Annotated in this window: 109 protein-coding genes, 1 tRNA gene and 2 pseudogenes (1 of these 112 running past the window's edge); 60 read left to right on the forward strand and 52 right to left on the reverse strand. The window is 64.3% G+C overall.

The window, feature by feature from the left end; translation table 11 throughout:
* Positions 1-226, reverse strand: the 5' portion of a protein-coding gene (locus tag XH98_RS29580; RefSeq protein WP_271620695.1) for a hypothetical protein. It extends 122 nt beyond the left edge of the window; only the first 226 of its 348 coding nucleotides appear in the window; it begins with the start codon at positions 224-226; its stop codon lies beyond the left edge, outside the window.
* Positions 227-728: 502 nt separating this feature from the next.
* Here XH98_RS29580 and XH98_RS29585 point away from each other — a divergent pair.
* From XH98_RS29585 to XH98_RS29595, 3 genes are all read left to right on the forward strand, one after another.
* Complete coding sequence (locus XH98_RS29585; RefSeq protein ID WP_220001287.1) at positions 729-995, forward strand: hypothetical protein; 267 nt, start codon at positions 729-731, stop codon at positions 993-995.
* Entirely contained in the window at positions 988-1284 is a 297-nt protein-coding gene (locus tag XH98_RS29590; protein WP_271620696.1) for a hypothetical protein, read from the forward strand. The genes XH98_RS29585 and XH98_RS29590 overlap by 8 nt, the downstream gene beginning before the upstream one ends.
* A 434-nt stretch (positions 1285-1718) precedes the next feature.
* A complete protein-coding gene (locus tag XH98_RS29595) occupies positions 1719-1997 on the forward strand; it encodes a DUF1488 family protein (RefSeq protein ID WP_271620697.1) in 279 nt (92 codons plus the stop codon).
* 7 nt (positions 1998-2004) lie between these two features.
* Here XH98_RS29595 and XH98_RS29600 read toward each other — a convergent pair whose 3' ends face one another.
* The 4 genes from XH98_RS29600 to rpmB all read right to left on the reverse strand — a co-directional run bounded on the left by XH98_RS29600 (position 2005) and on the right by rpmB (position 4230).
* Complete coding sequence (locus XH98_RS29600; protein ID WP_271620698.1) at positions 2005-2385, reverse strand: hypothetical protein; 381 nt, start codon at positions 2383-2385, stop codon at positions 2005-2007.
* A gap of 252 nt (positions 2386-2637) precedes the next feature.
* Positions 2638-2985, reverse strand: a complete 348-nt coding sequence (locus XH98_RS29605) for a hypothetical protein (RefSeq protein ID WP_442868647.1) — start codon at positions 2983-2985, stop codon at positions 2638-2640.
* Between the two features lie 48 nt (positions 2986-3033).
* Complete coding sequence (locus tag XH98_RS29615) at positions 3034-3738, reverse strand: hypothetical protein (protein WP_271620699.1); 705 nt, start codon at positions 3736-3738, stop codon at positions 3034-3036.
* Positions 3739-3924: 186 nt separating this feature from the next.
* Complete coding sequence (rpmB, locus tag XH98_RS29620) at positions 3925-4230, reverse strand: 50S ribosomal protein L28 (RefSeq protein ID WP_271620700.1); 306 nt, start codon at positions 4228-4230, stop codon at positions 3925-3927.
* Between the two features lie 557 nt (positions 4231-4787).
* On the opposite strand from rpmB, the gene XH98_RS29625 reads away from it, so the two are divergent.
* From XH98_RS29625 to XH98_RS29645, 5 genes and pseudogenes are all read left to right on the forward strand, one after another.
* Positions 4788-5597, forward strand: coding sequence for a DUF3108 domain-containing protein (locus XH98_RS29625; protein WP_333932782.1), 810 nt, complete (start codon positions 4788-4790; stop codon positions 5595-5597).
* A 770-nt stretch (positions 5598-6367) separates the two neighbouring features.
* Positions 6368-9751 (forward strand): helicase-related protein, encoded by a 3384-nt coding sequence (locus XH98_RS29630; protein WP_271620701.1) that lies wholly within the window; start codon positions 6368-6370, stop codon positions 9749-9751.
* A gap of 13 nt (positions 9752-9764) precedes the next feature.
* Positions 9765-10034 (forward strand): annotated as a pseudogene (locus XH98_RS29635) (RNA-binding S4 domain-containing protein); the annotation flags it as partial.
* A gap of 132 nt (positions 10035-10166) precedes the next feature.
* Complete coding sequence (gene fdxA / locus XH98_RS29640; protein WP_220001295.1) at positions 10167-10505, forward strand: ferredoxin FdxA; 339 nt, start codon at positions 10167-10169, stop codon at positions 10503-10505.
* Between the two features lie 350 nt (positions 10506-10855).
* Entirely contained in the window at positions 10856-11674 is an 819-nt protein-coding gene (locus XH98_RS29645) for a CarD family transcriptional regulator (protein WP_220001296.1), read from the forward strand.
* 100 nt (positions 11675-11774) lie between these two features.
* Here XH98_RS29645 and XH98_RS29650 read toward each other — a convergent pair whose 3' ends face one another.
* From XH98_RS29650 to cyoA, 8 genes are all read right to left on the reverse strand, one after another.
* On the reverse strand, positions 11775-13160 hold the full coding sequence (locus tag XH98_RS29650; protein WP_271620792.1) for an adenylate/guanylate cyclase domain-containing protein: 1386 nt from the start codon (positions 13158-13160) through the stop codon (positions 11775-11777).
* 136 nt (positions 13161-13296) lie between these two features.
* On the reverse strand, positions 13297-13830 hold the full coding sequence (locus XH98_RS29655; RefSeq protein WP_220001298.1) for a response regulator transcription factor: 534 nt from the start codon (positions 13828-13830) through the stop codon (positions 13297-13299).
* A complete protein-coding gene (locus XH98_RS29660; RefSeq protein ID WP_271603408.1) occupies positions 13820-15205 on the reverse strand; it encodes an ATP-binding protein in 1386 nt (461 codons plus the stop codon). Before XH98_RS29660 ends, XH98_RS29655 begins: the two co-directional genes overlap by 11 nt.
* The gene (locus XH98_RS29665) at positions 15177-16013 is read right to left on the reverse strand and encodes an SURF1 family protein (protein ID WP_442868648.1); all 837 of its coding nucleotides are present in this window, start codon (positions 16011-16013) and stop codon (positions 15177-15179) included. The genes XH98_RS29660 and XH98_RS29665 overlap by 29 nt, the downstream gene beginning before the upstream one ends.
* 8 nt (positions 16014-16021) lie before the next feature.
* Positions 16022-16402, reverse strand: coding sequence for a cytochrome o ubiquinol oxidase subunit IV (gene cyoD, locus XH98_RS29670; RefSeq protein WP_271603410.1), 381 nt, complete (start codon positions 16400-16402; stop codon positions 16022-16024).
* The gene (gene cyoC / locus XH98_RS29675) at positions 16399-17028 is read right to left on the reverse strand and encodes a cytochrome o ubiquinol oxidase subunit III (RefSeq protein WP_057747468.1); all 630 of its coding nucleotides are present in this window, start codon (positions 17026-17028) and stop codon (positions 16399-16401) included. Before cyoC ends, cyoD begins: the two co-directional genes overlap by 4 nt.
* Positions 17029-19026, reverse strand: coding sequence for a cytochrome o ubiquinol oxidase subunit I (gene cyoB, locus XH98_RS29680; protein WP_271620703.1), 1998 nt, complete (start codon positions 19024-19026; stop codon positions 17029-17031).
* A gap of 25 nt (positions 19027-19051) precedes the next feature.
* Positions 19052-20212, reverse strand: a complete 1161-nt coding sequence (gene cyoA / locus XH98_RS29685) for a ubiquinol oxidase subunit II (protein WP_271620704.1) — start codon at positions 20210-20212, stop codon at positions 19052-19054.
* A 182-nt stretch (positions 20213-20394) separates the two neighbouring features.
* Here cyoA and XH98_RS29690 point away from each other — a divergent pair, with 182 nt between their 5' ends.
* Together XH98_RS29690 and XH98_RS29695 are read left to right on the forward strand one after the other, a co-directional pair.
* Entirely contained in the window at positions 20395-21732 is a 1338-nt protein-coding gene (locus tag XH98_RS29690; protein ID WP_057747471.1) for an MFS transporter, read from the forward strand.
* 57 nt (positions 21733-21789) lie between these two features.
* Positions 21790-22182, forward strand: a complete 393-nt coding sequence (locus XH98_RS29695; RefSeq protein ID WP_271620705.1) for a c-type cytochrome — start codon at positions 21790-21792, stop codon at positions 22180-22182.
* 120 nt (positions 22183-22302) lie between these two features.
* Here XH98_RS29695 and XH98_RS29700 read toward each other — a convergent pair whose 3' ends face one another.
* Both XH98_RS29700 and XH98_RS29705 read right to left on the reverse strand, forming a co-directional pair.
* Positions 22303-23739, reverse strand: a complete 1437-nt coding sequence (locus XH98_RS29700; RefSeq protein WP_271620706.1) for a M48 family metalloprotease — start codon at positions 23737-23739, stop codon at positions 22303-22305.
* Between the two features lie 85 nt (positions 23740-23824).
* Positions 23825-24676 (reverse strand): thermonuclease family protein, encoded by an 852-nt coding sequence (locus XH98_RS29705; RefSeq protein ID WP_271620793.1) that lies wholly within the window; start codon positions 24674-24676, stop codon positions 23825-23827.
* 281 nt (positions 24677-24957) lie between these two features.
* On the opposite strand from XH98_RS29705, the gene XH98_RS29710 reads away from it, so the two are divergent.
* From XH98_RS29710 to XH98_RS29720, 3 genes are all read left to right on the forward strand, one after another.
* Positions 24958-26163, forward strand: coding sequence for an ABC transporter substrate-binding protein (locus XH98_RS29710; RefSeq protein ID WP_271620707.1), 1206 nt, complete (start codon positions 24958-24960; stop codon positions 26161-26163).
* A 125-nt stretch (positions 26164-26288) separates the two neighbouring features.
* Positions 26289-27077 carry an enoyl-CoA hydratase gene (locus XH98_RS29715; protein WP_057747477.1) on the forward strand — a complete coding sequence of 263 codons (789 nt, stop codon included), beginning with the start codon at positions 26289-26291 and terminating at the stop codon, positions 27075-27077.
* 2 nt (positions 27078-27079) lie between these two features.
* Positions 27080-27829, forward strand: a complete 750-nt coding sequence (locus tag XH98_RS29720; protein WP_271620794.1) for a hypothetical protein — start codon at positions 27080-27082, stop codon at positions 27827-27829.
* Between the two features lie 115 nt (positions 27830-27944).
* Here XH98_RS29720 and XH98_RS29725 read toward each other — a convergent pair whose 3' ends face one another.
* Genes XH98_RS29725 through XH98_RS29735 form a run of 3 tightly spaced genes read right to left on the reverse strand, consistent with a single transcriptional unit; the run spans position 27945 to position 31019 of the window.
* A complete protein-coding gene (locus tag XH98_RS29725; protein ID WP_220001309.1) occupies positions 27945-28763 on the reverse strand; it encodes an enoyl-CoA hydratase/isomerase family protein in 819 nt (272 codons plus the stop codon).
* A 15-nt stretch (positions 28764-28778) separates the two neighbouring features.
* The gene (locus XH98_RS29730; protein ID WP_271620708.1) at positions 28779-29939 is read right to left on the reverse strand and encodes an acyl-CoA dehydrogenase family protein; all 1161 of its coding nucleotides are present in this window, start codon (positions 29937-29939) and stop codon (positions 28779-28781) included.
* A 15-nt stretch (positions 29940-29954) separates the two neighbouring features.
* Positions 29955-31019: an acyl-CoA dehydrogenase family protein gene (locus XH98_RS29735; protein ID WP_271603948.1), complete on the reverse strand. Its 1065-nt coding sequence runs from the start codon at positions 31017-31019 to the stop codon at positions 29955-29957.
* 232 nt (positions 31020-31251) lie between these two features.
* On the opposite strand from XH98_RS29735, the gene XH98_RS29740 reads away from it, so the two are divergent.
* Positions 31252-32037, forward strand: a complete 786-nt coding sequence (locus XH98_RS29740) for an SDR family NAD(P)-dependent oxidoreductase (RefSeq protein WP_271603419.1) — start codon at positions 31252-31254, stop codon at positions 32035-32037.
* Between the two features lie 140 nt (positions 32038-32177).
* Here XH98_RS29740 and XH98_RS29745 read toward each other — a convergent pair whose 3' ends face one another.
* The gene (locus XH98_RS29745) at positions 32178-32450 is read right to left on the reverse strand and encodes a GlsB/YeaQ/YmgE family stress response membrane protein (RefSeq protein WP_205668226.1); all 273 of its coding nucleotides are present in this window, start codon (positions 32448-32450) and stop codon (positions 32178-32180) included.
* Between the two features lie 134 nt (positions 32451-32584).
* Positions 32585-33169, reverse strand: a complete 585-nt coding sequence (locus XH98_RS29750) for a YidB family protein (RefSeq protein WP_271603420.1) — start codon at positions 33167-33169, stop codon at positions 32585-32587.
* Between the two features lie 183 nt (positions 33170-33352).
* Here XH98_RS29750 and XH98_RS29755 point away from each other — a divergent pair, with 183 nt between their 5' ends.
* Together XH98_RS29755 and XH98_RS29760 are read left to right on the forward strand one after the other, a co-directional pair.
* A complete protein-coding gene (locus tag XH98_RS29755) occupies positions 33353-34360 on the forward strand; it encodes a 2-dehydropantoate 2-reductase (protein ID WP_271620709.1) in 1008 nt (335 codons plus the stop codon).
* A gap of 17 nt (positions 34361-34377) precedes the next feature.
* A complete protein-coding gene (locus XH98_RS29760; RefSeq protein ID WP_271603422.1) occupies positions 34378-34593 on the forward strand; it encodes a hypothetical protein in 216 nt (71 codons plus the stop codon).
* Between the two features lie 51 nt (positions 34594-34644).
* Here the strand turns inward: XH98_RS29760 and XH98_RS29765 are convergent, their stop codons facing one another.
* A complete protein-coding gene (locus tag XH98_RS29765; protein WP_057747485.1) occupies positions 34645-35253 on the reverse strand; it encodes a hypothetical protein in 609 nt (202 codons plus the stop codon).
* A 208-nt stretch (positions 35254-35461) separates the two neighbouring features.
* On the opposite strand from XH98_RS29765, the gene XH98_RS29770 reads away from it, so the two are divergent.
* The 4 genes from XH98_RS29770 (at position 35462) to XH98_RS29785 (ending at position 38297) form a co-directional block, all read left to right on the forward strand.
* Positions 35462-36481: an alpha/beta hydrolase gene (locus XH98_RS29770; RefSeq protein ID WP_271620795.1), complete on the forward strand. Its 1020-nt coding sequence runs from the start codon at positions 35462-35464 to the stop codon at positions 36479-36481.
* Between the two features lie 63 nt (positions 36482-36544).
* Complete coding sequence (locus XH98_RS29775) at positions 36545-37183, forward strand: RraA family protein (RefSeq protein WP_271620710.1); 639 nt, start codon at positions 36545-36547, stop codon at positions 37181-37183.
* Positions 37184-37399: 216 nt separating this feature from the next.
* The gene (locus tag XH98_RS29780) at positions 37400-38134 is read left to right on the forward strand and encodes a hypothetical protein (protein ID WP_271620711.1); all 735 of its coding nucleotides are present in this window, start codon (positions 37400-37402) and stop codon (positions 38132-38134) included.
* Positions 38135-38220: 86 nt separating this feature from the next.
* Positions 38221-38297, forward strand: a tRNA-Arg gene (locus tag XH98_RS29785).
* A gap of 8 nt (positions 38298-38305) precedes the next feature.
* On the opposite strand, the gene XH98_RS29790 is transcribed toward XH98_RS29785, so the two are convergent.
* Both XH98_RS29790 and XH98_RS29795 read right to left on the reverse strand, forming a co-directional pair.
* Positions 38306-38743: an SRPBCC family protein gene (locus XH98_RS29790; protein WP_271620712.1), complete on the reverse strand. Its 438-nt coding sequence runs from the start codon at positions 38741-38743 to the stop codon at positions 38306-38308.
* Positions 38744-38745: 2 nt separating this feature from the next.
* A complete protein-coding gene (locus XH98_RS29795; RefSeq protein WP_271620713.1) occupies positions 38746-40002 on the reverse strand; it encodes an NAD(P)/FAD-dependent oxidoreductase in 1257 nt (418 codons plus the stop codon).
* A gap of 515 nt (positions 40003-40517) precedes the next feature.
* On the opposite strand from XH98_RS29795, the gene XH98_RS29800 reads away from it, so the two are divergent.
* Together XH98_RS29800 and XH98_RS29805 are read left to right on the forward strand one after the other, a co-directional pair.
* On the forward strand, positions 40518-41123 hold the full coding sequence (locus tag XH98_RS29800) for a TetR/AcrR family transcriptional regulator (protein ID WP_271620714.1): 606 nt from the start codon (positions 40518-40520) through the stop codon (positions 41121-41123).
* A gap of 200 nt (positions 41124-41323) precedes the next feature.
* Positions 41324-42463 carry an amidohydrolase/deacetylase family metallohydrolase gene (locus XH98_RS29805; protein WP_271620715.1) on the forward strand — a complete coding sequence of 380 codons (1140 nt, stop codon included), beginning with the start codon at positions 41324-41326 and terminating at the stop codon, positions 42461-42463.
* Here the strand turns inward: XH98_RS29805 and XH98_RS29810 are convergent.
* The 3 genes from XH98_RS29810 to XH98_RS29820 are packed head-to-tail and all read right to left on the reverse strand — an operon-like array spanning position 42460 to position 43944.
* Positions 42460-43044: a TlpA family protein disulfide reductase gene (locus XH98_RS29810; RefSeq protein ID WP_271603429.1), complete on the reverse strand. Its 585-nt coding sequence runs from the start codon at positions 43042-43044 to the stop codon at positions 42460-42462. The two genes, XH98_RS29805 and XH98_RS29810, sit on opposite strands and share 4 nt — an antisense overlap.
* Positions 43037-43498: a DsrE family protein gene (locus XH98_RS29815; RefSeq protein WP_271603430.1), complete on the reverse strand. Its 462-nt coding sequence runs from the start codon at positions 43496-43498 to the stop codon at positions 43037-43039. The genes XH98_RS29810 and XH98_RS29815 overlap by 8 nt, the downstream gene beginning before the upstream one ends.
* 17 nt (positions 43499-43515) lie before the next feature.
* Positions 43516-43944: a DoxX family protein gene (locus XH98_RS29820; protein WP_271620716.1), complete on the reverse strand. Its 429-nt coding sequence runs from the start codon at positions 43942-43944 to the stop codon at positions 43516-43518.
* Between the two features lie 104 nt (positions 43945-44048).
* Here XH98_RS29820 and XH98_RS29825 point away from each other — a divergent pair, with 104 nt between their 5' ends.
* Complete coding sequence (locus tag XH98_RS29825; protein ID WP_271620717.1) at positions 44049-44933, forward strand: LysR family transcriptional regulator; 885 nt, start codon at positions 44049-44051, stop codon at positions 44931-44933.
* 7 nt (positions 44934-44940) lie between these two features.
* Here the strand turns inward: XH98_RS29825 and XH98_RS29830 are convergent, their stop codons facing one another.
* Positions 44941-46086, reverse strand: a complete 1146-nt coding sequence (locus tag XH98_RS29830) for an acyl-CoA dehydrogenase family protein (protein ID WP_271620718.1) — start codon at positions 46084-46086, stop codon at positions 44941-44943.
* A gap of 130 nt (positions 46087-46216) precedes the next feature.
* On the reverse strand, positions 46217-47161 hold the full coding sequence (locus XH98_RS29835) for an SDR family NAD(P)-dependent oxidoreductase (RefSeq protein WP_271620719.1): 945 nt from the start codon (positions 47159-47161) through the stop codon (positions 46217-46219).
* A 74-nt stretch (positions 47162-47235) separates the two neighbouring features.
* Here XH98_RS29835 and XH98_RS29840 point away from each other — a divergent pair, with 74 nt between their 5' ends.
* Positions 47236-47883: a TetR/AcrR family transcriptional regulator gene (locus XH98_RS29840; protein ID WP_271620720.1), complete on the forward strand. Its 648-nt coding sequence runs from the start codon at positions 47236-47238 to the stop codon at positions 47881-47883.
* A 24-nt stretch (positions 47884-47907) separates the two neighbouring features.
* Complete coding sequence (locus XH98_RS29845; protein ID WP_271603436.1) at positions 47908-48585, forward strand: alpha/beta hydrolase family protein; 678 nt, start codon at positions 47908-47910, stop codon at positions 48583-48585.
* 3 nt (positions 48586-48588) lie between these two features.
* On the opposite strand, the gene XH98_RS29850 is transcribed toward XH98_RS29845, so the two are convergent.
* Positions 48589-49563, reverse strand: a complete 975-nt coding sequence (locus XH98_RS29850; RefSeq protein WP_220001336.1) for a ketopantoate reductase family protein — start codon at positions 49561-49563, stop codon at positions 48589-48591.
* 155 nt (positions 49564-49718) lie between these two features.
* Here XH98_RS29850 and XH98_RS29855 point away from each other — a divergent pair, with 155 nt between their 5' ends.
* On the forward strand, positions 49719-50522 hold the full coding sequence (locus XH98_RS29855; RefSeq protein WP_271620721.1) for an enoyl-CoA hydratase-related protein: 804 nt from the start codon (positions 49719-49721) through the stop codon (positions 50520-50522).
* Positions 50523-50654: 132 nt separating this feature from the next.
* Here the strand turns inward: XH98_RS29855 and XH98_RS29860 are convergent, their stop codons facing one another.
* Positions 50655-51539: a LysR family transcriptional regulator gene (locus XH98_RS29860; protein ID WP_271620796.1), complete on the reverse strand. Its 885-nt coding sequence runs from the start codon at positions 51537-51539 to the stop codon at positions 50655-50657.
* A gap of 110 nt (positions 51540-51649) precedes the next feature.
* On the opposite strand from XH98_RS29860, the gene XH98_RS29865 reads away from it, so the two are divergent.
* The 4 genes from XH98_RS29865 to XH98_RS29880 all read left to right on the forward strand — a co-directional run bounded on the left by XH98_RS29865 (position 51650) and on the right by XH98_RS29880 (position 55826).
* Positions 51650-53014 carry an FAD-dependent oxidoreductase gene (locus XH98_RS29865; RefSeq protein WP_271620722.1) on the forward strand — a complete coding sequence of 455 codons (1365 nt, stop codon included), beginning with the start codon at positions 51650-51652 and terminating at the stop codon, positions 53012-53014.
* A 35-nt stretch (positions 53015-53049) separates the two neighbouring features.
* Positions 53050-54054, forward strand: a complete 1005-nt coding sequence (locus XH98_RS29870; protein WP_271620723.1) for an ABC transporter substrate-binding protein — start codon at positions 53050-53052, stop codon at positions 54052-54054.
* Positions 54055-54241: 187 nt separating this feature from the next.
* Complete coding sequence (locus XH98_RS29875; protein WP_271620724.1) at positions 54242-55015, forward strand: ABC transporter ATP-binding protein; 774 nt, start codon at positions 54242-54244, stop codon at positions 55013-55015.
* Positions 55008-55826: an ABC transporter permease gene (locus tag XH98_RS29880; RefSeq protein WP_271620725.1), complete on the forward strand. Its 819-nt coding sequence runs from the start codon at positions 55008-55010 to the stop codon at positions 55824-55826. Before XH98_RS29875 ends, XH98_RS29880 begins: the two co-directional genes overlap by 8 nt.
* Before the next feature lie 121 nt (positions 55827-55947).
* Here XH98_RS29880 and gtdA read toward each other — a convergent pair whose 3' ends face one another.
* Complete coding sequence (gene gtdA, locus XH98_RS29885; RefSeq protein WP_271620726.1) at positions 55948-56988, reverse strand: gentisate 1,2-dioxygenase; 1041 nt, start codon at positions 56986-56988, stop codon at positions 55948-55950.
* 145 nt (positions 56989-57133) lie between these two features.
* On the opposite strand from gtdA, the gene maiA reads away from it, so the two are divergent.
* Together maiA and XH98_RS29895 are read left to right on the forward strand one after the other, a co-directional pair.
* A complete protein-coding gene (gene maiA / locus XH98_RS29890) occupies positions 57134-57766 on the forward strand; it encodes a maleylacetoacetate isomerase (protein ID WP_271620727.1) in 633 nt (210 codons plus the stop codon).
* Positions 57756-58268 (forward strand): MarR family winged helix-turn-helix transcriptional regulator, encoded by a 513-nt coding sequence (locus XH98_RS29895; RefSeq protein ID WP_271603444.1) that lies wholly within the window; start codon positions 57756-57758, stop codon positions 58266-58268. Before maiA ends, XH98_RS29895 begins: the two co-directional genes overlap by 11 nt.
* A 140-nt stretch (positions 58269-58408) precedes the next feature.
* On the opposite strand, the gene XH98_RS29900 is transcribed toward XH98_RS29895, so the two are convergent.
* From XH98_RS29900 to XH98_RS29915, 4 genes and pseudogenes are all read right to left on the reverse strand, one after another.
* On the reverse strand, positions 58409-59563 hold the full coding sequence (locus XH98_RS29900) for an FAD-dependent monooxygenase (RefSeq protein WP_271620728.1): 1155 nt from the start codon (positions 59561-59563) through the stop codon (positions 58409-58411).
* A gap of 185 nt (positions 59564-59748) precedes the next feature.
* Positions 59749-59964 carry a hypothetical protein gene (locus XH98_RS29905; protein WP_057744385.1) on the reverse strand — a complete coding sequence of 72 codons (216 nt, stop codon included), beginning with the start codon at positions 59962-59964 and terminating at the stop codon, positions 59749-59751.
* 120 nt (positions 59965-60084) lie between these two features.
* Positions 60085-60920, reverse strand: a pseudogene (locus XH98_RS29910) (hypothetical protein).
* Positions 60921-61076: 156 nt separating this feature from the next.
* Positions 61077-62078, reverse strand: a complete 1002-nt coding sequence (locus XH98_RS29915) for an NADP-dependent oxidoreductase (RefSeq protein ID WP_271620729.1) — start codon at positions 62076-62078, stop codon at positions 61077-61079.
* Positions 62079-62288: 210 nt separating this feature from the next.
* Between XH98_RS29915 and XH98_RS29920 the strand changes: the two genes are divergently transcribed.
* Together XH98_RS29920 and XH98_RS29925 are read left to right on the forward strand one after the other, a co-directional pair.
* Positions 62289-63584, forward strand: a complete 1296-nt coding sequence (locus XH98_RS29920) for a dicarboxylate/amino acid:cation symporter (protein WP_057744391.1) — start codon at positions 62289-62291, stop codon at positions 63582-63584.
* Between the two features lie 12 nt (positions 63585-63596).
* Positions 63597-64517, forward strand: a complete 921-nt coding sequence (locus XH98_RS29925) for an amino acid ABC transporter substrate-binding protein (protein ID WP_271603449.1) — start codon at positions 63597-63599, stop codon at positions 64515-64517.
* A gap of 30 nt (positions 64518-64547) precedes the next feature.
* Here the strand turns inward: XH98_RS29925 and XH98_RS29930 are convergent, their stop codons facing one another.
* Positions 64548-65390 (reverse strand): ATP-grasp domain-containing protein, encoded by an 843-nt coding sequence (locus XH98_RS29930; protein ID WP_271620730.1) that lies wholly within the window; start codon positions 65388-65390, stop codon positions 64548-64550.
* Positions 65391-65765: 375 nt separating this feature from the next.
* Between XH98_RS29930 and XH98_RS29935 the strand changes: the two genes are divergently transcribed.
* From XH98_RS29935 to XH98_RS29945, 3 genes are all read left to right on the forward strand, one after another.
* The gene (locus XH98_RS29935; RefSeq protein ID WP_057744545.1) at positions 65766-66539 is read left to right on the forward strand and encodes a ferredoxin--NADP reductase; all 774 of its coding nucleotides are present in this window, start codon (positions 65766-65768) and stop codon (positions 66537-66539) included.
* Between the two features lie 394 nt (positions 66540-66933).
* Positions 66934-68559 (forward strand): FMN-binding glutamate synthase family protein, encoded by a 1626-nt coding sequence (locus XH98_RS29940; RefSeq protein ID WP_271603451.1) that lies wholly within the window; start codon positions 66934-66936, stop codon positions 68557-68559.
* Between the two features lie 98 nt (positions 68560-68657).
* Positions 68658-68900, forward strand: coding sequence for a PilZ domain-containing protein (locus XH98_RS29945; protein ID WP_271620731.1), 243 nt, complete (start codon positions 68658-68660; stop codon positions 68898-68900).
* Between the two features lie 27 nt (positions 68901-68927).
* Here the strand turns inward: XH98_RS29945 and XH98_RS29950 are convergent, their stop codons facing one another.
* The gene (locus XH98_RS29950; protein WP_271603453.1) at positions 68928-70226 is read right to left on the reverse strand and encodes a hemolysin family protein; all 1299 of its coding nucleotides are present in this window, start codon (positions 70224-70226) and stop codon (positions 68928-68930) included.
* Positions 70227-70441: 215 nt separating this feature from the next.
* On the opposite strand from XH98_RS29950, the gene XH98_RS29955 reads away from it, so the two are divergent.
* A complete protein-coding gene (locus XH98_RS29955; RefSeq protein ID WP_271620732.1) occupies positions 70442-72517 on the forward strand; it encodes a methyl-accepting chemotaxis protein in 2076 nt (691 codons plus the stop codon).
* 9 nt (positions 72518-72526) lie between these two features.
* Here the strand turns inward: XH98_RS29955 and XH98_RS29960 are convergent, their stop codons facing one another.
* From XH98_RS29960 to XH98_RS29975, 4 genes are all read right to left on the reverse strand, one after another.
* Positions 72527-74494 carry a carbohydrate porin gene (locus XH98_RS29960; RefSeq protein WP_271620733.1) on the reverse strand — a complete coding sequence of 656 codons (1968 nt, stop codon included), beginning with the start codon at positions 74492-74494 and terminating at the stop codon, positions 72527-72529.
* Between the two features lie 356 nt (positions 74495-74850).
* Positions 74851-75813, reverse strand: a complete 963-nt coding sequence (locus XH98_RS29965; RefSeq protein WP_271620734.1) for a DUF1194 domain-containing protein — start codon at positions 75811-75813, stop codon at positions 74851-74853.
* A gap of 196 nt (positions 75814-76009) precedes the next feature.
* On the reverse strand, positions 76010-76273 hold the full coding sequence (locus tag XH98_RS29970) for a hypothetical protein (RefSeq protein WP_271620735.1): 264 nt from the start codon (positions 76271-76273) through the stop codon (positions 76010-76012).
* A gap of 139 nt (positions 76274-76412) precedes the next feature.
* Positions 76413-77219: a creatininase family protein gene (locus XH98_RS29975; protein ID WP_271620736.1), complete on the reverse strand. Its 807-nt coding sequence runs from the start codon at positions 77217-77219 to the stop codon at positions 76413-76415.
* A 138-nt stretch (positions 77220-77357) separates the two neighbouring features.
* Between XH98_RS29975 and XH98_RS29980 the strand changes: the two genes are divergently transcribed.
* From XH98_RS29980 to XH98_RS30025, 10 genes are all read left to right on the forward strand, one after another.
* On the forward strand, positions 77358-78380 hold the full coding sequence (locus tag XH98_RS29980) for an ABC transporter substrate-binding protein (protein WP_271620737.1): 1023 nt from the start codon (positions 77358-77360) through the stop codon (positions 78378-78380).
* A gap of 200 nt (positions 78381-78580) precedes the next feature.
* Positions 78581-79396 (forward strand): ABC transporter ATP-binding protein, encoded by an 816-nt coding sequence (locus tag XH98_RS29985; protein WP_271620738.1) that lies wholly within the window; start codon positions 78581-78583, stop codon positions 79394-79396.
* Positions 79393-80211, forward strand: coding sequence for an ABC transporter permease (locus tag XH98_RS29990; RefSeq protein WP_271620739.1), 819 nt, complete (start codon positions 79393-79395; stop codon positions 80209-80211). Before XH98_RS29985 ends, XH98_RS29990 begins: the two co-directional genes overlap by 4 nt.
* On the forward strand, positions 80211-81200 hold the full coding sequence (locus tag XH98_RS29995) for a 2-hydroxyacid dehydrogenase (RefSeq protein ID WP_220001362.1): 990 nt from the start codon (positions 80211-80213) through the stop codon (positions 81198-81200). Before XH98_RS29990 ends, XH98_RS29995 begins: the two co-directional genes overlap by 1 nt.
* Positions 81200-81892 carry an AprI/Inh family metalloprotease inhibitor gene (locus XH98_RS30000; RefSeq protein WP_271603462.1) on the forward strand — a complete coding sequence of 231 codons (693 nt, stop codon included), beginning with the start codon at positions 81200-81202 and terminating at the stop codon, positions 81890-81892. Before XH98_RS29995 ends, XH98_RS30000 begins: the two co-directional genes overlap by 1 nt.
* Before the next feature lie 151 nt (positions 81893-82043).
* A complete protein-coding gene (locus tag XH98_RS30005) occupies positions 82044-82445 on the forward strand; it encodes a YciI family protein (protein ID WP_057744429.1) in 402 nt (133 codons plus the stop codon).
* A gap of 34 nt (positions 82446-82479) precedes the next feature.
* Positions 82480-83760, forward strand: a complete 1281-nt coding sequence (locus XH98_RS30010; protein ID WP_271620740.1) for an RNA polymerase sigma factor — start codon at positions 82480-82482, stop codon at positions 83758-83760.
* 101 nt (positions 83761-83861) lie between these two features.
* Positions 83862-84236 (forward strand): hypothetical protein, encoded by a 375-nt coding sequence (locus XH98_RS30015; RefSeq protein ID WP_271620741.1) that lies wholly within the window; start codon positions 83862-83864, stop codon positions 84234-84236.
* A gap of 95 nt (positions 84237-84331) precedes the next feature.
* Positions 84332-84652 carry a hypothetical protein gene (locus XH98_RS30020; RefSeq protein ID WP_271603465.1) on the forward strand — a complete coding sequence of 107 codons (321 nt, stop codon included), beginning with the start codon at positions 84332-84334 and terminating at the stop codon, positions 84650-84652.
* Positions 84653-84790: 138 nt separating this feature from the next.
* A complete protein-coding gene (locus XH98_RS30025) occupies positions 84791-85096 on the forward strand; it encodes a hypothetical protein (RefSeq protein WP_271620742.1) in 306 nt (101 codons plus the stop codon).
* Between the two features lie 24 nt (positions 85097-85120).
* Here XH98_RS30025 and XH98_RS30030 read toward each other — a convergent pair whose 3' ends face one another.
* The gene (locus tag XH98_RS30030; protein WP_271620743.1) at positions 85121-85387 is read right to left on the reverse strand and encodes a bestrophin-like domain; all 267 of its coding nucleotides are present in this window, start codon (positions 85385-85387) and stop codon (positions 85121-85123) included.
* A gap of 78 nt (positions 85388-85465) precedes the next feature.
* Here XH98_RS30030 and XH98_RS30035 point away from each other — a divergent pair, with 78 nt between their 5' ends.
* A complete protein-coding gene (locus XH98_RS30035; protein WP_271620744.1) occupies positions 85466-87019 on the forward strand; it encodes a serine hydrolase domain-containing protein in 1554 nt (517 codons plus the stop codon).
* Between the two features lie 177 nt (positions 87020-87196).
* On the opposite strand, the gene radC is transcribed toward XH98_RS30035, so the two are convergent.
* Positions 87197-87910, reverse strand: a complete 714-nt coding sequence (radC, locus tag XH98_RS30040) for a RadC family protein (protein ID WP_271620745.1) — start codon at positions 87908-87910, stop codon at positions 87197-87199.
* A gap of 293 nt (positions 87911-88203) precedes the next feature.
* Between radC and XH98_RS30045 the strand changes: the two genes are divergently transcribed.
* Together XH98_RS30045 and XH98_RS30050 are read left to right on the forward strand one after the other, a co-directional pair.
* On the forward strand, positions 88204-88644 hold the full coding sequence (locus XH98_RS30045; protein WP_271620746.1) for an antibiotic biosynthesis monooxygenase family protein: 441 nt from the start codon (positions 88204-88206) through the stop codon (positions 88642-88644).
* Between the two features lie 62 nt (positions 88645-88706).
* Positions 88707-89624, forward strand: a complete 918-nt coding sequence (locus XH98_RS30050) for a sigma-70 family RNA polymerase sigma factor (RefSeq protein ID WP_271620747.1) — start codon at positions 88707-88709, stop codon at positions 89622-89624.
* A gap of 20 nt (positions 89625-89644) precedes the next feature.
* Here the strand turns inward: XH98_RS30050 and map are convergent, their stop codons facing one another.
* Positions 89645-90463 carry a type I methionyl aminopeptidase gene (gene map, locus XH98_RS30055; RefSeq protein ID WP_220001371.1) on the reverse strand — a complete coding sequence of 273 codons (819 nt, stop codon included), beginning with the start codon at positions 90461-90463 and terminating at the stop codon, positions 89645-89647.
* Positions 90464-90638: 175 nt separating this feature from the next.
* Entirely contained in the window at positions 90639-91955 is a 1317-nt protein-coding gene (locus XH98_RS30060) for a mechanosensitive ion channel family protein (RefSeq protein WP_271620748.1), read from the reverse strand.
* Between the two features lie 198 nt (positions 91956-92153).
* Between XH98_RS30060 and XH98_RS30065 the strand changes: the two genes are divergently transcribed.
* Positions 92154-93947 carry a potassium/proton antiporter gene (locus tag XH98_RS30065; protein ID WP_271620749.1) on the forward strand — a complete coding sequence of 598 codons (1794 nt, stop codon included), beginning with the start codon at positions 92154-92156 and terminating at the stop codon, positions 93945-93947.
* A 113-nt stretch (positions 93948-94060) separates the two neighbouring features.
* Here XH98_RS30065 and modC read toward each other — a convergent pair whose 3' ends face one another.
* From modC to mepA, 5 genes are all read right to left on the reverse strand, one after another.
* Entirely contained in the window at positions 94061-94723 is a 663-nt protein-coding gene (gene modC / locus XH98_RS30070) for a molybdenum ABC transporter ATP-binding protein (RefSeq protein WP_271620750.1), read from the reverse strand.
* 2 nt (positions 94724-94725) lie between these two features.
* Positions 94726-95421 carry a molybdate ABC transporter permease subunit gene (gene modB, locus XH98_RS30075; protein WP_271620751.1) on the reverse strand — a complete coding sequence of 232 codons (696 nt, stop codon included), beginning with the start codon at positions 95419-95421 and terminating at the stop codon, positions 94726-94728.
* A 13-nt stretch (positions 95422-95434) separates the two neighbouring features.
* Positions 95435-96214 (reverse strand): molybdate ABC transporter substrate-binding protein, encoded by a 780-nt coding sequence (gene modA / locus XH98_RS30080; RefSeq protein ID WP_271620752.1) that lies wholly within the window; start codon positions 96212-96214, stop codon positions 95435-95437.
* 174 nt (positions 96215-96388) lie between these two features.
* On the reverse strand, positions 96389-96892 hold the full coding sequence (locus XH98_RS30085) for a hypothetical protein (protein WP_271603477.1): 504 nt from the start codon (positions 96890-96892) through the stop codon (positions 96389-96391).
* Between the two features lie 315 nt (positions 96893-97207).
* The gene (gene mepA, locus XH98_RS30090) at positions 97208-98167 is read right to left on the reverse strand and encodes a penicillin-insensitive murein endopeptidase (protein ID WP_271620753.1); all 960 of its coding nucleotides are present in this window, start codon (positions 98165-98167) and stop codon (positions 97208-97210) included.
* A 529-nt stretch (positions 98168-98696) separates the two neighbouring features.
* Between mepA and XH98_RS30095 the strand changes: the two genes are divergently transcribed.
* Positions 98697-100784: a putative bifunctional diguanylate cyclase/phosphodiesterase gene (locus tag XH98_RS30095; protein WP_271603950.1), complete on the forward strand. Its 2088-nt coding sequence runs from the start codon at positions 98697-98699 to the stop codon at positions 100782-100784.
* A gap of 420 nt (positions 100785-101204) precedes the next feature.
* Here XH98_RS30095 and XH98_RS30100 read toward each other — a convergent pair whose 3' ends face one another.
* Positions 101205-102356, reverse strand: coding sequence for an acyl-CoA dehydrogenase family protein (locus tag XH98_RS30100; RefSeq protein ID WP_271620754.1), 1152 nt, complete (start codon positions 102354-102356; stop codon positions 101205-101207).
* 201 nt (positions 102357-102557) lie between these two features.
* Here XH98_RS30100 and XH98_RS30105 point away from each other — a divergent pair, with 201 nt between their 5' ends.
* Entirely contained in the window at positions 102558-104165 is a 1608-nt protein-coding gene (locus XH98_RS30105; RefSeq protein ID WP_271620755.1) for an amidase family protein, read from the forward strand.
* Between the two features lie 31 nt (positions 104166-104196).
* Positions 104197-104943: a hypothetical protein gene (locus tag XH98_RS30110; protein WP_271603481.1), complete on the forward strand. Its 747-nt coding sequence runs from the start codon at positions 104197-104199 to the stop codon at positions 104941-104943.
* A gap of 4 nt (positions 104944-104947) precedes the next feature.
* On the opposite strand, the gene plsY is transcribed toward XH98_RS30110, so the two are convergent.
* Complete coding sequence (gene plsY / locus XH98_RS30115) at positions 104948-105616, reverse strand: glycerol-3-phosphate 1-O-acyltransferase PlsY (RefSeq protein WP_271620756.1); 669 nt, start codon at positions 105614-105616, stop codon at positions 104948-104950.
* 186 nt (positions 105617-105802) lie between these two features.
* On the opposite strand from plsY, the gene XH98_RS30120 reads away from it, so the two are divergent.
* The 5 genes from XH98_RS30120 (at position 105803) to XH98_RS30140 (ending at position 110245) form a co-directional block, all read left to right on the forward strand.
* Positions 105803-106828: a serine hydrolase domain-containing protein gene (locus XH98_RS30120; RefSeq protein WP_271620757.1), complete on the forward strand. Its 1026-nt coding sequence runs from the start codon at positions 105803-105805 to the stop codon at positions 106826-106828.
* A gap of 132 nt (positions 106829-106960) precedes the next feature.
* The gene (locus XH98_RS30125) at positions 106961-107992 is read left to right on the forward strand and encodes an alpha/beta fold hydrolase (RefSeq protein ID WP_333932774.1); all 1032 of its coding nucleotides are present in this window, start codon (positions 106961-106963) and stop codon (positions 107990-107992) included.
* Positions 107993-108073: 81 nt separating this feature from the next.
* Entirely contained in the window at positions 108074-109036 is a 963-nt protein-coding gene (locus XH98_RS30130) for a tetratricopeptide repeat-containing protein (RefSeq protein ID WP_271620758.1), read from the forward strand.
* Positions 109037-109103: 67 nt separating this feature from the next.
* Entirely contained in the window at positions 109104-109628 is a 525-nt protein-coding gene (locus XH98_RS30135; RefSeq protein WP_271620798.1) for a hypothetical protein, read from the forward strand.
* Positions 109629-109828: 200 nt separating this feature from the next.
* Complete coding sequence (locus XH98_RS30140) at positions 109829-110245, forward strand: SRPBCC family protein (protein ID WP_271620759.1); 417 nt, start codon at positions 109829-109831, stop codon at positions 110243-110245.
* The last annotated feature ends 23 nt before the right edge of the window (positions 110246-110268 follow it).

Below are 110268 nucleotides of genomic sequence, written 5' to 3' on the forward strand. Positions count from 1 at the left end.
GTCCCTTGGCCATGGCGTCGTGCTCCTTTGCAGGTTTGAGTTCGTCCAGTTCATCCGCCTGCAGCACGCGTCCGCGCGGCGTGCAGACGCGCACGTCCATGTAGCCGTCGCGCAGCAGCTTCTGCGCCAGCCGCAGCGCCACGGTGGCGTTGCTGCGGCCGTGATTGGCGCTGCCATATTCGCCCGTCGCCCAGATCAGATAGGGTACGCGCACGGGCCTAGCCATGAAAGAGCGCCGCCGCGCCGACGAGAAGCAGCAGGAACAGGGGAACGACGACAGGCGGAACGATCCATTCCGAGGCGCGAAAAGGCGGCATCGCATGCTCCTCTCGCGGACACGCGGAAGGCGTGCCCTGGCGACTGAATTGACGGCGGGAGCGCACGTGACCCTCAGTCACCGGTCGATGCCGTAGCGGAAGATGCGGTGATGGAAACAAGCCTACGCCTCCGCAACCCCAATAGCGAGGATTAAAACGCGACCTCGTTGAGCGACCTGCGCGCACGCCTCGTCCTTCGAGACGACCGCTCGCGGTCTCTTCAGTGCCCGCTAAAACTGCAGCCATGCACTCCGACCTCATCCTGAGGGCCCGCCGCAGGCGGGCGTCTCGAAGGATGCGCCACGGGGAAACTGCACAGCGACGATAGCGCTGGCTATTGCCGCGCAAGAAGCGCATGCTCGCGCTCGCCGGCGTCGGTTTGGGGCCGCTCTCGCAGCAAGGCAGGCGTGCATGACCATCCGTTCGCGGCGGGAAACCGTCACGTTCAAGCATCCGTTCCGCATCCACGGCATCGAGCGCGTGCTGCGCCCGGGCGCCTATCAGGTGATCGCCGACGAGGAGAGGCTCGAAAGCGAGACGGTCTCGGCGTGGCGCCGCGTCGGCACGTCGATCATCGTGCCGGCGGAAAGTCCAGCCGGCACCATGGAGATGCTGTCGATCCGCGCATCCGATCTTGCCGACGCGATCGCGTCCGATGCGAGCATCGCCAATGACTGATCACCCCGTCGATCTCGACAAGCATCGCGGCATGGCCGCGCAGAAGGCCACCGATCTGCGCCGCTCGCTCGCCGAGGTCGAGAACCATGTCCGCGAGTTGCGCGAGCGCGAGGCCGATCTCGAGCACCGCCTGATGACGGTGCCATCAGTCTCCTGGCCCGAGGCCGCCGTGAAAGCGCGCTACCTCCTCAACCTCTACGCCGCCAGCCTCCCCACCGAGGACACTCGCCACCGCGCCCTGGTGACGGCGCTGCTCGACGATTTCGCAAGGCTGGGCGGGGACAACTAGGTGCCGGCCGCGGGGTACACCTCTCCCGCTTGCGGGAGAGGTCGACGCGCCCGGGCGATGCGAAGCATCGTCCCGCCCGGGCGATGCGAAGCATCGTCCCGCCCGGGCGATGCGAAGCATCGTCCCGCCCGGGCGATGCGAAGCATCGTCCCGCCCGGGCGATGCGAAGCATCGTCCCGCCCGGGCGATGCGAAGCATCGTCCCGCCCGGGCGATGCGAAGCATCGTCCCGCCCGGGCGATGCGAAGCATCGTCCCGCGCGGCGGGTGAGGGCTCTCTCCTCTTGGGGAGTGTCCCATTGTGGAAACACCCTCCCCCAACCCTCTCAGCGCGAGCGAAGCTCGTCGCGCCCCGCAAGCGGGCGAGGGGGAACGAACCATCACCGAAGCAACGCGTTCAGTTCTCAGGAAGCAACCCGCGTAACAGGAGTCCCCCATGCCCCTTACCAGCGGCCGCTTCATCGGCCACGAGCAGGACCGCGGCATCATCCAGTTCTCCATGCACGACGGCGCGAAGGAAATCCCCTGCGCCGTCTCCACCTCCGCCATGGACGATCTCGAACGCGGCCCGCAAACCCGCCCCGAGCACCGCGAAGCCCAGTTCACCCGCCTCCGCGACCGCATCGAAACCCGAGCCGCCAGCAAATACAGCGCCTGCGAGTTCGAAGGCACACCGCCGGGAATCGTGCTGCGGAGCATTGATTTTCGGGGGTAGGGGGAGCCTACTTCGGCGGTTCTTGCGGCTTGCCCTGAAATTGAATGTTGCACTTCTTTGCGATCGAGGCTTGCTCAATCGCAATCATCTGTCCTTTCATTTGCGCAAGTTCGGCCGCAGTCTGTTTGTCGCCACCGACCAGGAATGCCGCGGGCCAGAACACAACGATAGCTACGCCCGTCGCCACCTGATCCTTGGTGCGCTGACTATCTTGCGCGCCGGAGAGCATCGCAGCTCTGGTAGACACCGCCTGCGCCTCCAGCGCGAGCTGCTGACAGTTGTACTGTTGATATTGCACCGGCGACACGTAGGCCGCCGATATGTCTGATGATGAAGAAGCGCAGCCAGCAAGTGCGGTCGCAATGACCGCCAGGCTCAAATAACGCATAAGAATCCCCCAGCCAGGAAAGCAATATCGAAGCTCAACCAAAACGTGAGATCAATAAGACGTTCGCCGGGCCGGTAGAACTACGGACTAGCAGCCGAGCGATGCACCGCAGCAAGCGTGGAGACCGATGCTCCTGAGCTGTTGAGTTGCCGCGCCCCCGTGAACGCATCGAAGCTCGACGCGTCCAAGTATCACGCGGTATTCGAAATTTAGATTGCTCGCGGAGGACCTCAGAGAAGCGAAGGCTGCCGTCTAGATCTTTAGTTGACGGAGCTTGGTACTCTTCATGGGCAATTCGTACATTGCTCCACCCTGAACTGTTGCCGGGACAGTTTGAATGACGGGCCACAGCGCTAGCAAGCGTTCCATTTGCTTTATCACAGGTGCCTTGTAGAGCCCTTGCGAGAGGAAGAGGCCAATGAGATTAGAGTTTCGAAAGGCATGATATTCGGCGCGATTCCTTGTAATTCGCCGATCGCCAGAGACGACGATCCACTGCCCGTCTTTGCTTAGGTTTGCGATCCAATCGACGTCACTAATGTTGCGGGGGAAATTTTTCCGCCAAGTAGGAGACTTCGTGTTCGCCCTTGAAGAGTTCACGAAGGGCTCGCGCCATCGCTGGAGACATGTTGTGGTCAAAGAAGAGCTTCACGCAGCGAGTGATTGTTCAAATTTCACGGCGTCTCTGACCGCGGACGGCGATACGTCATACAGCCTGCTCACGCGCGTGATTGATCCCTCGGCCTTAACGGCGTCAGCCAGCACCACGGTCGGTACACCATAGTTCGTTGCAATCGGCTGGCCAAAAGCGCGCTTAGGATCGATCACAATGCTCTGCCTGCCTTCGAACGGTCGCCAGCGCGTGACAATGTCGTGCGAGATATCGAGGTCTTTAAAGGTTCTATCGATAACCTTCTTGATTGCATATTGATGGCTTTTGAGGTCGAGAACCTCATCCTCGCCGGTCCGTCTCATGCTCTCTAGAAAGATAGTGCGTCCATCTGTTCGGAAGCGACGAGTGGAAAATGGATGGTCGTCGCCAGCACATTCCCGTGCGTATTCGAGGCAGTTGCGAACAGTGAGAATAGAAAGGCCAGCGTCGAGGAAGCTCTTGATCACTCGAAGCTCAATCAGATCTCGAAACCCCAGTTCGATGTGATGATCATATGCGGGTAGCTGAGGCGTCCAGAGGGGGGGCATGTCGATCGTCTTGTCGCCATGCGTATAGCTGTAGCCTCCGAGCCATCGGCGGATATTTAGTGGTCGGATCTTGAGCAACCTTGCAGCCTCGGGCACGGTGTAATAGCCGATCCCGAGGGTGGGGGTGTCTTTCTGGTAGTGAGTCTGAAGCATGGTCGGACCATAACGCGAATGGCGTTTTCAGACCATATCGCGTCGGAGCACATGGTGCATGCTGGTCAACGCGCCCATAAAGGAACAAAAACGGCCGGATCTTTCGATCCGGCCGCAACGCAAAACTCAACTGGCTAAGCCTACGCCACGCGACGCAACCTAGCCCCCGCCCAATTCCGAAAATTCTCAGCTGGCCTTCTTGACCGGCGCGTCGCCGACCTTCTTCTCGATGGCGCGCTTCAGCTCGACGGCGCGCGGCGAAAGGGCGTCGGTCTTGGCCTTGAGCAGGAAGGCATCGAGGCCGCCATTGTGGTCGACGCTCTTCACCGCGTTGGTGGAGACGCGCAGGCGCACGTTGCGGCCCAGCGCTTCCGAGATGAAGGTGACGTTGACCAGGTTCGGCAGGAAGCGGCGCTTGGTCTTGATGTTGGAGTGGCTGACCTTGTGGCCGACGAGGGGGCCCTTGGCCGTCAGTTCGCAGCGGCGAGACATGGCATAATTCCTTCGGTCTAAACCCCCAATGCTTGCGGCCGCCATTCGGGGCGCCACGGGGGCAAATTCTTTCGTCCTTGCAGGGAGCGGGCGGACGTATAGGGGCAGTAGGGCGGGTAGTCAAGGATTTGGGGCGGGGATTCATGCCGCGCAACAGGTGTCATCGCCCGGCTTGACCGGGCGATCCAGTATCCCAGAGGCCGGCGTTTGAGGGCTCGCTCTTGCCAGATCGGCCGCGGCGTACTGGATGCCCCGGTCGAGCCGGGGCATGACAGCGGAGCCAGCACGGGGGAGGTGTCCGGGCCCGGCGCGACTCTCGCCCAATCACCAAAACGGCAATGTTTAAAACCCCTTACCATCACATAAAGGGCGTAATCGCCGCTGAATAGTCAGGTCGGTTCCTTAAAGCTTGGCCGTTGGGACACATTGCTTGCCGCCGTAACAGGCTTAAGTAACAACCACTCGTTTTCCGATTGGATCGTCTCGTGCACACGTCCCCCCTCATCCCGCCCCGGCTGCGCGCGGCCGGCAGGCTGGCCGTTGTCATCAGGCTGGCGCTGGCGGCTGTTGGCGGGCTGGTTTGGGTGTGGGGAACGCAGCCGGCGGCGGCGCAGGGCAAGCTCGAGGCGCAGTATGAGGCGACGCTGTCAGGCATTCCGGTCGGCCGCGGCGCCTGGAACATCGATATCCAGGACGACGTGTTTTCCGCGGCGGCCTCCGGCGGCACCACAGGCATTCTGAAATCCTTCGCGGGCGGGTCGGGCACCGGCGCTAGCCAAGGCCGCGTCGTCAATGGCGCGCTGGTCGCCTCCGCCTACCAGGCCTCCACCACCACCTCGAAGAAGACCGAAGAGATCCACATCACCCTCGACAAGGGCAATGTGAAGGACTTTGGCATCATTCCCGAGCCGCCGGTCGATCCTGACCGTATCGTCGTTACCGAAGCGCATCGGCGCGGCGTGTTCGATCCGATGACAGCCTCGCTGGTGCGCGTGCCCGGCACCGGCGATCCGCTGTCGCCCGAGGCCTGCCATGGCAGCGCGCCGGTGTTCGATGGCCGCATGCGCTACGAGCTCAAGCTCGATTTCAAGCGGATGGAGACGGTGAAAGCGGAGAAGGGCTATCACGGCCCGGTCGTGGTCTGCGCGCTCTATTTCGTGCCCGTCGCCGGCTACATCCCCGACCGCCCCGTGATCAAATACCTCGCCGCCCAGCGCAACATCGAGATCGCGCTCGCCCCGGTCGCGGGCACGCGGATCCTGGTTCCGTTCTGGCTGAAGGTGCCGACCCCGCTCGGCCCCGCCATGCTGGAAGCCACCAGCTTCATCACCACAGCCCAGCCGCCAAGGGTGGCGAAGACGCAGTAGGGATTTTGGCTTCTGACACCACTCCTAGACCGTCACCCTGAGGTGGCCGCTTCTTCAGCGGCCCTCGAATGGCGACAGCCCGACTGTTCCCGCGCGCGCAACCCCGCCGCCCCATCGGGGCCCTCCATCCTTCGAGGCTCCCGGCACGGCGCTGTGCGCCGCGCCGCTCGCACCTCAGGATGACGGATGCGGCGGCTGACACCCGCCTTAGCCATATCAATGACTTACCTACTGTGCATGGGGTTGTTTTCGTATCATGCCTCGGAGGGCCATTCGTCGCGAATCCATTTGACTCCGCCCCGATTCTGATTCGACTCGACGCCATCCCCAACTTAAGGGTTTCAGCCCCCACATCGTCGCTTGTGCGGCCCCCCAAAACTCCATCTAGTGCACACGCAAAACGAGTCCCACGACACCTTGCGTGAACGGAACGGGACTCACAGGGGAGTCAGCGATTCGGCCGCGATTCGTTCTAGAGTCGTTCCGAAGCTTAAGGGATGAGGAAAAAGCGTCGCAAAGTGAGACAGTTGCGCGAGGTTTTCAAACCCCGTCATCCTGAGGTGGCCGCTTCTACAGCGGCCCTCGAAGGACGACGGGCCCGGCTGGTGCCATCAGGGATGCACCCCGGCCGTTCATCCTTCGAGGCTCGCCCAGCGGCGCGCTTGCGCCGCAAGGCGAGCACCTCAGGATGACGGATCGCGCGCTCGGCACCCCTTCGCCTCATCAAGCCCTGACTTTCGCCCCATCAGCCATTACCTATTCCGGCAGACATGGCCTTTCCTCCCTCCCCCTTCGCTTCCGAGCGCGTGCCCGGCGCTGGCGTCACTGCGGTGCTCGGGCCGACCAACACCGGCAAGACCCATCTCGCCATCGAACGGATGCTGGCGCATTCCTCAGGGCTGATCGGCCTGCCGCTGCGCCTGCTGGCGCGCGAGGTCTATAACAAGATCGTCGCCCGCGTCGGCCCCGAGGCCGTCGCGCTGGTCACGGGCGAGGAGAAGATCAAGCCCAGGAGCCCGCGCTACTGGGTCTCGACCGTCGAGGCGATGCCGCGCGATCTGGATGTCTCCTTCCTCGCCGTCGACGAGATCCAGATCGCCTCCGATCTTGAGCGCGGCCACGTCTTCACCGACCGCATCCTCAACCGCCGCGGCCGCGACGAGACGCTGCTGCTGGGCGCCGCCACGATGCGCCCGATCATCGAGCGGCTCCTGCCGGGCGTGTCCATGATCACCCGTCCCAGGCTGTCGCAGCTGGAATTCGCCGGCGACCGCAAGATCACGCGCCAGCCGCGCCGCACCGCCATCGTCGCCTTCTCCGCCGACGAGGTCTACGCCATCGCCGAGCTGATCCGCCGCCAGCACGGCGGCGCCGCCGTGGTGCTCGGCTCGCTCTCGCCGCGCACCCGCAACGCGCAGGTGGCGATGTTCCAGAACGGCGATGTCGATTATCTCGTCGCCACCGATGCCGTCGGCATGGGCCTCAATCTCGACGTCGACCACGTCGCCTTCGCCTCCGACCGCAAGTTCGACGGCTTTCAGTTCAGAAGGCTGACGCCGGCCGAGTTCGCGCAAATCGCCGGCCGCGCGGGGCGCGCCACGCGCAACGGCACCTTCGGCACCACGGGCCGCTGCGGCCCGTTCGAGCCCGAGCTCGTGAATGCGCTCCAGAACCACATTTTCGATCCCGTGAAGATGCTGCAATGGCGCAACTCGAAGCTGGATTTCTCCTCCCTCGGCGCGCTCCAGGTCTCGCTCAACCTCGCCCCCGGCCACGAGACGCTGACGCGGGCGCCGATCGCCGAAGACATGCGCGTGCTCGACCACGCCGCCCGCGACGTCGAGGTGCGCGATATCGCGCATGGCAAGGCCGCCGTGGAGCGGCTCTGGGAGGCCTGCCAGGTCCCGGACTACCGGAAACTGTCGCCTGCGGCCCATGCCGAGCTGGTGACGACGCTCTACGGCTTCCTGATGCGGAAGGGCTGCATCCCCGATTCCTGGTTCGCGGCCCAGGTCGACCAGGCCGACCGCGTCGACGGCGACATCGACACGCTATCGGCGCGAATCGCGCAGATCCGCACCTGGACCTTCGTCGCCAACCGCCCGGACTGGCTGAAAGACCCCGATCGCTGGCAGGGGATCGCCCGCGAGGTCGAAAATAAATTATCGGATGCGCTCCATGAACGCTTGACTGAGCGTTTCGTTGATCGCCGGACCAGTGTATTGATGCGCCGCCTGCGGGAGAACACGAGCTTGAATACGGAAATCGGCAAGACCGGCGAAGTTATCGTCGAAGGCCATGTCATCGGCCGCCTCGATGGCTTCACCTTTGCACCGGATGCGGCGGAAGCTGGCTCCGATGCGAAAGCCTTGCAGGCTGCCGCGCAAGCGGTGCTCGCCGGCGAGATCAATACGCGCGCCGAAAAACTCGGCAACGCGCCGGACGATCAGTTCGTGCTGACCTCCGACGGCACCATCCGCTGGACCGGCGACGCCGTGGCGCGGCTGACGGCCGCAGAGGAGGCGCTGCATCCGCGCATCCGCATCATCTCGGATGAGCGGCTCACGGGCGCTCCCCGCGAAAAAGTGCAGGCGCGGCTCGACCTCTGGCTCAAGACGCATATCGAAAAGCTGCTCGGGCCGATGTTCGAGCTGTCGAAGGCCGAGGACGTCACGGGTATCGCCCGCGGCATCGCCTATCAGCTGGTCGAGGCGCTCGGTGTGCTCGAGCGTCCGAAGATCGCCAACGAGCTGAAGGATCTCGACCAGCCCTCGCGCGCGACGCTGCGTAAATATGGCGTCCGCTTCGGCGCCTATCACATCTATTTCCCCGGCATCCTCAAGCCCGCCGCGCGTGCGCTGGCTGCGCTGTTGTGGGCGCTGAAGCAGGACAATGTCGATCTGTCGGCGCTGTCGGGCGCGCAGCATCTGGCTTCATCCGGCCGCACTTCGTTCCCGGTCGACAAGAGCTTGCCGCGCGATGCCTATCGCGTGCTCGGCTACAAGCAGGCCGGCGAACGTGCCGTGCGGGTCGACATCCTGGAGCGCCTTGCGGATCTGATCCGGCCCGCACTGGCCTGGCGCGAGAACTCGCCCGGCGAAAAGCCCGCCGGCGCGTTCGACGGCCGCAGCTTCGTTGTGACCCAGGCGATGACCTCACTTACCGGCTCCGCCGGCGAGGACTTTGCCTCGGTGCTGCGTGCGCTCGGCTATCGCATGGAGAAGCGTGCACCGCTGCCGCCGAAGCCGGTCGCGACCGTGGCTGCGGAAACGCCGGCTGCTGAGGCATCTGCAGAAGCGCCTGCGACCGAACAGGCGGTCGCACCCGCGGATGCCGCGATCGAAGCCGTCACCGTCGAAGACGCGCCCGGCATGGAGCAGCACGAAGGGCCCGCTCACGAAGAGCCGGCGCTCGAAGCCTCATCTGATTCGCCCGTCACGCCCGAAGATGCCCACGGCATTGCCCCGCCGGCGGAAGAGGCTGCTGCAGCGGCAGAGGCTGGCGCTGAAGACGCTCCCGCGGAAACCGCCGCAGTGGAAGCCGCCGCCTCTCCCGATGCCGCTGCGCCGGTCGAGGCGGCGCCGGCTGAAGCTGCGGCTGCGCCCGCTGAACCCGAGCTCGTCGAAGTCTGGCGTCCCGGTGGCCGTCACGAGGATCGCAAGCCGCGTCACGAGCGTCATCGCCATCAGCGTCACCACAATCAGCGCCCGCAACAGGCGAGCGCCGAGGCCGGCGCTGAAGGCGCCACGGCGGCGCCGGGCGAAGCCGCCGAAGGCGCGAAGCCGGGGCATCGTCACGGCGGTGGCCATCGTCGCGACGGCGGCAGGGATTTCCGCAAGCCGCGTGAAGGCGGCGAGGCTGGTGAGCGCCGCGACGATCGCAATCGCAGCTTTCAGGGCAAGGACCGCGACAAGGATCGCGATCGCAACCGCGACAACAAGAAGTTCGGCGGCGATCGTGACAAGGGCCGCGACAATCGTGGTGGCCGCGACCGCGACAAGGGCAGGGATCGCCGCGACCGCGAGTCAGGTCCGTCGCTGCGGCCCTACGCCTCGAGCGCGAACCCGCGTGAGCGCGATCGTCCCGCCGATCCGAACTCGCCTTTCGCCAAGCTCGCCGCGCTGAAAGAGCAGCTCTCGGGGCGCAAGGAGTAGTCCCACGACCACCGAGCGGCAGCGCCTCGACAAATGGCTGTGGCACGCGCGGGTGGTGAAGGCGCGGACCTCGGCGGCTGAACTTGTCGTAACCGGCCACGTCCGCATCAACGGCACGCGCGAGAAATCGCCGGGCCATGCGGTCAAGATCGGCGACGTCATCACCGTCGGGCTCGATCGCACCGTGCGCGTGCTCAAAGTGACTGCTTTCATCGAGCGCCGCGGCGATGCCGCCTCGGCGCGCCTGCTCTACGAGGAGCTCGGCGACATAAAGCGCAATTAGTTGCGCATAGTATTCATTTCTTGGTCGATCAACCACACAAAGCCGTCATGATCGGGGCTTCCCGACCTTGCAGCGCGGGGCCATCCGCGCTACGCAAGCCGCGACTTTTAAAAGAGCTTTTCGGAGCGTTGGATGACTTACGTCGTCACTGAAAACTGCATCAAGTGCAAGTACACCGACTGCGTCGAGGTCTGCCCCGTCGACTGTTTCTACGAGGGCGAGAACATGCTGGTCATCCATCCTGACGAATGCATCGATTGCGGCGTGTGCGAGCCGGAATGTCCGGCGGACGCCATCAAGCCGGACACCGAGCCGGGCCTGGAAAAGTGGCTTGAGGTGAACTCCGAATACGCCAAGAGCTGGCCGAACATCACCCAGAAGAAAGAATCACCTGCCGACGCCGAGGAGTTCGACGGGCAGGAGGGCAAGTTCGAGAAATATTTCTCTAAGAATCCCGGCTCCGGAGACTAAATTCCGGCGCAAACTTAACCCTAATAGCGTCGTCAGCGCCGAAAACCAGCCCTCAAGACCCCTAAATCATTGATTTTTGCGGGAAATGTGCTATATTGGGCACATTAAGCCGAACCCCGTCAGCCCCGCTTGGCCCCTCTGGGTTCCCGTGAAACCAAATGTCGAAACAGGGGCGTGGCAGTTTCCGCGCGCAGGCTGTGTCACAGAAAACGCGTAAAAAGAGTACTTCAGCGAGGGCTTCCCATAAGGAGGCCAAAAAAGTCGCCGCGGCCAGCCGTAGCGCATCCAAGGGTCGGGCCGCTGCCAAGGCGCCGCCGGCTGCAAAGTCCTCGAAGAACAAAAGAAGCGCAATGCCTAACAAGACTGCCAAACCGGCCGCGAAAGCGACCGTTGCCAAGCCTGCTGCTGCCAAGGCTCCCGCGGCCAAGGCTCCCGCTGCCAAGCCCGTTGCTCCGAAGGCTCCCGTTGCTGCCGCCCCGGCCAAGGCCCCCGTTGCTGCTGCCAAGCCGGCCGTGAAGGCCGCTGCACCCGCGCCGAAGGTCGAGGAAAAGAAGGTCGTGACCCAGCGTCAGGGCTTCAAGGCCAATGAATTCGTCGTCTATCCCGCTCACGGCGTCGGTCAGATTCTGGCCATCGAGGAGCAGGAGATCGCCGGCGCGAAGCTCGAACTGTTCGTCATCAACTTCATCAAGGACAAGATGACGCTGCGCGTTCCGACCGCCAAGGTCGCCAATGTCGGCATGCGCAAGCTGTCCGAGCCGGCGCTGGTGAAGAAGGCGCTCGAGACCCTCAAGGGTCGCGCCCGCGTCAAGCGCACCATGTGGTCGCGCCGCGCCCAGGAATACGAAGCAAAGATCAATTCGGGCGACATCGTCGCGATCGCGGAAGTCGTGCGCGACCTCTATCGCTCGGAGTCGCAGCCCGAGCAGTCGTACTCCGAACGTCAGCTCTACGAAGCGGCGCTCGATCGTCTGTCCCGCGAGATCGCGGTGGTGCAGCACTCGACCGAGACCGAAGCGGTCAAGGAGATCGAGGCCCAGCTTGCCAAGAGCCCGCGCCGCGCCAATGCCAAGGCAGAAGCCGCCGACGGCGAAGGTGAGACGGATGCCGAGGGCGATACCGACGATACCGATGGCGACGACACCACCGTCGCCGACGAGGCCGCGTAAGCATCTCGTCGCGTCGATCGCAACAGTTCAAAAGCCCGGCCGCTCGGCCGGGCTTTTTGTTGGGGCGCGTGATCCAACGGCGGCCGAAGCTTCGCCATGGTCACGCGCGCGGCTGGGTCCAGATCGCGATCGGCCGCTCGAGCCCGCGGATCGGTTGGGGATCGCAGGCGATCAACGATGCAAAGGCACCGGCTGTGCTGCCGAGCTCCAGCTTGGCGCGGCTGACGAGATCGTTGCTTGCCACCAGCGCGCAGTCGAGCGTGCGCGTCAGCCCCTCGAGTCGGCTTGCCGCATTGACGGTCGCGCCGATCACGGCAAATTCCAGACAGGTGTGCCCGATGTCGCCGAGGACCACCGGTCCGTAATGCAGGCCAAAGCTGACGCGCATGGCTGGCTCGCCGGCCACCGTTCGTCGCGCGTTCCAGCCGTCCGCCGCTGCGATCATGGCCTGGGCACAGCGCAACGCGTTGCTGGCGTCGCGCGGGCCTGCGAAGGGCGTGCCGAATGTCGCCATCAATCCATCGCCCAGATATTTGTCCAGCGTGCCCTCGTGGCGGAAGACTTCCTGCTCCATCAATCCGTGGAATTCGCGCAGCGTCCGCACCACTTCGTCCGGAGCGCGCACATCGGCAAAGGCCGTGAAGCCGACGATGTCCACGAACAGCACCGCGACGTCCTGGGTGCGCACCTGCTTCAACGGCTCGTCGTGCTTCGATAATTCCGTGACGACGTTGGGTGAGAAGTAGCGCGCAAGGTTGCCGCGTTCTCGCTCCACCGCGGCATGTCTAACCAACAGATCATTGCTGCGGCGAACCGCGAGCGCCAGCGTAACGGCCACGATCAGGAAGACGACGATTTCCTGGATGCGGAGGCCGAATCCGATCGCGCTGGGCGAAATCAACGCGAGCAGCCTGTGATCGCTGCCCACCGCCTCTGCAATGCGGGCGGTCAGCGCGGGACTAGGATCGGGTTGCCACCACACCCAGGCAAGGCCGATCGCCCACAGCGCCGCGGTCCATGTGCCGACCGCAATCACGGTTCGCCAGGAATAGGCCAGCGTGCCGGCGGCGAGCAGTACGAAGAAGTAGATGAAGTTGCCGAAATGGTATTGCATCGCCGCCGGCCAGTGTGTCGTGCCGAACGGGTTCGGGACGACGATGACGAATGTGAGCAGCGCCAGGTCGCAGAACAAAAGCGCCAATTCCGGTCGCGAAACGCCGACCCGTCCGACCCTGACTTGGGCCCAGCCGATCAAAGCGAACAGGCCCAGCAACGCCACGTAGTAGAGCTGCTCCCATGCCGGGTTGATGGCCAGCAACAGGCAGGCGATGACGGCCAGCGCGACATAGCGCGCCCGCACGGCCAGTTGCAGGCCCTCCTTCTTGCCGGCTTCGAGCGCGGCCTGTGCAAACTGGACGGTTTCGGTATCACGCTGGCTGCGCGCGCGCGACTGCGCGGCGGACCCGCCGAGGCGTTCGACGAGCATTGTCACAAGGCGGTCTCCTCGCTTGGCCGTTGCAGCACTGCGCCGGCCGTCAGCCGACGCATCCGGTAGTCTAGTGATGCATGGCCGCGAGGTCATCAGCTCGGCTGGGTGTTTTCCTCTCCACGCGGCGAACCGCTCATTTCACCGGTCGCTTCTCGAGCTTCCGCGCCAGCGTGCGGCGGTGCATGCCCAGCCGCCTTGCCGCCTCCGAAATGTTGAAATCGGTCTCGATCAGCGTCTGGTGGATGCGCTCCCATTCCAGCGTCTTGATCGAGGTCGGCCGCACGTCCAGCGCGACTTCGGCGTTGCCTTCGGCCTTGGTGAAGGCGGCTTCGATGTCATCGGTGTTGGAAGGCTTTGCGAGGTAGTGGCAGGCCCCTAACTTGATGGCCTCGACGGCGGTCGAGATGCTGGCAAAGCCCGTCAGCACCACGATCAGCATCTCCTCGTCATGGGCATGCAGCAGCTCGACACAGGCGAGCCCCGAGGCGCCCCCGAGCTTGAGGTCGACCACGGCGTAGCCGAACGATCGATCCTCCAGAACCTTTCGGACATCCTCGATCGACGCGGCGAGCACGACCTCATAGCCGCGGCGCTCGAACGAGCGCTTCAGCGTGCGCGCAAAGCCTTCGTCGTCCTCGACGACGATGAGCGAGCGGTCAGGCGTCAAAGCGGCCTCCGATCGCGAGCGTGGCGAGCGGCAAGGTGAGCCGGACGGTGGCGCCGCGCTTCCTGTGGTTCTCCGCGGTCACGCTCCCCCCCAACTTGCGCACCACGTTCACCACCAGGAACAGGCCGAGCCCGCCGCCGGCGCGGCCCTTGCTCGACTGATAGGGCTTTCCGAGCTGCGCCAGCATTTCCGGCGCAAAGCCCGGGCCGCGGTCGCTGATCGACAGCACCAGATTGTCGCCCTCGCGCTCGGCGAGCAACTCCACCCATTCGCGCGAGACCTCGTAGGCGTTGTCGAGCACGTTGAAGATCACCTGCTTCAGCGCGATGTCCGAGACGATCGCGACATCCTCGCCAAAGGTGTTGGTGAAATAGAGCGTCCGCGCCGAGCGGGCGTCGCGCCATTCCTCGACCAGCGCGGTGACGAAGTCCGTCACCGTCGTCGGCGAGGATCCTTCGCCGCGCGCCTCGCCGGCCGACACCAGAATGCCTGTTACGATGCTTTTGCAGCGTTGCAGCGAGGTCTCCATCTCCGTGAGGTCCTCGGCAAGCTCCTGATCGGCGACAAGATCGGGCATGCGGCGCCAGTCGCTGAGGATGACGGAGAGCGAGGCGAGCGGCGTGCCGAGCTCATGCGCGGCGCCGGAGGCAAGCAGGCCCATGCGGACGATGTGGTCCTGCTCGGCGGCGTGCTGCCGCAGGGCCGCCAGATGCGCGTCGCGCTGACGCAAATTCCTGTTGATGCGGGTGACGAACACGACCAGCAGCACCGCGTTGAGAACGAAGCCGAGCAGCATGCCTGTGACGGTGAGCGTGTAGGTCTCGCTGAGGGGATTTGGCGGCAGGTCGAGCGGCCGATAGGCCAGCGTCAGCCAGACGAAGCTCGCGCAGGTCAGCGCCACCAGCGACCAGGTCGAACGGGAATCGAGCAGCACCGCTCCCAGCGTCACCTGGAGCAGGAACAACGAGGTGAAGGGATTGGTGGCGCCTCCGCTGAGATAGAGCTGCGCGGTCAGGGCGGCGACGTCGAGCATCAGCGCGACCAGAAGCTCATTGTTGGTGATCGCGGCGCGATGGCGCACCCAGACCAGGCTGGAGACGTTGAGCAGCACCAGCGCGCCGATCACCGCGCCCATGCGAGTGAGGGGCAGGGGAATGCCGAGCCAGAAGTGCACGCCGCCGATGGTGACGATCTGGCCGACCACCGCGGTCCATCGCAGCTGGATCAGCAGCGCCATGTTCTTGCGATTGGTCTCGTCGTCGGTGGGGGCAGCGCCGATCAGCTCGCTGCGCGCGTCCGCCTGCGATTGCAGCGTGACGGCCAGCTCGCCAAAATGTCGTCCATCGTCAGGTCGGTTCGACGATCGTTCCAGCATCTGATCCCGTCCTGCGGGCGGAGGCGTCTAGGCCGCCGGCCGGTTCGTGGACGAAGCGTTGGCGGCGGAACAGCCCGCCGCGAAATGTGACGAAAAGTCTACCGGCCAGCATGAAAGCCAGGGCAAACCACGTCAGCGCGTAGATCAGGTGGTTATTGGGAAAGCGGACCACGGTCAATCCGCCGATTGGACCGGGACCGGATCGTGATCCGGCATCGGCATCGATGAAAAAGGGCGCCACGTTGTGGAGATCGCGGGCCGCCGCAATCGCGGCGACATCCCGCGAATACCAGCGGTTGTGCTGGGGCACGTTGTCCCTGAGGAATCCGCCCTTCGGCTCGGTGATGCGCAAAAGGCCCGTGACCTCGACCTGGCCGTCCGGATTGCCACCCTGGCGCGCCGATGGGGCACGCCGCTCCGACGGCGCGAAGCCGCGGTTGATCAGGACAGTCGTGCCGTCATCGCGCTCAAGCGGCGTCAGCACCCAATAGCCGGGGCCTTCCTCGGTGACGGCCTGAACCAGCGTCTCGCGGTCGTGCAGGAAGCGGCCGGCGACGCTGACATGCCGGTATTCGTCGCTGGCGGCGGTGATCGCCGGCCACGACGCCCGCGAGGGGATCGGCCGCGCCGGGGCATGAACGCGCTGCTCGACCCGGTCGATCAGCGCCAACTTCCAGGTGCGGCGCTCGACCTGCCAGACGCCGAGGGCCATCAGAACGACAAACGCGATGAGCGAGAGAACCGTGAGCCACAGGGACGGACGCGCAGCCCGTTCGGGGCTGCGCGTTTCGTTATCCTCTGGTCTCACGGGATCGCTCACTTCATTCCCGTCATCTCGTGGGTCGGCATCATGTTGCTGTTGAGGTGGTTCATCACCCACAGCGAACCCGACAGCGCGATCACCACCATGACGATGGTGAAGATCAGCGCCATCATGCTCCAGCCGTTCTCTGACTTGGGGCTCATATGCAGGAAGTAGATCATGTGCACGACGATCTGCACGACCGCGAAGGCCATGATGACCAGTGCGGTGATCTGCTTGCTCGGCAGCGTGCCGCTCATCACCAGCCAGAACGGGATCGCGGTCAGCGCCACCGACAGCACGAAGCCGAGCATGTAGCCCGAGAACGTGCTGTGGGCGTGGCCGTCGTCGTGGTGATGGCCGTCCGCGTGCGCGGCGTGGGTATCGGTGCTCATCGAAGAACTCCCAGGAGATAGACGAAGGTGAAGACGCCGATCCAGACCACGTCGAGGAAGTGCCAGAACATCGACAGGCACATCAGGCGGCGGCGGTTGGCCTCGATCAGGCCGAAGCGCCAGACCTGCACCATCAGCGTCACCAGCCAGATCAGGCCGCAGGAGACGTGCAGGCCGTGGGTGCCGACCAGGGTGAAGAAGGCAGACAGGAAGGCGCTGCGCTGCGGCGTTGCGCCCTCATGGATCATGTGGGCGAACTCGGTGAGCTCGATACCGATGAAGGCGGCGCCGAACAGGCCGGTGATCAGGAGCCACATCTGTGTCTGCGCGATCTTGTTCTGCTGCATCGTCAGCATGGCAAAACCATAGGTGATCGACGACAGCAGCAGCATCGAGGTGTTCACCGCGACCAGGTTGAGGTCGAACAGGTCCTTCGGCGCGGGGCCGGCGGCGTAGTTGGCGCCGAGTACGCCGAAGGCGGCAAACAGCATCGCGAAGATGAGGCAGTCGCTCATCAGATAGATCCAGAAACCGAGCGAGGTGCTGTAGCCTTCCGGATGCGGATGTTCGTCGGCGAGATAGAAGACCGGCTCGCCGGTTTGGGTGGGATTGACAGCGACGGTCATTTACTTGGCTCCGGCGAGCAGTTTGGTGCGCGCGTCCTCGGTCCGGATGACGTCGTCAGCCGGAATGTCGAAGTCGCGGTGATAGTTGAAGGTGTGACCGATCCCGACGGCGAGCATCGCGATGAAGCTCAAGGCGGCCAGCCACCACATGTACCAGATCAGGCCAAAACCCATCGCGGTGGCGAAGCCGGCGAGGACGATGCCGGTGCCGGTGCTGCTGGGCATATGGATCGATTTGAATCCCATCAGCGGACGCTGGTAACCGCGCTTCTTCATGTCCCACCAGGCGTCGTTGTCGTGGACGACGGGCGTGAAGGCGAAGTTGTAGTCCGGCGGCGGCGAGGACGTTGCCCATTCCAGCGTGCGCGCATCCCAGGGATCGCCGGTGACGTCCTTGAGCTGCTCGCGCTTGAGGAACGAGACCGCGAACTGCATCAGCATCGAGAGAATGCCGAGGAAGACGAGGCCGGCGCCGATCGCGGCGATGACGAACCAGACCTGAAGCGAGGCATCGTCGAACACGCGCAGGCGGCGGGTCACGCCCATCAGGCCGAGCACATAGAGCGGCATGAAGGCCATGTAGAAGCCGGTGACCCAGAACCAGAACGAGCACTTGCCCCAGAACGGATCGAGCTTGAAGCCGAACGCCTTCGGGAACCAGTAGTTGATGCCGGCGAACGCGCCGAACACCACGCCGCCGATGATCACGTTGTGGAAGTGCGCGATCAGGAACAGGCTGTTGTGCAGGACGAAGTCGGCCGGCGGCACCGCGAGCAGCACGCCGGTCATGCCGCCGATCACGAAGGTGAGCATGAAGGCGATGGTCCACAGCATCGGCAGCTCGTAGCGGATGCGGCCGCGATACATCGTGAACAGCCAGTTGAACATCTTCGCGCCCGTCGGGATCGAGATGATCATCGTGGTGATGCCGAAGAACGAGTTGACGCTGGCGCCGGAGCCCATCGTGAAGAAATGGTGCAGCCAGACCAGGTACGACAGGATGGTGATGACGACAGTGGCGTAGACCATCGAGGTGTAGCCGAACAGGCGCTTGCCGGAGAAGGTCGAGGTGACTTCCGAGAAGATGCCGAAGGCGGGGAGAACCAGGATGTAGACTTCAGGGTGGCCCCAGATCCAGATCAGGTTCACGTACATCATCGGGCTGCCGCCGAAATCGTTCGTGAAGAAGTTGGTGCCGACATAGCGATCGAGCGAGAGCAGCGCGAGCACGACGGTCAGGACGGGGAAGGAGGCGACGATCAGGATGTTGGTGCAGAGCGAGGTCCAGGTGAACACCGGCATCTTCATCATGGTCATGCCGGGGCAGCGCAGCTTGACGATGGTGCAGATCAGATTGATGCCCGATAGCGTCGTTCCGACGCCGGCGACCTGGAGCGCCCAGATGTAATAGTCGACGCCGACGTCAGGACTGTAGCCGATGTTCGACAGCGGCGGATAAGCCAGCCAGCCGGTGCGGGCGAATTCGCCGATGAACAGCGAGGCCATCACCAGCACCGCGCCGCCGACCGTCATCCAGAAGCTGAAATTGTTCAGGAACGGGAACGACACGTCGCGGGCGCCGATCTGCAGCGGCACGACGTAGTTCATCAGGCCTGTCACCAGCGGCATCGCCACGAAGAAGATCATGATCACGCCGTGGGCGGTGAAGACCTGGTCGTAGTGATGGGCGGGCAGGAAGCCTTCCGAACCGTTGAACGCCATCGCCTGCTGCGCCCGCATCATCAGCGCGTCGGCGAAACCGCGCAGCAGCATGACGATGCCGAGGATCATGTACATGATGCCGATGCGCTTGTGGTCGACGGTGGTGAACCACTCGCGCCACAGATAGCCCCAGAGGCGGAAATAGGTGAGGCCTGCAAGCAGCGTGATGCCGCCGAGCGCGACCATGATGAAAGTGCCGACGAGGATCGGCTCGTGCAGCGGCAGCGAATCGATGCCGAGACGGCCGAAGATGAACTTGAGAAGATCAGGAGACATGCTGGATCTCTTTAGGAATCGGACTTCAGGAATCGGACTTGGGACGCTGTCCGAGGAAGAAGGACGAGGACTTCAGCGGCGCCAAAGTCGGCCGCTTCAGGCCGGCACCGACGAGCGGCGCGGTGTCGAGCGGCGCCTTGATCGCCGCCGTCGTCCGGCCTTGCGGCGCATCCGGCGTGCAGGTGCCGGCGACGAAGACAGGCTCCGGCCCGAGCACGGTGCCGCGGCGGGCGTATTTGTCGTAGGAGAGCGGAAGGGTGTTGTTCAGGCCCTCATGGCCGTTACCGCCCTTGGCGTCGATCGCCATCATCTCGCTCTGGCACATCTTGCCGGTCTCGACGCACATGTTGAGGATCAGGCGATAGAGATCGGAATCGACCGAGCCCCAGCGGCGCACCGGCTCGTTCTCGCTGGGCTTTTCGAGCTGGAGATATTCAGTGCGGCCAAGCGAGCCACCGGCGGACTTGGCCTGCGCGACCCAGGCGTCAAAACCCTTGTCGTCGAGGCCCTGGAAGTTGAAGTGCATGCCGGAGAAGCCGGCACCGCTGTAGTTCGCCGAGAAGCCCTTATAGGTGCCGGCGTGATTCACGACGGCGTGGAGCTTGGTCTCCATGCCCGGCATCGCATAGATCTGGCCGGCGAGCGCGGGGATGTAGAACGAGTTCATCACCGAAGAGGCGGTAATGCGGAAATTGATCGGACGATCGACGGGCGCTGCCAGGTCGTTGACGGTGGCGATGCCGTAGTCGGGATAGATAAAGAGCCACTTCCAGTCGAGCGCGACGACATCGACCTCGAGCGGCGCCTTGGACTGGTCGATGGCACGGTCGGCATGGATGCGCCCGAGCGTGCGATAGGGGTCGAGCAGATGCGTGCCCATCCAGGTCAGCGCGCCCAGGCAGACGATGATCAGCAGCGGCGCCGACCAGATCACCAGCTCGAGCTTGGTCGAGTGGTCCCAATCCGGCTCATAGCGGGCCGAGGTGTTGGACTGGCGGTAGCGCCAGGCGAACAGCACCGTCAGCGCCATCACGGGGACGACGATCAGGAGCATCAGGACGGTGGAGATGATGACGAGGTCGCGCTGTTGGGCAGCGATATCGCCGGCTGGCGCCAGCACGATGTAGTTGCAGCCGCTGAGCGCGACTGCCAGGGGTAGCAGCGCCAGGATCTTGAGACGGGACACGGGCCGAGCCTTATGAGAATGAGTTTCCTTTGCGGGGCCAATGGGTAGCTGCGGCGCAGCAATCCGGACATTGGACAATTTGTCCAATGTTGCAGTGCGAGATGTTGGGTCAAACAGGTCTGGATTGCCTGGCGTCAAGCCGGGCGGTCGGCTTTGGTTTTCAGGACGTTAAGGGCGCACGCATGGCGACGGCACAGACCCCCGCACTGGCGGATATCCACTCGGGCGAGCACGGCCACGACCAGGCCAGTCCCGGCGAGATCGCCATCGGCGTCATCATCGGCCGCACCTCGGAATTCTTCGACTTCTTCGTCTACGCGATCGCCTCGGTGATCGTGTTTCCGCGCCTGGTGTTCCCGTTCACGAGCGAGCTGACCGGCACCCTCTATTCCTTCATGATCTTCGCGCTGGCCTTCATGGCCCGGCCGATCGGCACCGTCATTTTCATGACTGTTGACCGCGAGTACGGCAAGACCGCAAAGCTGGTCTCGGCGCTGTTCCTGCTCGGCACCGCCACAGTGGCGCTGGCGTTCCTGCCCGGCTATTCCGAGATCGGCGTAGCCGCGATCTGGCTGCTGGCGCTGGCGCGTCTTGCGCAGGGTCTGGCCTGGGGCGGCGCCTGGGACGGCATGGCCTCGCTGCTGGCGCTGAATGCGCCGGCGTCCCAGCGCGGCTGGTACGCAATGGTGCCGCAGCTCGGCGCCCCGCTCGGGCTGATCGTGGCGAGTGCGCTGTTTGCCTATTTCGCCGGTCTCCTCTCGGCCGATGATTTCTTTGACTGGGGCTGGCGCTATCCGTTCTTCGTCGCCTTCGCCATCAACGTGGTTGCGCTGTTCGCCCGCCTGCGCATGGTGACGACAGAAGAATACGCCACACTGTTCGAGACTCGCGAACTCCAGCCGGCGCGGATCTCAGAGACGGTTGCACGCGAAGGCCAGACCATCATGCTTGGCGCGTTCGCGCCGCTGGCGAGCTTCGCGCTGTTCCACATGGTCACGGTGTTCCCGCTGTCCTGGGTCTTCCTGTTCACCCGCGAAAGCCCGGTGCGCTTCTTGATCATCGAGATCGTGGCGGCCGTGTTCGGCGTCGCTGCGATCGTGGCCTCCGGCATCATCGCCGACCGCGTCGGCCGCAAATCGCTGTTGATGGGGTCGGCAATCGCAATCGCGATCTACAGCGGCTTTGCCCCGCAGCTGCTCGATGCCGGCGCGTTCGGCGAGACCATCTACATGGTGATCGGCTTCATCCTGCTCGGCCTCTCCTTCGGCCAGTCCTCGGGCGCGATCGCCTCGAACTTCAAGCAGATGTATCGCTACACGGCCTCCGCCCTGACCTCCGACATGGCCTGGCTGTTCGGCGCCGGCTTCGCCCCGCTGGTCGCGCTGTTGCTCGCCACCAATCTCGGCGTCATCGCCTCGGGTGCGTACCTGCTGTCCGGCGCGTTCTGGACCCTGCTTGCGCTCTGGCTCAGTGGCCAGCGCGAAGCCGGTGACATGGACGCGGGTCAATCGTCGAACTGACGGGAATAAAGTTCGAGGCGGACGATCCTGTTGGCGGGACCGCTAACAGGAGATGCCATGAACGTCTGGTCGAATTCCGCCGGTCGGCGAAGCACTGCAAGCCTGGCTTTCGCGATTACGCTTCTTTGCGCTAGCGGCCCCGCCGGCGCGACCGGCAATGTCGCGCGGGGGCAGACGCTCTACAAGGGCTGTGCAGACTGCCACTCGATCAATGAGAACGGCGTCGGTCCGATGCACAAGGGCGTGGTCGGGCGCAAGGCGGGCAGCGTCGCGGGCTACGATTACTCGCCCGACCTGAAGAACTCCGGGATCGTCTGGACCGAGGACAATCTCGACAAATGGCTGACCGGGCCGCAGGCCATGGTGCCCGAAACCAAGATGTTCGTCGACGTGCCGGATGCGCAGGATCGCGCCGATATCATCGCGTATTTGAAGGAGAAGGCGCGGTAAGGCAGTGCAGGTCTCGTAGGGTGGGCAAAGCGAAGCGTGCCCACGATCTGTTGCTACAATTGATGAATGGTGGGCACGGCGCTGCGCGCCTTTGCCCACCCTACGGCAGCCGCGCCAGCCTCAATCCGTCACGATCTTCACGCGGTCACGCACCTTCACCTGCGCGGTGCGGTCGAGCCCGTTCAGCACGCGAAAGCGTTCGGCGGGATGATCGACGCCGGCCATGCGGTGCGAGAGCGATTCCACGGTGTCGCCGGGCTGCACGGTGATGACCTTGATGCGTAGCGGACGCGCGGCCTGGATCTCTTCGAGCGTCAGGCGGCGGAAGGAATTGACGGTCTCGCGCGCATTGCGCTCGCTCTCGGTCGACTTCTGCCGCGTGGCGAAGATGAAGCGGTAGACGTCGCTGCCGAAGCGCAGCGCATAGACCTTGAATTGCCACTGGTCGCCCTTGGCGGCGGCGGACGCGGCCGGGAAGCCGTTGATGGTCAGGTCTTCGGTCGAGGCCTTCTCGACGCCCTCCATCCAGCCGGAATTGAGGTAATCGCCGAGCGATTGTTCGGCCGGCACCCGCACGACATCGAAGCGCATCGCCTGCGAGCCGCCCTCGCGCACGCCGATCACCGCCTGTGCGGTGTTGTCGAGTGTAAAGTTATCGGGCGCCTGGAAGGTGAAGCCGAGCTTCGGATGCAGGAATCTGCGGCCGCGGACGAAGCCTTCGCTCGGATCCTCGCCATAAACGAGGTTGTCGATCGCGGCGAGATAGCTCTCGCGGTCGCGCTCGGCGCCTTCGGGCGCCGCATATTGCCGCGCGATCGTCTGCGCATTCTGCACCCGCTCGGGCGTTGCCGGATGCGACGATGTGAAATCCTGCGCGCGTGGATCGAGCGAGCTCTTGCCGGCCTTCAGCTCGGCATTGCGCTCCATCGCCGAGAGAAAGCGGGCGGCACCGTAAGGGTCGAAATGCGCCTTGGCGGAGATGCCGACGCCGATGCCGTCAGCCTCGAATTCCTGGTTGCGCGAAAAGCTCGCCATGGTGAGCTTGGTCTTGGCGAGCGCGAGCGCGGTCAGATCAGGGTCGTTGCTCATATCGGTGACGACACGGGTCACGATCGCGGCCTGACGGGCCTGGTCCTCGCGCATCGCGGCGTGCTTGGACAGCACATGCGCCATCTCGTGGCTGAGCACGGAGGACAATTCCGAGGTATCGCTGGCCAGCGCAATCAGCCCGCGGGTGACGTAGAGCTGGCCGTTCGGCAGGGCGAAGGCGTTCACTGCGCCGGAATTGAGGATGGTGACCTTGTAGCCCTGATCCGGGCGGTCGGAGGCGGCAACGAGGCGGTCGACAGTCTTGCTGACCAGTGATTCGAGCTTGGGGTCGTCGTATGTGCCGCCATAGCTCGCCAGGATCCGCTCGTGTTCCTTTTCGGTAGCGGGGGTCTGGGCGACGGCCGGCTTGGGCTTGGGCATCGCCACGGTTGCCGGGGTCGCAACAGTCTGGAACCGACCCATATCGCCGCAACCGGCCAGACCAGTGCCCAGCAGCAGGCAAAGCATGGCCGGCGCAGCCCGCAGGCGGCGTCCTTCGCCAATTTTGCGCTGTTCTAGCACCCCATTCACGTCGCTTAACCCGTGCCCGGCCTTAAGGCCTTACCCCAGTAGGCTCGTTTGCGCCCAGCAATTCAACCTGTCCCAACAGACGCACGTCGATACGCGGCCCCGTCGTCCCCTCAACCCAGCCCCGGACACGAATACGCCTGTTTTCCAGGGACTTAAGGGATATTCCTGCGCTTTCGAACGCCGGCAGGTTGCGCTTTGAAATAGTCACAGCAAAGCCGTGTGTCCAGTTTCGTCCGAAGTTGAGGTAGGTCATTGCCCCAGCTTGCCGGACCGACAGGACTTTGCCCTCGACCACCATAAAGCGCCCGATCCCGGCCAAAATATCGTCCGGACTTTCCGCGTTTTTTATGGCCGACGGGTCAGCCCAACTGCCCTTTTTTTGGCGCCGCGCCTCCGCCTCGGACGACATCAGGGCGGCTGAACAGTCCTTGTCGGAGATCTCGGCCGAGACCAGGGCGTCGCCCTGGGCGAGGAGCATCGACTGAACTGGGATGTCGCTCTCGCCGATAAACAGCAGCGCACCTTGGCGGCCGTAGCGGTCGGGCGTGTCGTCGGTGCCGCGCAGGATGACGTCGCGGCCGACGAGCAGCGAGGTCAGCGCCTGTCTGGTCGTTGCTGTCGCCTCGATGCCGGTGAGGCGAACCTCACGGCCGTCATCGAAACGCACGCTGCGCGCGTCGGTGATTGCGGCGACACGGCCTTCGCCTTGTGCTTCGAATTGGCACGGGGCTGCGACCGCGGGCAGACCTGCGGAGAGAAGGAATGCGACGATGAGGTGAAGCCGTTCAGTCACGAGACCCGCAGAGGTTGCATTGTGATATAGATTTACCCCAAGTTTAGTGAGTCGTGAAGACATTTCCTCACACTCCGTCATTGCGACGAGCCAAGCGACGAAGCAATCCAGAGTCTTTCCGCGGTGAGATTCTGGATTGCTTCCGCCTTCGCCAAGGCTTCGGCGGACAGGTCGCTGCGCTCGCAATGACGTGGAGATATCGATCCATGCCTCACCATTCCGCTTTGCGGAAAACATGAGCGGCAATCGTGCGCTCGAGACGCGCTTCTGCTTGCTGCGCTCTCGCGCATGCGGCATGATTGCGACAATAGCAATAATCAAGCCGCCATTCAGAGCAAGGCGATCAAGGGAGGTTGTTTTCAATGAAGCCTATTTTGTCGGGCATTTTTGCCGCCGCGTTGGCCTTCAGCGCGAGCGCCGTGCAGGCCCAGGACAAGCCTCCTCTCAAGATCGGCGGTATCCTCGACATGTCGAGCCTTTATGCCGACATCACCGGTCCGGGCAGCGAGACCGCGGCCAAGATGGCGGTGGAAGATTTCGGCGGCGAGGTGCTGGGACGCAAGATCGAGGTGCTGGCGGCCGACCATCAGAACAAGGCTGACCTAGCTGCCAACATCGCGCGCGACATGCTCGACAATCAGGGCGTCGAGATGATCTACGACGTCGCGGCCTCCGCCACCGCGCTTGCCGCCGGCGAGATCGCAAAGGCGCGGGGCAAGATCATCATCTTCAACGGCCCGGGCTCGATCCGTCTCAGCAACGAGGCCTGCGGCCCCACCACGATCCACTATGTGTTCGACACCTACGGCCAGGCTAACGTGACCGGTCTTGCCGCCGTGAAGTCGGGCCTCGACACCTGGTTCTTCCTCACCGCCGATTACGCTTTCGGCCAGGATCTGGAGAAGGACACCGGCGCCGTCGTCACCAAGACCGGCGGCAAGGTGCTCGGCAGCGTGCGCCATCCGCTCAATACGTCGGATTTCTCCTCGTTCCTGCTTCAGGCGCAGGCCTCGAAAGCCAAGGTGATCGGGCTCGCCAATGCCGGCGGCGACACCGTCAATGCCATCAAGCAGTCGGCCGAGTTCGGCATCATGAAAGGCGGCCAGAAGGTCTCGCCGCTGCTGGCCTTCGTCACGGACATCGACTCGATCGGACTTGAGACCGCGCAGGGACTGCTGCTGGCCGAAGCCTTCTATTGGGACATGAACGACGAGACGCGCGCTTTCTCGAAGCGCTTTCAGGAACGCGTCAAACGGCCGCCGACCTCGGCACAAGCCGGCGTCTATTCCTCCGTCACGCACTATCTGAAGGCCGTGAAGGCGGCCGGCACGACCGATGCGGCTGCGGTGATGAAGGTGATGAAGGACACGCCGATCAACGATTTCTTCGCTCACAACGGCAAGATCCGCGAGGACGGCCGCATGCTGCACGACATGTACCTGTTCGAGGTCAAGAAGCCGTCGGAATCGAAGGGCCGCTGGGACGATTACAAGCTGCTCGCCACCGTGCCGGGCAACGAGGCGTTCCAGTCGCTGGAGCAGTCGCGCTGCCCGCTGGTGAAGAAGTGACGGCGTGACGTCGTCACGCCGTCATCCCGGGGCGCGAAGCGAACCCGGGATCTCGAGGTTCCGGGTTCTCGCACCGCGAGCCCCGGAACGACGGAGATACAGAACAACGATAAGGAAGTTGTCCCATGAACGACATGGTCCTGCAAAAGCTCGAAGCCGGGCTGCTCACCATCACGATGAATCGCCCGGAGCGGAAGAACGCGCTCAATCCCGAGATGGTCGCGGGCCTGGTCGAGGCGGCGCGGCGCGCGGCTGACGATCCCGAGGTGCGCGCGGTGCTGTTCAAGGGCGCCGGCGGCTCGTTCTGCGTCGGCGGTGACGTCAAGTCGATGGCGGCCGGCCGCGCACCGCTGCCGTTCGAGCAGAAGCTTGCGAACCTTCGCCGCGGCATGGAGGTGTCGCGCATCCTGCATCAGATGCCCAAGCCGGTGGTGGCGCAGCTCGACGGCGCCGCGGCCGGCGCCGGCCTGTCGATGGCGCTGTCGTGCGATCTGCGTGTTGCCTCCGAATCCTGCAAGATCACGACCGCTTTCGCCAAGGTCGGCTTCTCCGGCGATTACGGCGGCACCTATTTCCTGACCCAGCTGCTCGGCAGCGCGCGGGCGCGTGAGCTCTACCTGACTTCGCCCGTGCTGACCGCGAGGGAAGCGCATGCGATCGGCATGGTGACCAGGGTCGTGCCCGACGCCGAGATCGACGCTGCCGCGCACGAGCTTGCGATGTCGCTGGCGCAGGGGCCATCGATCGCACTCGGCTTCATCAAGCGCAACATCAACAATGCAGAGCATCTTCCGCTGGAGGATTGCTTCGACGGCGAGGCGATCCACCACACCCGCTGCAGCGACACCGAGGATCACAAGGAGGCCGCCAAGGCTTTCGTCGAGAAGCGCAAGCCGGCTTTCAAGGGCGCATGACCATGGCATCCTATATGCGGCTGCGGCAGATCTGTCTGGTCGCGCCGCAACTCGCGCCTGTCATCTCCGATATCGCCGAGATCATGGGCCTTTCCGTCTGCTACCGCGACGGCAACGTCGCCAAATATGGCCTGGAGAATGCGCTGCTTCCGGTCGATACGATCCTGCTGGAGGTGGTCGCTCCGTTCAGGGACGGTACCACCGCCGGCCGCTTCATCGAGAAGACCGGCGGCCGTGGCGGCTACATGGCGATCTTTTGCTGCAACGATCCGGACGAACGGGGCCGCAATGCCAATGCGCTTGGCGTGCGCACCGCCAACGTGATCGACCACGCGCCCTATCACGGCGTCCAGCTCCATCCCCGCGACTGCCGCGCCGCCTTCATCGAATTCAACCACACCGAGGGCAGCGACGACATTTTAGGCGCCTATCCGCCGGCCGGGCCTGACTGGCAAAAATTCATCCGCAAGGATGTGACGCAGGCCTTGACGGCGGTGGAGATGCAGAGCCCGGATCCGCACGGCCTGGCGGCGCATTGGGGCAAGATCATCGGGGTTGCAGCCGATGGTACCGAACTGAAGCTGCCCAATGCGACCTTCCGCTTCGTGAAGGGCGCGAGCGAGATCATGAGCGGTCTGGAGTTTCGGGTGGCCGATGCGGCGAGCGTGTTGCATGCGGCGCGTGAGAAAGGGCTCGCGGTCGCTGGCAACGAATTCCTGCTGGGCGGCGTCACGTTCCACGTTCATTCGTGAGCTGTTGCGACAAATTCCGCTGTCGTCCCGGCCCCCGTGCGCAATTGCGCACTAGGCCGGGACGACAGCTGAGGTTGTGGCGACGCGAGAGTGATACGGCAAAGCGCAGCCGCAATCACCTCCCCTTAAAATTCGCCACCCGCCGTTCTTCCGTGGCCTTCACACCCTCCTTGAAATCCTCAGTCGCGCGCAGGCGGGTCTGTTCGGCGAGCTCGTGGTTGGTCGCAGCCATCACGCGGTCGGCGAGGCCGGCGCGCATCGTGGCGCGGGTGGAGAGCAGGCCGAGTGGCGAGCATTCGGCAATCTCGCCGGCGAGCTTCATCGCGGCTGATTTCACCTGGTCCTGCGGCACCAGTTCATTGGCGAGGCCCCACTTATACGCCTCTTCGCCGGTGACGCGGCGGCTGGTGTAGAACATCAGCTCGGCGTTGTTCTTGCCGATCAATTCGGGCAGCGTCGTCGTCAGGCCGAAGCCGGGATGGAAACCGAGCTTGGTGAAATTCGCGGAGAAGCGGGCTTCGGGGCAGGTGACGCGGAAATCCGCCGAGACCGCGAGGCCAAGGCCGCCGCCGATGGCTGCGCCCTGCACGGCGGCGACGATCGGCTTCTTTGCGCGGAAGATGCGCACGGCCTGGATATAGAGATGGTTGATCGGGCCGAGACTGTCGGCCGGATCGCCCTTGGCCTTCTTCTCGGCCTCCTGCGCTTCCTGCGCCTGCCGCGCGGGATCGCCAAAATTTGCGCCGGCGCAGAACGCCTTGCCTTGCGCCGAGAGAACGGAGGCGCGGATCTCGATGTCGCGATCGAACTCGTCGAGCGCGTCTGCGATCTGGTTGATCAGCGAAATGTCGAAGAAGTTCAGCGGCGGCCTGCGGATCTCGATGGTGCCGACGTGGCCAACTTTTTCGACGCCGATATCTTTGTAGGTGCTCATGATGTCCTCGAAGCGTTAGCGCAAACCAAGTCCGCGGGCGATGATGCCGCGCAGCACCTCGGTGGTGCCGCCCTGGATGGTGAGTTTCGGTGCGGTCTTGATGGCGAAGTCGAGCTGTCGCTCCAGTGTCTCGCGGTTGCTCGCCGTCTCCTCGACGAAGGCGGCGAGATCGCGCACGCGGTGCGGAAGCTGTTGCTCCCAGACCGTGCCGATGTCCTTGACGATGGAGGCTTCCACCACCGGCTCCTTGCCGGCTTGCAGCATGCCTGCGACCGACACCGACATGCGCCGCATGGTGTGAAGCTGCGCGACGAGCCGGCCGATGCCTTCGGCGCTGCGCGTATCGGGGGTGGGACCGACCGCGCGGACCAGCTCGGTCAGCACGTAGTAGGTCTCCAGGAAGCGCTCGGGCCCTGAACGCTCATAGGCGAGCTCGCTCGTCGCCTGCTTCCAGGCGCCGTCGACTTCGCCGAGCACGTGATCATCGGGCACGAAGAAGTCGGTGAAGACGACCTCGTTGAATTCGTACTGGCCGGTGATCTGGCCGATCGGATTCACCTTGATGCCCGGCTGCTTCATCTTGACCAGGAACTGGGTCAGGCCGTGACGGCGGTTTTCCTTGGTCGGTGGCGAGGTCCGGAAGATCGCGATCATGTAGTCGGCGATATGCGCCGACGACGTCCAGATCTTGGTGCCGTTGATGAGATAGCCGCCGTCGGTCTTGGTGGCGCGCGTCCTCGCCGCGAACAGGTCCGAGCCGGAATTCGGCTCGCTCATGCCGATGGCAAAGCAGATCTCGCCGCGGCAGATGCGCGGCAGGATATCCATCTTGATATGTTCGGGGGCGTATTTCAGCAGCACCGGCCCGCTCTGGCGGTCGGCGACGAAGAAGCGCCGCGTCGGCGCGTTGGCGACGCGCATCTCCTCGGTCACCACGTAGCGCTCGAGGAAGGAGCGCTCCTGGCCGCCATATTTCTTCGGCCAGGTCATGCCGATCCAGCCGCGCTCGCCGACGCGGCGACAGAATTCCGGCACATCGGTGTCCTCGCGGTTGGGCTTGAACGGGTTGAAGGTGCCGCGAGCCATCTCCTCGGCGAGGAACGCGCGCACTTCCTTGCGCAGCTCTTCGCATTTGGGCGGCAGGCGAATCGGATCGAAACGAAGCGCTGCGGTCATGTGTCTCATTCCTTCTCAGCGTGAGGCGACCAGCGGCCACAATTGATCGGCCCCTCTTGAGGCGACGAGCTTGCCGAGTTCGACGGCCCAGTAGCTTTCCGAGCCGAAATCGTCGCGCCATGCCAGCGCCCGTAGCGAATAACGGTGCAGGATGTGCTCGATGGTGAAGCCGATCGCGCCATGAACCTGGTGCGCGATGCCACCGCCCTTTTCCGCAGCTTCCGCGCAGCGGATCTTTGCGGCGGCTGCTTCGAGATAGACCTCGTCGTCGAACGACTTTGCGTTCGCGATCGCGTCAGCTGCCGAAGTCGCGGCCGCCAGTGCGGCGGCGGATTCGCCGGCGAGGCGGGCGAGATTGTGCTGCACCGCCTGGAATTTCGAGATCTTCTTCTCAAAGGCGACGCGCTCATTGGAATAGCGCACGGAGATGTCGAGCATCGATTCCAGTGCGCCTGCAATCTGCAGGCTGCGCGCGACGCCGCCCATCAGCATCATCGCGGTCTGGTCAAAGCCACCAGGCGCGGCCTTGATGGTGAGGGGCTGGAGCTTGTCCAGCGTCACGGTATCGCTGTGGTCGTAGCCGACATTGAGGCCGGAATCGATCCGCGCCTTGCTCGCGTCGACCAGCGCGATCGCGACACCGTCCTTGCCGTGCGCCAGCACCGCAAAATGCTTGGCCGATTTCGCAAAAGGCACGCCGCGGCAGCGGCCCGAGACGGCGCCATCGGCATCGACAGTGATGCGATCCTTCGGCGAGGCCGGCAGCACCGTCATCTCGCCTTCGGGTGAGGCGATCTTCACCTGCGCCAGCAGCCAGCCTGCCAGCATGGTCTCGGCCAGGGGAACCGCGACCGCGAAGCGGCCCGCTGCGTTCAGCAGCGCAAATCCGTCGGCAAGACTGGCGCCGGAGCCGCCGAGATCATCGGGGACCCAGGACAAGGGCAAGCCGGCTTCGCTCAGCGCCTGCCACAGCGGCGCCTGCCACGAATTGTTCTTGTCGTTGTTGATGGTTTGCGGATCGGCAAGATCGGCGAAGATCTTCTCCGCGGTCTCGACGACGATATTGTCACTCTCCGCCACAGCGTTCCCCGTGTTTGCCATTGGCGCGTCGACCCAAGGGGCGGTGCGCGATCTCTTCTTGCGCCGGATGATCCGAAAAAGCCATGGCCCTGACAAGCGTTGATCGCAGGTCAACCTGCGGGGCGGGCATGGGCGATAAGCTAATTCCGCTTAGCGGAGTTTGCTCGATTTGCAGGGCGCGGCAAACTCGCTAAACAGGGCGCCAGAAACTTACAGAGGGAAGGACATCCGGATGGCCAAGGACAGTTTGTGCGCAATCGTGACGGGGTCCGCATCCGGCCTCGGTGCTGCAACCGCAGAAATCCTCGCCCGAAACGGGGCGCGGCTCGTCATCAACTATTCGTCGAGCAAGACCGAAGCCGAGGCCACGGCGGAAGCGTGCCGCAAGGCGGGCGCCGCCGAAGTGCTGGTTGCGCAGGGCGACGTCTCCAAGGATGACGATTGCCGCAGGATCGTCGCGGCTGCGAGCGGCTGGGGCAAGCTCGACATCCTCGTCAACAATGCCGGCACCACCAAGCACGTTGCTTATGGCGATCTCGACGGACTATCGGCGGACGATTTCCAGCGCCTGTACGGCGTCAATACGGTCGGACCGTTCCAGATGGTGCGTGCTGCGCGCAGCCTGCTCGAGGCCGGTGCGAAGGCATCGGGGCGAACGTCGGCGGTCGTCAACGTGTCCTCCGTCGCCGGCATCAACGGCGTTGGCTCCTCGATGGCCTATGCCGCGAGCAAGGGTGCACTCAACACCCTCACACGGTCGCTGGCCGTCGCGCTTGCGCCGATGATCCGGGTCAACGCGGTCTGTCCGGGCTATATCGATACGCCCTGGTTCACCAAGGGCCGTGGTGAGGAAGGCGCGAAAAAGGTGCGTGACGCCGTGTTGGCGAAGGTGCCGCTCAAGGTGGCCTCGTCCGCCGCGGACATCGCGCAGCTCGTCTGCTTCCTGGCGCTGCCGGCTTCCGGCAACATGACCGGCGAAGCCGTGCGCATGGATGCCGGGATGCATTTGATCACGTAGCTTTCGGCGCGCTCTCTCCGCGTCATGGCCGGGCTTGACCCGGCCATCCACGTGTTGCCGCGCGGACCGAAAGACGTGGATGCCCGGGTCAAGCCCGGGCATGACGATGCGGAGGCAATGCCCTCCGGCGCTTTAAGGCGCTACCCCTTGATCACGCCACTCGCCACCAGCCGGTGCCAGATGAACAGCACCACCACAGCGCCGATCGTGGCCATGATGAAGCCCGCGCCCTGATCCGGGCCGTAATGGCCGATGGCCTGGCCGATGAAGGTCGCCAGAAACGCACCGGCGATACCGAGGATGGTGGTGAGGATAAAGCCGCTCGGGTTGTTCGGTCCCGGTGCCAGAAAACGCGCGATGAGGCCGGCAACGAAGCCGACGATGATGATCCACAACAGGCCGCCCATGCTCATGTCAGTGCTCCCCTTGCCAACGGCATGATCCGGAAAAGTGTGCAGCGGTTTTCCGAGAAGATCATGCTCAAGCGATAACCTAAAGCGCGATTGTGATTGATCCTGATCTCATCGCGCTTGAGGTCAGAGTTCGATTAAATTCGTCCCGAAAGCTCGTTCTCGGTCGGTAGCCGTCCGTCCGGCGTCAGATGATCGACCACCTGCGGCAAATACTGGCTGAGGCCGGAGAGCAGCTCATCGCGCGACAGGCCGCTTTGGGCCGACAGGCTCTGGATCTGGTCAGCGCCGAGCGCATTGGCGAGATCGCCGGGTGCGATCGGCTTGTTCTCGCCCTTGCCGACCCAACTGTTTGCGGTCTCGCCATGGCCGCCTTGCTGGAGCTGGTTGAGGAGATCGCCGAGGCCGCCGCTCAGCACGGAGCCGGCCGCGCCGCCCGCGAGCAGGCCACCGAGGCCGCCCTTGAGGAGATCACCGAGACCGCCACCGCCGCCGAGAGCACCACCAGGTCCCGCATTCGCGGGTGGGGGCACGGGAGTCGGCGCCGGCTGCGGCACGGCGCCCGGCTGGCTTGCGGTCATATGCTTGAATGCCTTCCAGGCGAGCAGGCCGAGGATCGCCATGGTCATCGGCGACATGCCGCCGGAGGAGGATTGTGAGCTCGGCGTGCTCGGGCCACGGGGCCCGTTCTGCATGCCGTTGAGGACATCGAGTAGACCCATGGTGCTCTCCTTTGGCGTTCTCGTTCGGCGAGCTCTCGCCGCTGACAGCGCCCCCGGAGCGAAAACATATGGGCCTCTCATGACGGTTACAAGGCAGCTGCGCCGTGGCCGCGATGGGCAGCCGGCCTCGCCTCTGCCTGCTGGCTCTGCTATTGAAAGCCCGTCATTCAGGGAGCAGGTCAGGTGGTGACGGATCGACCGATCGTTGTGGCCGGCGCGGGCGCCATCGGCTGTTTTGTCGGAGGTCAGCTCGCCGCTGCCGGTCGCCGGGTCGCACTGCTGGTGCGGCCGCGGGTGAAGACCGAGATCGAGCGGTTCGGCCTGCGGCTGACGGATTTCGACGGCTCCGAGACAAAGCTCGATGCGGGACAGCTGGCGCTGTCGGAGGATCCTGCGATCCTCCACAGTGCCGGCATCGTGCTTGTCACGGTCAAGAGCGCCGACACGGCTGATGTCGCGGACCAGATCGCGCAGCACGCGCCGCAGGATGCCGTGATCGTGTCGTTGCAGAATGGCGTCGGCAACGTTGCCATTCTGAACGAACGTCTCGGCGGCCGCCGCGTGCTCGCCGGCATGGTGCCGTTCAACGTGGTCGCGATGGGCGAGGGACGTTTCCATCGTTCGACCTCGGGCGACATTATTGTCGGCGAGGATGCGGACAACACGGCGGCGGCGCTCTCGGTAGCCGGTCTCACGACGCGTGCCAACCGCGACATCACCGCCGTGCAATGGGGCAAGCTGATCATCAATCTGAACAACGCGCTCAGCGCGTTGTCCGACATGCCGCTCGCGGCCCAATTGGCAAGCCGTGACTGGCGACGGCTGTTCGCCGACCAGATGGCTGAGGGCCTCGCCGTGCTCAAGGCCGCCGGCATCACGCCGGCCTCGGCGACGCCGATCCCGCCGAACTGGACCCCGACCTTGCTGCGACTGCCCGACATGATCTTCAACGCGATCCTCGGGCGCACGATGAAGATCGATCCGCAGGCGCGCTCCTCGATGTGGCAGGATCTGAAGCAGGGCCGCAAGACCGAGATCGACTATCTGCAAGGCGCGGTCATCGCGCTTGCCGAGCAGAACAATGTCGAAGTGCCGCTGATGCGCCGCATTGTTGCGCTGATCAAGGAGGCGGAGACATCAGGCAAAGGCCCGCCGCGGCTTTCGCCGCAGCAGATTCGCGGCGTGGTTTGAGAACGACGGAGGAACCAATGAGGCGTTGCCTTAGGATCGGGCTCGCGCTGACCGCGCTCTGCGAGGCATCGACGCTCGCTTACGCGAGGCCGCCGACCGTCATGAATTCTCCCGGCTATGACGCGCGCCTGCAGGAGAGCCGCAAGGCGCTGGGCAATTCACAGACAGCGACAACACCCGCGGACGTTCCAGCCGCCGCCCCGAAGCGCAGCAAGAAAAAACACGCGAACTGAAGCTACACCTCCGCTTGTCCGGGATGACAGCGGAATGCGGGGAGCGCTGTCTCAGCCCTTCTTCGCCGGCTTGCTGGGCGTCGGGCTGAACAGCTTCTTCAACTCGCTCAAACCTTCCGACAGGCGCGGCCATTCGCAGGTGAAAGAGCCCTTGGTGCAGGGCGCGCCCTTTTGTCGCAACACCTTCGGCCGCTCGACCGGAACGGGCACGCGCTCGACCTCGGTGCGCAGCGCGACCTGCTGAAGCTGCTGCACTTGCTGTTCCTGCTGCTCGTGTTGCTGCCGCGCGGTCGCCCGTGCCGCTTCATTGCTGCGGCGCTGATCGGCGAGATAGGCAGTGTAGGATTCGTCGATCCTCTTCTGCTCCTCCGGTGTCGGGTTGGGACCTGCGATGTCGAAGCTGCGATCCTGGAGGAAGTCGTAATAGGTGTAGCCCCCGCCTGCCTTGCGGCGGCCCGCGAACTTTGCATTGCAGTCGGCGAGTGCCGCGGTCTTTTCGGCCTTGCTTGCGGATCTTTCGGCAGCGTCGGCGCATTCCTCGAAATCGACAGGCGCGCGCTTCCACCATTGCGCCTGGGCATGCGGCAATGTCAGCAGAAAAAGTCCTGCTGCGGCAACGAGAACCGGCGCCGCGCGACGCGATGCAACTACGTCAGACATTCTAAGAGAGTATTCCTCGCAAACTCAACCCAGACTGAGTCGTGACCGATTTTTGCCTCTTTCTCGCCGGCTTGTCACCCATGGAACCAGGGAAATTCATGGCTGGGTTGCTGACATTTTTTGCTTGACGTGGCTCGGGAGTCACAGCCCCGCAGCGCATGATGCGCTTAGAATTTTATCGGTTTGATGCGACAGGGACATGTTCGTCATGAGAGCGCTGAGCTGGATGGCCGCAATCGCTTTGGTGCTGATTTGCGGCCGCGCGCTGGCCGCGGAGGACGAGATCCCTCACGACAAGCCGGTGAAGGTCGTGGCCGATGCGCGGCTCTCGGTCGGCGGGCAGGGACTGTTGCCGCTCTATCTCTCCAGTGACTGGTCGATGCCGTTGCCTGCGATCTCGCGCGCCGTCATCGTGCTGCATGGCCGCCTGCGCAATGCCGACGAATACTACCTCTCGGCCCACACCGCACAGGTCGCTGCCGGCGACGATGGCAAGAGCGCGCTCATGATCGTGCCGCAGTTCCTGGCGCAGGTCGATGTCGACGCCCACAAGCTGCCCGCCGATATGCTGCGCTGGTCGCTGGCGGGTTGGGAGGGCGGCGAAGCCGCGCTTGCGCCCAATCCGGTTTCCTCCTTCGCGGCGCTCGATGCAATCCTGGCAAAGCTCTCCGACCGCCGCATCTTCCCGAACCTGAAGCAGGTCGTGATTTCAGGTCATTCCGGCGGTGGCCAGGTCGCGCAACGCTACGCCATCGCCGGCAAGGGCGAGACCGCGCTGTCGCGTCAGCATATCGGCGTTCGCTACGTCGTCGCCAATCCGTCGTCCTATGCTTATTTCAGCGGCGAACGGCCGGTGCCGGCGATTGCCGCGTCCTGCCAAGGCTACAATGTCTGGAAATACGGCATGGACGGGCGGCCGCCTTATCTGGCGGACGCAACGCCTGAAGCGCTGGAGCAGCGCTATGTCGAGCGTGACGTGATCTATCTGCTCGGCACGCTCGACACCAAGCCCGCGGCGGACAAGAGCTGCATGGGCGAGGCACAGGGCCCCAATCGCTACGTCCGCGGTCATGCCTATGCCGACGCGATGGCCAAGCGCGGTCACGGCACGCCCAATCACAGGGTGTGGGACATCGCCGGTGTCGGCCATGACGGCGACAAGATGCTGACCTCGAAATGCGGCCTCGCCGCGCTGTTCGATATCCCGGGCTGCGGCGCGGAGCGCTGACCTGGACGTCTTGAAGGCTGGCACGGGCGCACGCCGAATAAGATCATAAAAGGACCAAACGCCATGACGATTACCATCGCAGCGAACAGCGTGCCGAAACCGCCGGCCGATATCATCGAAGGTTTCAGGAATGCGCCGACCTCGATCATTTCCGACAATCTCAGCCGGCTGCCGGGCGCGGTCGGGCTGAAACCCTATCATCGCAGCGGCAAGCTGGTGGGTGCGGCCTTCACGGTGCGCACCCGGCCCGGCGACAATCTCGCCATCCACCGCGCGCTCGAGCTGGTCGGCCCCGGCGACGTCATCGTGGTCGATGGCGGCGGTGACGAGACGAGGGCGCTGGTCGGCGAAATCATGAAAAACATCGCGCAATGGCGCAAAGCCGAAGGCTATGTGATCGACGGCGCGATCCGCGATGTCGCGGCCTTCGCCGCCGACGACTTCCCCTGCTTCGCCCGCGCGGTGATTCATCGCGGCCCCTACAAAAACGGCCCGGGCGAGATCAACGTGCCCGTCACGATCGGCGGCAGCGTGATCTCGCCCGGCGACATCGTGGTCGGCGACGAAGACGGCGTGGTGTCGTTTCCCGCCGCCGGCGCCGCGGCCCTGCTGGAGGCGGTGCGCGTCCAGATCAAGCGCGAGGACGACACGCTGAAGGCAATCCGCGAGGGCCGCTACCAGGGGGCTTATGGCAAGTCCTGAACACGGCGCCGCTTAAGTCAAGGCAATGGCCGGATCGATCCTAGACCGAACTCGGCCATCGCTACGTTCAAAGTGCTTTTCGCGATCTCTGTTTCGGTCAAGGCTCTCATATTTGTTATGCTGAGGTTGCTTCGCGTGGTGAGGAATTGCTTAACTGTCTTGCCTGGCGTTCTCGTCCTGTTGGTCTCTGTCGCCTCCGCCGATAGCGAGCGGCGAATGACGGAAGAGGTCTACGCAAAAGCCAACAGTCTCTCCCCTGACGTGGTCCGAAGCCGTTTTGCTGCCAGTGGAGTGCTGCGATGCCCAGGTGGAGATAGCAGCGCTCAAGTGACTGGAGCGCGCGATGTGATCACGACCGCGGCTCACGCGTTTCGAGACCTTTGCAAGCCGCCGATGTCGCCGGACAAATGCATATTCGAGTACTATCTGGGAGCGGAGAAGCGGGCCGTTCCTTTGTCCGCAAAATTGTGGATGGGCACTTGCTTCGAACACGGGGCGAAAGCTGTTGCCGGCGATTGGGCAGTCGCAAAGCTCGCCTTTCCCGCAGAGGTCACGCCTTACGAGATCTATGAAGGGGCTGACATCCTTGTCGAGCTGGAGCGTGTCCTGGCGGCTGTCGGTTACGATATCGAGGCCGCAGGAAAGGCGGACAGATACGGGCCGTTCAACAAGACAATGCAGGAATGTCAGATCCGCGACGTAAGGGACTGGTCCATATTTGAAACGAACTGCGAGTTCACAGTCGGGGCATCGGGTAGTGCGCTGCTTCGTCTGCTGGGCGGCCGAATGACCCTGTTCGGCGTTCTCAGCGGCGACTATCACGATCAAGCATATTGCCCCCGCGGTCGCTGCGAGTTCAGGAGCCGGCAATGGTCCAGCGTATACGTGACCTTGAAAGGCGAATTCAAAGACCGGCTTCTGGCCGCGGTGAGCCAATCTGCTGCAAAATGAAACCTAGAAGGCAGCGAGGGCTTCCGATTCGGCGCTCGCTTTGATATGAACAGCTCCAGGCAACCCGTCTCATCGGCGGGTTCCGCGGTCCCGTAGCTCAGCCGGATAGAGCGGCGGTTTCCTAAACCGTAGGTCGCATGTTCGAGTCATGCCGGGATCGCCAGCCTTCACCTAGTCGAGCGATGAAGAGACGCGCTCCAGCGAGCTCGCGGCTTTCTTCCGCCATCCTTCGTTAAGCATGTCGTAGGTCGCGCTATGGTCGCGGTCAAAGCCGGTATGCTCGAGCCGGAGATCGGTGCCGCCAGTCGACGAGAGCCTGAGTGTCCAGGCCACGCTCGTGTCCAGAGGCCCTCCGCGCCAGGAGTATACCAGTCGCGAGCCGGGCTCGACCTTCAAGACCTCGCACCGGACGACGCCGTCAAATCCTGGCGCCGGCGCCGCGCGAAACGTGAAGCGGCGGCCGGCCTCGGGTTTGATGTCGTTGGGCATCAGCCAACTTTCGAGCAACCGAGGCTCTGTCAATGCACGCCAGACTTTGCGTGGCGGTGCGGATAGCTGGTAGTCAACAATGATCGCGCGCTTGTCCGTGCGCTCTTCTTGATCACGCATCGTCAGGCTCCTTCAGAGTTTCTCGCAAGCCGATCCGGGTTCTTCTGACCGGCGGAGCGTGAGGCTGCTCGCTTTCGCCCTGGCCACGTCTGAACGCCCGGCAGGAGCCGTTCGAAGGTGATGAAATGAAGAACAAGCCAGATCAGCACGCTCCGCAGCACGCTCGCAGTGCGTCCCCCCATCACGAAAAGTATCTGGTGATCGTTGGCATCAAGGGGGAAGAGTGCCGCGAATCGACCGATTGCAACGGCTTGTGCGAAGGTTGAGAAGCTAAATGGCCGGATGAGCCGGCCCTGGCTCCGCGCGATGACTTGTTCTGCCGCATAGACGCCGGAAACTGCCGCCGCCAATGCAGATGCGCGAAACGGCGCGCCGGTCGGTCCATTCGGGTGCGCACTATCGCCGACGGCGAGAATCGCGGGATGAGACACCGACCTCAAATCGGTTCCGACGACCACGCGATCTTGAGCATCAACCTGCAGCCCGGCCTGCCTCGCCATCGCGGGAGCGCGCATGCCTGCAGCCCAGATGCATATGTCGAAGGGAATGCGCCGCCCGCTGGCGGTCATCGCCGCATCGCTCTCAATCCCGGTAACTCGTTCGTCGTCGACAAGCTCGATGCCCAATCTTGTCAGGTCGCGTCTGATAACGGATCGAACCTTGGCGCTGCTGAAGTCGCCAACACTCGTGGGGCTCAGCAGCGTCACGCTCATATTGGGCCATGTCGATTTGGCTTCGCCCGCAGCCTCGACAGAAAGCGGTCCGCCGCCAACGGCAAGCACGCGAGCGGGGCGCCCGGAAATCTCATGAAGCGCGGCTCGCAGCGCGGCGGCAGAGCGCGGACCTTCACCCGGATCAAGGCGAAAGGCATGCTCTGGCGCGCCAGCGGCATTGTCGGTGTCGACATGTGAGCCCAGCGCGTAGATCAGTTGCGTGAAAGCAATCGTGCGCGGTGAGCCATCCTCTTCGATCGTGACGCTATTCCGAATGGGATCGAGCGACACCACGCAAGCACGTATGAACTGGACATTGGTGCGGCGCAGATATCTTGAAAGGGACGCGATCCGCGGTTTGACCGGGGCGACCATCGTCTCCTGCAGTCGGACACGCTCGACGAACTGTTCATTGCTATTCACCAGTGCAACGCGAAGCCCAAGCCGGCGTCGACCCAGTCGAAGAGCCGCCATCATGCCCGCATATCCAGCTCCCAGAACCACGACGTCGTAGGCTTCATGACTTGATCCGGGTGATCGGGACATCGATTGCTTCCTCTGCACACGCTTCTGTTTGGAGAAGAGGCTAGGCATAGCGCGACGCGGCCATGGCAAGCACTGCGACTGCGAGAAGAATAGCCGCGCCGCGATACGCCATCGCCAATTGAGATCGCACCTTTGGCTGGTCCCCCGGGGACGTCCGCAGCCTCCGCAACGCGCTACGGATGACGGTTATTTGAATAACGAGCGCGACGATTGCCGCCACGGCGCCTGCGCCCAAAAGCTGCTCCGTGGGCCCAAACGAACCCTCATGCAATGCCTTCCAAAGGTAAGCACCTGACAGCACCGCCACGGCAGCCGCGCCCAACTGCGGAGCGAACAGTTGCTGACCATCATTCCCCGTCGTCCAAGCGCATGCGAAAGTCGAGCCGGCCCAGAACGTGGCAGCGAGAATGTGGAGCGAAATGGCTATAAGCAGAACCGGCTGCATAGGGATCTAGACCTTTTGCACGAAGCTATTTGGATATACATGATGTATATTGAAATTCAAGAGGCGGAACGTGCCTAAGCGTGCCTATGTCAGCGTGGCGCGGGCTGAGGCCGCCGCGGCGAAACGGAACCAGGTCGTTCAGGCCGCTGCGCGGTTCCTTCGCGAGGAGGACAGCATCACCACCTTTTCGCTCGACGCAGTCGCAAAAGCGGCAAAGGTGACGCGCTTGACCGTCTACAACCAATTCGGCTCGCGCCGTGGGCTGCTCGAAGCAGTGTTTGATGATATCGCCCGCCGGGGAGGGCTCGCACGCCTGGAGGACGCCGCTGCCCATTCCGACCCTGAAAAGGGCCTCGAGATGATGGTTCGGATCTTCTGCGAATTTTGGGACAGCGACCCCGCGGTGGCGCGTCTTCATGACGCCATGGCGATTGACCTGGAATTCGCCCAAGCGCTCGCGGCGCGGAACGAGCGTCGGCGGCCGCTCATTGGAGAATTGATTGCACGAATAGCTGCCAAAGACACGCCGATCAGCGCCAAGCGCGATGCTGTCGATCTGATTTACGTCCTTACCAGCTGCGCGACCTTTCGGATGCTCTCGGGAGCGAGATCCGTCTCCGCCATCTGCGCCTTGCTCACGAACGCCACGAAGGCAGCGGTGGCCAAGATCAAGTGAAGGGCATACAAGCGGCCGGGTTGAATCCCGCCGTGAAAATCGACAAGCCAAACCAACCAGGTCAGTCGCAGTCGACGTACCCTGATGGAAAATCGTCCGCGGCTGATTTGCTTCGCTGGTGTGAAAATTGCTAACAGAGGCCGCCGGGCTGGAAGCGCACCTTCCAGCCCGGTCCATGTTTACCTGATCCGGAGACGATGATGCCTTTCGACTTGATCCTGCGCGGCGGGCGGGTGATCGACCCCTCGCAGAAGCTCGATGCCGTGACGGATGTCGCGTTTTCGGGTGGCAAGGTCGCCGCGGTCGGCTCCGGGCTCAAGGCGGATTCCGGCACTCAAGTTCGCGACGTCTCGCAGTTCATCGTGACCCCCGGGCTGATCGATCTCCACACTCATGTCTATTGGGGCGGCACTTCGCTCGGTATCGATGCCGAGGAGTTCTGCCGCAACTCCGGCGTCACCACGTCGGTCGACACCGGCAGCGCCGGCCCCGGCAATTTCGCCGGCTTCCGCAAGCATGTGATCGAGCCGAGCCAGGTCCGCATCCTCGCTTATCTGCACGTCTCCCATGCCGGCATTTTCGGCTTCTCGCACCGGATCATGGTCGGCGAGAGCGAGGAATTGCGGCTGATGAACCCGATCGAGGCGGCCAAGGTGGCGGACGCCAACCGCGACGTCATCGTCGGCATCAAGGTGCGGGTCGGGCTGCACTCCTCGGGCACATCAGGCGCCGTGCCGCTCGATATCGCGCTCCAGGTCGCCGACGAGGTCGGCATGCCGTTGATGGCGCATATCGATCATCCGCCGCCGACCTATGAGGACGTGCTGGCGCGCCTGCGCCCCGGCGATGTGCTGACCCATGCCTTCCGTCCCTTCCCGAATTCGCCGGTGACCGCGCAGGGCACGGTGAAGAAGGCGGTGCTCGACGCGCGCGAGCGCGGCGTGCTGTTCGACATCGGCCACGGCAAGGGCTCGTTCGCGTTCAAGACCGCGCGCGCCATGCTCGCCAACGGCTTCTATCCCGACACCATCTCATCCGACATCCATCAGCTCTGTATCGACGGCCCGGCCTTCGACCAGGTGACGACCATGTCCAAATTCCTCTGCATGGGCATGCCGCTGTCGGACGTGATCAAGGCCTCGACCGAGAATGCCGCGATGGCGCTGCGGCGGCCCGAGCTCGGCAGCCTCAAGCCCGGCAGCGTCGGCGATGCTACGCTGGTCTCGGTGAAGCAAGGCCAGTTCGACTATGAAGACGTCGTCGGTGAGCACCTCATCGGCGACAAGAAGATCGTTTCGGAGGGCGTCGTCATCGGCGGCCGCTGGTGGCACCCGAACTAGGTTTGCTCACGATAGAATTGCAGCAATTGCGCGCCTGCCGGTGAGAGCCAGTCGGGCGCGCCGGCGATGTAGCCTTCGACCTGGCCGCTCGTCCCGATGAGATAGGTGATGGGCATGCCGACGATGGGAAACATCTCTGTCGATGCTTGCGCGGCTGCGCCATAGGCGTCGACATAGCAGGCGAGGTTCTTTACGGCGAGGCCGGCAAGGAACGCGGTGATCTTGCGCAAATCTCTCGTGTCGGTGCAGACAGCGACAATATCCAGACGGTCGCGTTGCGATCCGGCGAGGCTCGCCAGCCCGGGCAGGTCGAGCCGGCAGGCCGCGCACCACGTCGCCCAGAAGTTGACGAGGGTGATGCGTCCCGGCTTTGCCGTCACCACCACGTCTTTTCCATGCAGGTCCTGAAGCCGTATCGGCGGCATCGCCGCGCGCGGCCGCACCACCGTGAACTGGCTGCGGCCGGCTTCGAACACCGGCGGCCAGCTTTCCTGCGCACCGCCCGCAGGCAGAAAGGCAAGAAGCGCCGGCGCGGCGATCAGGAGCGATCGCCGCGACAACGCGTGGTGTGTCTCACGCATGGATATAGGCCCAACCCCTCAGTTGCAGATCCACGACGCGCCCGATGCCGAAGGGCACGAGGTTCGCACCCGGGATCAGCGGGATCGAGAGCTGCTCCTTGGCTTCCGCGATCGCCTTGGACGAAGCGCACATGCTGTAGGTGAGATCAGGCAGCGACTGGCGTAGCGTCGCCAGCGGCTCGGCCAGCGGGGTCTTGTCCGCCCTGAAGACGTCGATGCCCTTGCCATTGGCGACGACCTCGATCAGCAGGCGGGTACCCTTGTCGGCAAAGTGCTTGGCGAGATTGGCGGAATAGCTGATCGCGTGTCCGATGACATAAGGCTCGTTGCTGTCGATCAGGATCACGACGCCATCAGCGAGGCGATCCTCCCTGGCCGCGGCCGCGCCGCCAGCCGTGAGGATCGCGGTGCCTGCGAGCAGGCCCCTGCGGGACCATCTGATGGCAGAGATCATGGTGGCGATGCTGCCGTTTAGAACCGACGCGGCGCGATCGGCGCCTTACTGTTGCGACCCCACAGCACGAACAGGCTGAGCGCGAGCAGGATAATGTTGAGTGGCGTCACCTCGGCCTCGCCGCGCGAGAGATGGAAGGCGAGTGCAATCACCTGCAACACCGAGCAGCCCAACGCGGCGAGCACCGTCAGCCGCGGCAGGATCCGCGTCAGTGCCGGCAGCAGAATGCCGATCCCGCCCGCGAGATCGACAAGTGCGATGGAGCGAACGAAAGTTTCGGAATACTGGCCGGCCCAGGGCATCATGGCGGCCAGCTGCGGAATGGGCGTGGTCAGCTTGACCAGCCCCGCCCCGACAAACGCGAAGGCGATGAGGATTTGCGCGGCCCAGAGGCCGATGCGAAGGGCGCGGCCGGGTGTGGCGGTCTCGAAGGTGGTGGTCGACATGGTGGCTTCTCCAAAATGTGAGGGCTGCCACCATTTGATGGTTTCACTGTTTTTGATCATTATCGGTTCCAGGATCGATTCCTTTCCTGAACGTTGATGATCTCATGGATTCCCTGGTCAGCATGCGGGTGTTTTGCCTGGTCGCGGAGCTGAAGAGCTTTGCGACCGCGGCGCAGCGCCTGCGCATATCGCCTGCGATGGCGAGCAAGCATGTGATGCAACTCGAGAAGCGGCTGGGCACGCGGCTGCTCAACCGGACCAGCCGGCGCGTCAGCCTGAGCGAGAGCGGTGCGCTCTATTTCGAGCAGGCGCGGCAGATGCTGGATTCGCTCGACGAGGTCGAAGCTGCCGTCAGCAAGGCGACCGTCGTGCCGCGCGGCACGCTACGGCTGACCGCGCCGGTGTGGATGGCGAACACGATCTTCGTGAGCGTGCTGGCCGACTACCAGGCGCGCTATCCCGAGGTGCGTCTCGACATTGATCTCAGCGGGCGGCTGGTCAATCTGGTCGAGGAGGGATTCGATCTCGCCTTGCGCGCGACCGGGGCACCCGATGAGGCGCTGATCGCACGGCCCATCACCGGCGTTCCGTTCTACATGGTCGCCGCGCCTGCCTTCCTCAAACGCGCGGGCCGCCCGAAGACGTTCGCTGATCTCTCAGGCAAGGCCTTGTTGCACTACGCGCTTTATCCGGGCGAGAGCTTCTCCATCGAGGGCGAGCACGGAACCGAGACCATCAAGCTCAACCCCGTGCTGCGCAGTGGCAACGAAACGCTGCTGCACATGGCGGCGCTGGAAGGCATGGGCCTCGCCTTCCTGCCGAAATGGCTGGTCGCCGAGGACATCGCGGCTGGAGGGCTCGAGCACGTCATGCCCGAGCACATCATCTTCGTCGGAAAGCTGTTCGCAGTCTATCCGAGCCGCAAATATCTCTCCGCGAAAGTGAGGACCTTCATCGACTTCATTGCCGCCGACAAGCGGATGAAATAGCGCCCCTCTACAGCGATCTCGCGATCAGCAGCTTCATGATCTCGTTGGTACCGCCGTAGATCTTCTGGATGCGGGAATCGATGAAGATGCGCGAGATCGGATATTCCTGCATGTAGCCATAGCCGCCGAACAGCTGGAGGCATTCGTCGGCGGTTTGCACCTGCTTGTCCGAGCACCAGTATTTTGCCATCGACGCCGTGACAGTGTCGAGATCCCCGACAACCAGGCGCTCGATGCACCAGTCGACAAAGACGCGTGCGATCATGGCTTCGGTCTTGCGTTCGGCCAGCGTGAAGGCGGTGTTCTGGAAATCCAGCAGGGGCTTGCCGAACGCCTTGCGCTCCTTGGTGTATTCGGTGGTGAGCTTGACGGCGCGCTCCATCGAGGCGACGGCGCCGACCGCGAGCGCGAGGCGCTCCTGCGGCAATTGCTGCATCAGCTGGACAAAGCCCTGGCCTTCCTCCTTGCCGAGCAGGTTTTCCGGCGGCACGGTGACATTGTCGAAGAACAGTTCCGACGTGTCGGAGGCGTGCAGTCCGATCTTGTCGAGGTTGCGTCCGCGCTTGTAACCTTCGGCGCCTTCGGTCTCGACCACGATCAGCGAGATCCCCTTCGCGCCCGCTTCGCCGGTGCGGGCGACCACGATGACGAGGTCGGCGGCCTGGCCGTTGGTGATGAATGTCTTCTGGCCGTTGATGACGTAGGAATTGCCCTGCTTCTTCGCTGTGGTCTTCACGGCTTGCAGGTCCGAGCCGGTGCCGGGCTCGGTCATGGCGATGGCGCCGACCATCTCGCCTGTGGCCATCTTCGGCAGCCAGCGCTTCTTCTGCTCCTCCGAGCCGTAGTTGAGGATGTAGTGGGCGACGATGGCGCTGTGCACGGAAACGCCGGTCGTCAGTTCCGGCACCGTGCTTTCGAGATCATCAAGCACGGCCGCGTCGTAGGCGAAGGTTGCGCCAAGCCCGCCATATTCCTCCGGCACGCTTGCCAGCAGCGCGCCCATCTCACCGAGCCCGCGCCAGGCGAAGCGGTCGACCATCTTCTGCTCGCGCCATTTTTCGGCATGCGGCGCCAGATCCTTGGCGAGATATTTCCGGAACTGGTCGCGGAAGACGTCGAGCTCTTCGGTCATCCAGGAGGAGCGGTAGGCCATGGTCACCCTCGGTCGATCTTGTCGCAGGCGCGTACGCACCACGCGTGCCACAACGGTGACAGCGGGCGCAAGCCTGCCCGCCGTGGTACGCCAACCCCGGGTGCCGATGCCAGTGTTTTCAGGCTGCCGGCTATCCAGCCTGCGCGGTCTTGCCGCCGTCGACGACGAACTGTCCGCCCGTTGCATAGGGATGATCGTCCGAGGCGAGCACCAGCGCAAAGGCCGCGATCTCCTCGGGTGTTGCCACACGTTGCATGCCCGGAACGTGCGATTTGGCCCATTGCGCAACCGCGATGTGCCAGGCGGCATCGGGCAGATTTTCCATGCCGGCGAGCCGGCGAATGAACGGCGTATCGGTCGTGCCCGGGATCAGGGTGTTGATGCGGATGCCGTACTGGGCGTATTCGAGCGCCGCGGCCTGGACCATGCCGACAAGTCCGCGCTTGGCCGCGGAATAGGCCGAGCGCTTCGCCGACGTGGCGATGGCGTTGGATGACGAGGTGACGACGATCGATCCGCCCTTCTGCATCATGTGCGGAATCTGGTACTTCATCGCCAGGAACACGCCGCGCAGATCGGTATTGATCACGTCGTCGAATTCGGCTGCGCTGTACTGATGCAGCGGCTTCTCGATGGAAATTCCGGCATTGTTGAAAGCGACGTCGAGGCGACCGTGAAGTTCGATCGTCTTGTCGACCAGGGCCTTGACCTCGGCCTCGTTGCGAACGTCGGCGCGGACGAACGCGGCATCGCCGCCACCGCCCTTGATCTCGTCTTCCACCTTCGTGCCGCGCTCGACATTGCGTCCGCAGAACACCACCTTGCCGCCTTCGGCGGCGAACATCAGTGCGGCGGCGCGGCCGATGCCGGAGGTGCCGCCGGTCACGATGATGACCTTGTCGGTGAAACGCTGGCGGCCGCTCGGCTTCTGCTGGGGCAGCGCCGCGCCCTGGCCGAGCGCCACGCCGCCGACAAGGCCGCCGAGGGCGCTCGTCAGCATGCCCAGCACGGCGCCGCCGACCAGATGGCGCCGTTTCATCGGGGAGGACGCGGTGCTATGCTCCGTTTCGGTCATTTCGAACTCCCGGCCCATCAATCTAAACAGTGTTAAGATAGATAGCCGCCAATCTAAACAGTGTCAAGTTACGCATGACGAAACCGATCGCGCCCGCGCGCGCCAAGCCGAGCCGCAAGGTTCCGAAGCCGGAAGCCGGCTATCATCATGGTGAGCTTCAGGAGGCCCTGATCGCGGCCAGCGAGGCCATTCTCGCCGAGCAAGGCGCCGAAGGCTTTACCTTGCGCGAAGCTGCCCGCCGCGCCGGCGTGTCCCCGGCCGCGCCGTCGCATCATTTCGGCAATGCGCAGGGCTTGCTGACCGAGGTAGCGATCCGCGGCTACGAGGCGCTGGCCGACGCGCTGCGGGATGCCGCATCCCGCAAGCGGGACGCGCGCGAAAAACTCCACGCGCAGGGCCTCGCTTATGTCGAATTCGCGCTGAAGCATCCCGGCCGCTTCCAGATGATGTTTGCCAACAAGCGCCTGGTTGCGGACGATCCGCGTCTCAGGCAGGCAAGCAGGGCGGCCGGGCACGAGTTCGAGATCATCATCGCCGAGCTTGTCGGGGGTCCGCCGAAGCAGGCGAAGACCGCCGCCGCGGCCGCCTGGTCCACCGTCCACGGTTTTGCCAAGCTGGCCCTCGAGGACAAATTCGGTTCAGTGCAGAGCGAGGCCGGCTACCGCGAGATCATGACGACACTCAATCATGTCCTGAACTATCTCTGGCCGGCGAGCCGCTAAATGCAGATCCAAGGGTGAGGCGTCATGACGGCCAAGGCGACTGAGCTCAAGCTCGACATCGGACGCATCGGCACGGTTTCCGCGATCCTGATGCAGCCGGACAATGCGCGTGCGTGCTACGTACTGGCGCACGGCGCCGGTACCGACATGCGGCATGTGTCGATGGACAAGATTGCGGTGGGCCTCTCGATGCGCGGCATTGCGACGCTCCGCTTCAATTTTCCCTACACGGAGAACAAACAGGGCCGTCCCGACCAGCCGGCCGTCGCGCATGCCACCATCCGCGCCGCGGTCGAGGAGGCGGCGCGGCTGTGCCCGGGGTTGAAGCTCGTCGCCGGTGGAAAGTCGTTCGGCGGCCGCATGACATCGCAGGCGCAGTCCAAGGCAGCGTTGCCTGGTGTGAAGGGTCTCGCCTTTCTTGGCTTTCCCCTGCATGCCGACAAGAAGCCATCCACCGAGCGCGCCGAGCATCTTGCCGGCGTCGCCATTCCCATGTTGTTTCTTCAGGGAACGCGGGATGGCCTCGCCGATCTCGGCCTGCTCAGGCCCGTCGTCGCGGCGCTCGGGGCGAAGGCGACGCTGCATGAGATCGAAGGCGGCGATCATTCCTTCGCGGTGTTGAAGAAGTCCGGTCGCACCAACGATGGGGCGCTGGCGGAAGTGCTAGACACGCTGGCAGGTTGGATCGACAATCTCGCCTAAGGTTCAGGCGGAGTAGAGCCCCTTGTCGCGCGCCTTCTGGATCGCGAGCGCTGCGATCAGGTCGAGCGTCGGCGTCGACAGCCCGGCGGTGCGCGCGAAGGCGGCGGGCGCCTTCACCAGCACGTCGATCTCCATGGCACGGCCGAGCTCGTAATCCTGCAGCAGCGACGGCTTGTGGTTGGGGGCGGGACCGCTGCGGGTCACGCGCTTGACCTCGGGAATGAAGTGCTGCGCGATGTCGTTGGCCTCGTTCAGCATCCGCGGAATGACTTCGGTGAAGGCAGGGTCGTCGCGTACGCCCCGCGCAGTCTGACCTGTGAGCAGGCAGAGCACCGACAGCGACATGTTGGTCAGTAGCTTTGACCAGATCGCCTCGCGGATCTCGGCCACCGGCGGCGATTCCAGCCGCGCATCATTGAAGACGCCGCGGAGCCTGGTGATGCGCTCGCAATTGCGGTCGTCACATTCGCCGATCAAGAGGCGGTTGCGGTCCGGGGTGAGGTTCTGCACCACGCCGGGTGCCGCCACCTCGTTGGAAGAGAAGATGACGCCCCCGATGATCCGCTCCTTCGGGATGCAGGCGCGCAGGCGCCCGCCGGGATCGAGGAAGGAAATATCCGGCGGCGTCGGGTGCCGCGGCGGCAGGCCGATACCGTACCACCAGGGAATGCCGTTCTGCGCGAACACGATCGCGGTGTCGTCCTGGAGCAACGGCTTGATGCTGGAGACGAGCCCGGTCAACGCGGTGGCCTTCAGTGTCGAGATCACCACATCCTGCGGGCCGAGCTGGGCCGGATCGCCCGATGCGTTCACCTTGGCCGCAACCTCGGAATCGCCGACGCGCAGCTTCAGGCCATTGGCGCGCACCGCCTCCAGATGCGCGCCCCTCATGACGCACGAGACCTCGTGGCCGGCGCGGGCGAGCCTGACCGCGAGATGGCTTCCGACGGCGCCCGCGCCGAAAATGCAGATGCGCATATGATGTCCCGTCCCTGATCTTTGGTCGTCGCCCGGCGGCAGCATGACACAAGCCGCCATGCGATGGGCGCGACCGCCCCACGCTGGAAAGATATGGATCGGGATGCGTTGCCTCGGCCATAGTGCGCGCCATCAGAATGACCGGAGGATCGCCGATGAGTGCCAACCCTGTGCTGTGGAGCCTTGATGAGCGTGGGGTTGCGACCGTCACGTTGAACCGTCCGGAGGTCAACAACGCCTATGACGGCGCCCTGATATCAGGCGTGCTCGCGGCCCTGGACGATCTGGGCAAGAAACCCAACCTTCGCATCGTCGTGCTCAAGGGCAACGGCAAGCATTTCCAGGCCGGCGCCGACCTCAAATGGATCAACGGCGTGCGGCCACAGTCGCCTGAGGCCAACGAAGCGGCGTCCCGCGCGACGTTCGAGGCCGTGCAGCGGCTCAACACGCTGCCGATCCCGACCGTGGCGCTGGTGCAGGGCGGCTGCTTCGGTGGCGGCACCGGCGTGATCGCGGCCTGCGACGTCGTGATCGCCGCCGATAACGCCCTGTTCTCCATCACCGAAGTGCGCTGGGGCCTGACCGCCGCGATCATCATTCCCCAGCTCTGCGACGCCATTGGTGTACGGCAAGTCCGCCGTTACGCACTTACCGGCGAACGCTTCGGCGCCGAGGATGCCCGCCGCATCGGCCTCGTCCATGAGGTGGTGCCGCTCGCAAATCTCGAAGCCGCAGGCAGCAAGGTGGTCGAGCAACTGCTCGCCAACGGCCCGGAGGCGATGGCCGAGACCAAGCGGCTGGCACTGGAAAGCTCGTTCGGCGGCATGGCGGTGGACGATGCGGCCTACACGCGGCTCGTCCAGCTGCACGCGCTCAAGCGCCAGAGCGCGGAGGCGGCGGAGGGGCTGGCCTCGTTCGCCGAGAAGCGCCCGGCGAAGTGGGGCGGCGGGAAGGGCTGAGTGCGTTTGACTCCGCCGTCGTACCCGGCTTGGCCGGGCGATGACAGCAAGTAGCCCGGATGGAGCGAAGCGCAATCCGGGGCCGGCGTTCCCGCATTCCGCTTCGCTCCATGCGGGCTACGGCACCATTATTTACAGCGACGGCGCGAGTGACGTTTTCAGCAAGGTCAGCAGCGCCTGCACCGCGGCGGCATTGCGCCGGCGCTCGGGAATGGCGGCCTTCACCCACAATTCCGGAATCGGAAAATCGCGCAGCACCGGCTTCAGCGTGCCGCCGCGCAAGGCGTCGGCGACGAGATAATGCGAGATCAGCGCGATGCCGTTGCCGGCGATGGCGCTGCGCGCCAGCACGTGTCCCTCGTTGGAGGACAGCAGCGGGCTGACCTGGATGGTGATGCGGCCGCGCGGCCCGTCAAAGACCCATTCGGGGCCTGTTGGCATGAAGCTGAGGCAGCGATGCTCGACGAGGTCGCGCGGATGCTTTGGCGTGCCGTGTTTCTTCAAATAAGCCGGCGAGGCGCAAAGCAGTCGCTTCAACGGCACCAACGGCTCATCGACCACGCCGCCGAAGGAATGCGGGAAGGCGCCGATAGCGATGTCAAACCCTTCAGTGACCGGATCGACTGGGCGGTCGATCAGCACGATCTCGAGCTTCAGCCGCGGGTTTTGTGTCTGAAAGGCGCTGAAGGCATCGGCAAGCCGCGCCACCGTCATCGAGGTCGGCGCCTTGATGCGGAGATGATCGACGAGATCATGGCCCTTCTCGCCCATGCGCGACAGCAGGTCGGTCGCATCAGTCACCACGCCGCGGGCGCGATGCACGTAGCGCTGGCCCGCTTCGGTCAGCCGCAATTGCCGGGTCGAGCGATGAAACAGCGGTGTGCCGATCCGTGTTTCAAGCTGCGTGACGCGCTTGGCCACCACTGAGGTCGAGACGTTGAGTTTTCGCGCAGCGGCGGAAAATCCAGCCGTATCAGCGGTGGCGAGGAAGGCCTGAAGGTTCACCAGGATGTCCATGTCGACCTTTCGCGATTCGAGAAAGCTGATCGCATATTTTGGTAGATTGTAGCCCTCCACGCGTTAATTCATAGTCCGCCCCAAGCAAGGGATTTTGGGAAGGACGCGCCATGCGGGCCATGACGATCAATGAACCGGCACGACAGGTGCCGCTCTACGGCGAATATGAAGTCGTCGTGCTCGGCGGCGGCCCGGCCGGCATCGTCGCTGCGGCCTCAGCCGCGCGCGCCGGCCGCAAGACGCTGCTGATCGAGCGCTACGGCTTCCTTGGTGGCATGGGCACCGCGGCCGGCGTCACCAATTTCTGCGGCCTGCATGGCAACGTCTATGGCGAGGCGGTCAGGCTGGTGCAGGGCATGGCGTCCGATCTGCTGGCGCGGATCGATCATCTGAACGGCCTCAACGCGCCGCATCTGATTCTCGGCAAGGTCTTCGCGCAGGCCTATGACACTGCGGCCTACAAGATCGCGGCCGATCAACTGCTGGCGAGCCACAAGGTGCACATTCTCTTCCATGCCCTCGGCGCCGGCGTCGTGATGGGCGATGACAACCGCATCGACGCGCTGATGGTCGAGACCAAGGCCGGCCGGCAGGCGGTGCGCGCAGAGATATTCATCGATTGCTCCGGCGACGGCGATCTCGCGGTCTGGGCCGGCGCGCCCTACGAGATCGGCGACGCGCATGGTCATCCGCTTTTTCCATCGATGATGCTCCGTCTCAACGGCATCGATCCCGTGAGGGCGGGGGATGCCTGGCGCACCATTCCGCAATTGATGGAAGCGGCGACCGCGGCTGGCACCCACAAATTCCCGCGCAAGAGCGCGATCGTGCGGCCGCAGAAATCCGGCATCGAATGGCGGGTGAACTTCACGCAGGTGGCGCGCGAGGACGGCCACGCCATCAACGGTGTCGAGCCCGATGATCTCACCCGCGGCGAGATCGAGGGCCGCAAGCAGGCGCTTGCCGCCTTCGAATTCCTGCGCACGGTGCCGGGCTTTGAAAAATCCTACATCGTCGATCTGCCGCCGCAGCTCGGCATCCGCGAGACCCGCCGCATCAAGGGGGGCTACCAGCTCAGCGGCGAGGATGTGCTTGGCTGCGCCTCGTTCGAGGACTCCATCGGCGTCAATGGCTGGCCGATCGAGGCGCATGTTCCAGGCGATGTCGTCTTCACTTTCCCGCCGATCCCGGAATCGCGCGGCTACAACGAATTGCCGTATCGCATGCTGGTGCCCGAGGGCGTAGACAACCTTCTCGTCGCCGGCCGCTGCGCCTCCATGACCCATGAGGGCCAGTCGGCGGCGCGGGTGTCGGGGGCCTGCTTCGTGATGGGGGAGGCGGCCGGTTCCGCGGCCGCGCTGGCGCTGTCCGGAAACCGGATCCCGCGTGACATACCGGTTGAAAAATTGCAGGAAACATTGAAACAACAGGGCGCCTTCATCGGACGGGACGAGCCCGTGCCAAAGGGCCTGTAACGGACTGCAAAAAGAGAATTATTGGAGGAAGCGGGATGATCGGGATTGCGCGGGTCGCGGCACTCAGCCTTTTGGCTATGATGGCGATGGGGACGGCCAGGGCCGAGGATGTGCTGAAGGCCAAGGTCGGCGTGCTCCGCCTGTCGTCCTCCGCGCCCGTCTTCATCGCGCAGGACAAGGGCTATTTTCGCGAGGCCGGCCTCGACATCGAGCTGAAGTTCTTCGATGCGGCGCAGCCGATCGCGGTCGCCACCACCTCGGGCGACGTCGATTTCGGCGTCACCGCTTTCACCGCCGGCCTCTACAATCTCGCCGGCAAGGGCGTGCTGAAGGTGATCGGGGGCATGAGCCGCGAGAAGGCGGGCTATCCCCTGATCGGTTATTTCGCCAGCAACAATGCCTATGCCGCCGGCCTGAAGACGCCGAAGGACCTTGCGGGCAAGCGCATCGCGATGACGCAGGTCGGCTCATCCTTCCATTATTCGCTTGGCCTGCTCGCCGACAAATACGGCTTCAAGCTGTCCGACGTGAAGATCGTGCCGCTGCAATCCCTGTCGAACGCGGCCGCGGCGCTGAAGGGCGAGACCGTCGATGCGGCGCTATTGCCGATCTCGACGGCGCGAAAATTGATGGACGATGGCGGCGCGAAATTCCTGGGCTGGGTCGGCGACGAAACGCCCTGGCAGCTCGGCGCCGTGTTCGCCTCGCCGAAGACGCTGGCCAACAAGGCGCTGGTGACGAAATTCCTTGCCGTCCTCGCCAGGGCCGATCGCGAATATCACGACGTGATCCTGGCGTCGATGAAGGACGGCGTCGCGCCGATCAACGAGCAGACAAAACCGCTGCTGGAGATCATCGCCAAATACACCAACCTGCCGGTCGAGCAGGTGGTCGGCAACTGCGCCTATATCGACCCCGACGGCAAGCTCGACGTCAAGAATGTCGACAACCAGATCAAATGGCTCCAGGAGCAAGGCTTTGCCGACAAGGGCTATGATGCCGATGCGATCATCGCCAAGGATTATGTGAAGGCGGATTGATGCTGAGTGCTCCTCTCTTACTCCGTCATCCTGAGGTGCACGACTCGCGGCCTGCCGCAAGTCGTGCCTCGAAGGAGGTACGGCCCGGATGCATCTCGGCCGTTCATCCTTCGAGGCTCTCACCGCGATGCGTTCGCATCGCGGTGCTCGCGCCTCAGGATGACGGGGAGAGAACAGGGCGTAATTCATGGACCTGATCGCCAACCACATCTCGCACCACTTCGGCGATCTCGCCGTGCTCGACGATGTCTCCTTCACGGTGAGCGCCGGCGAGGTGGTGGCGATCGTGGGTCCGTCCGGTTGCGGCAAGAGCACGCTGCTGTCGATTCTTGGTGGGCTGTTGCTGTCGACTTCGGGCTCGCCCGAGTTGCGCGGCGCACCGCCGGCGGACAGTCTCAATCCGCTCACCTTCGTGTTCCAGGACTTTGCTCTGCTGCCCTGGGCCACGGTGGAGGAGAACGTCGAATTCCCGTTGCTGCACACCCAGCTTTCGGCCACGCAGCGGCGCGCGCTGGTCGAGGACGCCTTGCGTCGCACGGGGCTGACCGATTTTCGCAAAACCTATCCAAAGCAGCTGTCCGGCGGCATGCGCCAGCGCGTCGGCATTTCGCGCGCGCTCGCAGTCAAGCCCGCGATTCTGTTGATGGACGAGCCGCTGTCGGCGCTGGACTCGCAGACGCGCGAGCTCTTGATGGAAGATTTCGTCCGCCTGCTCGCCGATGGCGGCATGGGTGCGGTCTATGTCACGCATAATCTCGAAGAGGCCGCGCGCCTTGCCGATCGCATTGTGGTGCTATCGCGGCGGCCCGGCCGTATTCGCGAGGTCGTGGCGGTGCCGATGACACGCACTGAGCGCGGCGACATCGCTGCACGTGAACAGCTGCTCGCGCTACAGAACCAGATCTGGTCGCTGATCCGCAACGAGGCGATCGATGCCGAACGCGAGGTCCAGCATGCTTGATCGCGCGACCGAGACGTCGGCCAACGAAACCACGCGGCGCGTGCGCTTCCGCGGCGCGGGCTTCGTGCCTGCGTCGAGCCGGTTCGGCGGCTGGATCGCGCTCGCCCTCGTGATCGCGATCTGGCAAGCGGCTGGCAGTGCCAGGCTCGTCAATCCGTTGTTCCTGCCGGCGCCCTCGGCGATCGTGCGCGCGATCTATGAGCTCGCGGTGTCGGGCGCGCTCTGGCAGCATCTCTCGGCCTCGCTGCTGCGCATCGGCGTCGGCTGGCTGCTCGGTACCGCGGCTGGCGTCGTGGTCGGCTTTGCCATCGGCCTGTCGCGCCTCGCGCGCAGCGTCGGCATCACCTTCATCTCGGCGCTGTTCCCGATTCCCAAGATCGCGCTGCTGCCGCTGTTGATCCTCTGGCTCGGCATCGGCGAAGAGCCGAAGATCGCGACCATTGCGCTCGGGGTGTTCTTCTCGACCGCGATCTCGGTCTATAGCGGTGTCGATGCCGTGCCGCGCAATCTCATTCGCATGGCGCAGAGCTTCAACGTGCCCTTTGCCACCATCGTGCGCAAGGTGGTGTGGCCCGGCGCGCTGCCCGCGATCCTCGCCGGCTTCCGCATCACGGCGTCGGTGGCGCTGCTGCTCGTCGTCAGCGCCGAGATGATCGGCGCCCAATTCGGCATCGGCGCCTTCGTGCTCCAGGCCGGTAATCTGATGCAGACGGATCAACTGCTCGCGGGCGTGGTGATCCTGTCGGTGTTTGGCCTCGCAGTCGGCAAGCTGATCGGCTGGCTGGAAGTGCGGCTGTTGCACTGGCGGTAGCCAAAATCACCGCTGCCGTAGGGTGGGCAAAGCGCAAGCGTGCCCACCATTCCTTCATGAGTCGCGAAGACGTGGGCACGGCGCAAGTGCGCCTTTGCCCACCCTGCGGGACCGTCACGCCTCACGCATTCCCGCGATCCTCGCGAAACAGATCCAGTTTCTGCTGCACCGGCCGGTCCGAGAAGCTGAACAGCACCGCGTCCTCATCCGCCTCGTGCGTCACCCATTGCCAACTCGGCACCACGAACAGATCGCGCGGGCCCCATTCGAACACGGCATCGCCGATGCGGCTGCGACCCCTGCCCTCGATCGGACAGAACACCGTCGCATCCGTCGCGCGGTAGCGCGCAGTCTTGAAACCCCTCGGCAGCAGCTGGATGAAGGTCCCGATGGTCGGCATCGCGAAATCGCCGGTCTCGGGGTTGCTGAATTTCAGCTTCAGCCCGTGACAGGCATCCCACTCCTGGCTGGTCCGCGCTTTCTCCAGCGCTTCGCGGGTGTAGGCATAGGGATAACTGAAGATCGGCGAAGTCTTCGAGGACCGCTTCATGTCGACCGGCAAGAGATTGTGGCCATAGCGGGCGAAGCTGTCGCCTGCCGGCTTGGTGATCTTCTGCTGGTCTTGCTTGGCGCCTTCCGCAAAGGAACAGTCGAAGAACTGCACCAGCGGAATGTCGAGGCCGTCGAGCCAGAACATCGGATCACTGGTCTCGTTGGAATGATCGTGCCAGGTCATCGACGGCGTGATGATGAAGTCGCCGGGCTCCATCGCGGTGCGCTCGCCGTCGACGGCGGTGTGAGCGCCCTTGCCTTCGAGCACGAAGCGCAGCGCCGATTGGCTGTGCCGATGTGCGGGCGCGACGTCGCCGGGCACCACCATCTGCACGCCGGCATAGAGCGAAGTCGTGATCTTGGACTGGCCGCGCAGGCCCGGGTTCTCCAGCACCAGCACGCGCCGCTCGGCTTCCTTGGCCGTGATCAGCCGGCCTGCCTCCGTCATGTAGTCGCGGATCACGTCGAACTTCCATAAGTGAGGCCGGCAGGCGCTCTTCGGCTCCGGCGTGATCAGATCGCTCATCACCGTCCACAGCGCGGTGAGATTCTCGCCGTCGATCTTCCTGTAGAACGCCTCGCGTTCCGGCGTCTTGGTCACGGCTTCCATGATGAGCCTCCCGTTCGTCTTGTTGATTGACAGTATACTTACAATCTAGGTAGCGTCAACTTGACGAACGACACACGAGGTCGTTGTCATTCCGGGGCGCGCCGCAAGGCGCGAGCCCCGGAACGACAGAGAGGGAGGGCTTCCGATGAAGCTGCACGGCTATTTCCGCTCCAGCGCCGCCTATCGCGTCAGGATCGCGTTGAATCTCAAGGGTCTCGGCGCCGAGCATCTGCCGCATCACTTACGCAAGGGCGAGCAACGCGCGCCCGCCTATCTCGCCATCAATCCGCAAGGCCTGGTGCCGGCTCTGGAAAGCGACACGGGAGCGGTACTGACCCAATCCGTCGCGATCATCGAGTGGCTCGATGAGACACACCCGAATCCGCCGCTCCTGCCAAGGGACCCCTTGCAGCGGGCCAAGGTGCGGGCCTTCGCGCTGGCGATCGCCTGCGACACCCATCCGGTGCAAAATTTGAAGGTGCTGGCGCGGCTGCGCGAACTTGGTTTGTCCGAGCAGAAAGTGCAGGACTGGGCCGCCTGGGTCAATCGCGAGGGGCTGTCGGCCTGCGAGGCCCTGATCAAAGAAGAGCCGGGGCCATTTTGTTTTGGCGCTGCGGCGACGCTCGCTGATCTCTGCCTGGTGCCGCAGCTCGCCAATGCGCGCCGCTTCGGCGTCGATGTCGCGGCCTATCCGCGCCTGCTCATGGCCGAGGCCGCCGCCAAGGCGCTGCCGGCCTTCGCCAACGCAGCACCGGAGAAGCAGCCCGATGCCGAGTAAGCCGCTGCCTCCGATCACGATGGACGCGGTCTATGCTGCGCCGGGCTATCTGTTCCGGCGCATGCAGCAGATCGCGGTCTCGATCTTCATGGAGGAGTGCAAGGCGTTCGATCTCACGCCGGTGCAATATGCGGCGCTGATCGCGATCCACACCCATCCCGGCATCGACGCGACGCGGCTGTCGGCGGTGATCGCCTTTGACCGCTCCACGCTCGGCAGCGTCATCGAACGTCTTCAGGCCAAGAATTTTATCGAGCGCAAGCCGGCAGCCGAGGACAAGCGCATCAAGCTGCTCTATCTGACCAAGCCGGGCGTCGCGATCCTGCGCGAGATCATCCCCGCAGTCGAACGCGCCCAGGCGCGCATGCTGGAGCCGCTCAAGCCGACGGAGCGCAAAGCGCTGATGGGGCTGATGTCGCAGCTCGTCGAGCTCAACAACGAAGCCTCGCGCGTGCCGCTGCGGGCCGAGGACGCGCTGGAGCATTTGGGCAAGGTGGGTTGAGGGGGAGACGATACCGTCGCCTCATCCCCAGATCTTGTAGGGTGGGCAAAGGCGCCCTTGCGCCGCGCCCACCACGTCTCTCCAACAGATCGGAAGTCGTGGGCACGCTTCGGTTTGCCCACCCTACGATTGCTCGCGCCTCATGCCGTCGCCTCGCCCGCTGCGTCTCCGCCGTTCTTCTCGGCCTCGTAGCGTGCCATGAAGGCCGGCGACATCGCGCGCAGCCGGGAATCGTCGATGCGGCCGGAGCGGGTGATGTAGCTATAGGCGAAGTCCATGAGGCCAAGCTGCATGTGCTGGGCGAAATGCTCGTACCAGAACGCGCTGGTGCGTGCGGCATTGACCAGCTTTTGCACCACCGGCTTGCGCGCGGCCTGGTAGCGATGCAGCGCGGTCGACAGATGGGCATCCGATTCCAGCGCCTTGACCAGCGCGATCGCGTCCTCGATCGCAAGCCTCGTGCCTGAGCCGATCGAGAAGTGCGCCGAGTGCAGCGCGTCCCCAAGCAGCACCATGTTCTTGAATGACCAGTGCTCGTTCCAGACCCAGGGGAAATTGCGCCAGACCGATTTGTTGGAGACCAGGCAGTGGCCGCCGAGCGTGTCGGCGAACACCTCCTCGCACACGCCCTTGGATTGCTCGGCGTCCTTGTAGGCGAAGCCATAGGCCTGCCAGGTGGCGTGGTCGCATTCGACCAGGAAGGTGCTCATGGTCGGTGAATAGCGATAGTGATGGGCGTTGAAGGCGCCGCGGTCGGTCTTCACGAAGGTCTGCGACAGCGTGTCGAAGCGCTTCGAGGTGCCGTACCAGACGAATTTGTTGGAGGAGTAGGACAGCGACGTGCCGAAATCGCCCTCATAGGCGCGGCGCACCAGCGAGTTGAGGCCATCGGCGGCGACGATCAAATCGTGGCCGTTGAGCTGGTCGATCGTCTGGATCTGGGTGTCGAAGCGCGAGGTGACGCCGACGTCGAGCGCGCGTTGCTGCAGGAATTGAAGGAGCTCCAGCCGCCCGATCGAGGAGAAGCCGACGCCGTCGATGGCAACGCTGTCGCCGCTGAGATTGAGCGTGATGTTCTCCCAGCTCTCCATATGCGGCGCGATCGCATCGACCGTCTCGGGGTCGTCGGCGCGCAGGAATTCAAGCGCCTGGTCGGAGAACACGACGCCAAAGCCCCAGGTCGCGTCGGCCGGGTTCTGTTCGAACAGGTCGACTTGATCCTCGGGATGACGCTTCTTCCAGAGATAGGCGAAGTAGAGCCCGCCGGGTCCCCCGCCAATCACGGCGATCCGCAAATCCTGCCTCCCTAATTGGCAGTATGCTTACTGTCTCAGGGTAGACTAATGGGCTGCGGTGTCCCACGCCAGCGGAACTCAAGGCGAAGTGCGCCGCAGCACGGCCGCAGCCACCCGCCTCGCGCGTGCCCAAAGCCGTCAGTTGCGAATCATAGCCAAACCGCGCCGGATTGACCACCCGGGCGTCAGACGCAGCGCTTCACGTAGACCCCGTTCACCAGCACCCTGGTACAGCGAACCACTGGCACCGGGTGACGAACCACGACGGCGCCGTTCGGGCCGGCGCAACCGGCGCGGTAGACGCCGCGCGCGCACACCACCGCGTTGGCATCGGAGGATTCGAAGGTCATGGTCGCCGCGAAGGCGAACAATGCAGACGCAATCAGCAGAAATGCACGCATGTGGTTTCTTCCGGTCTTGTCGTGATTGATATCTGATATCGGCAACGGATCGGTCGCAAGGAGCGCGCGAAAATTCACGCGCGCCGCCCGATATCGATGACGATGCGCGCTGCGTGCCGCTCACCGCGCAGCGAATGGTGCGAGCACGTCCTTGCAGGCCGGCGACAGCGACGCCGCATTGCCGGCGATGCATTGCACGATGCGGCCGCCACCCGGCGCGACACCGGCACAGAGCGAGCGGATGTCCGCGCCGCAAGCGGAGCGCACGATGAACAGCTCTTCGCGCGGCAGCAGCGGGCGCAGAACGATCACCGCGGGCGCTGCTGCGGCTGCGGGCGCGGCGCCAGTTGCCGGCGCGGCAGCCGCTGCGCCGCCACCGGCCGGGGGGGGGGGGGGGGGGGGGGGGGGGGGCAAGCCGACGAAACCTTGGCCTTGTTCTTCTCGAGGCATTCCAGCGCGGGAGCGCCGCCGGGCGGCACGCTGGCGCAAACCTTGGGATAATCGGCGCGGCATGCGCTCTTGACCGCGGCGACCTGCGCGCTGGCCGGTTGTTTGGCCGCTTCTGCCTTCGGGGCAGTTTCGGCGGCCGGCTTCGCCGCGGGTTCGGCGGTGGGCGCCGCTTCGGTCTTTGCAGGCTCAGATTTGGCGGGCTCAGATTTGGCAGGTTCGGATTTTGCCGGCGCAGCTTCGGTCTTGGGTGCTGCCGCCGGCTCGACCGCGCGAACCGCGGTCTGGCATCCCGCTGACAGGCTCGACATGTGGCTCTGGAGGCATTGATACGCTTCGACGCCACCGGGCGTCACGCTCGCGCAATGCGCCATGAAATCCGAGCGGCATGCGGAGCGGATCGCGCTCTTCTGGGCCTCGGTCTGCGCGAACGCGCTTGTTGCAGTTGCGAAGAAAGCCGCGGCGAGCAACGCGTGACGCGTCGATGCATGTTTCAACGTGTTGAACATTTGGGTGATTTCCTGCCCTGTCGGTAACGCCGATGATTTTTTGAAATGCCGTACAAATGCAATCGTCGCGAGTGATGCCTCGCGAGCGGTATCTTGGCTGCTTTGGCCACTACCGCAAGTAGATAATGCCCGCGGAATTGCGACGTAACTACGTCGCTAGAGCTTGACCATGCGCTTGCCGCGGTTCTCGCCGGCCAGCAGTCCGATCAGAGCCTTCGGCGTGTTCTGCAATCCGTCGATGATGTCTTCCTGCACCTTCAGCCTGCCGGATTTCACCCAGGCCTGCAGATCAGCGAGGGCGCGCTGGCTCTCCTTCATGTAGTCCATCACGATGAAGCCCTGCATCACGAGCCGCTTCACCACGATCAGGCCGGGCACGCCGCGCGGGCCATGGGCCGACGGCGTGCCGTCATATTGCGAGATCGCGCCGCAGCAGGCGATGCGGCCGTAATTGTTCATTTGTGGCAGGCAGGCTTCCAGAATGTCGCCCCCGACATTGTCGAAATAAACGTCGATGCCTTTGGGAGCTGCTGCGCGCAGCGCCTTGAACACCGCACCGTCCTTGTAGTTGACGGCCGCATCGAAGCCGAGCTCGGAGGTCAGCCAGTGGCACTTGTCGGCGCCGCCGGCGATGCCGACCACGCGGCATCCCTTGATCTTGGCGATCTGTCCGACGATCGAGCCGACCGAGCCCGCGGCGGCCGAAACCACGACCGTCTCGCCCTCCTTGGGCTTGCCGACCTCGAGCAGGCCGAAATAGGCGGTGAGGCCGGCGATGCCGAACACGCTGAGCAGATGCGTCATCGGCTCGAGCTTCGGCATTTTCGTCAATTGCTTTGCCGGTACTGCTGCAAACTCCTGCCAGCCGGTATCGCCGAACACGATGTCGCCGGGCGCAAGCTCGGGCGCCTTCGAGCTGACCACCTCGGCAATGCCGCCGCCGGCCATCACGCTGTTGGGTTCGACCGCCGAACGGTAAGTCGCGCCGTGCATCCAGGCGCGGTTGGCGGCATCGAGCGAGATGTAGCGCACGCGCAACAGGGCTTCGCCGTCCTTCGGTTCCGGCAGTGTGCCATCGACCATCTTGAAGTGCTCGGGGCCGAGCTTTCCGCTCGGCTTCTCCACCAGAAGAATTTGGCGATTGATGCTCTCGGTCATGGCGGTCCCTCTCTGATTGTTTGATGTTTATTGAAGCACTTGCCGCAAACAAAACGTGCAAGCCGCATTCGTTGTGCGCTGCATGCAGGCTAGATCGCTACGTCCCGTTTCGCAACGGGAACATCCGGCAGGCGATCGCACGCAAAGCGTGTTGCGTCGCTGTCATATCTGCGACATCATGAAGCGGTCGGTGTCGTGGGGGTTCTTTCAATGTCGAACAGGTTTACGCAATACATCCTGGCCGCGATGGTGCTCGGCATCATCATGGGTTCGGCGATCTACAATTTCCTGCCCGACACGCGCGGCGACTGGGCCTCCTCCATCAACCTGATCGCCGTGATCTTCCTGCGCCTGATCAAGATGATCATCGCGCCGCTGGTGTTCGCGACCCTGGTCGGCGGCATCGCCCATATGGGGTCGGGCTCCAAGCTCGGGCGCATCTTCGCCAAGACCATGGGTTGGTTCATCAGCGCATCCTTCGTCTCGCTGCTGCTCGGCCTCGTGATGGTCAATCTGCTGCAGCCCGGCGCGAACTTCCCCGGTACGCTGCCCGCGGCGGGACAATCGACCGGCCTGCCGGTCTCGGCCTTCTCGATCGAGAAATTCCTGACCCATCTGATCCCGACCTCGATCGCGGACGCGATGGCGCAGAACGAGATCCTTCAGATCGTGATCTTCGCCGTATTCTTCTCGGTGGCGATGGGCGCATTGCCCGAGCGTTCCAAGCAACTCCTGTCGCTGATCGACGATGTCGGCCACATCATGCTGAAGGTGACCGGCTATGTGATGCTGTTTGCGCCGTTCGCGGTCTGGGCCGCCATCACTGCGACGGTCGCCAAGAACGGCCTGCTGGTGCTCTGGAAGCTCATCGTGTTCATGGGCGGCTTCTATCTGTCGCTGTTCATCCTCTGGGGCATCCTGGTGGTCGTCGGCTTCGTCGTGATCGGGCCGCGCTATAGCCATCTCCTGAAGCTGATCCGCGAGCCGCTGATGATCGCGTTCTCCACCGCGAGCTCGGAGGCGGCCTACCCGAAGACGCTCGAAGGCCTCAACCGCTTCGGCGCCTCCTCGCGCATCTCGAGCTTCGTGCTGCCGCTCGGCTATTCGTTCAATCTCGACGGCACGATGATGTATTGCACTTTCGCCAGCGTCTTCATCGCGCAGACCTACCACATCGACATGTCGCTCGGCACGCAGCTCGCGATGCTGGCGACCTTGATGATCACCTCCAAGGGCGTCGCCGGCGTGCCGCGCGCCTCCCTCGTGGTGATCGCCTCGACGCTGTCGCAGTTCGGCATTCCCGAGGCGGGGCTGTTGATGATCATGGGTATCGACACCTTCCTCGACATGGGCCGCAGCGCCACCAACGTGATCGGCAACACGCTGGCGACCTCGGTGGTGGCGAAGTGGGAAGGCGAGCTCGGGCCCGAGCATGCGATGGGGCCGGGCGATGCCGTACCTGAAGACATGGTGCCGGGTGAAGTGCCTGCGATGGCCGGTCATTGACGGGAGTGCGTCATGCGCCCTTTGACGGCGATTTCGAGCGGCCTGTTGCTGGCAGCGTGTCTGCTGGCGTCTGGTGCCTCCGCCCAGACCGGCGGCAGCGAAGGGCTTAGCCCGACGCTGTCGGCCATCAAGAAAGCGCACGCCGTGCGGCTCGGCTATCGCGAGAGCTCGCCGCCGTTCTCGTTCCTCGACCCGTCGGGCCGGCCGATCGGTTACAGCCTTGAGCTCTGCGAGGCCATCGTCGAGGAGATCGGCGTCGAGGTCGACGACCCCAATCTCAGAATCGACTACGTCAAGGTCACCTCGGACGATCGCATCGACGCGGTGCTCCAGAACAAGATCGATCTGGAATGCGGCTCGACCACCGCGAATTCCGAGCGCGCCAAGCGCGTCGCGTTTTCGCCGCTGATGTTCGTTGCCGGCACCAAGCTGATGGTGCCGAAGGCCTCCAGCGTCCAGCAGCTGGCGGACCTGAAGGGCAGGACCGTCGTGGTGACGAAGGGCACCACCAACGAGCAGGCGGTCCAGGCGGCCGACAAGAAGCTGTCGCTGGGCCTGAACATTGTTGTCGGCGCCGACCACGAGCAGTCGTACCAGATGCTGGTCGAGGGCAAGGCTGACGCGTTTGCGACCGACGACATCCTGCTCTCGGGGCTGATCGTTCGCCACAAGTCGCAGGACAAGTTCCGCGTAACCGGCGATTATCTGTCCTACGATCCCTATGGCATCATGTTCCGCAAGGGCGAGCCGCAGCTCTCCGCCGTGGTCGAGCGCACCTTCCGCAAGCTCGGCTCCAACCACGATCTCGTGCCGCTCTACAACAAATGGTTCATCGCACGCATGCCGACCGGCGAGAAAATGAACGTGCCGATCTCGCTGCAGCTGGAAGAAGCGTTCAAGGCGATGGACGATTCCGCTAGCGCGAATAATTAGCTCGCGATTCCGTCATCCCCGCGCAATGGCTTAGCCATTGCGCGGGGGTGACGGTGATGGATTGGTGCTCGGGGAAGCATCCCCAAACACCCGATCCAGCGCCGCGCCATACGTCGCCTGCACCAGCTCCGGATGCAGCTTGCTCAGCGCTTCCATCATCACGCCGGAATTGATCTCCAGCACCTTCCACGCGCCATCGACGCGCACCACGTCGATTGACGCAAAGCGGATGCCGATGGCGCGCGCAGCGTCGACCGCGAGCTTCACGCAAGCCGTGCGCACCGCGCCGTCCGCCAGCAACACCGGCTTGGCGCCGGCATCCAGATTGTGCCGCCAATCCGAGCCACGCTGCTTGCTGTAGACGATGCGGGGCACATCATCGAGCAGGATCACACGGACCTCGTCCTCGATTGCGACATAAGGCGAGATCACGAGCCCGGTGCTCATCGAAAAGACCTCGTTCGTCGCGTGGTCGAGCTCCGCCGCCGTCGTCACCTTGAACACCGAGCGCCCCGACGTGCCCTCGTTCGGCTTCACCACCACGCCCTGCGGATGGTCGTGAAGCAGCTCGAGCATGGCCTCGCGCCAGCCGAGGCCGACAACCTTCTCGCCCAGCTTCGGGTTGAGGAAGAGGTGATGGGAAATGCAGGGCACGCCTTGCAGCGACAGCGCCTCCGCGGCGGCGGATTTGTCGTTGGCGAGCCGATGCGCGATCGCACTGTTGAGGCCGATGTCGTAGCCGAAGGCGAAGCGGCGCTGGTCGTCCCGGCGCATCGCGATCAGCCAGCCTCCGGCGCGGACATCGACCTCGATGTCGTGCGCCGCGCAGTAGCGCCTGATGGCCTGGACGAAGGTCCGTTCACTGCTTGCCATGTATTTCGATCGTTCCGGGCGCCAAAAGCCGCAAAAATGCGGGAAATGGCGCCAAAGTGGGGTGAAAGTCAGAGCTATTCTTAATGAAATTCTCGCGAGCGCGATGGAAATTAAGTGCTGCTTTCAGGTCCGAAAGGGAAAAGAAATTGCCCTTTGCGCGCGCCGGACAGCAGATCCGTTCATGGTGTGATCATTTCCGCCGCAAATGCCTGATTGACCGGCATCAATTGCATCCGGAACGAGGTTGATTATTGGTCTCAATGGCGTAGATCACACACGCGAAATCCTCCGCCATGGCAAATGGTGTCCGCCCGTTTTCAGGGCCGGGCAACGCTTTTGCCCGAAAACCGCAAGACATTCGGAATATCGAAAATCATGAGCGCGTTTTACCGAGAGAAGGTTCTTTCCGTCCAGCACTGGACCGACACACTGTTCAGCTTCCGCGCCACGCGCGACACCGGCTTCCGCTTCCAGAACGGCCAGTTCGCCATGATCGGGCTCGAGGTCGACGGCCGCCCGCTGCTGCGCGCCTACAGCATGGCCAGCGCCAATCACGAGGAAGAGCTCGAGTTCTTCTCGATCAAGGTGCAGGACGGCCCGCTCACCTCGCGCCTGCAGAAGATCAAGGAAGGCGACACCATCCTGGTCGGCCGCAAGGCGACCGGCACGCTGATCACCGACAACCTCATCCCCGGCAAGCGGCTGATGCTGCTCTCGACCGGCACCGGCCTTGCGCCCTTCGCCAGCCTGATCAAGGACCCCGAGGTCTATGAGCAGTTCGAGAGCATCGTGCTCGTGCACGGCTGCCGCCAAGTCTCCGAGCTCGCCTATGGCGAGAAGCTGGTCGCGAATTTGCGCGAGGACGAGCTGTTCGGCGAGCTGCTCGCCGACAAGCTGATCTATTATCCGACCGTGACCCGCGAGCCGTTCCGCAATCGTGGCCGCATCACCGACCTCATCAACTCCGAGCAGATCTTCAACGATATCGGGCAGTCGCCCCTCAACATCGAGACCGACCGCATCATGATGTGCGGCAGCCCGGCGATGCTGGAAGAGCTGAAGGCGATGTTCGAGAGCCGTGACTTCGTCGAAGGAAGCGGCAACAAGCCCGGCCATTTCGTGATCGAGAAGGCGTTCGTCGAGCGCTGATTGGCGCTCGCTCTCGGTATCGTGCTGGCGAAAGCCAGGATCCATCGCCACCGAGTCGAATTGGGCGAAGGCTGGTCGTTGTCGGTCTTCGCGCAGCCCCGTTGAGGGGGAATGGGTCCTGGCTTTCGCCAGGACGGCGGCGATGGCTACAGCCTCCTGGCCGGCCAGCTGCTCCTTCCATCCCCGCCTCTGCTGCAGTGCAATAGGCTCACCTCTCGGTGGATTGATTTTTCTCGGGCGAATTCGCTAGCCTGAAACAAGCGCTGCGTCATATCCGTATGACAGGCGCGGGCGTATCGTTCCGCCTGATGCTGGCGAGAGGGTGGGAATCGTGGCCGACAACAACAAGACGCAGGAACCGCCCAAACGTTTGCCGTTGGCGGAAGAGGGGATCATGGAGACCCTTCTGCTGCCATTCTCGCCGCGCTTCATTGTCCTGACGATCTGCGCCGTCATCACCGCACTCCTGATCGGCATCGCTATCGCCGACCGCAGGATCTTCGACATCCTGCTGGTCCCGATCTGCATCTTCGGCGCGCTGACGCTGCTCGGCGTCCGCGACCTGATGCAGAAGAGCCACGCGGTGCTGCGCAACTACCCGATCTCCGCGCATATCCGTTTCCTCCTGGAGGAAATCCGCCCGGAGATGCGGCAGTACTTCTTCGAGAGCGAGAAGGACGGCATGCCGTTCTCGCGCGACACCCGCGCGGTGGTCTATCAGCGCGCCAAGATGCAACTCGACAAGCGTCCGTTCGGCACCCAGGAGGATGTCTATCGCGAAGGCTATGAGTGGATGCATCACTCGGTTGCGCCGAAGGCGCATGCCGAGGAGAAGTTTCGCGTCACCATCGGCGGGCCGGACTGCGCAAGGCCCTATTCGGCCTCGGTGTTCAACATCTCGGCGATGAGCTTTGGCGCGCTCAGCCCCAATGCCGTGCGCGCACTCAATGCCGGCGCCAGGAAGGGCGCTTTCGCCCATGACACCGGCGAGGGCGGCTTCAGCCCCTATCACGCGGAGATGGGCGGTGACGTCATCTGGGAGATCGGCTCCGGCTATTTCGGCTGCCGCCATCGCGACGGCAGCTTCGATCCGGAGGCGTTCGCGCGGGTTGCGAGCCGGGACCAGATCAAGATGGTCGAGCTCAAGATCAGCCAGGGCGCCAAGCCCGGCCATGGCGGCGTGCTGCCGGCGGCAAAGGTCTCGGAAGAAATTTCCAAGATCCGCGGCGTCGCGATGGGCGAGGATTGCATTTCGCCGGCCTCGCATCGCGCCTTCTCGACTCCCACCGGCATGATGCAGTTCGTCGCCGAGATGCGACGGCTTTCAGGCGGCAAGCCGGCCGGCTTCAAGCTCTGCATCGGCCACCCCTGGGAATTCCTGGCAATATGCAAGGCGATGCTGGAGACCGGCATCTATCCCGATTTCATCGTGGTCGACGGCAATGAAGGCGGCACCGGTGCGGCGCCGCTGGAATTCATGGACCATTTGGGCATGCCGATGCGCGAGGGCGTCAATTTCGTCCACAACGCGCTGATCGGCATCAACGCGCGCGACCGCATCAAGATCGGCGCATCGGGCAAGATCGCGACCGCCTTCGACATGGCCCGCGCGATGGCGATCGGCGCCGACTGGTGCAATTCGGCGCGCGGCTTCATGTTCTCGCTCGGCTGCATCCAGTCGCTGAGCTGCCACACCGACCGCTGTCCGACCGGTGTCGCGACCCAGGATCCGACCCGGGCACGCGCGCTCTACGTGCCGCTCAAGATCGACCGCGTGGCCAACTATCACCACGCCACGCTGCACTCGCTGACCGAGCTGATCGCTGCCGCCGGCCTCGAACATCCGCAGGAGCTGCGCCCGATCCACTTCAGTCAGAGGACGTCGACGACCAAGGTGCAATCCTTTGCCCAGCTCTATCCGGCGCTGCGGCCGGGCGAGTTGCTCGAAGGCACCGAGGATCCGCGGTTTCGTGATGCCTGGCGGCTGGCCCAGGCGGCGTCGTTCCAGCCACTGCCGTGAGGGTTTCCGTGCCATACCAGGGGTCGCGGTGGCCTAAATTTGCTGGCATCGGGGTTGCGTTTTAACTCTTGTGTCAGCTTAGGGTGTAAAATGTTCCGATGGACGAAGAACGACGCAACAAGGCCAGGCACCGCGTATTGAAGGCCGGAACCATTGAGTTCGGCGGCGGCGCGATCGACTGCACCGTCCGCAATTTCTCCGACACCGGCGCAGCCCTCGACGTCACCAGCCCGGTCGGGATTCCCGAGCGCTTCACCCTGAACATCAAGGCCGAGGGCCTGCATTTGCCCTGCACGGTGGTGTGGCGCAAGGAGAAGCGGATCGGGGTGCGGTTCGGGTGAGGCTTTGCGCTTGCTGCGCGCGGCAAATTACCCCGTCTCCACCTCACCCCGCCGGCTCGCCAGAATCTTGTCGATCCGTCGGCCGTCGAGATCGACCACCTCGATGTGCCAGCCGGCGAAGTCGAAGGCGTCGCCGACATGGGGCAGCACGGTGAATTGCTGCAGCACGAGGCCGGCTACCGTGTTGTAGCGGTGATGCGGCGGCAGCTCGACGCTCAAGAGCTCGCCGAACTCGTCGACCGGCATCCAGCCCGAGACCAGGAGCGAGCCGTCCGCGCGCCTGACATAGGCCGGCTCCGGTGGGCCTTCCTCGGAATGGAAGGCGCCGACGATCGATTCCAGAATATCAGCCGCCGTCACCACGCCTTCGAAGGCGCCGTATTCGTCATGGACGAGACCGAGATGCACGGGCGCGGCCTTCAGAATCGCGAGCACGTCGCGCGCGTCCGCGGATGCCGGAATGATCGGCGTCTCGCGCACCAGCGCGCGCAGATCGGGCGTGCGCTCGCGCATATAGGCGACCAGCAGATCCTTGGCCTGGAGCACGCCGATCGGCTTGTCGCGATCGCCGTCGCAGACCGGAAAACGCGAATGCGGGCTCCTGGTGATCAGCGCCTGGATCGCCGCCTGATCGTCGTTCAGGTCGATCTCGTCGACCTCCGTGCGCGGCGTCATCACGGCGCCGACCGGGCGGTCGCCGAGCCGCATCACGCCCGCGATCATTTCCTTCTCGCCGGGCTCGAGCACCCCGGCGCTTTCGGCCTCGTTGACGAGATGATGGATCTCGTCCTCCGACACTTTCTCTTCCGCCTTGCCGCCACGACCGAGCAGGGTGAGGATCAGCTTGCCGGAGAGGTCGAGCAGAAACACCAGCGGCAGCGAGACCCGCGCCAGCACGTGCATCGCGGGCGCAACCTTCACTGCGATGCTCTCGGGGTCGCGCAGCGCCACCTGCTTCGGCACCAGCTCGCCGACGATCAGCGTCGCGTAGGTGATGATGGTGACGACGATGCCGACACCGACAATGTCGGCAATGCCCGAGGACACGCCGAGTTCGACCAGCCATTGCGTCAGCCGCTGCCCGAGCGTCGCGCCGGAGAAGGCGCCGGAGAGCACGCCAACCAGCGTGATGCCGATCTGCACGGTCGACAGGAACTTGCCGGGATCGGCGGCCAATGTCAGCGCGCGCTCGGCACCGCGCACGCCTTTGGCGGCCAGCACCGACAGCCGCGCCGGGCGCGATGAGACCACAGCCAGCTCCGACATGGAGAGCAGGCCATTGATGACGATCAGGACGACGACGATGATGAGTTCGACGGAGAGCATTGACCTTCCAAGGTAAGGGAGTGTGGCGGCTCGACCGCGCTGATATAGGTATTCTGGGGGGAAAATGCCGGCATTCTGTCGCATCATGCGCCGCCGTTCGCGTGCCCCCGTCCATCTGACACTCCGCGGAACTACGGAACCGTGCTTAACGGGCTCTTAGCCGCCGCCCGTTAGATTTTCTGACAATTTGCAGAAATCTGTTCGAGGACCTGAGGATGCGGATAGGGAAGCTTTTCGCGCTGTCGATGCTGACGGTGACGGTTTTTGCGGTCATCCTTGGCGCCGAGGTGCTGATACCCCAGGCCCGCATCTTCACCGACCGATCCGACGCGATCAAGCGAGTCGACGCGTTCGGCACGATCCTCATGGTCAGCCAACACGTCGCCGGCCTTCGTGCCCCCTACATCTCTCCCATCTTTCAGGAGGGAGCTGCGACGCAGGCTCAGACCGACGCCACGACCAAGGCTGCGAAAGCGGCCGAAGCCTCCTTCGAGAGCGCAAGGCGCGCCCTTCTGATGCTGGATGACGGCGCTCCGATGGCCGAAAACCTCGACCGCACAGCGCGGCGGCTGAAGGACATCACCACCGCTGCAGACCGCGCGATGAGCGTTCCTCTCGCTGCGCGCGACAGCGCTGCGATCAAGGGCTTCCTTCCCGCCGTTGCCGAGGTCATCGCCGGCATCGAACCGATCATGAACCGGCTGGAGGGAAGGGTCGTGGATGCCGATTCCTCGCTGGCGGCGCTGTTGAGCCTGGCGCGGACGGCGCAGGATCTTCGCGTCTCGGCCGGCAATCGCGCCGCGACGTTGGCCCCGGCGTTGACCGCACATCGACCGCTGGTGACGGCTGAGTTCTCTCTGATGGATCGCATGCAGGGGCGTGTCGAGGCCGATCGCGAGCGGATCGCGGCCGGCATCGACCAGCTCGGCAATCCGCCGCGCATCGCCGCCGCGTTCAAGGCGGCGAGCGAGTCCTATTTTGGAAGAGCTGCGCCGGTAGTTGAAAAGGAGATGCCCGCTGCGCGCGCCGACGGCAACTACGGCATCACCAACGATGAGTTTGCCAACGTGATCGTGCCTGCCATCCAGATGTTCTTCGGAGTGCGCGACGCCGCCCTGGCGGAAGCGGCCGAGCGCGCCTCGGCTGCCCGCAGCGGTGCGCTGGCGATGCTCGCGCTCGCGGCCGTTGCCGTGCTCGCGTTGCTCGGCACGCTGGCCGGTGTGACCATGATGCTGCGTCGCCGCGTTGTGACGCCGCTGGCGAAGCTGGCGGGCGTGATCGGCACGCTCGCCGCCGGACAACACGAGGTCGAGATTCCGGCCACCGGCCGCGACGACGAGATTGGTCAGGTCGCCGGCTCGTTGCGGCATTTCAAGGATTCGCTGCTCGCTCAAAAATCTGCAGATGCGGCCGCTGCGGTCGAGGCCGAGGCGAAGCTCAAGCGCAGCCAGCGCATGGACCAGATCGCGCGCGATTTCGAGGCCATGATCGGCGACGTCATCAACACGGTCGCGTCGGCCTCCTCGGAGCTGGAGATTTCAGCGGGAACGCTGACGAGCGCCGCCGATCAATCGGAAAAGGTCACCGCCACCGTCGCGGCGGCCTCCGAGCAGGCCTCCACCAACGTGCAGACCGTTGCGGCAGCGGCGGAGGAGATGGCCTCGTCGGTCGACGAGATCGGCCGGCAGGTTCAGGACTCCGCGCGCGTCGCCGGGGAAGCCGTGCAGCAGGCCGAGCGGACCAACGATCATGTCGGCGAGCTCGCCAAGGCGGCGGGGCGGATCGGTGACGTCGTCGAGCTGATCAGCCAGATCGCGGGCCAGACCAACCTTCTCGCCCTCAACGCCACCATCGAGGCGGCGCGGGCCGGGGAGGCCGGACGCGGCTTCGCGGTGGTCGCCTCCGAGGTCAAGGCGCTGGCCGAACAGACGGCCAAGGCCACCGGCGAAATCAGCCAGCAGATCTCAGGCATCCAGGCCGCGACCGAGGAGTCTGTCGGCGCCATCAAGGCGATCAGCGACACGATTACGAGGATGTCGGAGATCGCATCCGCGATCGCCTCGGCGGTCGAGGAGCAGGGCGCGGCGACACGCGAGATTTCCCGCAACGTGCAGCAGGCTGCGCGCGGCACCCAGCAGGTTTCCGCCAGCATCGTCGACGTGCAGCACGGCGCAAACCAGACCGGATCGGCATCCGCCAACGTCCTCGCGGCAGCCAGATCGCTGTCCGGCGAAAGCACCCGTCTCAAGAGCGAGGTCGGAAAGTTCCTGGACGCGATCCGAGCCGCGTAAGACGCGTGCTCAGAACTCCCCGTGCAGCCGTCCCGAGAACACCGAGACCGGCCCGCGATCGGCATTGTAGGCGGGATTGACGATGAGCTGGTAGTCGGCGGTAAACGTCAGCGCCTTGTTCAGCGCATAGGCGTAATAGGTTTCCAGCACGCGCTCGTTCCGGTAGTTGAGCGCGCCGTCGCCGATCAGCGGACCGAGACCGCCGGCGGCGATGAAGTCACGATGGTCCTGCGAGAGGCCGTTGACGGCGCCAGCGATGGCGACGACGTCGTCGGGCCGGCCCCATTTGGTGCCCTTCACCGAGACGCCGCCGGATAGGCTGCGGTCGATATCGGTGAAGGCCATGATCTCGTTGCGGCCGTCGTTCCAGCTCCAGCGGCCGAACACGCCGATGTCATCGGTGATCGACTGTTCGAGGTTGAGCGCATAGCCGTATTTGAGGCGGCCGCGCCGGGTCTGGGTGATGTCGACGCCGAACGCGGGGTTGTCCAGCGTCTCGCGATAGCTGCCCGAGAACGCGCTGTTGACGAAGCCGAGCGTGCGCAGCTTGCCGGGCTGGCCGAACAGCGAATAGCGCGTCTCAAGCTCCACGACATATTCGCCGCGACGGCCGATGTTCATGTCGAAATTGTTCGAGTTGGATACGGCGTCCATCAGGAAGTAGCCGCCGCGCAGTGCCCATTGCTTCTGGTTCAGCTCGGCGGTGGCGCCATAGCCCAGGCCGAGCTTGTCGGCGGCATAATCGAAAGCGCCGGACGCCCAGATCGACCAGTTCATGAAGTCTTTGCGCGGATCGTGCGCGTAGGCATTGCCGTCGAACACGTCGACCACGGAGAACTTGCCGACCTGCAAGGTCAGTCGCGAGATGTCGGCCTTGCCGGCGAGTTGAAGCTGGCCGCTGGCAAGCTCCTCCTGCTCGCCGCCGAAGCCGAAGGTCTGGCGCACGAACAGACGCGAGGCATTGAAGTGCGGATAGGGGAAGCCGGATTTCTGCGCTTCGCCATTGGGAAAGCCCCCCGCGCCCGTGGTGTTGTTGAAGCCGAATCCCTGCAATAGCTCCGGATTGAAATAGACCTCGCCGCCGTCCCACAGCCGCGCATTGAGATAGAGCGAATTGCTCCAGGTCTGCTGGAAATCCGGCGACGGGAGCAGGCTGTTCGTTCCGGTATAGGGCGCGTGGAACGCCGGGTAGCCCTGCCCCAGCACGGTCGACTGGCCGTGAATCTCCCAGCGGCTCGATTCGGTGTCGGTGATATCCGACTTCGGATTATAGGTCGGCATATCAGGCCAATCGATCTTGCGATTGAGGCCGATCCGCAGGCTCTGGAAATCCATCGACGACGAATATTGCCCGCCTGATGGGAACGTGACGTTGGCGTGCTCGAACTTGCTGTAGAGATATTCGAGCCGCGCGCTCCAGTGCGGCGCGAAGGCGTATTCGACGCCGCCGCCCGCGATCCAGCCGAACCGGGTGTTCAGCACCTTCTCTTCATTGCCGCCCGTCGGCGTCGAGAGAAAGCGCTCGCCGGCGAAGGCCGCGCCGCCGGTCGCGTAGAACAGCCAATTGCCAGTGCTGTAACCGAGACGGGCGCGCAGGCTCGCGACATAGTCCCAGCGCTCTTCCGCGCTCGACAGCGCCGTCGCGGCCGACGACACGACATGGTTGGAGGGCAGGTAGTTCGGAAAGGAGATGTCGCCCTCCAGGCCGAGCAGCAGGCCAGAGTTCAGGCGCCAATTATAACCGGCTTGCACGCCCCCGGTCGCGCCGGTGAAGACGTTGTTGTCGGTTGCAACGGTGGGATCGGTCAGCGTCGCCGACGAGGTGCCGCGGGTGACGCCGACATGCGCGCCGATATAGAAGCCGGTCCAGTCATAGACAGCCTTCAGCGCTGGTGCCTTCAGGGGCAGGTCAGCCGCACGGGAGGCCGCGGGAAAAGCCAGCACGCCGGCGGTGATCGCCGCCGCCGTCCGCCGCAACTGCTGTCGGTGACTTCTCAACGTCAAAACGCACGCCCCCAAGCAAGCCCCCAAAGACGCGAATGTAACCCAGCCGCCGCGACATCCCTGCCGATTCGCGACGACCCTGTCATCAGGGTCCTGGCTGTTCACGCGATCGAACGAGATGAACTCGTTTCGACGCGATTTCATCCCCGCCCCGCACTCGTCCAGAATTTATTGCTAATAATTCGCAATAGCAACTCGTGCAGAATGTCGCAGCGGATGGTTGGCATCCTTATGTGACGGTATTGCCACAAACTCCCGGCCCGGAAAAAGGATGACCCCCTCCCGGGGCCAAACTTTTTGGATAACGCGCGCCGGCGGGCGGAACGCAGCTAGCAGCCGCGGCAGATGCCCTTGATCTTCTTGGCGAGCAGCGCGTCCTCTTTCTTCGCGTCATCATTGGCCATCGGATTGTTCGCCGCCGGGTCGATCGCCGCCGGACTTTTGGCCGGCGGGCCAAACGTCGCCGGAGTGTTCGACAGCCACCGCTCCTGCCAGAGCTTCTCTCCGATCGTGCAGAGAATCCGCGGCTCCTTGTCACCGGGCCGGGCAGTCGATCCATTCGGCGTGCGGCCCGCAACCACAAGCGCCAATTGGGTCCGGGTCGCATCGTTGAAGTTTCCGCGATCGGTGATCGGTAAAGCAAAGGCACCTGAGCCTCCGATCACACAATCCTCATAGTACCAATCGAGATGGTCCATGTGGTTGATATCAGTTGGACCGAGCGGTGCAGTGGTCATCACAGGCAGGGCGGTGATGACGATGCCCTTCTGCACTGCTGTGTCACGCGCTGTGGCGACGGGACCGCCATTGTTGTTGGGGCCATCGCCCGAAATATCGATGACACAGCGTGCCCCGCGGCAGGGGTTCTGCTCGAACAGCGGCACGGCGAAATCGATCGCGCTCGAAATCGACGTGCGCGAGCCACGGCGGATCGGGGCCTGGCGGAGTTCAGTTGCCACGGCCTGCGCCGATTCCAATCCGTCAATCTGGCGCCAGGGGACGACGATCCTCTGATCGCTGGTGGATGCCCATTCGAAATAGGTCAACGCGATCTTGCCAATCGGGCCGGCCCGCAGGGATCGAAGAAATTCCGGCGATTCGATGGCCTTGGCAAAGCCTTCGCGTTGAGCTGCCAGGTCGGCCGGCTCCATCGAATACGAAACGTCGACGGCTATGACGAGTTCGAGGTCCACGGAGGGGTGGCCATCGTCCTGGGCCGCCGGCCGCGCAAATGCCTGCGTTGATGTCAGCGTTGCGATCAAGATCGATCCAATGACATCCCGCCAGTTCATGCTCGCTCTCCACCTGCCGGTTCGTATCGTGGCACGCGGAACGTGCAAGCGGAAGCAGCGGCCCGTCGCTATGGCCCGGAAAAAGGATGACCCCGCCCGGGGGGACAGCCGGGCGGGGTCGGGGGCACGACACGGGGTGGATGAGGCGCCCGTGCCGGACGCGGGATCCACGTAAGATCGGCCTCAGAATCTCGGATCAGTAGCAGGTACGAACGCGGCCGACATACTGGCCGAAGGCGTTGTACTGGGCGACCCAGCCGCAGCGGTGATAGCCGTAGTAATAGGGTTCGTTGCTGGCGGCGATCGCGGTGCCGACGATGGCGGCGGTGGCGATGCCGGCGCCGACGCCCCAGCCCCAGCCGAGCGGCTTGGCTTGAGCGGTCGAGGTCGTGGAAGCGATACCAGCGGTGATGGTGAGGGTTGCGAGAGCGACGGCGGCAATCCTGGTCTTGATCGACATATGAAACTCCATCCGGGTTGAGGCGGTCCGTTGTGGTCCGCGTGCCCAATTGGACGGGGGCTTGGCCGATCCGGTTCGAAGATGCTCGGCCCGGCTCGGAAAACCGGCGCTTTCGCCAGTGATTTCAGATGGATGTCGGCTAGCCGAGCGGGCCCTTGGCGAGCCTGCTCACGTCGAATTTATCGACCTCGGCCAGCAGCTCGCAAAAGGCGCGCGCGCCCTGGTCGAGCAGCTGCTCGCCTTTCTCGGGCATCGCCAGCGTGGCGTTGCCGACGGCGCCGCTCGCGTTGAGATCCTGCGCCTGCCAGGCAAAGGGTGCGGGCCGTTGGGTCGAGAGCCAGCGATATTGTTGCTCCATCGCGATGCTGCTCGCGGCAAAATCCGCGATCGCATCAGCGCGCACCTGGTCGGGATAGCGCGCCAGCATGATCGAGGTCTCGACCGCGCCACCGTGAATGCCATGGCGCACTTCATCCGATGGGAACAGCTTGTCGGCAGCCGACAGCCGCGACCACGACGTCGTCACCGCGAACATTTTTTGATGCGCGCGAAGATCCTGCGCCACCAGCATCATCGCCGCGCTGTTGCCGCCATGGCTGGTGATGATGACGAGCTTTTTGACGCCACGTCGCGCGATGTCCTCGCCGATCCCGGTCCAGCGCCTCAGCGCCACTTCATTCGGCAGCGTCTGCGTGCCGGGATAGTCGATATGCTCGGTGGAGATGCCGACGCGTTCGATCGGCAGGAACGTCACCGGCAACGTCGCGGGCAGCAGCTCGCGCACGCGCGCCAGATAGGCTTCGGCGATCAGCACGTCGGTCTCGAGAGGCAAATGCGGGCCGTGCTGCTCGGTTGCCGCCAGCGGCAGCACCGCGATCCAGCGCGAAATGTCCGCATGGCTCGCATCGGCCCAGCGGATCTCCGTCCAGTCGCGGGAAGGCGTCATCAAGGTTTCTTTGCCCGAATTTGTCACGTAGTTTGGGTTATCAGGGGACGCGGGCCCGGCCGGTTCGCGTCCCCTGATATGTTGCGGTTTTATCGCGTTGTTGTCACATCGGCTAGAAGTGATCCACGGAGTGCATTCATGAGCCCTTCCCATCTGCGGCGAGCATTAACGGCGGGCTTGCTGGCCTCTGTCGTATCGATCCTGCCGGCGCGCAGCGAGACCCTGGACAAGGTCAGCTTCGGCACCAACTGGGTCGCCGAGGCCGAGCATGGCGGCTTCTTCCAGGCGCTCGCCGACGGCACCTACCAGAAATACGGGCTCGACGTCACCATCGTGCCCGGCGGCCCGAACGAGAACAACCGGATGCTGCTGATCGCCGGCAAGATCGATTTCTTCATGGCGGCGAACACGCTGATGTCGTTCGACGCGGTGGCCAACAACGTCCCCGTCGTTACCATCGCCGCGATGTTCCAGAAGGACCCGCAGGTGCTGCTGTCGCAGCCCGACGCGAAGGTCACCAAGCTCGAGGATCTCAAGCCGCTGACGCTGTTCGTCTCCAAGGAGGGCATGAGCAGCTATTTCCAGTGGCTCAAGTCCGAATACGGGTTCAGCGAGAAGAACGTCCGGCCCTATAATTTCAATCCGCAGCCCTTCATCGCGAACCCGAAGAGCGCCATGCAGGGTTACGTCACTTCCGAGCCCTTCGCCGTCGAGAAGGCTGCGGGCTTCAAGCCCAACGTCATCCTGCTCGCCGATGCCGGCTTCAACACCTATTCGACCTTGATCGAGACCCGGCGGGACATCGTCGAAAGGAAGCCTGACATGGTGCAGCGCTTCGTCGATGCCTCTATCGTCGGCTGGTACAATTACATCTACCGCGACAATTCTGCCGGCAATGCCATGATCAAGAAGCTCAATCCTGAAATGACCGACGATCTGCTGGCCTATTCCGTCGCCAAGATGAAGGAATATGGCATCGTCGATTCCGGCGACACCCTCAGGAGCGGCATCGGCGCGATGAGCGACGAGCGCTACACCTCATTCTTCAACAAGATGGTGAAGGCCGGCGTGGTGAAGGGCGATCTCGACTTCCGCAAGTCCTACACGCTGCGCTTCGTCAACAAGGGCGTCGGCGTCGAGCTGCGCCCGAACAAGCCGTAGGCTATGCCGAGGTTAAACAACGGTGGGGCGGCATCGTTCACCTCTCCCGTAGGGAGAGGTCGCATCGCATCGTTAGATGCGATGCGGGTGAGGGGTTACGCTCTCTCATGGGACCTGCGCCCCCTCACCCGGCGCTGCGCGCCGACCTCTCCCCGACGGGGAGAGGTGAAGAGCGTCCGCGACGCAACAGTCGGCGCCCAATGGTAGAGCGCAAACCTTCGTCGACAGTCGAGGCCAGCCTGACGGCACTTGCCGTCAACCTGCGCGGCGTGACGAAGGTCTACGACAACGGCGTCATGGCGCTGGGTCCGCTCGATCTCGCGGTGCCCAAAGGCGAGTTCATCTCGCTGCTCGGCCCCTCCGGCTGCGGCAAGTCGACGGCGCTGCGACTGATTGCGGGGCTCAGCCCGGCATCATCGGGCGCGGTGCGGGTGTCGCGCCATGAGGGTGATGTCCAAATTGGTCATGGCATCGGCTTCGTGTTCCAGGAGCCGACCCTGATGCCCTGGACCAGCGTGCGCGAGAACGTGCGGCTGCCGCTGAAGCTTGGCGGCATCGCCAAGGCCGAAGGGCGGGCGCGCGCCGATGCGGCGCTGGCGAGCGTTGGGCTTGCCGATTTCGCCGATGCGTTTCCGCGCGAATTATCCGGCGGCATGAAGATGCGGGTGTCGCTCGCCCGCGCGCTGGTCACCGATCCTGATATCCTCCTGATGGATGAGCCGTTCGCCGCGCTCGACGAGATCACGCGCTTCCGCCTCAACAACGATCTGCTCGCGCTGTGGCGCAGCCTCGGCAAGACCGTCATCTTCGTCACCCATTCGGTGTTCGAATCCGTCTATCTGTCGCAGCGCGTCGTGGTCATGACGGCGCGGCCCGGCCGCATTCAGGCCGACATCCGCATCGAGACCGTCGAGCCGCGCGGCGAGGAGTTCCGGACGTCCACCGCGTACTCTGACTATTGCCGGCGCGTCTCGGCCGCGCTCGCGCCGTCCTATTCAGGGCAGTCGACACTATGAACGCGCAAGCTGCCGTCGCCGCAAAGCCGTCGGGCGCGCAAAGCGCGGTGCGCTTCGTGCTGCCCGTCATCGTGTTTGCGGCCGGCCTTGCCGCCTGGGAACTCGTGGTTCGCATCAAGGAGATTCCGCCTTATGTGCTACCGGCGCCGTCGGCGATAGTCCTGACGCTGATCAAGGACTGGGCGGTGTTGTCACAATCGCTCGCCACCACGCTGCTGACGACGCTTGAAGGGTTCGTCGCCGCGAGCATCGGCGGCATCGCGCTGGCGCTGTTGTTCAACCAGTCGAAATGGGTGGAATATTCGCTGTTCCCCTATGCCGTCGTGCTGCAGGTGACGCCCGTCATCGCGATCGCGCCATTGCTGCTGATCTATCTGGAGCAGCAGACCGCCGTCGTCGTCTGCGCCTTCATCGTCGCCTTTTTTCCGGTGCTGTCCAACACCACGCTCGGGCTCAATTCGGTCGACCGCAATCTCGCCGGGCTGTTCCAGCTCTATGGCGCCTCGAAGCCGCAGACCCTGCGCTTCCTGAAGCTGCCTGCGGCGCTGCCCCATATCCTCGGCGGCCTGCGCATCGCCGGCGGCCTGTCGCTGATCGGCGCCGTCGTCGCCGAGATCGCGGCGGGAACGGCGGGGGCCGGCTCGGGCCTTGCCTACAGGATCGCGGAATCCGGCTATCGCTTGAACATACCCCGCATGTTCGCGGCGCTGCTGTTGTTGTCGCTGGCCGGGATTGTCATCTATGGGGTGCTGGCGCTAATTTCCCACCTCGTTTTACGGCGCTGGCATGAGAGCGCGCTTGGAAAGGAAACCTGATGTCTACCGGTTCGATTTCGTCCGACAAGATCGATCTTCTGATCTATGGGCCGGCGCGGCCGATCCTCGAGAACGGGTTTTCCGATCATTTCGTCGTGCACAAGGCCGAGACGCGCGGTGACCTCGAGCGGCTGACGCCGGCGATCCGCGACAAGATCCGCGGCGTGGCGGTGACCTATCACACCGTTCGCGCCGACAAGGATTCGCTGTCGCAGCTGCCCAAGATCGAGATGGTGGCGAGCTTCGGCGTCGGCTACGACCATATCGACGCCAAATACGCCGCCGAGCACAACATCATCGTCACCAACACGCCTGACGTGCTGACCGAGGAGGTCGCCGACGTCGCGATGGGCCTTCTGATCGCCACGTTGCGCGAATTCATCAAGGCCGATCGTTACGTGCGCTCAGGCCTCTGGCACACGCAGAACTATCCGCTCAGCGTCGGCTCGCTGCGCGATCGCAAGGTCGGCATCGTCGGCATGGGCCGGATCGGCCAGGCCATCGCGCGCCGGCTCGATGCCTCGCTGGTGCCGGTGGTCTATCACTCGCGCAATCCGTCCAAGGACGTCTCCTACAAGCACTATCCTGACCTGATCGAGATGGCCAAGGCGGTGGACACGCTTGTCGTGATCGTGCCTGGCGGCGCCTCGACCGAAAAGATGATCAATGCCGAGGTGCTGAAGGCGCTCGGCCCGCGCGGCGTGCTGGTCAACGTCGCCCGCGGTTCTGTCGTCGACGAGCAGGCGCTGGTCCAGGCGCTGAAGTCAGGCACCATCCTCGCTGCCGGCCTCGACGTGTTCGCGGCCGAGCCGAACGTGCCTGATGAACTCAAGGCCATGCAGAACGTCGTGCTGCTGCCGCATATCGGTTCGGCCTCGGTGGTGACGCGCAACGCCATGGACCAGCTCGTGGTCGACAACCTCAAATCATGGTTCTCCGGCAAGCCGCCGCTGACGCCGGTTGCCGAGACGCCGTTCAAGGGGCGCTGATGCAAGTTGTTCGGGCCGTTGCATTCGCCCTCGCGGCCCTGTTGGCCGCGACCGGCGTCGCACATGCGCAGGATGCGACAACCCTGAAGAAGGAGATGGTCGGGCAGTGGGAGCTCTCGACCACCGAACGCAGCAAGACCTGCGTCGTCACGATGAAGGGCGATGCCGCCGCGCAAGGCTTCAGGCTCGAGCTGGAGCCGGCCTGCAAGGCCGCGCTGCCCTTCACCAAGGATATCGTCGCCTGGAGCATCAAGGGCCTCGATATCGTCCGCCTGCAGGATGCGTCAGGTGAATCCGTGATCGACTTCACCGAGGTCGAGGCCGGCATCTTCGAGGGCCTGCGCCAGGGCGAGGGCGTCTACATCCTGCAAGATCTCGCCGCCGCCCGCTCGATGGCCAAGTCGATGGACCAGATGATCGGCGACTGGGCGATGGTCCGGGGCAATGGCCAGCCGATCTGCGGGATAACGCTGACCAACACGGAGGCCGATCAGGACAATTTCCAGGTCTTCCTCAAGCCGAAATGCGATGCGGCCATTGCCCAGTTCAACCCGACGCAATGGCGGCTCGAGCGCGGCCAGATCATCCTGATGTCCAAATCAGGCGAGGTCTGGCAGTTCGAGGCCGACGACAATGCGCAATGGCGGCGGGTTCCAGACACGGCCGATCCCCTGATCATGCTGCGCCAATAGGCGCGGTCCGTTAACTTTTCTGCCCCGCAATTTTCCAGTGGTCCAATTTTTTCTGAGGCCATGTCGATCCGGCCCCGGCTGGATCGTCATCTGGGTAGCGAGCTGATCGCGCGGCCGAACCGGCCGCGTCTCGCTTTACCAGGAGTTTTGCATGCGCTTCATGTACATCGTCACCTCCAGCCAACCCATGAAAGGCCCCAGCCCCGCGCTGATGGAGGCCATGCAGAAAATATCCGAGCGGGAAATCAAGGCCGGCCGGATGCTCGACAATGGCGGCTTGATGCCGCTTGCATCAGGCGCACGTGTGCGCATCGTCGACGGCGAGCTCAGCGTGATCGACGGTCCCTTCATCGAGGCCAAGGAAGTGGTCGGCGGCTACGCCATTTTCGAGCTGCGCGACAAGGCGGAGGCCCTGGCCATGGCCAAGGAATTCATGCAGCTCCACCTCGATCACATGCCGGGCTGGGACGGGACCTGCGAATTGCGGGCGTTCGCCACGCCTGATGTCGACGGCGCCTGCGAGGTGAACGCGAAGGCAGCTGCCCACGCCTGATGGACGACAGCATCGCGCGTCATGGTCGGCGGCGATGACGGCCGCCGACATCGATCAAGCCGTCCGTGCCACGATTCTTGCAACCTGGCGCGTGGTGCAGCCGCGGCTGATCGCGACGCTGTCGCGGATGCTGCGCGACGTGCCGCTTGCGGAAGAGCTGACCCAGGACGCGCTGGTGGCGGCGCTGGAGGCGTGGCCCATCACGGGCGTCCCGGACAATGCCGGCGCCTGGCTGATGACAGCAGCGAAGCGCCGTGCGCTCGATCATTTGCGTCGCGGCAGGATGCTGAGCGACAAGCACGCCATGTTGGCGCGGGACATGTTGCAGGAGCAGGACATCGTGCCCGATTTCGATGCCGCGCTCGACGACGACATCGGCGACGAATTGCTGCGCCTGATCTTCACGGCCTGTCATCCGATCCTGTCGCGCGAGGCGCGCGCGGCGCTGGCGCTGCGCATGATCTGCGGCCTCACCACCTGCGAGATCGCGCGCGCCTATCTCGTACCCGAAGCCACCATCTCCCAGCGCATCGTTCGCGCCAAGCGGACGCTGTCGAATTCCGGTCTGGCCTATGAGACGCCATCCGGCGAGGCTCTGTCGGAGCGTCTCGCCTCGGTGCTCGAGGTCGTCTATCTGATCTTCAACGAGGGCTATCTCGCGGCGCGCGGCGAGGAATGGCTGCGTCAGCAGCTCTGCGACGAGGCGCTGCGCATGGGGCGCGTGCTCGCGGGTCTCGCACCCGACGAGCCGGAAGTGCACGGCCTCGTCGCCTTGATGGATTTGAATGCCTCGCGAGCCCGTGCCCGCACCGACGCGAACGGCGATCCCGTTCTGCTGATGGATCAGGATCGCGCGCTCTGGGACTGGTTGCAGATCCGCCGCGGCCTGCGTTCGCTCGAACGCGCCGGCGAGCTCGGCGGCAGCGGTGGATTCTACGCGCTCCAGGCCGCGATTGCGGCGTGCCACGCCAGGGCGGAGACGGCGGAAGCGACCAACTGGCAGCGTATCGCGCAGCTTTACGCCGAGCTGGCACGGCTGGTGCGCTCGCCGATCATCGAGCTGAACCGTGCGGTCGCCGTCGGCATGGCGGAAGGGCCGCAAGCCGGCCTCGACGTGCTGGATGCGATCGCCGGCGAGCCGGCGCTGGCGAGCTATCATCATCTGCCGGCGGTACGCGGCGACTTGCTGCAAAAGCTTGGACGGCTCGCAGAAGCGCGGCAGGCTTTTGAAGCGGCCGCGCATCTTGCGACCAATGGACGCGAGCGCGCGCTGATGCGGCGCCGCGCCGCGGCGCTCGGCGATCAGCCTTTCTAGAGCATGATCCGCGCAAGCGTGTGATCGCCAGGCGCCCCCCCGGGAACCCGGCGGTCGGCAGTCTGTTAGCAATGGAGACGGTCGGTTCAGGGAATCCTGCAATGGCCAAGCGCGTCCTTGCGATCGGCATCGAACCCCGCAGTGCGGACTACAGCACCTTTCCGCAGCTCACGCCGGCGCTCGTGCGCAACTATATCGAAGCGCAGCTCCTGCGCCTGCGCGGCCTCGGCTACGAGGTCACGAGCTGCCTGATCGATCTCGATGCCACCGCTGAAGCTGCCGTGACGGCGGCGCTGCGCGAGGAGCACTTCGACTGCGTCGTCATCGGCGCGGGCCTGCGCGAGCCGAAGGAGCGGCTGCTGCTGTTCGAGAAAGTGCTCAACCTGGTCCATCACCTGGCGCCGCAGGCTTCCATCTGCTTCAACACGACGCCCGCCGACACGGTGGAGGCCGTGCAGCGCTGGGTCGATCCGTAGCCGTCGCGATCGCCCCTTTCCGGTAGCGCACTGTTCCTGTTGCATGATAGGATCCATGCAACCATACCTAGAGCGTAACTTTGCCGGGTCCTGCGATGCTCAGAGCCGTCGTCATCATCGTGGTCGCCTTTGCGTTGTCCGCCTGCGATGTCGTCGCCGTCGTGAAGGACGGCATGCGTCAGGCCGCGGCGGTCGAAGGCGATCTCGAGCAGTCGACCGGCGTCAAGCCGCAGGTCGGCTTCAACTGGCACAATGGCCGTCTCGCCTCGGTGACCGTCCTGTTTCCGAAGCCGTATGCGGCGAAACCGCTGGGTGACCTTGCCGGCCTCGTGCGCGCGGCGGTGACCAGGGAATTCAAGCAGGAGCCGGACGCGATCGTGCTCTCTTTCACCCTGGACAAAGGGTCCTCGATCTGAGGGGACCAATGGTCATCCATGGGCGTCGCGACAGGCGGGCGCTTGGCGCAAGCGGCGGGGCGCGCCGGGTCCAAACAATATTCTGGCCCGGCATCGTCCCAGCCGTTATGACTGGCCGCATCAGATGGAGGATTCGGGATGCTTCGACGCCTTGGAATTGCGGTGTGTTTCTCGGTTGCTTTTGCCATCCCGGCCCATGATGCGCTGGCGCAGGACGCCGTCGGCGGTGCCATCATCGGCGGCGTGGGCGGAGCGATCTTGGGCGGCGCGCTTGGCGGTGGCCGCGGCGCGGCCATCGGTGCCGTCGTCGGCGCCGGCACGGGCGCTGCGATCGCCGCCGAAGGCGAACGCCGCCGCTCCGGCTATTATGCCTATCAGCGCGGCTGCTACATGCAGCGCCCCGACGGCCGCTACGTCCCGGTCGATCCGCGATACTGCTACTGAACCGCGCGGCGCTGGCGCTTTCCTCTAGGTCTTGCCCGGCGCTTCCGGCATGATCTGGCGCAGCGGCTCCGGCGAGATCGAGATCTGGCCGGTGAACGGACGGTCGTGCGCTGCGATCAGCAGCACCGAGGTCGCGGCGCCGGTCGCGAACAGGGCCATCGCGATCGCCGATCCCAGGCGGTTGTCGCAATGCAGGAAGCCGATCACCAGCAATTCGCACAGAGCCTGGAGATAAAGGCACCACCATTTCGCCGCGTTCACCGGAGCGGGACTGACGACGATGCGCTGCACTCGCTGCGCGGATGCGGCAATTGACAGTCAGGCCCCCGGTAGAAGAAGATTTATCCTGCAATCAGTCGGCGAGGCTCCATGCGAAAGTTACGATTTGCCGTTTCGGGCGCAGCGCTTGCTATGCTCGTGCTCGCGGCTTCGGTCTGCAGCCATTCGGTCTATGCTCAGGACGAAGCCGCAATCGCCTGGCCGACACGGCAATGGCAAACGTCTACGCCGGAAGAGCAGGGCATGGATTCGGCGGCGCTTGCCAAATTGCTTGATTTCGGCGCAACCCGCAGCCTCGACAGCCTCCTGTTGGTCCGGCACGGACGAATCGTGCTGGATGCCTATTACGCCCCGTATGCCGCCGACATTCCGCACCGGATAAACTCCGCTACCAAGGCGGTGGTCGGCACCCTGGTTGCGATCGCCCGCAAGGACGGGCTCTTGGACAGCTTCGACCATCCGATGCTGGATTTTTTTGGCGATCGCACCATCGCGAATGTTGATGACGGAAAGAAAGCCATAACGATCCAGAACCTGCTCGACATGACCTCCGGCCTCGACTGGAAGGAGCCGCTGGACGGGCGCCCCGATACGATGATCGAGATGAGCCGTGAGCAGGACTGGACCCAATTCGTCCTGGATCGCCCAATGTTGAGCACGCCGGGCGACATCTTCAATTATAACAGCGGGGGTCCGCATCTACTGTCCGCCATCATTGCCAAGCTCGCAGGGATGAACACCGCAGACTATGCCAAGGCAAAGCTGTTCGGCCCACTCGGGATCAGCGTCTCGAACTGGTGGCGCGATCCCCAGGGCATTCCGATCGGCGGATTCGGTCTGGCATTACTGCCCCGCGACATGGCCAAGATTGGCTATCTTTATTTGCGCAACGGCCAGTGGGAGAACAAGTCGCTGCTTCCGCCCGACTGGATCGCCAAGGTCAACCATGCAACCGTGAACATGAATATGCCCCGGGCACCGGACCTGCGGTACTCCAACTTGTTCTGGGCGCTTCCCGAAAAGAATGTCTACATCGCGGACGGGTATCACTGCCAGCTCATCATGGTCTTGCCGCGGCTGGACATCGTTGCGGTCACGACCGCCAGAGACTTTTGTCCGTTGGGCAGGCTGGCAGATTTGATTGCCGGTGCGGTCAAATCCGAAACGGCCTTACCTCCGGACGCCGCCGGCGCAAACCTGCTTGCGGAGAAGATTCGCGAGCTATCGACCGAAAAGGCGACGGAGGTTGGGGCTACGCCCGAGATCGCATCGGCAATATCGGGAAAGACCTACAAATTTCCGGCGAATGCGCTGGGCGTGAAATCGTTGTCGCTGACCCTCGTCGATCCAAATCCGCACTATGATCTCCAGGCATACGCGCGGGATCGGGGTCGACAGTTGCTCCAGTCCAGCGATCCGATTGGACTTGATGGTCTATATCGCAAGGGACAGCCGACCGCCTTCGGAATATTTGCGACCAAGGGAAAGTGGTTGAACGACAAGACGTTTGTGATCGAGCGCCAGGCGGTCGGAATGGATGAACTACAGAAATGGACCTTGTCGTTCGACGGTGACCGGCTCAATCTGCGCAGCAAGGATCGGGAAGGCCGCGACGTTTCGGTGGACAGTGAGCCTGGCGGATAGAGCGTGATCCGGACCCGAACGGCCGCGTGAGCCAAAAGTGTGAAGCGGCTTTCCCTCGCGACATCAGCGGAACGCGTTTGCGCGGAGATCATGCTCAAACAAAGCGCCAAAGCGCGATGACGATTCAACGCGATCTCATCGCGCTTTAGTGAAACCGTCGCGGTCCTGCAACGGGCCTTATATCAGCCTCATGCCTTTCAAGCTTGCATGCCCGTTCTTGCCGACGATGATGTGATCGTGCACGGCAATTCCCAGCGGCTTGGCGATGTCGATGATCGCCTTGGTCATCTGGATATCGGCCTGCGAGGGCGAAGGATCGCCCGAGGGGTGGTTGTGCACGAGGATCAGCGCGGTCGCCGACAGCTCCAGCGCGCGCTTGATCACCTCGCGCGGATAGACCGGAGTGTGGTCGACGGTGCCGGTCTGCTGCACCTCGTCGGCGATCAGCTGGTTGCGCTTGTCGAGGAACAGCAGGCGAAACTGCTCCTTGTCGGCGAAGGCCATGCTGGTGCGGCAATAGGCGATCACCTCGTTCCAGGACGACAGCGCGTTGCGGCTGTTGACCTCGCCCTTGGCGACGCGATGCGCCGCCGCCGCGATCAGCTTGAGCTGGTTGATCGCGGCCTCGCCGACGCCGTCGACCTCGCGCAGGCGCGCCACCGGCGCATGCACGACCTCGGCGAATGAGCCGAAGGTCTTGATCAGCGTCTTCGCCAGCGGCTTGGTGTCGCGCCGCGGCAGCGCCGGAAACAGCGCCATCTCAAGCAGCTCATAGTCGCTGAGCGCGTCCGGGCCGGCGCTGTAAAAGCGCTCGCGCAGCCGCTCGCGATGGCCGAGATAATGCGGCGTGTCCTCTAGCTTGCTTTTGTCGGCATCGGTCTTGGCGGGCATCGCCCGCCAGCATTGCCGCGGATTGTCGCTTTTGCAACTACCAATTGCGATGAAGCAGAGTGCGCTCGCAAAATGGCCGGAAGGGCGGGCTGGACCTTCAACCGTGCCTAAGGCCAGAGCTTTTTCGTCGACCCCGTCGCGAAGGCTGACCGTCGTCGTGTTCACCAACACCGCGCCGGAGGGCGGATTGAGCAAAAAAAATTCGCGGCCGACCGTTTCCTTTTCATCTCCCGTTCGTCTCAGCGGTATGGGCCTCGCCGGGCGGCCAGCACAGTCTTCGAAGGAGAACCTCGATGCCAGAGAACAAACCGGCGCCGTCGCGACGCGCCATCGTTGCCACCGGCCTCGGGGCCGGCGCCCTGCTCGCCGCCAAAATCGTCCCGTCCCACAGCCAGACCAGGAGTTCGACCATGGAAGCCACCATCCGCACCGGCAGCGACATCACCACCCTCGTCAACGTCTTCACGGTCGAGCCTGGTAACCAGCAAAAGCTGGTCGAGCTCCTGAAACAGGGCACCGAGAACTTCTTCAGCAAGCAGCCCGGATTCATCTCGTCCAGCGTCCACGCCGGCAAGGAGGGCGGCCGCGCCGTCAACTACTCGCAATGGCGGAACGCCGAGGACATCGAGAATTTCCGCAGGGACCCGGAATTCGCGCCTTACATCCAGCGCCTCGCCGCGATCGCCACGGCCGAGACGATCCTGTGCGAAGTCGTCGAGGTCAATCATGCCTGACCCGTGTGTGGCGCTGCGATCTCGATTGACGTATCACGGATTCGGATGACGGGAGGTCCGGCTTGGCGGACGATGTGACCGGCAATGGCACGGGGGCGGTCCGGCAGACCGCCCTTCAGGCCCTCGAACGCCTTGCCGTGGCGATGCGGCCGCAGCTGCATCGCTACTGCGCGCGCATGACGGGCTCGGTCATCGACGGCGAGGACGTGCTTCAGGACGCGTTGCTCAAAGCCTTCGAGGCCGCGCCGCGGACCGAGCCGCTGGACAATCCGGAGGGCTGGCTGTTCCGCATCGCCCATAACGCGGCGCTGGATTTCCTGCGCCGGCGCGCCCGCTACAACGCTGCTCACGCCGATGACGATCTGGACATGATCCCCGCTTTGACCAGCCCCGTGACCGAACGCGAGAGCGTCACCGCGAGCCTCGGGACCTTCATGCGCCTGCCGGTGACGCAGCGCAGCGCGGTGATCCTGCGCGACGTGCTCGGCTATTCCGTCGATGAGGTCTGCAACATCATGTGCGGCAGCGTCGCGGCGACCAAGGGCGCGCTGCAACGCGGCCGCGTTCGCCTGCGCGAACTGGCGGCGGAGCCTGACGACGTCAGGCCTCCTGAACTGGCGGCCGCCGATCGCGCCCGCCTGATGCATTATGTCGAGCGCTTCAACGCGCGCGATTTCGGTTCTCTGCGCGACATGCTGGCCGACGACGTGCGGCTCGAGATGGTCAACCGGACGCGCCGGGCCGGCCGCCGCGATGTCGGCGAGTATTTCCACCGCTATGCCGAGACCAGCCCGTGGCATTGCGTCCCGGGCTTCGTCGACCGGCGCCCCGCGATCATCATGTTCGACCCGCAGGATCCGTCAGGTCCGCCGCGCTACTTCGTTCTCCTCGACTGGGAAAACGGCAGCATCGTCAACATCAGGGATTTTCTGTTCGCGACTTACGCGATCGAGGGCGCCGAGCTGATCACGCTGGACTGATGAGTTGAGGTGGAAGCAGATCAGCCGATCTGCTTCTCGCCGTGCCGCTCCGACAGCGTGAAGATCTCGACGCCGGTGGCGGTGACGCCGACCGAGTGCTCGAACTGCGCCGACAGCGAGCGATCGCGGGTCACGGCGGTCCAGCCGTCGGACAGGATCTTCACATGCGGCTTGCCGAGATTGATCATCGGCTCGATGGTGAAGAACATGCCGGGCTTGAGCTGCACGCCCTCGCCCGGACGGCCGATATGGATGATGTTCGGCTCGTCGTGGAACATGCGGCCGAGACCGTGGCCGCAGAAATCGCGCACCACGCTCATGCCCTGCGGCTCGACAAAACTCTGGATGGCGTGGCCGATGTCGCCGGTGGTGGCGCCGGGCTTCACCGCGGCGATGCCGCGCATCATCGCCTCATAGGTCACCTCGATCAGCCGCTCGGCCTTGCGCGCGATCGGGCCGACCGCGTACATGCGGCTGGAATCGCCGTACCAGCCATCGACGATGAAGGTGACGTCGATATTGACGATGTCGCCTTCCTTCAGCGGGCGGTCGCCGGGCATGCCGTGGCAGACCACGTGGTTGAGCGAGGTGCAGGTCGAGTAGCGATAGCCGCGATACATCAGCGTCGCCGGATAGGCGCCATGGCTGAAGGCGAACTCGCGGACGAATTCGTCGATGCGATCCGTCGGCACGCCCGGGCCGACGATGTCGGTGAGTTCGTCGAGGCACTTTGCGACCAGAGCCCCCGCCTTGCGCATGCCGGCAAAGGCGTTCGGCCCATGCAGCTTGATCTGCCCGGTCTTGCGCAGGGAGGTATCGGTGGCTTCGACGTAGCTCATGCGGTCGCTATCTTCTGGAATACGGCGGAAGGGCTTGATTTGAGGCCCTAATTTAATGATTGCGGGATTTCGTGCAAGCTTGGCCAGAGCGTTTTCGAGCGAAGTGGGGACCGGTTCGCGTGAAGAAAACGCGCCAAAAACGCGAATTCCGCCGGCCATGCGGCCGAAAGCGGTCTCAATTCGGGACTTCTACGGTGGTTTCCACCGGCAGCGCCCCGCCGCGGACGCGGATTTCCCGGACGGGGTAGGGAACCCGGATGCCCTCGCGCTTGAAGGCGTCCCACAGCGCCAGCATCACGTCGCTCTTGACGGCATCCATGCCGTCGGGATCCGCGAGCCAGAGCGTCAGCGAGAACTTCATGCCAGCCTCCGCGAACTCGGTCAGCAGGCAGTTCGGCGGCTTGCCCTTTTGTGCGCGCGGATGGGCCGAGGCGGTCTCGATCGCCAGCTTGCAGACCAGCTTCGGATCGGCGTCGTAATTGGTGCCGAAGGTGATCTTCACCAGCGTGTTCTTGTCGGTGTAGGTCCAGTTGACGACCTTCTGCGTCACCAGATCCTCGTTCGGCACCAGGAATTCGCGGCCGTCCCCGGCGGCCACGGAAATATAGCGCGTCTTCATCGCGCTGATGCGCCCGGTATTGTCGCCGATGGTGACGAGGTCGCCCGGCTTCACGGATTTGTCGGCGAGCAGGATGATGCCGGAGATGAAGTTGGCGACGATCTTCTGCAGGCCGATACCGATACCGACGCCGACCGCGCCGGAGAACACCGCAAGCGCCGAGAGGTCGATGCCGACGGTGCCGAGCGCGATCACGATCGCGACCGCAAGCAGCCCGATGCGGATGATCTTGATCAGCAGCACCTGGACCGACGGCGTCAGATCGGTCGTCGAGTTGATCTTGCTCTCGGCGAAATTGCTGGCGATGTTGGTGAGCCAGAGCGCGAGGATCAGCAGTGCGCCGGCCTTGAGCAGCAGCAGCGGTGTCAGCCTGAGACCGCCGAGCACGATGGCGTAGGAATCGAGCAGGTCGACCGTGGCCTCGAGCTGGCCGAGGATGGACAGCGCCGCGACGAACCAGGCCGCAACCGACACGAGCTTTACGAAGAATGCATTGCGCAGCACCGAGGTCACGAGCCGGATCACCAGCCAGGCGAGCCCGAGCTTGGCGGCGACCATCAGGAGATAGCTGCGGCTCGGCCAGGTCGCGTGATACATCACCACGCGGAAGATGATCACCAGCAGGGTGAACACCGCCGTCGAGGCGCTCGCGACCATCACGCGGGCGAAGTGCCGGAGCGGCAGCGGCCAGCGCATCGCCACCGAGCTCATGTCGACGCGGTTGTGAACGCCGGTATCCGCCGCATAGGCGATGCCGGCCGCCGCCAGGATCAGACCGAACTGCAGGTAGAACCAGGGCGAAGAGATCTCCGCTCCGACGCTGCGTGCAGTCGTCTGCACGAACTCCATGAGGTCTTTGAGGTCCATGTCCATCAGGCGGTCTCGTCGGGAAGCAGGCGGAAGGATTTGATTCGAAGGCGCCGCAGCGGCCGGACCATCGATACACCGGCATGTGAAGCGCGTTAAGGCCGCAAAATACGGGCAGATTGCCGCGAGCGGGCGAAAATGGGTTGGCGCAGGAGTGTGGCGACGATAAGGATGCAATTCCAGCGATTTGTACCCGGAAGGTGGATGGCTTCCCTCGACTCTTTCAGCATCGCCATTCTGCTCGGCGCCGTCCTCGTCATGGCCGGCATCCTGTCGAGCCTGCTCGCGCTGCGCTTCGGCGCGCCGCTGCTGCTGGTCTTTCTCGTGATCGGCATGCTGGCGGGCGATGCAGGCCCCGGCCAGCTCCAGTTCAACGATGTCGGCACCACCTATCTGGTCGGCTCGGTGGCGCTGGCGCTGATCCTGTTCGACGGCGGCCTGAAGACGCGCTTTGCCAGCATCCGCACCGTGCTCGCGCCCTCCGTGGTGCTCGCCACCGTCGGCGTGCTGCTGACCGCGCTGATCACGGCGCCGTTTGCGAAATTCGCGCTCGACCTCAACTGGACGGAGTCGCTGCTGGTCGGGGCGGTGGTGGCCTCCACCGACGCGGCCGCGGTGTTCCTCCTGGTGCATACCCAGGGCCTGCGGCTGCGCCCGCGCGTCGGTGCGACGCTGGAAGCGGAATCCGGCACCAACGATCCCTTCGCGATCTTCCTGACCCTCATGCTGGTCGAATACATCTCGCTGGGCTCGAGCACGCCGGGCCATGTAGTGATGGAGTTCGTCCAGGAGGCGTTGCTCGGCGCCGTCGTCGGCGTGATCGGCGGGCGCCTCGTCGTCATCGGGCTCAACAAGGTCGCGCTGCCGCAGGGCCTGCACGCCCCGTTCGTGACCACGGCCGCGCTCGTGATCTTCGGCGGCTCGCAGATCATGCACGCCTCGGGCTTCCTTGCCGTCTATCTCGCCGGCATCATCATCGGCAACCGGCCGACGCGCGCGCATAATTCGGTGGTGGCGTTTCTGGATGCCGCGACCTGGCTGGCGCAGATCGTGATGTTCGTGCTGCTGGGCCTGCTGGTCTCGCCGAGCCGGCTGGGCTCCAGCGTGCTGCCGGCGATCGCCGTCGCGCTGGTGCTGATGCTGGTGGCGCGGCCGATCGCGGTGTTCGTGTGCCTGGCGCCATTCCGCTTCAACTGGCGCGAAAAGATCTTCATCGCCTGGACCGGCCTGCGCGGCGCGGTCGCGATCTTCCTGGCGTCGATCCCGATGCTGGTCGGCCTGTCAAAAGCCTATCTCTATTTCGACGTCGCCTTCGTCGTGGTGATCATTTCGCTGCTGCTGCAAGGCTGGACCTTGGCACCGGCCGCGCGAAAGCTGCACGTGGCGCTGCCGCGCACCGAGCGCGGGCCGCGCCGCATCGAGCTGGATCTGCCCGGCCAGCTCGAGCAGCAGCTCGTCGGCTATCCGGTGCGGCCGAAGAGCCTGTATTTCCGCCGCGGCCTGATCCCGTCCTGGTCGAAGCCGACGCTGGTGATCCGCAACGAGCACATCCTGACACCCGTGGAGGCCGATCCGGTCGCGCCCGGCGACTACATCTACCTGCTGGCGCCGCCGGAGAAGGCCGAGGCGCTCGACCGCTTCTTCGTCGACATGCAGCCGAGCACGGCGCCCGACCCGCATCTGCTCGGCGACTTCATGGTGTCGGGCGAGCACACGCTCGCCGAGCTCGCCGAGATCTACGGCGTGAAGGTGACCGAGGACGAGGGCAAGCTCACGCTTGCCGATTATTTCGACGTCCATCTCGACCGCGCGCCGAAGGAGGGCGCCGAGCTCGCGCTTGATACCATCGTGCTCGTCGCACGCAGCATCTCCGGTGGCCGCGTCAATGTCGTCGGCCTGCGCCTGCCGGAAGACGACGAGACGCCGGTACCGCTGACGCGGCGGCAAGCGCTGCGGAAGAGGCTCGCGGAGATTTGGAGCTCGGTGGCGGGGGTGTGACCCTGCCGTAGGGTGGGCAAAGCGAAGCGTGCCCACGCATTTTGCGTGACCGAGAGAGGTGGTGGGCACGGCGCAAGGGCGCCTTTGCCCACCCTACGAAAGTGGCTACAGGATCATGTCAGCACCTTCACGCCGCCGAACGAGGTCACGCGGCCCTGTCTCAGCATCACGATCTGCGTCGCGAGCTGGCGCAGCTCGGCGACGTCATGGCTGACATAGACCATGGGGACATTGGCTTCGTCCCGCAGCCGCACCAGATAGGGCAGGATCTCGAGCTTGCGGGCCTCGTCGAGCGCGCCGAGCGGCTCGTCGAGCAGCAGCAAACGCGGCTTGGACAACAGCGCGCGGCCGAGCGCGACGCGCTGGCGCTCGCCGCCCGACAGCTTTCCGGGACGCCGATCAAGCAGCGCGCCGAGGTCGAGCAGCTCGACGACGCGCGTGCGCTGTGCCGGATCGGCCGCAAGACGGTTCATCCGCCTTCCATAGTCGAGATTTTGCGCGACGTTGAGATGCGGAAACAGACGTGCATCCTGAAAGACGTAGCCGATGCGACGGCGCCAGGTCGGCACATGAATGCCTGATGCGGTGTCGTCGACCGTCTCGCCGTCGATGACGATGGTGCCGCGGTCGGGCCGCAGCAGGCCCGCGATCATGTTGATCAGCGAGGTCTTGCCGGCGCCGGACGCGCCGAACAGGCCGGTGACGCGGCCCTCGCTGGCGAAGGTCGCGTGCAGCGAAAATTCGCCCAGCTGTTTTTTGACGTCGACGCGCAGCATGGTCAATTTCCGTGCAGGCGCGCGGTGGCGCGGCGGGCGAACCATTCGGCGCCGATGAGCGCGCCGAGCGCGAGCACGATCGAGACGATGACGAGCCTGCCTGCAGCCGCGTCGCCATCGGGCGTCTGGATCAGCGAATAGATCGCCGACGAGATCGTCTGGGTTTCGCCGGGAATGTTGGAGACGAAGGTGATGGTGGCGCCGAACTCGCCGATCGCCTTGGCAAAGCCCAGCACCATGCCGGCGAGCACGCCGGGCAGCGCCAAGGGCAGCGTCACCGTGAAGAACACCTTGAACGGCGCGGCGCCCAGCGTCTCGGCGGCCTGCTCGAGCTTGCGGTCGATCGCCTCGATCGACAGCCGCATCGGCCGCACCAGCAGCGGGAACGACATCACGCCGCAGGCGAGCGCAGCTCCGGTCCAGCGGAACGCAAAGACAATGCCGAGATGATCGGCGAGGAAGCTGCCGACGAGGCCGCGGCGGCCGAAGGTGAGCAGCAGCAAATAGCCGGTGACGACGGGCGGCAGCACCAGAGGCAGGTGCACGACCGCATCGAGCACGGACTTGCCCCAGAAATCGCGGCGGGCGAGCAGCCACGCCAGTGCAATGCCGAATGGCGTTGCCACCAGCGTCGCGATGATGGCGACCCTGAGCGAGAGCAGGATCGCCGTCCATTCAGCGGGGGAGATGTCGAGCATCAAGTGCTAAAAATCAGGTCGTCGGGCTGATCAGGAATTTAAAGCCGTATTTTTCCAGAATGGTCTTGGCCGCTTTGGTCCGCAGGAAGGCGAGATAGTCGTTGGTCTCGGGCTTGGCGGTGGTGGTTGCCGCGACCGGATAGATGATCGCGGGATGCGAATCCGCCGGGAAGGTGGCGACGATCTTGACGCCGGGCTCGACCTTGGCGTCGGTGGAATAGACGATGCCGAGATTGGCCTCGCCGCGGGCCACCAGCGTCAGCGCGGCGCGCACGCTCTCGGCCATCGCGAATTTCGGTTCGGCAGCCTGCCAGGCGCCCAGCTTCTCCAGTGCGGCCTTGGCGTATTTGCCTGCTGGCACCGACTTGACGTCGCCGGTCGCGATCCTGCCGTCGCCGGCGAGTTTTGCGAGATCAAAACCTTGCGCGATCGTGACGTTGTCGATCCTGGCATCCTTTGGCGCGATCAGCACGATGCTGTTGCCGAGCAGGTTGACTCTGGAAGGCACGTTGATGGTCTTCTTGGCGACGGCATAGTCCATCCAGTCGGTATCAGCCGAGATGAACACGTCGGCCGGCGCGCCCTGCTCGATCTGTTTTGCCAGCACCGAGCTCGCAGCATAGCTGACGCTGAATTTGATGCCGGTCTTGGCGGTGTAGGCGGCATCGACCTCGTCCAGCGCGTTCTTCATCGAGGCGGCGGCGAAAACCGTGATGGTCTTGTCCTCGGCGCTGGCAGGCGCGAGGCCCGCGAGCATGACGAAGGCAATGAAAAGTCCGGCGATACGATACATCGATGGCGCTCCGTGCGAGCCCGCGCGCGCAAACGCACGCGCAAATCTGGCGGTGGGTGGTTGGATCGCGACGGGCGGAAGCGCTGTTCCACGTCCCCCCGCGACGGCTTACGGCCGGCGGGGATATCGCAGCTGCGAGGATAGCAGGCTAAGGCCGGAGGTCAAAGGACCCGCTTATTGCGCTGGCAGGATGGAAATGGACAGGGAATTGTCCTTGGCGCCGCTGATCTGGAGCACGAAGGGCTTGTCCGACAGCTCGTATTTCATGGCCTTGCGGATGCCGTCACAATCGGTCGCGCCGCTGAAGGCCACGGGTTTCAGGACATGCCCCTCCTGGACCAGATCGACCCAGGCGCCGGAGGACAGACTGATCGTGTAGAGACCGGCCTTGGCCGCCTGGATGCTGATGAAGCCGGCAAAGGTGCCGTCCTTCGGCGCGCGCTCGGGCGGCGACGGCAGCTTTGCTTCGTTAGGTGCGACCAGCCCCAGCGTGATCGCCGAGGAGGGCACCGCAGCCTGCTCGGCTCCCGACGCCAGCTTGGCACGGTCAGGTGCAGTCAGCGCGGCACGGTCGCGCTCGATCGACCATTTGAACTTGTCGCAGCCGCTGGGCTCCTCCGCGGCAAAGGCAGAGGTCGCGCTGATCGAGAGCACGGCAAGGAAGCTGAGGGCGCGCATGTCAATTCTCATCGTTGGCCACGCGGTGGCGCGGCGTGCGGTCAGGTTTTGTCGGAGGCGGGATGCGCATCCCGAAATGCCGCAGGCTTACGGCCGTGGGGCAAGGCGGATATTAGTGCCTTTGGGGAGTGCGTACCAACCAACTCATCGTCATCCCGGGGCGCGCGTAGCGCGAGCCCGGGATCCATAACCGCAGGATCGCATTTGGCGAAGAGTCGGAGTGACCACTTCGCGCCTCACGACGTCCTGGGAGTATGGGTCCCGGCCTGCGCCGGGACGACGGCGGTGTGTGAGGCACCAGCGTGCCCACATGCCCTACGGCTTCGCGTCCGGCGCCCGCAGCACGGCTTTGCAGGCCGCCGGCATCTGCGCCAAGGTCATCGGCGGCTTTGGTTTCGGCGGCTCAGGCGGCGGCTTGGGATGCAGCACGCCCTCGCTGAACCAATAGGCGAGATCGGAGGGCTTGCAGCCTTCGTCCTCGGATTGCGACGGCTGGCCCTTGCAGTCGCTGGCGCCGGCCGGGCAGCGCATGCGGATGTGGAAGTGATAGTCGTGGCCCCACCACGGCCGGATCTTCGACAGCCAGGAGCGGTCACCCTTGGCCTCACGACACAGCGCCTTCTTGATCGCAGGATTGACGAAGATGCGCTGCACCGCCGGCTCCTGCGCCGCATCGCGCAGCACCAGCACATGGCCTGATGTGAAGACTTTGGGATCGATGTCGAGGCGATCCTCGCGCACCATCATCACCGCCGACATCTCCTCGCGCTCCTCGCGCGAGAGCCGGTGGTCCGGCATCGGCGTCAGCCAGATGTCGGCGTCCAGCCCGATCTGATGGCTGGCATGGCCTGACAGCGCCGGCCCGCCGCGCGGCTGGCCGATATCGCCGACCAGGATGCCCGGCCAGCCCGCGTCCTTGTGCGCCTTGGCCGCCAGGCGCTTGATCAGCGCGATTATGTCGGGGTGGCCGTAGTTGCGATTGCGCGACAGCCGCATCACCTGCCAGGTGTCGCCGTTGAGCGGCATCTGCTCGGCGCCGCCGATGCAGCCCTTCACATAGGAGCCGATCACGTGCGCCGGCCCTTTCGAGGGCAGCAGTTTTCGCGCGAACAGCTCCTTGGCGCCGATCTTGGGATCATTGGGATTGGCGAGCGGCGGCAGCGGCTTCGGGTTCACGCTGCCCTTGTCCTGGGCCAGCGCGCCGCCAGCGGCCAGGACTTTTATGACGACGAGCGTCATCGCAAGCAGGAGAGGAATGATGCGGCGGCGACTCATCTTGACACTCTTATAGCCCATCGCGGAGCCGATGCCGCGCGCGGCGATGCGCCCAGCACGACATTTAATTTTCCGCCGATCATCCCCATGCCGGCCGTTCCTTAACGGTGCGATAACTCTATCCTGCATTGACCAAAATTCGTGCGTGGAGCGAGATGCGCGTGCCGCCTGCATGCAAGCGGCGTCTGTTCCGGAATTGATTCATGGAGACTGCGCGTTTTTGCGCCTTCTCTCTCGCCGATCGCGACGCGGAAGCAGGTTCGACGCGCCTGGCGAGGCTTCTCGCGCCTCGCGAACGGGCAAAATGGTCCGACGCTCGGCCCGCTTGTCGGTGCCGCCGCTGGCCAGGATTACTTTTCTTTCAGATACTTGGAGCAAGAGTTGCGGCCGCTGGGCGCGGTTAAGGCGTGTGAAGTTGAGTTTGGGGTCCAAAAAAACAAAAAAGCGAAAGCAGGGCGTGGTCGCGGGACAGCCGCGCAAGCCGCGCTTTGCGCGCGCGAATCGTCCGCTGATCGAACGCGATCTGCTCATGCAGAGCCGCGCGGAAGCTGAAGCCGCCATCGCGGAAGCCCGCAGGTCGCACGACCGGCTGCGCCAGGCCGTCGATCTCCTGCCGCAAGGCATCGTCATCCTCGATCCCGAAGGCCGCTACGTTCTCTGGAACAAGCAGTACGCCGAGATCTACAGCAAGACCGCCGATCTGTTCCAGGAAGGCGCGCGTCTGGAGGACACGCTGCGCGTCGGCGTCGCCCGCGGCGACTATCCGGAAGCGGCCGGCCACGAGGAGGAGTGGATCGCCGCACGGTTGAAGAAGCTCTACGAGCCCGGCAAGCGTCATGAGCAGACGTTGTCCGACGGCCGCGTCATTCTGATCGAGGAACGCCGCACCGATGACGGCGGCGTGGTCGGCCTGCGCGTCGACATCACCGAATTGAAGCAGCGCGAGGCCTCGTTCCGCCTGCTGTTCGACGGCAATCCCGTCCCCATGATCGTCTGCGCGTTGGACGACGAGCGCATCCTCGGCGTCAATGACGCCGCGATCGCGCATTACGGCTACAGCCGCGCCGAGTTCGAGCGGCTGAAGATCCGCTCGCTGCAGGCCTTCGACAGCGAGCCGCCCTGGACCGCCGACCGGTCCAGCGACGAGCAGGCCGCGCGCATCTGGAAGCACGTCAAGGCCGACGGTGCGCTGATCGACCTTGCGATCTATTCCCGCGAATTGACCTATGCCGACCGGCCCGCGGTGCTGCTGGCGCTGATGGACATCACCGAGCGCAAGCGCGCCGAGGCGCGGCTTGCCTTCATGGCCCAGCATGACGCCCTGACCGGCCTGCCGAACCGCAATTTGCTGCGCCAGACCATGGACGAGATGCTGCTGCACACCCGCCGCAGCTCCGAGAAGGTCGCGGTGCTGATGCTCGGGCTCGACAATTTCAAGGCGGTCAACGACACGCTGGGGCACGCGATAGCCGACAAGCTGTTGCGCGGCGTCGCCAAGCGGCTGCGCTCGACCTTGCGCGAGGAAGACGCGCTGGCACGGCTCAATTCCGACGAGTTCGCGATCGCGCAGAGCGGCCTGGCGCGGCCCGAGGACGCGGTGGGCCTCGCCAAGCGGCTGCTCGAGGCCATCGCCGATCCCTATCTGCTCGACGGCCATTCCGTGGTGATCGGCGCCTCCATCGGCATCGCGATGGCGCCCGGCGACGGCGAGGAGTCCGAAAAGCTGCTCAAGAGCGCCGGCATGGCGCTGTCGCGCGCCAAGCAGGATGCGCGCGGCAGCTTCGCCTTCTTCGAGGCCGCGCTCGATGCCAGGGCGCAGAGTCGCCGCAAGATCGAGGTCGAGCTGCGCGATGCCATCCAGAACGACGTGCTGCGCCCCTATTATCAGCCGCTGATCGACCTATCGAGCGGCCGCATCACCGGCTTCGAGGCTTTGGTGCGCTGGCCGCATGCCGAGCGCGGCATGGTCTCGCCGGCCGAGTTCATTCCGGTCGCTGAAGAGACCGGGCTGATCAATCCGCTCGGCGGCCTGATGCTGCGCCGCGCCTGCCTCGATGCCGCGACCTGGCCGGACGACGTCCGCGTCGCCGTCAATTTGTCGCCGTTGCAGTTTCGCAGCGGCAATCTGCTGTCGGTGGTGACGGACGCGCTGAAGCATTCCGGCCTGCCGCCGCGCCGGCTCGAGCTCGAGATCACCGAGACGCTGCTGCTGGAGAAGAGCGCGCAGGTGCTGGCGACGCTGCATGCGCTGCGTGCGCTCGGCGTGCGCATCTCGATGGACGATTTCGGTACCGGCTATTCCAGCCTCAGCTATCTGCGCAGCTTCCCGTTCGACAAGATCAAGATCGACCAGTCCTTCGTGCGCGATCTCGGTGCAAACCGCGAGGCGCAGGCGATCATCCGCTCCATCGTCAGCCTCGGCAAAGGCCTTGGTGTCACCATCACCGCCGAAGGCGTCGAGACCGAAGCCGAGCTGAGCTGCCTCCGCGCCGAAGGTTGCGACGAGGGCCAGGGTTTTCTGTTCAGCAAGGCCCGGCCGAACGTCGAGATCATCAGCCTGCTCGCGGCGCAGCGCGGCATTGATGGCGCGGATGACGACGACGCGCTGGTGGCGTGATCCAAAGCGCGATTCATCATGATTCTCCAATGTAAGGGACGCGCCGCTCTCTCGGCTAACCTCTCCCGCTTGCGGGAGAGGTCGCGCCGAAGGCGCGGGTGAGGGCTTTCTCCTCTTTGGGGGTTCTCGCGAGGGAGACACCCTCTCCCCAACCCTCCCCCGCAAGCGGGGGAGGGAGCGCAGCGTCAGCGCGGGTTGGCGTCTGCATCTCACGTTCGCGAGCTTCGCGTCTAATACCCGGAGTAGGGGCCGGAGGGCAGGCAGGAATCGTCGACATAGCCGTAGCCGCCGCCATAGTAGCCGCCCCCGGCACATTCGCACCCGGCCGGGCTACGCCTCGTCGAGGGACGCAACTTTCTGCTGGCATCGCCGTTCGAAGGATGTGCTGCTGCGGGTCGTGGCGGACGATGTGGCGGCCTCTCAGCCGCCGGCGAGAATCACCTTTCCCACATCCTCATAATGCGTATCGCGCGCCTGGATCTGCTGGGTGATGGCGTGCATGTCGCGAAACCGCCGCTCGAACGGGTTGCTGCGGAATACGGCCGTGGCGCCGGCCATGCGATAGGCGGTGTCGACCACTTTTGCCGATTGCTGAATGGTCCAGGTCGCGGCGAGGCGGACGGCGCTCCGGTGCGCCGCGCTGAAGACGCCTGATGCCGAGAGGTCGTGCCACATCGCATGTGCTGTCGCGTAGAGATAGGCGCGTGCGGCGCGCAGGTCACCTTCGGTGCGGCCGACCAGGCCCTGGACCGCCTGGTTGTCGCGCATCGCGTGTGCGGCCAGTGACTGGTGCTTGCCGCGCGCCAGCGCGATCGCCGCATCCAGCGTCGCGCGCGCGACGCCGAGCGAGACCGCTGCAAAGCCGAGGCTGAAGGTCGAGCCGGTCGGCAGCCGGTAGAGCGGGCCCGGCTCGCGCAAGGCTTCCGGCACGTCGCGGAATACGGCGAAGCGATCGGGGACGAAGAGGTCTTTCACCTCATAGGAATCGGTGCCGGTGCCGGCAAGGCCGATCGCCTGCCAGACGTCGTGCAGCACCGCGCTGGCAAGCGGAAACAGGATGGTGCGCAACTCCGGCGACCCATCGGCATTTTTCCGGGGCGTGCCATCGGCATTGACGATGCGGACATGCGCGCCGAGCCAGCTCGCCTGCCGCGAGCCCGAGGCAAAATCCCACCGCCCTGTGACGCGGTAGCCGCCTTCCACCGCGCGCGCCTCATGCGCCACCGCGCCCCAGGCGAGGATGCCTGATGCGGTGTTGAAGATCTCGTGCGCGCTATCGTGGTCGAGGGCGGCGGCGATCATCGCGCAGACGCTGTTTTGGCCGAGGCACCAGGCCGTGGAGGCGTCGGCCTTGGCGACCTCCTCCAGCATCTGCATGAAGATCTCTGGCGGTGCTTCCGATCCGCCGAGGCTCCGCGGCAGCAGCGCGCGATAGAGCCCGTTCCCGATCAGCGCCTGGACGACGCCAGACGTCAGCCGCCGTGTCCGCTCGATCTCGTCTGCTTCGTCAGCAATCAGCGGCGCGATGGCCCGCGCCCGCGCGACGAGATCGAATCCGACAGTTCCGTCCATGTCTGCGCTTCCTCGCCCCTTCTACCGTGAGCGGTGAAACGCGATGGTGGTCTATTCGGCGGGAGGGATCAAGGTGGTCCGTGTCGTCAGCCACGCGCACAGAGATGAACGCCCCGATCTGCTGCCTTGCTGCGCTCCTGATCACCTTGTCGAGCCATCGGGTTGAATGCTACGTTTTGTAGCATATACGAGGGGCACGTCATGAAGAAGCCAACCCGCGGCGCCGCCACGCCGCCCGAGCTGAGGCTCGAGGATGCGCCGATGAGCGATATCATCGAGGCCCTCGCCGGCGGGCGAACCACCGCGACCGCGCTCACGAAAGCCTATCTCGCCCGCATCGCAGCTTATGACCGCGGCGGGCCGGCGCTGAATTCCGTCCGCGCGCTCAATCCGGACGCGCTCGCGATCGCAGGCGAGCTCGACGGCACCAGACCGTCGGCGAAACGGCCGCTGGCCGGCGTGCCGATCCTGGTCAAGGACAACATCGCGACCTCGGACCGGCAGCCGACCACGGCGGGATCGCTGGCGCTGGAGGGTGCGCGCGCGCGGCGCGACGCCACGGTCATCAAGCTGCTGCGCAAGGCCGGCGCGGTGATCCTCGGCAAGGCGAATTTGACCGAGTTCGCCAACATTCTCGCGGTCGAGATGCCCTCGGGCTATTCCTCGCTCGGCGGTCAGGTGAGGAATCCTTTCGCGCCGGCGCTGATGGGCGATCACGACATCCCGGTCGTCACTCCGGGTGGATCGAGCTCGGGGTCGGCTGTCGCCGTGGCGGCCGGTTTGTGCGCGGCTTCGATCGGCACCGAAACCTCGGGCTCGCTGCTGCATCCGGCCAGCCGCAACGGCATCGTCACCGTGAAGCCGACGGTCGGGCTGATCAGCCGCGCCGGCATCGTGCCGATCGCGCACAGCCAGGACACGGCGGGGCCTATGACACGCACCGTACGCGACGCGTCGATATTGTTGAACGTGCTGGCCGTCAGCGACCCGCGCGATCCCATCACGGAGCGGCTGCGCAGGCCGGCTGATTACACCGCCGATCTCGCCCGCGATGCGCTGAAAGAGGCGCGCATCGGCGTGCCGAGCGATCCCTCCGATCCGCTGAACGACTGCTATTACGGCAAGCTGCCGCCCAACGGCGCCAAGCTGATGGCCGAGGTCATCGGGATGTTGCAAGATCTCGGGGCCGTCATCGTGCGCGCCAACATGCCGACGCGTGGCTGGCTGGCCGGCCCCGGCACCAAGATGGCCGTGCTCAACCGCAATCCGCTGAGCAAGAACAAGGGCAATCCGACCGGCGCGCCGATCGTGTTTCTCTACGAGCTGAAATACGGTCTGAATCGCTATCTGAAGGATTGGGCGACCAATACCGAAATCAAGACGATGGCCGACATCATCGCTTTCAACGCGGCGAACGCGAAAGAAGCCTTGCGCTTCGGCCAGGACCTGTTTCTCGCCGCCGACCTCACCAAAGGCGATCTGAGCGAGCGCGAGTACAAATCCGCGCGCGCCATGGATCTGCTCGCGGCCAGGACGCATGGCATGGATGCCTACATGAACCAGCACAAGCTTGATGCCGTCCTGTTCCCCGCCGCGATGGGCGCAGCGATTGCTGCCAACGCCGGCTATCCCAGCGTCATGGTGCCCGCAGGCCTCGACCCTGGCGCCGACGGTACGGACATGGATTGCCCGGTCGGTGTCACCTTCGCAGGCCGTGCCTGGAGCGAGCACAAGCTGTTGCAGCTCGCCTACGCCTATGAGCACGCCTCGCAGCTGCGCAAAGCCCCGCCCGGCCTGCCGGCGCTCTGAACCTCGGCCGTGCGGCCTGCGACCAATTGTGATGCCGATCGTCAGAATCCTCCTGGTCCTGCTCGCCTTCGCCTCGCCCGCCTTTGCGCAGGATGGCATCCACGAGCTGAACGCCGCGCGCGATGCCGCCAAGGCCTTCAAGGCCTATATCGACGGGGTCGCGAAAAAGGGCCAGCGGCCTGACCTGACCCGGCCTGACGTCGCCGCCATGCTTGGCCACATCTACGACGTCGACGCATTCGCCCTGCTGCCGCCCCCGGAGGCGAGCGACATGAACTGGCTGCCGGACTGGATCGACGCCGCCAACCAGAGCCACAAGCTCTTCATCTTCTACGGCGCCAAGCCGGGGCCACAGCCTGATCTCGTGGCGGCCGGGCGCAATATGATCGAGTATGGTGACCAATACGCGACGGCGGTCAGCTTCATGATCCGCGGCCTCGCCCGCGAGGCGGTTGCGAGCCAGATGTTCTGGAACGAGCTCCCGCCGGAGCATCGCACCCGCATCCGCGAGGAGGGATTTGCGGGCCTCCGCAGGAACAGCGCCCTCTACATCCTGTCCACGGTCTGCGCGGCGATCCAGGGCGCCAGCAAGCCCGAAAACGCCCGCCTGGTGGCGGCTTCGCTGCGCGACACGCGCGAGGTTTGGGCGAGCTATCTGTTGCCGGAGGACCGCACGCGCGTGATCGCCGAGCTCGCCGACCTGCCAAAATGGGCGCCGGACGAAGTCGCCCGCGCCGATCTCGGCAAATTCACAGCTGCGCTGCAGGTGGTGAATTAGGCGCTCACGAAACCGGGCTGCTTTGCCCGAGCCGCGGCTCCGTGCCCGCGAGCAGCCGCTGAATATTGGCGCGATGGCGGATGATCACATAGAGGCTGCCTGCGATCACCAGCAGCCGATAGGGCAGCGGGTGCGGCAGGCTGCAGACGAGAATGACGGCGGTCATCGCCGCCAGCATCGAGCTCAAGGAGACGATCCGCGACAGCGCCAGCGCGATGCCGAAGACTGCCGCCGCACCCAGTCCCACCGGCCATGATATCGCCAGCAGCACACCAAGACCGGTCGCCGCCGATTTGCCGCCGGTGAAATTCAGCCAGATCGAGCGGCCGTGACCGAGCAACGCGGCAATGCCGGCAAGGCTCACCCCCCATGGCACCCAGGCTTGCAGATCGGCCGCCGTCGGCGAGGTCGGAGACATTACGCCATACAGCCAGGGGCAGAACGCGCGGGCAATGAGGATCGCAGCCACGCCCTTCAGCACATCGACGACGAGCACCGCCAGGGCCGGCCATTTGCCAAGAGTCCGCAGCACATTCGTCGCGCCGGTCGATCTGGAGCCATGCGCCCTGATATCGATGCCCCCAAGCAGTTTGCCCGCGAGATAGCCCGTGGGTATCGAGCCGAGCAGATAGGCGATCACCAATCCGGCTGCGCTCGCGATCCAGAAAGCCATCGATACGTGTCCAATGTCCGCGACGCCATGTTATCGCGGACTTCGCCTGATCGCCATCATCCCCTCGCGCCGTGTTGCATTCGCCTGCCTGAAATGAAGGCTCGTCCGACGCTTGCAACGCCGCAAAACGGTCACACATCGAACGGCATTCTCGCGATGTCGTCGTGGGGAATGGTGGGGCCTGACATGCGGACATGGACCAGCGTCGTTGCAGCGGTGTGTGCCGTGATCTTCAGTCCCGTCACCGCCGAGCCTGCATCAGCCTGCGGCAGTCCGCACGAAATTCACGACGGATGGGCGATGTCCGCGCCGGACAAGCAAGGACTGAACGCGGCACTACTGTGCGCGATGGACGAGGGTATCCGCGGCGGCAAGCTCGCCAATGTCGACGACATCATCGTCATCAGGCACGGCGTGCTCGTCTACGAGAGCTACTACGACTATCCGCATCAGCTCAATTACGACGCGACCACGCGGCACAACGGCTATTCCATGACCAAGAGCGTGGTCTCGCTGCTGGTTGGCATCGCCATGGATCGCGGTTTGATCAAGGATCTGGACGCTCCGATCGCGTCGTATCTGCCCGACGATGCGAGCTTGCGCGGATCCGACAACGATCGCATTACGTTGCGCCATCTCCTGACGATGTCGGCAGGATTGGGCTTCGAGAGGGCTCCCGGCGTTTCCTTCCAGTATAACAATGCGGAAACGGAGTTGATCGGCACCATCCTGAAGAAGGTCACCGGGAAAGGCGTCGACGTGCTGGCTCGGGAGAATATCTTCGCCCCGCTCGGGATCGAGGATGTTGCCTGGTATAAGCATCCGGTGAACGGTCTTCCCACGTCGTCGAGCGGCCTGAGCCTGCGGCCGCGCGATTGGGCGAAGATCGGCCAGCTCGTTCTCAATCGCGGTGCCTGGAACGGCAGGCAGATCGTTTCGGCCTCCTGGATCGATCAATCGACGGCCGCGCACATCGAGACGGACAAGGCCGCGTTCAGCTATGGCTATCAATGGTGGGTCGGGCATTCGCCCGACAAGGACGGCGCCATTCAATGGGCCGCTGCACTTGGCTTCAATTCGCAAAAGACCATCATCATCCCCGCGCTCGACATGGTCGTCGTCTTCAACGCGGGCCGGGAATCCAAGAACATGGTCGCGCCCGAGCTGGACCTGCTGGATCGCTACATCCTGCCGGCGACCTCGCGGAATTGATCGAAGCATCGGCGTTACTCGGCCGAGCTGGTTATGCAAGCCATGCATAATCATATTTTGACCTGACATTGGATTTCCACCGGTCAGGCCGGCACCTTCCCGGAAAAGCCAATTCCGTCCGGGGAGTGCGATATGTCCGACAACAGGCAGGCAGAACGTCCGTCCGATGCGAGCTTGACCCGCCGCCGCCTGGTGTCGCTCGCGGCGACGACCACGGGCGCGATTGGTTCGACGATGCTAAATCTGCCCGCGTTCGCCGAGGAGAAGACAGCCGTGGCCACCGACCGGATCGAAAAACTGCTGCCGGGCTTTCGCCGTAGCCGCATCAGGACATCGGGCGCGGAGATCAACACCGTCGTGAAAGGCGAGGGGCCGCCGCTCCTGTTGTTGCACGGCCATCCGCAAACGCTGGTGTGCTGGCACAAGGTCGCGCCAAAGCTCGCCGAGCGTTTCACGGTCGTGCTCACCGACCTCAGGGGCTACGGCGATTCCAGCAAGCCCGACGGCGGCAAGGACAGCATCGCCTATTCCAAGCGCGAGATGGCGCGCGACCAGGTCGAGGTGATGCGCGCGCTCGGCTTCGAGCGCTTCTTCGCGGCAGGTCACGACCGCGGCGGACGCGTCCTGCACCGCCTGCTGCTGGATCATCCCGCCGCCGTGACCAGGGCCGCCGTGCTCGACATCGCGCCGACCGCGACGATGTACGCCCAGGTGACCAAGGATTTTGCCATGCGCTACATGTGGTGGTTCTTCCTGAGCCAGCCCGCGCCGCTGCCGGAAACCCTGATCGGCAACAATCTCGACTTCTATCTGCAGGCGCATATCAACAAGCAGAACAAGACGCCGGGCGCGATCGATCCGCTCGCCCTCGCGGAATACCGCCGCTGCTATACGGCTGAGACGCTGCACGCCGTCTGCGAGGATTACCGCGCCGCCGCCGGCATCGATCTGGTCCACGATGCGGCCGATGCAGACAAGCGGATCGCGTGCCCGTTGCTCGCGCTGTGGGGCGAAAAGGGCGTCGTCGGATCGACCTACGACGTGCGCCAGACCTGGCGCGAAAAGGCCGTGGAGATCAGCGGCGAAAGCCTGCCTTGCGGACATTATCTGCCCGAGGAGGCGCCGGAGCTGGTGATCGAAAAGCTGCGCAACTTCTTCACTTGATCCCGCCCGCATTGAACCTGCCCGGCCTCCAGGCGCACCAAAGCCACTGAAGCCCCTGACATCAGCGGCGAGGAACGTGCGATGAAGGCCCTGAAAGCATCGATCTGTGTTGCGATGACCGCGCTCGCGCTGAGCTTGTCGCTGGCCACGCCGTCTCATGCAAGCGAGGATGAGGCCGGCACGCTCACCCGGCAGATGAAAGAGCTTTATCGGGCCGGCAAATACACCGAGGCGCTGCCGCTCGCCCAGCAGGCGCTGGCCCTGCGCGAGAAGGAATTCGGCGCCGACGATGCCCACGTCGCGATGCCGTTGAATGACCTCGGCACCATTCATTACAATCTCGGTCAATATCCGGTCGCCGAGCTCCTGTACAAGCGCTCGCTGGCGATCCGGGAGAAGACGCTCGGCCCTGACGATCCCGAGGTCGCGATGGTGCTGAACAATCTCGGCGAGCTCTACCGCGTGGAAGAGCGCTACGCCGATGCGGAGCCGCTGCTGAAGCGGTCGCTCGCGATCGGCGAGAAGGCGCGCGGTCCCAACGATCCCTCCATCGTGCTGGCGCTGAGCAACCTCGCCGCCGTCTACAGCAATCAGCACCGCTACGACCAGGCCGTGCCGCTGTTCAAGCGCGGGCTCGCCGTGCTCGAGAAGGCGCACGGTCCGGACGATCCCGAAGCCACGGTGCTGATGAGCAATCTCGCCGACGCCTATATCCACCGGCATCGCTATGCCGAGGCCGAGCGGCTGCTCAAGCGCGCGATGGCGGTAACGGAGAAGGCGTATGGGCCCGATCACCCCGATATCGCGCAGGCGCAGAACAACCTGGCCGCACTCTACGGGCGCCAGGGCCGTCTGGCTGACGCCGAGCGGCTGTACAAGCAATCGGTCGCCACCATGGAGAAGACGCTCGGCCCTGACCATCCTGACATTGCCGACGTGCTGGAGAATTTGGCCGATCTCTACAAGGATGAGGGCCGCTACGCCGACGCGCAGCAAGTCATCAAGCGGTCGATGGCCATTCGCGGCAAGACAGGGGCGATCTGAACAGGCCCGCGCGAAGCGCCTTTGCTGTGAGGATCATCGCGGATCGCGTTGAGAGGTTGCCGTGCCGATGCTTGCAAGACTGCTCGGACTTGTCCTCGCCCTGTCGTGGCTCGGATTGTCTGCCGCAACGGCCGCCGGCGGCCCGTCGAAGGACATCCTGCGCGGCGCATGGACACTCGAGATGGACCGCTACGACCGGCCATGGCTCACCTTCAACGACGTCAACCACAAGACAGTGTTTCGCTTCGGCTGCGGGACGCATTACGAGCTCGATGCGGTCTATCCGGGGCAGGCCCCGAAGCAGGATCACACCGAGGCCACGATCACGATCGGCAACGGCAAGACGCAGATGGATTTTGCCGGCTTCACCTACGCCGCCCCCGAAAACTTCCCGCCTGACACCTCGTGGTTCAACCAGGCGGACCTCGGCCATCCCGACCTCGGCGAGGACGTCTGGGGCGAGCTGGAAACTCAATTCCTGGATCTCCTAAGCTCCGGCCAGCCGCTGACGGTTTCGGCCGAGGGCAAGAGCTACGTGCTGCCGCCAGTCAAGGCGTCGCGCTGGCGCGCGCGCTTTCAGAAGGTCTGCTGACGCGCCGGCCGCAAGCAGGCCGGTCGTCCCCGGCGTCAGCTTTCCATTTTTTATCGCATTGACGGCGCGACCATGTCGGCATGGGCGGGTCTCGACCGTCCTTGGGTGGACACGCCGCGGAAGTGCTGTCAACCAATCCCGCGCACGGGCCGCGATGTCGTCACCTCGCGCCGTCAAATATCGAACTGGAGCAATAACCCATGAGAATCACCGTCGAAACCAGCGTCGCCGCCCCCATCGATCAGGTCTGGCGTGCCTACACGACGCCTGCCGACATCGTGAAGTGGAACGCCGCGTCGGACGATTGGCATACGACCAGGGCGACGGTCGATTTGCGCGAAGGCGGCCTGTTCTCGTCCCGCATGGAGGCCAAGGACGGCAGCATGGGTTTCGACTTCGCCGGCACCTACACGAAGATCATCGAGCACAAGCGGATCGAATATGCCTTCGGCGATCGCAAGGCCGAGGTCGATTTCGTGCCTGGCCCCAAGGGCGTTGTCGTCCGCGTCGCCTTCGATGGCGAAACCACCCATTCGGTCGAGCAGCAGCAAGCCGGCTGGCAGGCGATTCTCGACAACTTTGCACGATATGTCGAGGCGAAGCAGAAGGCGTCGTAAGGCGCCGAGTTAACAAAACAGAG

This window comes from Bradyrhizobium sp. CCBAU 51745, from assembly GCF_028128715.1.
In the GTDB taxonomy this organism is placed as follows: Bacteria; Pseudomonadota; Alphaproteobacteria; order Rhizobiales; family Xanthobacteraceae; genus Bradyrhizobium; species Bradyrhizobium manausense.

Excerpts from the sequence above, each read along its gene's own strand:
- XH98_RS30100 (WP_271620754.1), bottom strand. The coding sequence starts at position 102,356 with ATGGACGGAACTGTCGGATTCGATCTCGTCGCGCGGGCGCGGGCCATC.
- cyoC (WP_057747468.1), bottom strand. The coding sequence starts at position 17,028 with ATGACCGTCGCTGTCAATCCCACCCAAACCGGCGAGCCGGTCTTCTAT.
- modC (WP_271620750.1), bottom strand. The coding sequence starts at position 94,723 with ATGCTGCGCGTCGACGTCAAAAAACAGCTGGGCGAATTTTCGCTGCAC.
- XH98_RS29595 (WP_271620697.1), top strand. The coding sequence starts at position 1,719 with ATGCCCCTTACCAGCGGCCGCTTCATCGGCCACGAGCAGGACCGCGGC.
- maiA (WP_271620727.1), top strand. The coding sequence starts at position 57,134 with ATGAAGCTGCACGGCTATTTCCGCTCCAGCGCCGCCTATCGCGTCAGG.
- XH98_RS29760 (WP_271603422.1), top strand. The coding sequence starts at position 34,378 with ATGAGGCGTTGCCTTAGGATCGGGCTCGCGCTGACCGCGCTCTGCGAG.
- XH98_RS29695 (WP_271620705.1), top strand. The coding sequence starts at position 21,790 with ATGAACGTCTGGTCGAATTCCGCCGGTCGGCGAAGCACTGCAAGCCTG.
- XH98_RS29945 (WP_271620731.1), top strand. The coding sequence starts at position 68,658 with ATGGACGAAGAACGACGCAACAAGGCCAGGCACCGCGTATTGAAGGCC.
- XH98_RS29765 (WP_057747485.1), bottom strand. The coding sequence starts at position 35,253 with ATGTCTGACGTAGTTGCATCGCGTCGCGCGGCGCCGGTTCTCGTTGCC.
- XH98_RS30125 (WP_333932774.1), top strand. The coding sequence starts at position 106,961 with ATGTCCGACAACAGGCAGGCAGAACGTCCGTCCGATGCGAGCTTGACC.
- XH98_RS29860 (WP_271620796.1), bottom strand. The coding sequence starts at position 51,539 with ATGGACATCCTGGTGAACCTTCAGGCCTTCCTCGCCACCGCTGATACG.
- cyoD (WP_271603410.1), bottom strand. The coding sequence starts at position 16,402 with ATGAGCACCGATACCCACGCCGCGCACGCGGACGGCCATCACCACGAC.
- XH98_RS29935 (WP_057744545.1), top strand. The coding sequence starts at position 65,766 with ATGAGCGCGTTTTACCGAGAGAAGGTTCTTTCCGTCCAGCACTGGACC.
- XH98_RS29845 (WP_271603436.1), top strand. The coding sequence starts at position 47,908 with ATGACGGCCAAGGCGACTGAGCTCAAGCTCGACATCGGACGCATCGGC.
- XH98_RS29850 (WP_220001336.1), bottom strand. The coding sequence starts at position 49,563 with ATGCGCATCTGCATTTTCGGCGCGGGCGCCGTCGGAAGCCATCTCGCG.
- XH98_RS29745 (WP_205668226.1), bottom strand. The coding sequence starts at position 32,450 with ATGAGCATGGGCGGCCTGTTGTGGATCATCATCGTCGGCTTCGTTGCC.
- XH98_RS29590 (WP_271620696.1), top strand. The coding sequence starts at position 988 with ATGACTGATCACCCCGTCGATCTCGACAAGCATCGCGGCATGGCCGCG.
- XH98_RS29970 (WP_271620735.1), bottom strand. The coding sequence starts at position 76,273 with ATGTCGATCAAGACCAGGATTGCCGCCGTCGCTCTCGCAACCCTCACC.
- XH98_RS29880 (WP_271620725.1), top strand. The coding sequence starts at position 55,008 with ATGCTTGATCGCGCGACCGAGACGTCGGCCAACGAAACCACGCGGCGC.
- mepA (WP_271620753.1), bottom strand. The coding sequence starts at position 98,167 with ATGAGTCGCCGCCGCATCATTCCTCTCCTGCTTGCGATGACGCTCGTC.
- XH98_RS29700 (WP_271620706.1), bottom strand. The coding sequence starts at position 23,739 with ATGCTTTGCCTGCTGCTGGGCACTGGTCTGGCCGGTTGCGGCGATATG.
- XH98_RS29870 (WP_271620723.1), top strand. The coding sequence starts at position 53,050 with ATGATCGGGATTGCGCGGGTCGCGGCACTCAGCCTTTTGGCTATGATG.
- XH98_RS29585 (WP_220001287.1), top strand. The coding sequence starts at position 729 with ATGACCATCCGTTCGCGGCGGGAAACCGTCACGTTCAAGCATCCGTTC.
- XH98_RS29990 (WP_271620739.1), top strand. The coding sequence starts at position 79,393 with ATGAACGCGCAAGCTGCCGTCGCCGCAAAGCCGTCGGGCGCGCAAAGC.
- XH98_RS30095 (WP_271603950.1), top strand. The coding sequence starts at position 98,697 with ATGCAGAGCCGCGCGGAAGCTGAAGCCGCCATCGCGGAAGCCCGCAGG.
- XH98_RS29840 (WP_271620720.1), top strand. The coding sequence starts at position 47,236 with ATGACGAAACCGATCGCGCCCGCGCGCGCCAAGCCGAGCCGCAAGGTT.
- XH98_RS29660 (WP_271603408.1), bottom strand. The coding sequence starts at position 15,205 with ATGCTGGAACGATCGTCGAACCGACCTGACGATGGACGACATTTTGGC.
- XH98_RS29650 (WP_271620792.1), bottom strand. The coding sequence starts at position 13,160 with ATGCTCGTCGAACGCCTCGGCGGGTCCGCCGCGCAGTCGCGCGCGCGC.
- XH98_RS29740 (WP_271603419.1), top strand. The coding sequence starts at position 31,252 with ATGGCCAAGGACAGTTTGTGCGCAATCGTGACGGGGTCCGCATCCGGC.
- XH98_RS30015 (WP_271620741.1), top strand. The coding sequence starts at position 83,862 with ATGGCCAAGCGCGTCCTTGCGATCGGCATCGAACCCCGCAGTGCGGAC.
- XH98_RS29830 (WP_271620718.1), bottom strand. The coding sequence starts at position 46,086 with ATGGCCTACCGCTCCTCCTGGATGACCGAAGAGCTCGACGTCTTCCGC.
- XH98_RS29715 (WP_057747477.1), top strand. The coding sequence starts at position 26,289 with ATGAACGACATGGTCCTGCAAAAGCTCGAAGCCGGGCTGCTCACCATC.
- XH98_RS29865 (WP_271620722.1), top strand. The coding sequence starts at position 51,650 with ATGCGGGCCATGACGATCAATGAACCGGCACGACAGGTGCCGCTCTAC.
- XH98_RS30135 (WP_271620798.1), top strand. The coding sequence starts at position 109,104 with ATGCTTGCAAGACTGCTCGGACTTGTCCTCGCCCTGTCGTGGCTCGGA.
- XH98_RS30035 (WP_271620744.1), top strand. The coding sequence starts at position 85,466 with ATGCGAAAGTTACGATTTGCCGTTTCGGGCGCAGCGCTTGCTATGCTC.
- XH98_RS29730 (WP_271620708.1), bottom strand. The coding sequence starts at position 29,939 with ATGACCGCAGCGCTTCGTTTCGATCCGATTCGCCTGCCGCCCAAATGC.
- modA (WP_271620752.1), bottom strand. The coding sequence starts at position 96,214 with ATGTATCGTATCGCCGGACTTTTCATTGCCTTCGTCATGCTCGCGGGC.
- XH98_RS29705 (WP_271620793.1), bottom strand. The coding sequence starts at position 24,676 with ATGACGGAGTGTGAGGAAATGTCTTCACGACTCACTAAACTTGGGGTA.
- XH98_RS30110 (WP_271603481.1), top strand. The coding sequence starts at position 104,197 with ATGCCGATCGTCAGAATCCTCCTGGTCCTGCTCGCCTTCGCCTCGCCC.
- XH98_RS29725 (WP_220001309.1), bottom strand. The coding sequence starts at position 28,763 with ATGAGCACCTACAAAGATATCGGCGTCGAAAAAGTTGGCCACGTCGGC.
- XH98_RS29875 (WP_271620724.1), top strand. The coding sequence starts at position 54,242 with ATGGACCTGATCGCCAACCACATCTCGCACCACTTCGGCGATCTCGCC.
- gtdA (WP_271620726.1), bottom strand. The coding sequence starts at position 56,988 with ATGGAAGCCGTGACCAAGACGCCGGAACGCGAGGCGTTCTACAGGAAG.
- XH98_RS29720 (WP_271620794.1), top strand. The coding sequence starts at position 27,080 with ATGGCATCCTATATGCGGCTGCGGCAGATCTGTCTGGTCGCGCCGCAA.
- XH98_RS30005 (WP_057744429.1), top strand. The coding sequence starts at position 82,044 with ATGCGCTTCATGTACATCGTCACCTCCAGCCAACCCATGAAAGGCCCC.
- fdxA (WP_220001295.1), top strand. The coding sequence starts at position 10,167 with ATGACTTACGTCGTCACTGAAAACTGCATCAAGTGCAAGTACACCGAC.
- XH98_RS29940 (WP_271603451.1), top strand. The coding sequence starts at position 66,934 with ATGGAGACCCTTCTGCTGCCATTCTCGCCGCGCTTCATTGTCCTGACG.
- XH98_RS30140 (WP_271620759.1), top strand. The coding sequence starts at position 109,829 with ATGAGAATCACCGTCGAAACCAGCGTCGCCGCCCCCATCGATCAGGTC.
- XH98_RS29950 (WP_271603453.1), bottom strand. The coding sequence starts at position 70,226 with ATGCTCTCCGTCGAACTCATCATCGTCGTCGTCCTGATCGTCATCAAT.
- XH98_RS29965 (WP_271620734.1), bottom strand. The coding sequence starts at position 75,813 with ATGAACTGGCGGGATGTCATTGGATCGATCTTGATCGCAACGCTGACA.
- XH98_RS30065 (WP_271620749.1), top strand. The coding sequence starts at position 92,154 with ATGGCTTCCCTCGACTCTTTCAGCATCGCCATTCTGCTCGGCGCCGTC.
- XH98_RS29825 (WP_271620717.1), top strand. The coding sequence starts at position 44,049 with ATGGATTCCCTGGTCAGCATGCGGGTGTTTTGCCTGGTCGCGGAGCTG.
- XH98_RS29920 (WP_057744391.1), top strand. The coding sequence starts at position 62,289 with ATGTCGAACAGGTTTACGCAATACATCCTGGCCGCGATGGTGCTCGGC.
- XH98_RS30130 (WP_271620758.1), top strand. The coding sequence starts at position 108,074 with ATGAAGGCCCTGAAAGCATCGATCTGTGTTGCGATGACCGCGCTCGCG.
- XH98_RS30120 (WP_271620757.1), top strand. The coding sequence starts at position 105,803 with ATGCGGACATGGACCAGCGTCGTTGCAGCGGTGTGTGCCGTGATCTTC.
- XH98_RS29995 (WP_220001362.1), top strand. The coding sequence starts at position 80,211 with ATGTCTACCGGTTCGATTTCGTCCGACAAGATCGATCTTCTGATCTAT.
- XH98_RS29855 (WP_271620721.1), top strand. The coding sequence starts at position 49,719 with ATGAGTGCCAACCCTGTGCTGTGGAGCCTTGATGAGCGTGGGGTTGCG.
- modB (WP_271620751.1), bottom strand. The coding sequence starts at position 95,421 with ATGCTCGACATCTCCCCCGCTGAATGGACGGCGATCCTGCTCTCGCTC.
- map (WP_220001371.1), bottom strand. The coding sequence starts at position 90,463 with ATGAGCTACGTCGAAGCCACCGATACCTCCCTGCGCAAGACCGGGCAG.
- XH98_RS30010 (WP_271620740.1), top strand. The coding sequence starts at position 82,480 with ATGACGGCCGCCGACATCGATCAAGCCGTCCGTGCCACGATTCTTGCA.
- XH98_RS30025 (WP_271620742.1), top strand. The coding sequence starts at position 84,791 with ATGCTTCGACGCCTTGGAATTGCGGTGTGTTTCTCGGTTGCTTTTGCC.
- XH98_RS30085 (WP_271603477.1), bottom strand. The coding sequence starts at position 96,892 with ATGCGCGCCCTCAGCTTCCTTGCCGTGCTCTCGATCAGCGCGACCTCT.
- XH98_RS29810 (WP_271603429.1), bottom strand. The coding sequence starts at position 43,044 with ATGCGTGAGACACACCACGCGTTGTCGCGGCGATCGCTCCTGATCGCC.
- XH98_RS29985 (WP_271620738.1), top strand. The coding sequence starts at position 78,581 with ATGGTAGAGCGCAAACCTTCGTCGACAGTCGAGGCCAGCCTGACGGCA.
- XH98_RS29835 (WP_271620719.1), bottom strand. The coding sequence starts at position 47,161 with ATGACCGAAACGGAGCATAGCACCGCGTCCTCCCCGATGAAACGGCGC.
- XH98_RS29770 (WP_271620795.1), top strand. The coding sequence starts at position 35,462 with ATGAGAGCGCTGAGCTGGATGGCCGCAATCGCTTTGGTGCTGATTTGC.
- XH98_RS30105 (WP_271620755.1), top strand. The coding sequence starts at position 102,558 with ATGAAGAAGCCAACCCGCGGCGCCGCCACGCCGCCCGAGCTGAGGCTC.
- XH98_RS29815 (WP_271603430.1), bottom strand. The coding sequence starts at position 43,498 with ATGATCTCTGCCATCAGATGGTCCCGCAGGGGCCTGCTCGCAGGCACC.
- XH98_RS30000 (WP_271603462.1), top strand. The coding sequence starts at position 81,200 with ATGCAAGTTGTTCGGGCCGTTGCATTCGCCCTCGCGGCCCTGTTGGCC.
- plsY (WP_271620756.1), bottom strand. The coding sequence starts at position 105,616 with ATGGCTTTCTGGATCGCGAGCGCAGCCGGATTGGTGATCGCCTATCTG.
- XH98_RS29980 (WP_271620737.1), top strand. The coding sequence starts at position 77,358 with ATGAGCCCTTCCCATCTGCGGCGAGCATTAACGGCGGGCTTGCTGGCC.
- rpmB (WP_271620700.1), bottom strand. The coding sequence starts at position 4,230 with ATGTCTCGCCGCTGCGAACTGACGGCCAAGGGCCCCCTCGTCGGCCAC.
- XH98_RS29780 (WP_271620711.1), top strand. The coding sequence starts at position 37,400 with ATGACGGAAGAGGTCTACGCAAAAGCCAACAGTCTCTCCCCTGACGTG.
- XH98_RS29630 (WP_271620701.1), top strand. The coding sequence starts at position 6,368 with ATGGCCTTTCCTCCCTCCCCCTTCGCTTCCGAGCGCGTGCCCGGCGCT.
- cyoB (WP_271620703.1), bottom strand. The coding sequence starts at position 19,026 with ATGTCTCCTGATCTTCTCAAGTTCATCTTCGGCCGTCTCGGCATCGAT.
- XH98_RS29775 (WP_271620710.1), top strand. The coding sequence starts at position 36,545 with ATGACGATTACCATCGCAGCGAACAGCGTGCCGAAACCGCCGGCCGAT.
- XH98_RS29750 (WP_271603420.1), bottom strand. The coding sequence starts at position 33,169 with ATGGGTCTACTCGATGTCCTCAACGGCATGCAGAACGGGCCCCGTGGC.
- XH98_RS30060 (WP_271620748.1), bottom strand. The coding sequence starts at position 91,955 with ATGGACATGGACCTCAAAGACCTCATGGAGTTCGTGCAGACGACTGCA.
- XH98_RS29820 (WP_271620716.1), bottom strand. The coding sequence starts at position 43,944 with ATGTCGACCACCACCTTCGAGACCGCCACACCCGGCCGCGCCCTTCGC.
- XH98_RS29795 (WP_271620713.1), bottom strand. The coding sequence starts at position 40,002 with ATGTCCCGATCACCCGGATCAAGTCATGAAGCCTACGACGTCGTGGTT.
- XH98_RS29955 (WP_271620732.1), top strand. The coding sequence starts at position 70,442 with ATGCGGATAGGGAAGCTTTTCGCGCTGTCGATGCTGACGGTGACGGTT.
- XH98_RS29975 (WP_271620736.1), bottom strand. The coding sequence starts at position 77,219 with ATGACGCCTTCCCGCGACTGGACGGAGATCCGCTGGGCCGATGCGAGC.
- XH98_RS29805 (WP_271620715.1), top strand. The coding sequence starts at position 41,324 with ATGCCTTTCGACTTGATCCTGCGCGGCGGGCGGGTGATCGACCCCTCG.
- XH98_RS29600 (WP_271620698.1), bottom strand. The coding sequence starts at position 2,385 with ATGCGTTATTTGAGCCTGGCGGTCATTGCGACCGCACTTGCTGGCTGC.
- XH98_RS29915 (WP_271620729.1), bottom strand. The coding sequence starts at position 62,078 with ATGACCGAGAGCATCAATCGCCAAATTCTTCTGGTGGAGAAGCCGAGC.
- XH98_RS29930 (WP_271620730.1), bottom strand. The coding sequence starts at position 65,390 with ATGGCAAGCAGTGAACGGACCTTCGTCCAGGCCATCAGGCGCTACTGC.
- XH98_RS29615 (WP_271620699.1), bottom strand. The coding sequence starts at position 3,738 with ATGCTTCAGACTCACTACCAGAAAGACACCCCCACCCTCGGGATCGGC.
- XH98_RS29645 (WP_220001296.1), top strand. The coding sequence starts at position 10,856 with ATGCCTAACAAGACTGCCAAACCGGCCGCGAAAGCGACCGTTGCCAAG.
- XH98_RS29895 (WP_271603444.1), top strand. The coding sequence starts at position 57,756 with ATGCCGAGTAAGCCGCTGCCTCCGATCACGATGGACGCGGTCTATGCT.
- XH98_RS29690 (WP_057747471.1), top strand. The coding sequence starts at position 20,395 with ATGGCGACGGCACAGACCCCCGCACTGGCGGATATCCACTCGGGCGAG.
- XH98_RS29710 (WP_271620707.1), top strand. The coding sequence starts at position 24,958 with ATGAAGCCTATTTTGTCGGGCATTTTTGCCGCCGCGTTGGCCTTCAGC.
- XH98_RS30045 (WP_271620746.1), top strand. The coding sequence starts at position 88,204 with ATGCCAGAGAACAAACCGGCGCCGTCGCGACGCGCCATCGTTGCCACC.
- radC (WP_271620745.1), bottom strand. The coding sequence starts at position 87,910 with ATGCCCGCCAAGACCGATGCCGACAAAAGCAAGCTAGAGGACACGCCG.
- XH98_RS30020 (WP_271603465.1), top strand. The coding sequence starts at position 84,332 with ATGCTCAGAGCCGTCGTCATCATCGTGGTCGCCTTTGCGTTGTCCGCC.
- XH98_RS29925 (WP_271603449.1), top strand. The coding sequence starts at position 63,597 with ATGCGCCCTTTGACGGCGATTTCGAGCGGCCTGTTGCTGGCAGCGTGT.
- XH98_RS29790 (WP_271620712.1), bottom strand. The coding sequence starts at position 38,743 with ATGCGTGATCAAGAAGAGCGCACGGACAAGCGCGCGATCATTGTTGAC.
- XH98_RS29905 (WP_057744385.1), bottom strand. The coding sequence starts at position 59,964 with ATGCGTGCATTTCTGCTGATTGCGTCTGCATTGTTCGCCTTCGCGGCG.